This is a genomic window from Streptomyces sp. NPDC007875 (assembly GCF_042868035.1).
Classification (GTDB): Bacteria; Actinomycetota; Actinomycetes; order Streptomycetales; family Streptomycetaceae; genus Streptomyces; species Streptomyces antimycoticus.
In genome coordinates this window covers 57,672-170,144 of sequence record NZ_JBIADZ010000015.1, presented here as the reverse complement: position 1 = coordinate 170,144, position 112,473 = coordinate 57,672, and the positions used below count along the sequence as shown (strand labels likewise).

The following is a 112,473-nucleotide window of genomic DNA, read 5'->3' as shown; positions in this document are numbered from 1 at the left end:
TACAAAAACATGATCTGAGCTGGGGCGATTGCTGACGGGGTACCTGGTGAGTAGGGTGTCCCGCATGTCAGCACTCAACGTGGAATTCAGCGATCGGGAACTTGAGGACCTCCGCCAGATCGCCAAGGAACGCGGTACGACGATGAAGGCCCTCGTCCGGGAGGCGACCGTGGCCGACATCGCACGGCACCGCGCTCTGCAGGAGGGCGCCGAGGTCTTCCGGCGGTTCTTCGCGGACAACGCGGACGCCTTCGCGGACGCGTTTCCCGACGATGAGCACCGCCATCCCGGGCAGGCCGCCTGACCATGGCCCCGCTGCTGCATATCGACGTCCCCTGGCTGCTGCAGCGCCATGAGGAAGTCATGCCGGAACAGCCGGCCATTTCGGACTTCTCGGGTCTGGTCGCCGCCGTCGCCCGCCACCGTGTGGACCCGCCGCGCCTGGGGGTCGATCCCGACCCGGCGTGGCGGGCCGCGGCCCTGCTGCACACCATCGCGCTGCTCAGACCGCTCCCGGCGAGCAACGCGCGGTTCGCCGCCGCGACCGCGGTCGCCTATATGCACGCTTCGGGCGAGGGCATCGACCCGCCGTACGGGGCGCTGATCGATCTGGTCCGCGACATCCTCTCCAGCAAGGCCGATGTGTTCGACGCGGCCGGCCGCATCCGCTCCTGGCGGATCTGAGGGGGAAACGGGCCGGCGGGGGCTCGGGCACGGGCTTGGGGGTCAGTCGACGTCACCGCGTGTGGTGCCGACCTTGAGGTCGTCGAGGTAGTTGACCACCCGGCTGTTCTCGGCCCCGTACACCCCCCACTTGGGGTCGTTGCTGCTGTCGAAGGTGCGGCAGGCCCACCGGGTGGTGCCGTCGCTGAACTTCTGCTGCTGACCGTTGACCCAGAGCTCGACCCAGCCGCCCTTGGTCTCGTCGGACAGATGCAGCCCGATGGTGTAGTGGTTCCACGTGTTCGCCGAGGCCGGGGTCGACCAGATGGTGAAGACCTGGTTGCCGGGCTGCCGCTGGATCATCGTGGTCCGGCCGCCGAGCGTCTTCAGGACCACCGGCCAGTTCTGGATGTGATCCCCGTAGGACTTCCACTGGAAGGTGGCGTTGTTGTCGACCGTGCTGGAGAGCTTGCTCGACCAGCCGAACCAGTAGGTCCCGCCGTTCTGGAAGGCGTACTTCGAGCCGCCCACGGCGATGCCGTGGCTTTCGCAGCGACTGCTGCCGCTCGGCTTGTCGTACTTCCAGATCTTGCCGCGCTGCGTGTCCGAGACGGCGGTGACACTGCCGGGGGAGTCGCAGTTCAGCAGGCCGTAGATCTTGGTGCCGCCGGAGGCGTCGCCGTCCCAGATGAACGCGGCGTCCGCGGGCCAGGCGAACGCGAGACCCGCGACCGCCACGGCCGCGGGTACGGCGAACCGGAGCCCGGCGATGCGCTGGGGGGACCGTAAGGAAGCCATGCCACTCCTCGGAAGGGCCCCCGTTCGATGGTGTGCGCACCGTACTGGAGCCCCCCGAATTGGTCCATACCTGGCCCGCGCATCGTGCCGGGCCCGTCCCTCGGATCAGCCGGCCGAGCCGAGTTCCTCGGCCAGCGCCTGCTTCTCCAGCGTCTCCCGCCGCTCCTCGGCCGGGGTGTGTCCGGCCGCCTCCGCCGCCTGGACGCGCTCGGCCTCGGCGAGCAGCGAATGGCCGGTGGCCAGGACGCCGATGCCCAGCGCGACCGCCGCGGCCCCGATGTAGAAGGGCAGATGCACCCCGCTGTGCTCGGCGATCTTGCCCGCGGCGTACGGGGCCAGACCGCCGCCGATGAAGCGGACGAAACCGTAGGAGGCGGAGGCGACGGGCCGCTCCACAGGGGCGACGGTCATCACCGCCTGGGTGGTGATGGTGTTGTTGATCCCGATGAAGGCGCCGGCCACGATCACCGCCACGATCAGCGTCGTCTTGGAGTCGGTGAACAGGCCGATGACGAGGATGTCGAGCGCGAACAGCGCCAGGTTCAGATACAGGGAGCGGGCTATGCCGAGGCGCGCCTGCAGCCACGGGGCGCCGAAGACCGAGAAGAAGGCGACGAGCAGACCCCAGCCGGTGAAGACATAGCCGAGCTCATGGGTGCCCAGGTCCATCGGGAACGGCGCGTAGCCCAGCACCGTAAAGAAGCCCCAGTTGTAGCAGAGCGCGGTCAGCCCCATGGTGAGCAGTCCGCGGTGGCGCAGCGCCTTGATCGGGTCGGCGATGGAGGCCCGGCGCGCCGGGGTCGGGGTGGGCTGGACCAGCACGATGGTCGCGATCAGCGCGATGGCCATCAGGGCCGAGACGCCGAAGAACGGCCCGCGCCAGCTGATCCCGCCGAGCTCACCGCCGAGCAGCGGCCCGATCGCGATGCCGATGCCCAGGGCGGTCTCGTAGAGGATGATCGCGCCCGCGAAGCCACCGCTGGCCGAGCCGACGATGACAGCGAGGGAGGTGGCGATGAACAGGGCGTTGCCCAGGCCCCATCCGGCGCGGAAGCCGACGATCCCGTCGATGCTGCCGGACGCCCCGGCCGCCGCGCTGAACAGCACGATGAGCACCAGACCGGCCACCAGGGTGCGCTTGGCACCGATGCGGCTGGAGACGAACCCGGTGACCAGCATGGCGACGGCGGTCACCACCAGATAGCTGGTGAACAGCAGCGACACCTGGCTCGGCGTGGCATGCAGCTGGGAGGAGAGGGAGGGCAGGATCGGATCCACGAGGCCGATGCCCATGAAGGAGATCACGCAGGCGAAGGCGACCGCCCATACGGCCTTCGGCTGCTTGAAGGGGTTGGGGGCGCTGGGATGAGCGGACAAAGGATGCTCCGTCGTTCAGGGTCCCAGCCGTGACGACATGGCAATGCCGTGGCGCGGCAGGGTGCCGGTTGATCAGGAAGCGGTACTCCCCGGGGACTTCCGTGCCCGTGCCGCGTTGTCGACCAGCCGCTGGAAGGCGGGGGCGGCGGCGTGGACGGCGGTGGCGAGTGCCTGTTGGTCCTCGGGGGAGAGGGTGGCCAGCAGTTCGGCGAGCCGGTTCGTACGGCCGCGGCGCCGCTCGGCGAGCAGCTCCCGCCCGGCGTCGGTGATCGCCACCAGCACCACCCGCCCGTCGTGCGGATCGTCGACCCGGGTCACCAGACCCTGCCGCTCCAGTCGCTGGATCAGCTGGGTCATCGAGGGCTGGGTGACGCCCTCGTCGGCGGCCAGGGCCGTCAGTCGGGACGGCCCCTCCCGGCTGAGCCGGCCGAGGGTCGAGGCCGTGGTGAAGCTGATGTCCCGGTTGGTCAGATGGCGCACCGCGAGGAACGCCAGCTGCTCCAGCGCCTCCGCGACCTGCTCACGGGTCGCGGGGACGTCGGGTTCCCGGGGGCCGGACTGCTGCGTGTATTCCACATCTATATTTATATCATGCCTCTATATAGGTAGCCTATGCAGATGGCTGTGCAGGGCCTCACAGCCGCCCGTGGCGCCTGCGGGGAGGGCGCCTCAGCGGAAGATTCCGGTGTGGCCGAGGGAGTAGCGGCCGGGCTGGGGGTAGACCGCGAGCCCGTGCGGGCCGCCGCCGACCGGGATCCGGGCGCGCAGCCGGCCGTTGCGGGTGTCGATCGCGTAGACCTCGGCGTTGTAGCGGCCCGAGAGCCACAGCACCTTGCCGTCGCTGGACACCCCGCCCATGTCGGGGCTGCCGCCGCCGGGGAGCCGCCACCGCTGCACCAGCTTGCCGGTCTTGAAGGACAGTACCGAGATGGTGCCCTCGCCGCGGTTGGAGATGTACATCGAACGGGAGTCGCGGCTGACGTACAGGCCGTGGGTGCCCTTTCCGGTGGGCAGCAGCCGCGGCTTGCCGAAGGTGTCGCCGTTGAGCACCCACAGGCCGTTCGCCACCATGTCGGCGATGTACCACGTCTTGCCGTTGGGCGAGATCTTGACGTCCTGCGGCATGGCCCCGGCGATCGGCAGCCGCTGCTTGGCGACCACCTTCTTCTTCGCGGTGTCCACCTTCAGCAGCTCACCGGAGAACTCGCACGAGACGATGAAGTAGCGCCCGTCCGGCGAGAAGTCGGCGTGGTTGACGCCATAGCAGTTCGCCGGCACGGACTTGACCACCTTCATGGTGTGCGCGTCCCGGAAGACCAGCGCCCGGTCCATGGAGGCCATCACCACGGCGTACTTACCGTCCGGGGTGAAGTAGAGGTTGTACGGGTCATGGACGTCCACCGGGCGGCCGACCCGGCCGCTGGCGGGGTCGATCGGGGTGAGGGTGTTGCCCAGGTCGTTGTTGACCCACAGCGTCTTCAGGTCCCACGAGGGCACCACGTGCTGCGGCTGATGGCCCACCTGGATGGTGCGGACGACCTTGAACTTCCTCGGGTCGATGACGCTCACCGTGTCCGAGAGCGTATTGGGCACGTACACCCGCGACGGAAAGTCCTTCACCGCCCGGGACAGCTTCCCCGGCCGGTCGGCCGCATAGAGGTCATGGGGGTCCAGCGGGGGCGGCATCCCCGGCAGCAGCCGGGCCAGCGCCGCCTTCTTCTTCGCCGCGGCGGCCGCCTCCAGCGCGCTCTGCCGCGCCGACGCCGACTTCGCCCGGTCGGGCCGGTGCTCGCTGGTGGAGGCGCAGGACGGTACCGCGGCCCCGCACAGCAGCAGGACCACCGCGGCCCGGACCGTGGCGCGCCGCCGGAGCGCGCGGGAGTGGGAGCGGGACGAGCCACGGGCCACGGGTTCCTCCAGCGGTGAGGGTGGGCTTCGGCCGTCACCCGCACCGTGGCCGGCCATGGCCTCACCCTGGCACCGCCCCCGCCCACCGGCATCCGCCAGCGGCCAAGCGGGGGAGGGGCGTACCGCCCTCGGCCGAAGCGGGTGGGCCGCACGGCGTAGGATCGCGGCCGACTCCGGGGAAGGCCCCGGAACTTCGCGCGGAGGGGGACGGACAGTGCGGTTCGGACTGCTGGGCACCGGACACTGGGCGGCCGAGACCCACGCGGCGGCGCTCGCCGCGCACCCGGTGGCCGAACTGGCCGGGGTCTGGGGCCGCGACCCGGCGAAGGCGCGGGCGCTGGCGGACCGCTGGGGCACCCGCGCCCACGCCGACGCCGACGCGCTGATCGCCGACGTGGACGCCGTGGCCATCGCCCTCCCGCCGGACATCCAAAGCGACCTCGCCGAGCGGGCCGCGCTGGCCGGGCGCCATCTGCTCCTGGACAAGCCGCTGGCCTTCGGCACCGAGGAGGCCGACCGGATCGTGCGCGCCGTGGACGAGCGCGCACTGGCCTCCATCGTGTTCTTCACCAACCGCTTCGCGGCGCCCGTCGAGACCTTCCTCCAGGAGACCGCGGCGGCCGGTGGCTGGGACGGTGGCCGTGCCACCGCCTTCGCCTCGATCTTCCAGCCCGGCGGCCACTACGGCGGATCCCACTGGCGGCGGGAGCGCGGCGGACTGTGGGACGTCGGCCCGCACTCCCTGTCCGTCCTGCTCCCGGTCCTCGGCCCGGTGGCCGAGGTCACCGCCCTGGACGGGCCGCGCGGCGCTGCGCATGTGCTGCTGCGCCACCAGTCCGGCGCCATCGGCACGCTCGCGCTCACCCTGGACGCCCGGCCCGCCGCCCAGGGATTCTCCTGCGACTTCTACGGAGAGCGGGGGATCGCCGTGGTCCCCGACGCCGGGACCACCGCGGTGGCGGCCTTCGCCACGGCCGTCGACCGGCTGCTGAGCGGCGCCCGCGATGGCGGCGCGGCCGACCCCTGCGACGTGCGGTTCGGCCGCGAGGTCGTCGCGGTCCTGGAGGCCGCCGACCGCTCCCGCCGCGAGGGGCGCACCGTCGTACCGCGCTGAGTGACGGCCGCGCCGCGCCGAGTGGCGGAAGGCCCCGTTCCCCCCCCGGCCACGCCCCGCATATTCCGGCGTTCCCTGGGGAATCGGGGGCCATGACCAAGCTCAGCCTGCCCGATTCCATCCGGGCCTGCCTGTTCGACCTCGACGGCGTGCTGACCAGGACCGCCGTGGTGCACGCGGCGGCGTGGAAACAGATGTTCGACGAGTTCCTGCGGCGGCGCGACGGCCCCTCCTTCCGTCCCTTCGACTCGGCCGGCGACTACGACGAGTACGTGGACGGCCGTCCGCGCGCCGACGGGGTGCGCACCTTCCTGGCCTCCCGGGACATCGATCTGCCCGAGGGCGGGCCGGACGATCCGCCCGACGCGGACACCGTGTACGGCCTGGGCAACCGCAAGAACATCCTGGTCCTGGAGAAGATCCGTGAGGAGGGAGTCGAGGCGTACCCGGGCTCGGTGCGCTTCGTGGAGGCCGCGCGCGCCGAGGGCCTGCGGACCGCGGTCGTCTCCTCCAGTGCCAACTGCCGCGATGTGCTGATCGCCGCCGGTATCGAGGACCTCTTCGAGGTGCGGATCGACGGTGTGGTCGCGGCCGAGCGCAAGCTGCCCGGCAAACCGCACCCCGACACCTTCCTGGAGGCCGGACGGGAGCTGGACACCGCCCCCGAGGCGGCCGCCGTCTTCGAGGATGCCCTGGCGGGCATGGAGGCCGGGCGCTCGGGGCACTTCGGCTGTGTCGTCGGCGTGGACCGGGTGGGCCAGGCCGACGCGCTGCGCGCACACGGCGCGGGCATCGTGGTCAAGGATCTCGCCGAGCTGCTGGAGGACGACTCGTGATCACCGATTCCTCATATGTCGTCGACCCCTGGGTGCTGCGGGAGATCGATCTCCGGCTCGATCTGCTGCCCCAGAGCGAATCGGTCTTCGCGCTCTCCAACGGCCACATCGGCTGGCGCGCCAACCTCGACGAGGGGGAGCCCCACGGCCTCCCCGGCTCCTATCTCAACGGCGTCTACGAACGGCGTCCGCTGCCCTACGCCGAGGCCGGCTTCGGCTATCCCGAGGCCGGCCAGACCATGATCAACGTAACCAACGGCAAGATCATCCGGCTGCTGGTGGACGACGAGCCCTTCGACCTGCGCTACGGACGGCTGCGCTCCCACGAGCGCGTGCTCGACCTGCGCGCCGGGGTGCTGCACCGCACCTGCGAATGGACCTCCCCCTCCGGCACCAGTGTGCGGGTCCGGTCCACCCGGCTGGTCTCCCTCACCCAGCGGGCCATCGCCGCCGTCGCCTACGAGGTGGAGGCCGTCGACGCCCAGATCCGCGTCGTCGTCCAGTCCGAACTGGTCGCCAACGAGCAGCTTCCCGAGCGCGCCGGTGACCCCCGGGTGGCCGAGGCCCTAAAATCCCCGCTGAACCCCGAGGAGAACGCCGCCAACGACAAGCGGCTGCGGCTGGTCCACTGCACCGAGGACAGCGGCCTGCGGGTCGCGGTCGCCGCCGACCACCTGATCACCGGGCCGCCGCCCACCCGCCACGCCAGCGAGAGCGGCGATGACGTCGCCCGCCTGACCGTCACCTCGGTGCTGGAACCGGGCCAGGTCCTGCGGCTGGAGAAGCTGGTGGCCTACGGCTGGTCGGGCGCCCGCTCGCTGCCCGCCGTACGGGACCAGGTCGAGGCCGCGCTCGCCGGGGCCGCCAGCACCGGCTGGCGCGGCCTGGTGGACCAGCAGCGCGCATGGCTGGAGGACTTCTGGTCCTGCGCCGATGTGGAGGTCGAGGGCGACGCCGAGATCCAGCAGGCCGTGCGCTTCGCGCTCTTCCACGTCCTGCAGGCCGGCGCCCGCGCCGAGGAACGGGCCATCCCCGCCAAGGGCCTCACCGGCTCCGGCTACGACGGCCACACCTTCTGGGACACCGACACCTTCGTCCTGCCCCTGCTCACCTACACCTTCCCCGAGTCCGTGGCCGAGGCGCTGCGCTGGCGCCAGTCCATCCTGCCCGCCGCCCGGGAGCGGGCCCAGCAGCTGGGCCACGACGGCGCCACCTTCCCCTGGCGCACCATCGAAGGCTCCGAATGCTCCGGATACTGGCCGGCCGGCACCGCGGCCTTCCACGTCAACGCCGATGTGGCGGACGCGGTGGTGCGCTATGTGGCCGCCACCGGCGACGAAGAGTTCGAGCGCGAGACCGGCGTGGAACTGCTGGTGGAGACCGCCCGGCTGTGGCGCTCCCTCGGCCACCACGACCACCACGGCCGCTTTCACATCGACGGGGTGACCGGCCCCGACGAGTACAGCGCCATCGCCGACGACAACATCTACACCAACCTCATGGCCCAGTCGAACCTGCGGGCCGCCGCCGACATCATCGAACGCCACCCGGACAAGGGCTCCGAACTGGGCGTCGACGACGAGGAAGCCGCCGCCTGGCGGGACGCGGCCGAGTCCATGTCGGTCCCGTACAACAAGACCCTGGGCGTCCATGAGCAGTCCGCGGACTTCACCGGCCACCAGGAGTGGGACTTCCAGGGCATGCGCGCCGACCAGTACCCGCTGATGCTCAACTTCCCCTACTTCGACATGTACCGCAAACAGGTCGTCAAACAGGCCGATCTGGTGCTGGCGATGTATCTGCGCGGCGAGTGCTTCACCGAGGAGGAGAAGGCACGCAACTTCGACTACTACGAGCGGCTGACGGTCCGGGACTCCTCCCTGTCCGCGTGCACCCAGGCCGTCATGGCCGCCGAGGTCGGCCATCTGCGGCTCGCCTACGACTACTTGGGCGAGGCAGCCCTGATGGACCTGAAGGACCTGGAGCACAACACCCGCGACGGTTTGCACATCGCCTCGCTCGCCGGCACCTGGATCGCCCTGGTCGCCGGGTTCGGCGGGATGCGGCACCGCGACGGCAGGCTGGAGTTCTCGCCGAAGCTGCCCGAGAAGCTGGCCCGGCTCGCCTTCACCATGCAGGTGCTGGGCCGCAGGCTGCGCGTGGAGATCACCGGCCGCAGTGTCACCTACTCCCTGACCGAGGGCGCCCCCATGGAGATCCGGCACTACGGCCAGCCCCTCACCGTCTCCGAAAAGACCCCCCGGACCTGCGACATCGCCGAGCTGACGGCACGTCCCGAACCCCACCAGCCCCCCGGCCGACGCCCGAACCGCCGCGCCTGAGACGCGCCGCACACACAGCGCGGACGCCGCACACAGCGAGGAGCGCGCGATGGACCCCCTGGAGGCCCTGGACCGGATCGCGTTTCTCCTGGAGCGCGCCCAGGCGCCGACCTACCGGGTGCGTGCCTTCCGCACGGCCCAGGCGGTGCTCGCCGGCCTGGACCCCCAGGAGGTGGAGCGGCGTGCCGCGAACGGCACCCTCCGGTCGCTCAAGGGGCTCGGGCCGAAGACCTCCCAGGTGGTCAAGGAGGCGCTGAAGGGCGAGGTGCCCGGGTATCTGGCGAACCTTGAGGCCGGGGCCGCCGAGGCCGAGTCCGAGCCCGACGAGGACGCGGCGAAGCTGTGCGCCGCGCTGCGCGGGGACTGCCATATGCACTCCGACTGGTCCGACGGCGGTTCCCCGATCGAGCTGATGGCCCGTACGGCGGCGCGGCTGGGGCACGCATGGGCGGTGCTCACCGACCATTCCCCGCGGCTGACGGTGGCCCGCGGCCTCTCGGCGGACCGGCTGCGCGCCCAGCTGGACGTGGTGGCGGAGCTGCGCGCGAAGCTGGCTCCTTTTCAGCTGCTCACCGGGATCGAGGTGGACATCCTCCCCGACGGCTCCCTGGACCAGGAGCCGGAGCTGCTGGACCGGCTGGATGTGGTGGTGGCCTCGGTCCACTCCAAGCTGCGGATGGACGCCCGCCCCATGACCCGCCGGATGGTCACCGCCGTCAGCGATCCGCTGGTCGATGTGCTGGGCCACTGCACCGGACGGCTGCTCGGCGGAAAGCGCCCCGAGTCCGCCTTCGACCCTGAGGAGGTCTTCGGCGCCTGCGCGGAGACGGGCACCGCCGTAGAGATCAACTGCCGTCCGGAGCGGCTGGATCCACCGCGCAGGCTGTTGCGCGAGGCCGTCCGGGCGGGGACCTTCTTCTCCATCGACACCGACGCCCACGCGCCCGGCCAGCTCGACTGGCAGCGCAACGGATGCGCCCGGGCCGCGCAATGCGGGGTGCCGGCGGAGCGCGTCATCACCACCTGGACGGCCCAGGAGCTGGTGGAGTGGACCCGCACGCGCCGGCCCCCGCGCCGTGCGAGCTGACGGCCTCCATCAGCCATGCGCACCGGCGGGCATACGCGAGATGCACGATGAATTCGCCTATGTGTGGTAAATCATCACATCATCTCCCCCGGTCGGGCTACCGTACAGGCGTCACACGCCCCGCCGGGGGCGTGGCCCACCGGGGGAACGCATGACGGACATGACGGAGCTGGACGACGCCGCCATCGAGCGGATCCTGACGATGGTCGACGCCTCGGCGCGCGCCGTCGCCGAGGACGAACACGAGGAGCTCTTCGAGGAGTTCGCAGAGGAGACGCGCGCCCGTCGGCGGGTGCCCGGCGCCGGGGAGTTCTTCGACGACGTCAGTGGGGCGCCCGCGGTCGACACCCATGTGTATCTCACCATCGGGCTGTCCGTGCTCGGCCAGATCGCCTTCACGGTGCTCTCGACGGCGACCGACATGGCCGTCCAGCGCGGCCTGCGGGACGCCGTCGGCTATCTCAGGCGTTGCCTGCGCGGCGACGCCGCCACCGGCGGGACGGCCGACGGGACGGACACCGAGGACGAGGACAGCGCGGCGGGGCTCGCCCGGCGGGTGACGGTGGAGGTGATGCTTCCCGCGGAGGTGGACCCGGCCACGGTACGGGCCGTCGTTCGGATCCAGGCGGAAGCGCTCATCCGCTCAGAACCCGGCCCCGATGACGGCCCCGACGGCGACCTTGACGACGGTAGGGACCCCGCCGGGCCCGGCCGTCCATGACCGCTGCGTCCCCGGTCCGCCGGCTGCGCCGGGCCGAGCGGACCTGCTGGACCGTGCTCATCGGGCCGCTGTGCGCGGCGCCCGCCACCGGGGCGAGCGTGCTGACCACAGGGGACGATCGGCTGTCCGGGCCGGCCGCGGTCGGCGCCACCGCGTTCCTGGCCGTCCTCGTCCTCCTCATCGTCTTCCTGCTGCCCCTCGTCAACGAGTGGCGGGCCGACTCCCTGAGCGGTCGAGAGGCCGAGGAGGCGCCGCACCCGGTCGACTGGTCGGCGAAGGGCTGGGTGCGCGTCCGGGACACCTTCCACTCCGTCGGACTGGACACCGCCCGGCTGGACGCGGTCTCCAGCTGGTCCCCGGTGGCCGACCTGAAGGTCGTCCACGTCCCCCAGCCGTCCCCGGGACGGCTGGGCCGGATGGAGGACTGGGGGACGAGACTGCAGCGCCGCAAGTCCGTCTGGGCCGTCGGCGCCGCGGGCGGACTGGCCTTCGCCGTACTGCAGGACCGGATCTCCCTGCCGTTCGACGGGGAGCGTCTCCTGGTGCCCGCAGTCATCCTGGTCGCCGCGCTCTGGGCGGTCGCGGGCACCTTCCTGTACCACGCGCTCACCCTGAACGTCCGCAGGCCCACCGTCCATGTCGCCATCCCGCGCAGCTGGCGCACCCTGCTCAGAAGCCCGGCCGGGGCGGTCCTGCTCCGGCACGAGATCTCGCATCTGCGCCACGGTGATCCGATGCGACGGCGCTATCTGCGTCATGCGCCGGCGGCGGGGAAGGCCGCCGTGTTCTTCGACGGGATGACGGCCCTCGCCATCACCCCCGTGGAGAGCCCGGCGCAGACTCTCACGTCGATTGCCGTCTTCGTCCTCACCCTGACCTGCGGCCTCTACGCCAACAACCGCGCCCACCGGGCCCTGGTCACGCTGATGGAGATGCGGGCCGACGCCGAGGCGGTCACGGACGCGGAGTCGGCGGACCGGCTGTCCGCCTTCCTCACCCATCAGCAGGAGAAGAACCCGACGCGGCAGAAGGCCGACCGGCTGCTGGCCCTCTCCCGCGGATGGACCGGCGGCCACCCCGCCCCCTACGCCCGTGCCGTCGCCGCCGCATGGGTCTTCGCGGCCGGCGTCTGTATTCCGGCGATCGGGATCTGGACGGGCGTCCTGGACGGGGTGTCCGCGTGAGGGGTGGTCAGGGGCGGTCGCAGGTCGACAGGCCGGGTCGCCAGTGGCAGGCGATGGCGGCGAACCCGCCGTCCGCCGTCACCGGCACGGACAGCGTCCGCCCGCCGCGTATCACCGTGGGCGTGCGGACCAGACCGTCCGGGCCGTCCAGGAGCAGATCGACGAGCCAGCGGCCCGGCTCCAGCCGCAGCGGCACCTCGGCGGTGTGCGCGGGGCCGGTGAACGTACCGCCGATGAACCACCGCGAGCCGCTGGCGCGGGCGAGCACCGCGCTCTCACCGGGCCGCCCGGTCAGCAGCCGGGTGCGGTCCCAGGTGGCGGGGATCTGCTCCAGGAAGCGGCGGGCGAGCGGACGGGCGTCATAGGACTCCGGGGTGCCCGCCAGGTCCTGGATGCCGGACTCGTAGAGCACCGACAGGCCGACTTCTCCCGCGTCCGAACCCGCGTTGGGTCGCTCGGCCCGGTGGAAGGCCCCGGGGGTGAAGTCCATGGAGCCGATCACATTGCGGGTGAAGGGCAGCGTCGCCAGATGCTGCGGGGTGTTGGTCCGCTTCTCCTCGCCGTTCACCCCCTCCATCGACATCACCTGCGGCCAGGTGCGCTGGATGCCCTTGGGGATCGTCGAGCCATGGAAGTTGACGAGCAGATGGTGGTCCGCGGTGGCCTTGAGGATCTCGTCGTACCAGCGCAGCGTCTCCTGGGCCTCGGAGTCCATGAAGTCGATCTTCACGCCCTTGACCCCCCACTTCTCCAGCGTGGGCAGCCACAGCTCGCGCTCCTCGGCGGTGTCGAGGTCGCGGTGGTGGATCCAGACCTGGATGCCCACATGCCGCTCGCGCGCGTAGTCCACGAGCTGCGGAATCCAGCTGTTGCGCGGCCAGCCGGGATCGGTGACATCCCACTGGTCGGGGTCGAAGTACCAGCCCGCGTCCACCACCACGTACGGCCAGCCGCGCTGGGTCGCGTAGTCCACGTACCCCTTCTGCATCGACAGGCTCTGCCCGGCCGGCTTGCCGCCCGCGAGCCAGGTCCACAGCGCGGGCCCGGGCCGGATCCACGAGGTGTCGGCGACCCGTGACGCGGGCGCCAGATCGTCGGTGAAGGTGGACTGGGTGACGGTCGCCAGATCGCCCACGATCAGCGCGCGCCAGGGTGTGCTGAGCGGTCCGTCGGACGCGACCCGCTGGTCCCAGAGTCCGATGCGGTACGTGGGCTGTCCCTGCTGATGGATCAGCCGGGCGGCGGAGTAGCGGCCGCTGAGATCCGACTCGGCGATCAGGGCGTAGCCGCCCGCCGTCTCGAAGAGCGCCTGGGCCATGTACTCGCCGGTGGGCGCGGTCGCCGCGGTGTACTCCTTGAACAGGTTCTCGTTGTCCTTGCGGTAGTCGCCCAGCCATGCGGCCGCGTCCGGGGGCAGGGTGAAGGCCGAGGTCTCGCCGAGGACATCGCCGCTGCCGGAGGGCAGGACATAGCGATAGGCGACCCCGTCGTCCGAGACCCGCACCACGAGGTCCAGCCGGGCGCTTCCGCTGCCCCGGAACCGGAAGCGGGTCTCGGTCATCCGCGCCGTGCGCGAGCGCTGCTTGCCGACCGTCGACCGGTAGCGCTCCACGACGGTGCGGTCGTGGCGCCCCAGATAGCGCAGCCCGTGCGACAGATCCGCCCGTTCGGTGACGATGCCCACGGGCGAGGGCTCGACCACCGTCCGTCCGCCCCGGGACACCTGGAGCGTCAGCGCTCCCGAGGCTCCGTCGAGCCGCAACTGCGCGAGGGGACCGGAGTGGGGTGAGGGGCCGCGCACGGTCCAGGCGGAGTCCTTCGCCTGCGCGGGCCCGGTGTTGAAGAGCGTCATGGCCAGGACGCCGCAGAGCAGAATTGCCACAGCGGAGCGTCGGTAAGATCTCGGCATTGTTGCCTCCCGAGGCGGATACGTTACCGAGTCATCCGATAACTGGGGAGGGGTTGGGCGTCATTACGCCCCGTCAAGGGTTATTGGTGCCTGAGAGATCGGATCTATGGCTGGGCCGCTTCCCGGGACGGAGCCACGGGTGGAGGGTCGGCGGATGGACCCGCGTACGGTCCGGACAGGGAGGCGCACACGATGAGCGGCACGGCTCGACCCGGCGACCCGGACCGGGAGACGGCGAACCGGGAGAAGGTGAACCCGGCCCCGGCCCCGAACCCGGCCCCGACCCCGGGTCCCGCCGACCCCGAGGGCGGGGAGTCCGCCTGCTGGCTGGATCGGGTCTGCGCCGACTGCGGCGCGATCCAGGACACCGCGCCCTTCGCTCGCTGTGCGCGCTGCGGAGCCCCCGGGGAGTGAGCACATGGGGCGCCCGGCCGCCCGCCCCCGGTGCCCAACTCCCTTGGGCGGCCCACCAGGTACGGTCTGATCATGACCGCCGGCGCGCGGGTGCCGGCCGCCGGAGACCGCGGCCACCGTACCCCGCCCGGATGACCCACGGCATCACGGACCAACGGGGGGCTTCGCCGTCGTGTTCTCCACCTCCACCTCCGACCCGCCGTCCCCTTCGGCGACGGCCCACATGGTCGTCTGCGGTGACGACGCGCTCGCCCACCGCCTCGCCGCCGAGCTCCATGACGTCTACCGGGCACGGGTGACGGTCGTCATCCCCGGCGGCGCCCCCTTGGCGGATCCGGCCGGGCAGCAGGTGGCGGGATGGCGGCCGGGTGGCCGTACCTCCGCGCTCTTCGGCCGGTTCAGCGCGGCCGTCGGACGGGTCCCGCTGCCCCGGCAGACCCCGGACGACCCCGCTCCGGAGGAGGGAGTGCGGGTCATGGAGGTCCCGGCGCTGGACGAAGAGGTGCTGACCGAGGCGGGTGTGGAGCATGCCACGGCGCTCGCCCTGGTCCATGACGACGACGAGGCCAACATCCACGCCGCCCTCCGCGCCCGCCGCCTCAACCCCCGGCTGCGGCTGGTGATCCGGCTCTACAACCGCAAGCTCGGCCAGCATCTGGAGGAACTCCTCGACGAGGCGGCGCGGGTGGCCGATCCCGGTATGGACCCGGCGGAGCTGGACGCCACCACCACCGTACTGTCGGACGCCGACACCGCGGCCCCGGCCCTGGCGGCCACCGCCGTCGCGGGCACCAGCAAAGTGCTCCAGGCCGACGGGCTGCTGCTGCGCGCGGCCGAGCGCACCCCACCCGGCCCCGACGAGGTCGCCCGCCCCGGGCTGTGCACCCTCGCCCTGCTCTCGTCCACCACCAGCGACCCCGGCGGCAGCGAGGGCTCCGACAGCAGCGGGGACGAAGGGCCCAAGCTGCTGCCCGGAGACGAGGAGGTGGCCGCCGCCACCGGGCGCGACACGGTGGTGCTCGAGGCCGTCTCCGCCACCGGCTCACCGCTGCCGCCACGGCGGCTAGGCACCCGCAGACTGCCCCTCGCCTCACTGTTCTCCCGCCGGCTGCGCTGGTCCGTCGCCGGAATGGCGATCGCCGTGCTCGCCCTCACCATCGCCTCCTGGCAGCTCACCGGAGCCGGTCTGCTCCGCGCCGCCTACCTCACGGTGCTGGACGTGCTGGCGATCGACGACCCGGCGCTCGACGAGCCGACCGGACGCAAGGTCCTCCAACTGCTGTCCGGGCTGACCGGGCTGCTGATGCTGCCCGTCCTGGTGGCCGCCGCGCTCGAAGCGCTGGGCACCTTCCGCACCGCCTCAGCGCTGCGCCGCCCTCCGCGCGGCCTCTCCGGCCACGTTGTGCTGCTCGGGCTCGGCAAGGTCGGCACCCGGGTCCTGGCCAGACTCCGGGAGATGGACATCCCCGTGGTGTGCGTGGAAGAGGACCCCGGGGCGCGCGGCATCCCGCTTGCCCGCAGGCTGGGGGTGCCGACGGTCATCGGCGATGTCACCCAGGAGGGTGTTCTGGAGGCCGCCAAGATCCAGCGGGCACACTCCCTGCTCGCCCTGACCAGCGTCGACACCACCAACCTGGAGGCGACGCTGTACGCCCGCTCGGTCAAGCCTCGGCTGCGGGTGGCACTGCGCCTGTACGACGACCGCTTCGCCACCGCCGTCTACCGCACGCTGCGCGCGGCCCATCCACGGGCCCTCACCCGCAGCCGCAGCGTCTCCAGCCTGGCGGCCCCGGCGTTCGCCGGGGCGATGATGGGGCGTCAGATCCTCGGTGCCATACCGGTCGAGCGCCGGGTGCTGCTCTTCGCCGCCCTGCATGTCGCCGGGCATCCGCAACTGGAGGGACGGACCGTCGCCGAGGCGTTCGCACCGGGTGCCTGGCGGGTGATAGCGCTGGACGCGGCGGAACCCGCCGACCGGCAACGCGACCTCGCCGCGGCGCCTCCCTACGACGGCGCCACCCAGGAGCCCGCCCTGGTGTGGGATCTGCACCCCGGCTATGTCCTGCGCCCGCACGACCGTGTGGTGCTGGCGGCCACCCGCCAGGGCCTGGGCGAAATCCTCGCGGGGGCGGCGGCCCGCCGCAACTGACCTCGAGCCGCCCGTGGCTCTGGGGAGCGCGGGGGCCACATGGTGCGGCGGTGTCCGGGATGCGATGATGCCGGGCGACAAAGGCGACGGCGGAACGAGGAAGCCGGTGTGAATCCGGCGCGGTGCCGCCACTGTGATCGGCGAGCGGATCCCGAAGAGGCCACTGCCCGTACACGTGCGGGTGGGAAGGCCGGGACGAGCATCGACCCGAGAGCCAGGAGACTCACGCGGTCGCCTCCTCGACGGAAACCGGGGCGGACTTCCCCGGAGGAGGGTGGTGCGCCATGCCTGTCAGGCCGACCGACCCGGTGCCGTGCCGGGTGACCGTATGCCGGGACTGCTGCTGCGGCAGCCCCAAGGTGACCGGAATCGACCATGCGGCGCAGATCGCGCGGCTCGGTGAGGAGGCGCCCGTCCGCGTCTCCGCGTGCCTGGACGTCTGCGATCAGGCCAATGTGATCGTGGTGCAGCCATCGGCGGCCGGACGTGCCGCCGGGGGCAGGCCGGTATGGCTCGGCCTGGTCAACGACGCGGACGCGACGGAGGACATCGTGGCCTGGGTCACGGCGGGCGGCCCCGGTGTGGCACCGCTGCCCGACATCCTCGATCTGTACGCCTTCTCACCACGGCGGCGTGCCTCGCCCGAGCCGTCATCCGGTGGGCGCTGACCGGCCGAAGTCACCTATGGCTTCCGGGAGTTGCTCATTGGGAGCAGGAGTCTGGCGGCCCCGCACCCTGTGGGCTACCGTCGGTAACATGTTGCCGTCGCGGCAACCCCCTTCGCATCTCCCGGACCCTCCGAACCCCCTTCCGGAAGGCAGCCCATGGAGAACTCCACAGAGAATTCCGCCTCGCTTGCCGGGATCAGCCGCCGCCGCGCCCTGACGGCGGCGGGCGGTGTGCTCGCCGGCGTCGCGCTCGCCCAGGCGGCGGGTCCGGCGTTCGCCGCCTCCGGGGCGTCCTCGGACGTGGACGCCATCGTGGTCGGCGGCGGGCTCGCCGGGCTGGTCGCCACGGCGGAACTGGCGGCCGCGGGACGCAAGGTGCTCCTCCTCGACCAGGAGCCCGAGAGCAACCTCGGCGGCCAGGCGTTCTGGTCCTTCGGCGGCCTGTTCTTCGTCGACTCCGAGGAACAGCGGCTGATGGGTATCAAGGACACCCATGAACTGGCCTGGCAGGACTGGCTCGGCACGGCCGGCTTCGACCGCGGCGTCTCCGATCCCGCCGGCCAGGACTACTGGGCCCGCAAATGGGCCGAGGCGTACGTGGACTTCGCGGCCGGAGAGAAGCGGTCCTGGCTGCACGGGCTCGGCGTGCAGTGGTTCCCGATCGTCGGCTGGGCCGAGCGCGGCGGCGGCCTCGCGGACGGGCACGGCAACTCGGTGCCGCGTTTCCATGTCACCTGGGGCACCGGTCCGGCCGTGGTCGAGCCGTTCGAGAAGAAGGTGCGCGCGGCCGCGAAGGACGGGCGGGTGACCTTCAAGTTCCGGCACCGGGTGGACGATCTGGTGGTCACCGGCGGTGCCGTCACGGGGGTGAGCGGTGCGATCCTGGAGCCGAGCGACGCCGCCCGCGGCAAGCCCACCTCGCGCACCGTGGTGGGCCACTTCGAATTCAACGCCCCGGTGGTGATCGTCACCTCGGGCGGTATCGGCGCCAACCACGATCTGGTACGGCGGAACTGGCCCGACCGGCTCGGCTCACCGCCGAAGTTCATGGTCACCGGCGTCCCGGCGTATGTGGACGGCCGCATGCTCGCGATCACCGAGAAGGCGGGCGGACGGATCGTCAACCCCGACCGCATGTGGCACTACACGGAGGGCCTCAGAAACTACGACCCGATCTGGCCGGGCCATGGCATCCGCATTCTGCCGGGCCCCTCGTCGATGTGGTTCGACGCGAAGGGCAAGCGCTTCTCCACCCCCGACATCCCGGGCTACGACACCCTGCACACCCTCGGAACGATCACCGCCACCGGCTATGACTACTCCTGGTTCGTCACCACCCAGAAGATCATCGCCAAGGAGTTCGCGCTCTCGGGCTCCGAGCAGAACCCGGACCTGACCAACAAGGACGTCCTGCAGCTCCTCTCCCGCATCTGGCAGACGCCCGAGCCGATCCAGCGGTTCCGGGACAAGGGCGAGGACTTCGTCGTCGCCACCTCCCTGCCTCAACTGGTCGCGGGCATGAACAAGATGACCGGCGACCACTTGATCGACCTGGCGGACCTCACCCGGCAGATCGAGGCCCGCGACCGCGAGATCGCCAACCCGTACACCAAGGACGTCCAGGTCATGGGCATCCGTAACGCGCTCGCCTACCCCGGGGACACGCTCAGCCGCACCGCCTCCGCGCACCGGATCCTGGACCCGTCCGCCGGACCGCTGATCGCCGTGCGCCTCAACATCCTCACCCGTAAGACCCTCGGCGGCCTCCAGACCGACCTCACCGGCCGGGTCCTGGACGCCTCCGGCAACCCGATCACCGGCCTGTACGCGGCCGGTGAGGTCTCGGGCTTCGGCGGCGGGGGAGTGCACGGCTACCGCTCCCTGGAGGGCACCTTCCTCGGCGGCTGCCTGTTCTCGGGCCGCGCCGCGGGCCGTGCGGCGGCGGCCGCGACCGCGACCTGAACCGGCGGGCGGACGGGCGGTGGCGCACCGGGCACATGGCAGACTCCTCCTGCGGTCCGCGGGCGGCCGGGAGCATCTCCGGCCCATGAAGTCGCTGGGGCAGGGAGGGTGTATGGGCGGGGACGATCCGCATATCCATGTCGAGTCGAAGGTCGTCCGCGGCGTCGCCGCCGTCCGCAACATGATGGCGTCCACCTTCGGGCTGGCCGGTGACCTGCCGAGCCGCATCGCCACTGGATGCGGGCTGCGGGCGCCGTACGCGATGACCTCTCCGCGTCCGGAGAACGTCACCTGCCTCGCCTGCCGTGAGTACGCGCGGCTGGAGCATCTGCGCTTCGCGGACGAGCTCGAACGGCTGGGGCGGATGCCCGGATCGACCATCAGCACGGCCCAGGCGAAGCTGGCCGCGGACCGGCATCGCGACCTCGCGGAGCGGTTCTCCGCCGCGGAGTGATGCGGCGGGCGGCGGAGCCTTCGCCGCCCGTCCCGCTCGTCGACGGACTCCGCTACGGCACCCGCCCCGGGTCCGGCCGGGCAACGGTGTGCTCCGCCGCTGCGCGCTGTGGCGGCATCATGCCTTCCGGCGGCTGCCGGCGCCGCCTGGAAACGGCTGTGGGGGTGGTGAGGACGGCCAGGCAGGCGAGGACGAGTGCGATGCCGGTCCAGCCGGCGGCGGGGAGCCGTTCGCCGATGACCAGCACGGCGAGGACGGCAGCGATGGCCGGTTCGAGCAGGGAGAGCGTGGTCGCCGTGCTCGCGGGCACATGTGCCAGTCCCCAGCCGAACAGGACGTAGCCGGTGAACATGGGCACCACCGCCATGTAGGCGCCGACGGCCATATTGGACCGGGAGTCGAGCAGCGGGGCGCCGGTGACCAGGAGGACGGGCACAAGGAGCAGTCCGCCCAGGCCGAACACCGCGCCCATCGCCGCGCGGGAGGCGATTTTGTGGGTGATCAGCCGATGCGCCGCCCAGGAGTAGAGGGCGTAGGCCGTGGCCGCGATGAGGCCCAGCCCCATGCCGAGCATCGTGGCGGCCATGGATGCCTGCTCCCGGTCGCCGGGGGCCTGAGCGGCCTGGGCCGCGCACAGCATGAGGGTGCCCAGGAGGCCCAGGGCGGCGCCGAGTGTCCAGCGGCGCGTCAGCCGGCGCCGGTCCATGACGCGTTCGATCACGGCTGAGGCCAGTGGCGCCATGCCGATCGACACCACGGTTCCCACCGCCACCCCGGCCAGATGCATCGAGCTGTAGAACGCCAAGGGGTAGACCGCCACCGCGAAGGCGCCGAGCAGTACGGTGCCGCGCCGCGCACGCAGCCGCGGGGCCTGACGGGCGATGCGGGGGGCTGCGACCAGGGCTTGGAGCAGCCCGCCCAGGCCCATGGCGACGGCGCCGATGGCAAGAGGCCCCACCCCCGGGGCGAAGGTCGCCGCGGTGCCGGTGGTGCCCCACAGCACGGACGCGGCGAGCACACACAACGATCCGGCGCCCGCCGAACGGGCGCCGTGCCCGGTGGGCCGCCTCACAGCCTGTCCAGCAGGGCCGCCGCCATCGCGCGGGCGTGCCGCAGCCGACTGCCGTCGCCTTCCAGGCCGGCGCGCGCCATCGCGCCCTCCAGCAGGAACGCCAGGTGCTCCGCCAAGGTGCGCACGTCGTCGGGGCGCCCGGGCAGCAGTTCTTCGAGGTGCCCGGCGATCAGGCGCTCGACCTCCTCCTTGTGGCGGCGTACGACACTCCGCCCCTCGTCTCCGGCGGGCAGCTCGGCGGCCGCGTTGAGCAGGCCGCAGCCGCGAAAGCCGCGCTCGTAGGCGAACGCCGCGTGATCGGCGTAGGCGTCGAAGGCCGCGAGGACGCCGTCGCGGGGGTTCTGGACCTGCTCCAGCCGTGAGGTGTACAGCGCGAGCCACTCCTCGTGCCGGGCATCGAGATAGGCCCTGACGAGATCGGCCTTGGAGGAGAAGTTGTTGTACAGGCTCATCTTCGCCACGCCGGCTTCGGTGGTGATCGTGTCGATTCCGGTCGCCGTCACGCCGTCGGCGTAGAAGCGCCGCGCGGCGGCCGCCAGCAGGCGCTCCCGGGCCGGCCGCCGCCTTCCGGGATCCGTCGTCCTCGTACCGGTCTCACTCATCGCATGCATCCCGCCAGATTAGGTAGGTAGGTCTACCTACTGTAGAGGGCGATGAGAGATCCGGGAAGTGGGTTTCAGCGGCGACCGGTCCCCGACGCCGCCCGCGGCCCCACCGCCGACTGAGCGGCAGAACGAGGGGGTACTCGGACGCGCCAGGATGTGGCCTGCTCGCGCTACGAGTGATCTTCCAGAGGACGGAGGAGAGATCATGGCAGCCGAGACCTATGACCGCCGGCGAACGGCAGTGCTGCTGGTCGACCCGTACAACGATTTCCTCTCCGAGGGAGGCAAGGTCTGGCCGGTCGTGCAGAGCGTCGCCGAGAAGGTCGGCCTGCTGGACCATCTGCGCGCCGTCGTCGGCACCGCCCGGCAGTCCGGGGTGCGGGTGGTGTTCGTCCCGCACCGCCGCTGGGAGCCGGGTGACTACGAGTCGTGGACCCACCCCAATCCGACCCAGCGGAACATCATGGTCCGGCACAGCTTCGCCCGGGACACCTGGGGCGGGGAGTTCCACCCCGACTTCCAGCCGCGGCCGGGGGAGGTGGTGGCCCATGAGCACTGGGCGCAGAGCGGGTTCGCCAACACCGACCTGAATATGCAGCTCAGGCAGCACGGCATCACCCATGTGATTCTCATCGGACTGCTGGCGAACACCTGCATCGAGTCCACCGGACGCTTCGCCATGGAGCTCGGCTACCACGTCACGCTGGTCCGTGACGCCACCGCCGCCGCCACACCCGAGATGATGCATTCCGCGCATGAGCTCAACGGCCCCACCTTCGCCCATGCCATCCTCACCACGAGCGAGCTCCTCACCGCGTTGCCAGGGGAGGGCTCCGGGACGTAGCGGCCGTGCTCTACGGCGTGGGGGCCGAGCGGGAACCGGCGACGCGGCCCTCCGGGATCTCCCCACGGGGCGGGGTCTCCAGGGATCGGCGCAGCGCCAGGTGGCGGACCAGGGCGATCCAGGTGAGGACGGTGACGAGTGCGCACACGCCCCACCAGCCGGCCCGGCTCCAGACCTGGACCCCGAGCCAGGAACCCGCGCTGCCTCCCAGATAGGCGCAGGTCATATAGGCGGTATTGAGTCTGCTGCGGGCGTCCGGGCGCAGGGCGTAGACGCGGGCCTGGTTGGCGACCATGCCGGACTGCATCGCCACGTCCAGGAGCAGCGTGCCGACCGTCAGGGCGGCCAGGCCCACCGTCCCGCCCCGGGCCCCCGCGGCGAGGATCACGGCGGAGACGAGGACCCCGAGCATGCAGACGAGGTTCACCGGATCGGGCCCTCGGCGGTCCACCAGGCGGCCGGCGAGCGGGGTGCAGAACATGGTCGCCGCGCCGACCAGGGCGAGCATCCCGACGGCCTGGGCACCCAGCCCGTAAGCCGGACCGGTGAGGAGGAGCGCCAGACAGGTCCAGACGGCCGAGAATCCGGCGAAGACGGTCGCCTGGTACAGGCAGGAGCGGCGCAGCTCCGGCTCGGTACGCAGCAGCCGCAGCGGTTCGGCCAGGAGCGCGGGGTAGGACTGCCGGGAGGCCGGGGCCGTGGCCGGCACCACGAACGCCAGGACGGTGGCGAGGAGCAGGGCCAGGACCGCGGCCACGAGATAAGGGGCCCGCCAGCCCAGCCATTCGCCGAGCGTGCCGCTGAAGGTGCGGGCCAGCAGCATGCCGCCGGTCGATCCGCTCAGCAGAGTGCCGATCACCGCTCCTCGGCGGTCGGCTGCCACCAGTCCGGCCGCCAGCGGGCCGACGATCTGCGCGGCCACGGTGGTCAGGCCGACGAGGGCGCCGGCGGCGACGAGGGGCGGCAGGGCCGGTGCGCACCCCGCGGCGAGCAGGGCCAGGCCGGTGAGGGCGAGCAGGACGACGAGGAACGAGCGGTGCGGGATCCGGTCGCCGAGCGGCACCAGCAGGACGATCCCGGCCGTGTAGCCGACCTGGGTGGCGGTCACCACCAGGGCGGCGGAGTCGGCCGACACCTGCAGTCCGTCGGCGACCAGCGGGGCGATGGACTGCGGGAAGTAGATGTTGCCCACCGCCACCGCGCAGGTGATGGCGAGGATCAGGACCATGCGGCGGCTCATGCGTCAGTCCACCGGCCCATCGGCGGCGCCGTTCGCCACGGCCGTTGCCTGTGCATGCGTGGGATACGTCATGGGCTGAAGTCCATGGCACCGGCGTGCCCCTGCCAATCGATGTAGTGTATGGCTTAATGATCAGCTTTGCGCTCGATGTCGAGGACCTGGCGGACACGCGATTCGCCGTATCGCCCTTGAACGAGACGGTGTTCAGCCTGCGAGTGCTGCACGATCCGAGCCTGTCCGCGGTGCACCTCCCGTGGCGCAGATCCGCGCTCGGCGGACTCGGAGACCTCGACACGGACCTGTTGATGTCCTTGGTGGCGCGCAGACGCACCCTCCCGGACTTTCTGACTCCACGGCCCGCGAGCTTCGCCCCGGCCTTCGAGGACGAACTGGCCGTCGTTGGCCGGACTCCTCCCGGGCTGGTCCGCCGCGACCTGCTGGCCACCCACGCGCCGGACCCGCTGCCCCGAGCGCTGCGCGACGCCACCGCTGTCGACGACGCACCCGTCGCCGCACTCCGCGACACCATCTGCGCACTCCTGCGGCAGTACTGGGAGACCGCCGTCAAGCCGATGTGGCCGCAGATGCGACTGGTCGTGGAGGCGGACATGACCTACCGCGCACGGCAACTGGCCATGGGGGGCGCCCGCTTGCTCTTCGCCGATATGCATCCCAATCTGCGATGGCACAACGGGGTGCTGTACATCGCCAAGATGATCAGCCGGCACCATGTCGCGGCATCCGGCCGGGGGCTGCTCCTGCTGCCCTCGGTCTTCGCGCACAAGCCCGCGCCCCCGGTGAGCCCGGAGGAACCTCCGTCGCTGGTCTATCCCAGCCGTGGGGTGGCGACGCTCCGGGCCTCGGCGCCCGCCGACGGCGCGCCCGCGCTCGTGTCGCTCATCGGTGCGCCCAGGGCAAGGCTTCTGGGCCTCCTGGAGGAGCCACTGCCCACCGTTGAGCTCGCCCGCCGCCTCAGGGTGACGCCGAGTGCCGTCTCCCAGCACCTGCGCGTGCTGCATGCCACAGGACTGGTCACCCGGGCACGCCACGGACGGCAGGTACTGTACCGGCGAAGCACTCTCGGCGACCAACTCGCGGCCCCGGACGGGTCGTACGCGTGAGGTGGCGGCCGCGGGGGCAGGGCCGAGCGTCCTTGACTTCACGTTTGGTTCAACTTTTACGGTCGGTTTCGTCGGACGCGTTCAAGCAAAGACGGAGGGACCGACCATGGAGTACTCCCACAGCGACGCCGAACTGATACGGCAGCCCATCGGCTACTGGAGTTGGGCGGCGTACAAAGCCGTTGTCACCCGCATCCAGGCCACGCTCGCCGGGATCGGCACCACCCAGCCACAGTGGTGGGTCCTCGCGCAGGTCGCACACGCCGACCCCGCCAAGACCCGCGACGAGGTGTCCGGCCTCCTCAGCAACTATCTCGAAGCGGGTCCGGAGGTCATGGAGGAGGAGATCGACCGGACCATCGCCCAGGGCTGGATCACCGAGGACGCCGAGGGACATCTGGGCATCACGGCGGAGGGCAGAACCTTCTTCGGCAAGGCCGCGGCCCTCCAGGACGAGCTGTGGACGGAGCGGCACGCGGGCATCTCCGACGAGGAGTACCTGACGACGGTCAAAGTGCTGCAGCGCTTCATCCACAACACGGGCGGACATGCCTGGCACCACTAGATCGCGTTTCCTCCGGCCAGGTGCGCAGCCAGGCCGGGAGGGACCGGCCCCTGTGCGCTCGTGGGTGTTCCGGGCGGTTCACACCGCCCGGAACACCCATGGCACCAGAGCCGCGGCGCGGCTACCTGGCCAGTTCGGCCGGTACATCCAGCCGGGTCAGCTTCCGTGGGTTTCTCACCACGTAGATCCGGGCGATGCGCCCGTTCTCCACCAGGAGGCTCACCGCGGACGGTTCGCCGTCGAAGGCGAGCCGGCCGGCGGGCGCGCCGTTGAGCCATACGGGCGTCGTCTCGAACGCGGCCACCACCTGGTTCGCGCGCGCCAGCAACTTCGCCACTTCCTCGGCACCGTGGATCGGAGCCCGCGCGGCGGCCACCACCCCGCCACCGTCGGCGATCATGACCACGTCCGGCGCCATGATCTCCATCAGCTCCTGCACCTGCCCGGTTTGCAGCGCGGCCAGGAACCGCTCCACCACGGCCTGTTGCTCCGAGCGGCTCACCCGCATCCGCGGCCGCCGGGCCGCCACATGCTCGCGGGCCCGTCGCGCGATCTGCCGCACCGTGGCCGCGGACTTCCCGATGGCCTCGGCGATCTCTCCGTACGGCATGTCGAAAACCTCGCGCAGCACGAACACCGCCCGCTCAGCCGGCCCGAGTGTTTCCAGGACGGTCAGCATCGCGATCGACACACTCTCCGCGAGTTCGACGTCCTCGGCGACATCGGGGCTGGTCAGCAGCGGCTCCGGCAACCACTCGCCGACGTATTCCTCGCGGCGGCGCGACAGTGTCCGCAGGCGGTTGAGCGCCTGGCGGGTGACCGTGCGGACGAGGTAGGCCCGCGGGTCGCGCACCCGCGACCGGTCGACGTCGGCCCACCGCAGCCAGGACTCCTGGACCACGTCCTCCGCGTCGGCGGCCGACCCGAGCATCTCGTATGCGACCGTGAACAGCAGGCTGCGATGGGCGACGAACGGATCCCCGGTCATGCCGTGGACGCTACGGCGGACGACTTCGCGGCGCGCGCGGAAAGCGGAATCCCGCAGGTGTCGGAGTAGCCCTGCGAGGTGATTCCGTGCGCCGTATTGCACCTGCTCGCGAAGTTGGCGAAGCCGATGTACACGGTGAGTTCGACCAGCGCCGCCGGGCCGAGCCGGTCCAGCAGGCTCGCGGACAGCTCGTCGGTGACGGTCGGCGGCGTATTCGTCATGGCCTCGGCGTACTCCAGGACGTCCCGCTCCAGCGGCGTGAACGCCTCCGACTCCCGCCAGCGCGGCACCTGGCTCGCCTTGGCCAGGTCCAGGTTCTGGTTCAGCGCGAGGAAGTAGTTGATGTCGAGGCACCAGCTGCACCCGATCTGTGAAGCGACCGCCATATGCGCGAACGTCTTGAGGCTCGCGTCGGCCGCGTCCCACGAACCCAGCTTGGCCGCGAACTCCCGGTTCGCCTCGGCGACCTTGGGGTTGTTCCACAGCACCTCGTCGGGCTCGGGCACCTCACCGAGCTGCTCGAGCAGGTTTTCCCGGAGCTCGGTGGGGAGCTCCCCCTTCGGAACGCGAAGTGACATGGTGTTCTCCCTGTGCGGTTGCCTGTTTGGCATGAAGACACCGCCGGGTCCGCGCATGTGACAGCGGCCGCCACCGTGCCTGGATCGTCAGGGGCACGGTGGCGCGCCACGGTCAGTAGGCGGTGGTGAGGATCTCCAGGACCTGGGTGTGATCGGGGGACAGGGGATTGTTCGTCGTCACCGCGTCCGCCACCGCCCCGGCGGCGATGGCGGGCAGCATGCCGCGGTCGGTGCCGAGCGTCCTCAGGGGGCGCTTCACATCGACGGCGCCCGCGATCTCGCGTACCGCTTCTATGGCGGCCCGCGCCCAGTCCCCATCGGCGGGCGGTGCCAGGCGCATGGCGCGCGCCACCTGCTCGTAGGCGCCCTGCGCGGCGGGGGCGTTGAACCCCATCACCTCTTCGAGGACGGCGGCGAGGGCGACGCCATGGGGGGTGCCGGTGTGCGCGGTCAGCGCGTGGCCGATGCCATGGACCAGACCGAGCCCGGAGAGGCTGAGTGCCTGGCCCGCGAGATGGGCTCCCAGCATCAGCTCGGCGCGGGCGTCGAGGTCCGCGCCGTCCCGGTACGCGGCGGGCAGGGCGTGGCTGACCATGGTCACGGCCTGTGTGGCGTAGGCGGTGGAGACCGGGTTCGCGCCGCGCGAGGCGAGTGACTCGATGCCGTGGACGAGGGCGTCGATACCGGTGGCGGCGGTGGCCGGTGCGGGCAGGCCCATGGTGAGCTCCGGGTCGAGCAGCGCGATGCGCGGCTTCACGGAGGGGTGGCCGATGTAGACCTTGCGGCAGGCGGTGGTGTCCTCGATGACCCCGAAGCCATTGGTTTCGGCGCCGGTGCCGGAGGTGGTGGGGATCGCGACGAGCGGGAGTCCGTCGGCCGCCTCCCAGAGTTCGTCGGCGTCGCCGGCCGTGGCCTTCGGGTTGCCGACCAGCAGGGATATGCCCTTCGCCGCGTCGAGTACCGAGCCACCGCCGAGGGCGACGACCGTGGCGGTGCCGAACGCACGGGCTCGTGCGGCACCCGCGTCGACGTTGGCGGTGGAGGGGTTGGGGGCCACCTCGTCGTAGACGGCGTACTCCAGCCCGGCGGCCCGGAGGGTCGTGAGGACCGGCTCGAGGACGCCCGCGGCGCGCAGGCCGTGGTCGGTGACGACGAAGGCGCGATCGTGGCCGGTGGCCGCGATCAGTGCGGGGAGTCGGCCGATGCGGCCGGGGCCGAACTCGATACGGCAGGTGGGGTCGATGCTCAGCGGCGTGGGACCGCCGGGCCCGGGAGAGGTCATGGGGTGCGACTCCTGGCGTCGTGGTGCGGGGTGGCGTTCGCTCTTTCTCAGACCGCGAGTGTCGCGTCGGCCGGCGCGATGGTCGGGTCGGGCAGCCGGAACTCCTGCCCGGCGAGGGCCTCGTAGAGGCGGACCGGGCTCATCTCACCGGCGAGCTCGCCGTGATGGGCCTTGGAGCGGCGGTAGATCTGCTCGACGAGGGCGGACAGTTCGGTGGACACGCCCAGGTCGCGGCCGAGGTCGACGGCGAGCCCCAGATCCTTGCAGGCCAGCGCCATGGCGAACGAGTCGTCGTAGTCGCCGTCGGCGAGAATGGACATGAGGTCCTTCTCGACGAAGGAGGAGGCGGCCGGGCTCGCCAGCAGCGAGCTGCGCAGCGTCCCGAGGTCGACGCCCGCCTTGACGCCCATGGCGAGCACCTCGGAGGTGGCGACCACGTGGCTGAACCAGAGCAGGTTGAGCATGAGCTTGACTGTGTAGCCCGTGCCGGGCGGGCCGACGTGCAGAATCCGGTCCGGATCGCCCATGGCTTCCAGGACGGGCAGGGCGATGCGGAAGTCGTCGTCCGTACCGCCGGCGAAGATCTGCAGTGCTCCGGCCTCGGCGCCCCGTGCCATGCCGCTGACCGGTGCGTCCAGCCAGCGCACCCCGCGCCGGTTCAGCGCATCGGCGGCGACGCGGTCCGCGGCCGCGGGAGTCGAGGTCGACATGTCGATCCACAGGGCGCCCGGGGGCAGGGCCTCGGCCGCGCCACCGCGCAGCAGTACGTCCTCGACGATGCGCGGGGTGGGGAGCATCGTGATCAGGAATTCCGCGCCCTCGGCACAGGTCGCGGGGGAATCGGCCCAGCGGGCGCCGAGCGCCAGATGCTCGGCCGCGGCCTCGGGCCGGGTGTCGTGCACGGTGACCAGGTGGCCCGCGTGGATGAGATGGCGGGCCATGTGGCGTCCCATGTTGCCCAGGCCGATGAAACCGATCCTCATCGTTGTCCTCGCTGTGGTGAGAAGAAAAAGGTAAAGAAGGGAAAAGAAGGGAGGGGGTGGACAGGTCCGTGCACCGTGGCCGGTTCAGGCCAGGTTGATCCAGGTGGTCTTCAGCGCGGTGTACGCGTCCAGTGCGTGCAGGGACTTGTCACGGCCCGCGCCGGTGGCCTTGAAGCCGCCGAAGGGGGTGATGACATCACTGGCGTCGAAGGTGTTGATCCAGACCGTCCCGGCCCGCAGTCGCTTGGCGGCGCGGTGGGCGACGGCCACATCACGTGTCCAGACGGAGGCGACGAGCCCGTAGTCGCTCTCGTTGGCCAGCCGTATCCCCTCGTCGGCGTCGCCGTCGTAGGACACGATGGCCAGGACCGGGCCGAAGATCTCCTGCTGGCCGACGGCGGAGGTGTTCACCACCCCGTCCAGGACGGTCGGTTCGACATAGCTGCCGCCCGACTCGGTGAGGGTGCGGCCACCGCCGAACACCACGCTCGCCCCGTCCGCCACGCCGCGTTCGACGTAGCCGAGGACCGTGGCCAGCTGGGTCTCGTCGACCAGGGGGCCCATGACGGTGGCCGGGTCGAGCGGGTCGCCCACCCGGAAGGTCTCCGCGGTGATCCGGCGCAGGGCGTCCAGGAGCCGGTCCTTGACGGAGGCGTGGACCACGACGCGGGAACCGGCGTTGCAGGTCTGTCCGGCGTTGTAGAAGATGCCCCAGGCCACGGCTGACGCGGCGGCCTCGATGTCGGCGTCGGGCAACAGGAGCTGGGGCGACTTGCCACCCGCCTCGACGGCCACCTGCTTGCCATTGGACTCGCCCGCGTACACCTGGAAGAGCCGGGCCACCTCCGCCGAGCCGGTGAAAGCGATCTTGTCGACCTCCGGGTGGCGGCCCAGCGCCTGTCCGGCGACCTCGCCGCGGCCCGGGACGACGTTGAACACCCCGTCCGGCAGACCCGCCTCGGAGGCGAGGGCGGCCAGGCGCAGGGCGGCCAGGGAGGTCTGCTCGGCCGGCTTGAGGACGACGCTGTTGCCGGTGGCCAGGGCCGGTCCCAGCTTCCAACTGGCGATCAGCAGCGCGTAGTTCCACGGGACGACAGCGCCGATGACACCCAGGGGCTCCCGGGTGATCAGGGCGATCGCGTCGCCGGGGGTCGGTGCCACCTCGTCGTAGGTCTTGTCGATGGCCTCGGCGTACCAGGCGATGGTCTCGGCGGCCTTGTCCACGTCGATCCGCACGGACTCGGTGATGGGCTTGCCCATCTCCAGGGTGTCGAGGAGGGCCAGCTCCTCGGCGTTCGCCCGGATCAGATCGGCCCAGCGCAGCAGGACGCTCTTGCGCTCCTTGGGCGGGAGGTCGCGCCAGCGTCCGTCCTCGAAGGCGGCGCGCGCGCCGCGTACGGCACGGTCCACGTCCTCGGCGCCCGCCGCCTGCACCTTGGCGAGTACCGCACCGTCGCGTGGCGAGACGCTGGTGAAGGTGTCGCCGGAGAGGGCGTCGGTGAAGCGGCCGTCGATGAACAGCCGGGTCTCCACGGTGAGTGTGCCGGCCGCGGCCACCCACTGGTCGTACGAGCGGGCGAGCAGGGCGTCGATGCCGTGCGTCATGTGATCCTCCACCGGTCGATCGCGTCTTCGTCGAGCTCGATACCGAGGCCCGGCCGCGCGGGTATCTCGAGGTCGCCGTCGCTGCCCACCCGCACCGGGTCGGCGAGCATGAAGTCCCGGCGCTCCGGGGTCCACCCGGGCGGGTCGTAGGGGAACTCGAAGTACGGGCCGCCGCCGACCCCCGCCGCCACGTGCAGATTGGCGAGCACGCCGATGCCGTTGGTCCAGCTGTGCGGGGTGAAGTGGCGGTGCTTGAGCTGGGCGATTTCCGCCAGGGTGCGGGCGCGGTGCATGCCGATCGCGAGCACCACGTCCATCTGGTAGATGTCCAGGGCGTCCTCTTCGAGGTAGCGCAGCAGCTCGGTGGGGGAGTGGTGCATCTCGCCGGCGGCGATGCGCACCCCGGGGTTCTCGGCCCGCAGGCGCTTGAAGCCCGCCAGGTCGCCGTAGGGCAGCGGCTCCTCGACCCAGAACACGTCGAGCTCGGCCAGACGCGCGATGGTCTTGCGGGTCCGGGCGAGGTCGGTGGCGCCCGCGGTGTCGCCCGCCATGCGCCATGACTGGTTCAGGTCCACCATGATCTCGAAGTCCGCGCCCAGTTCCTCGCGCACGGCGCGGACCGCGGCGATCCCCTCGTCCACACGGTTGCGGTCGATGCGTATCTTCATCGCGCGGAAGCCCGCTTCGCGGACCTTCAGCGCGGTGGCGACACGCTCCTCGGGCGATTTGAGCTCACCGCAGGAGGCGTAGGCGGGCAGCTTCTTGGCCGCGTTGCCGAACAGCTCCGCCACCGGGCGGCCGTGGACCTTGCCGATGATGTCCCACAGCGCCGCCTCCAGCGGCCAGTAGTGGGCGCCGTGGAAGTTGGCGGTCTCGATGGCCTTGACGTGCCGGGTGATGTCGAGCGGGTCCTCGCCGACGAACAGGTGCTTGTAGGTGTCGAAGCCGTCCATCAGATCACCGGAGCCAATACCGGTGATCCCCTCGTCGGTGTGGACGCGGACGATCGTCGCGTCGAAGTGGCGCCGTGGCTCGGGGTCCCACGCGGCCCGGAACGGCGGGTCCAGCTCCAGGCGCAGCCGGTCCAGGGTGATGTCCGTGATCTTCATCGGGTGAGCACCTCGGAGGTGGGGGCGTAGAACGGGTTCGCCGGGCCTTCCTCGGCGGCCGCGAGGACATCGGCCACGGTCGGGGTGCCGGTCACCGCGGCCCGCACTGCCTCGTACGCGGCGGCGCGCTGGTTGCGGAAGGACACGTCCAGGTCGTCGACCGCCGGGTTCACCCAGATCGCGGCGATGATCAGCAGATCGTCGGCCTCCTCGGCGGGCAGCAGACCGTCCTGGACCGCGTCGGTGACCCCCTGCGCCAGACCGGCCTGGGCGGACCCCCACGTGGCGCGCTGGTGCAGCTCACCTTCGGCGGCGGCCTTCGGCACGAACAGTGTCAGCGGCTTCACCGGGACCGAGGGCCGCACGATCGTCACGAAGGGGACGTGTCCGGCGCTGGGCGTGGCCAGCGCCGTGGCCCAGGCCGTCTCGACGGGTCCGCCCTTGCGTCCGATCACGACGTTCGTGTGCGCGGCGTTGGCACCCTCCCCGGCGAAGGACTCGCCGATGAGGGCGGTCGGGGCAACAGGCGATGGCATGGGGATCTCCTGGATCTCCGGGAGCGGGGAATCGACGGACCACAGGGGATGAACCGCGCATTCGCCGCAGTTCTCCGGTCCGATGCGGCGAATCTAGAACCGCCGCCACCCCGTCGACAAGGCGCCGGCCTGAATCGAAATGCCGGTTGCTCTCATGACAACCCGGCGGCTGACCTGGGGCTTCCCTGGTGTGCGCCCTAGGATGTCGCGCGTGACGAACCTCCCCCCTCGCGGCACCGACGGTCCCGAGGACCCCGCCGACCCGCACGGCACGGGCCCAGGCGAAGCCTCCTGGGGCCTCGCGGGCACCGCTGCCCCGCGCGGCCATGGGCTGCGCCGTGACATCGACCTGCTGGAGGCGCTCGCCTCCGACGAGGCCCAGAACGCCGGCGGGCTCGGCGTCGTACGCCTGGCGCATCTGGTGGGCCGGGAGAAGACCCAGGTCTCGCGTGCCCTCAAGGCCCTGGCCACCGCGGGGATCGTGGAACGGGACCCCGACACCCTGGAGTACCGCCTGGGCTGGCGGCTCTTCTCGCTCGTCGCACGGACCTCGCAGAACCGGCTGGTGCGCATGGCGGAGCCGGTGATGCACGCCCTGTCGTCGGACGTGGAGGAGACCAGCCATCTGTGTGTCCTGAGCGACCGCGAGGTGCTTACCCTGCTCTCGGTCTCCGGACACTCCTTCCGCGTCCACGGCTGGGAAGGGCGCGGAGTGCCCGCGTGGCAGACCTCGGCCGGGCGCGTGCTGCTGGCCGATGCCACACCCGATGAGCTGTACGTCCGCTTCGGCACCGCCTCGACGCCACCGATCCCCGAACTGTGGGCACTGATCCAGGAGGCTTCGCGGCGGGGCTACGCGAGGGTGAGCGAGGAGTTCGAGGCCGGTCTGGTCGGGGTCTCCGCACCCGTACGCGACTTCCGGGGGCGTGTCGTCGCGGCGCTCAACATCTCGGCACCCAAGTCCCGGCTCGGCGACCGCCTGGACCAGGCGGGCCGCACCACGGCCAAGGCGGCGGCACGCGTCTCCGTGATGCTGGGCTGGGAGCCGCGGCACACCTCGTTCCCCAGGGCACGGCTCACCTGAAAGCGCCGGGGCGGTGCGGCCCCGGCGTGTCCGTGGGCGGGCATGAAGGGGGAGTTGCCCTGACAGCAACCACCATTGCGATCCGAGAAGCGGCCTTGTCGGCCGCATGACGCGCTCGTAAATTCACCGCGAACCGGACCAGCCCTTGTTCGGAACGGAGAAAAGAGCAGCTCATGAACCTCCCCGGCATAGAAACCCTCGTCAAGGCACCGTTCGCCGAAGGTGATGTGTTCATCGCCGGCCGCTGGTGTGCGGCCGAGGACGGACGGACGTTCCCCGTGCACGACCCGGCCACCGCGGAGCTGATCCGCGAGGTGTCCGCGGCGGGCCCGGGGGATGCCATGGCGGCGGTCGACGCGGCCCAGGCGGCTGCCGCCGGGTGGCGGGCGACGCCGGCCCGCCGTCGTTCGGAGGTCCTGCACACGGCGTTCGCGCTGATGCGCGAGCACACCGACACGCTCGCCCGGCTGATCGTCCTGGAGAACGGCAAGGCATACCGGGACGCGGTGTCCGAGGTCGGTTACGCGGCGGAGTTCTTCCGCTGGTTCGCCGAGGAGGCGGTACGGATCGGCTCCGCGTTCGGCGACGCGCCCGGTGGCGGCTTCCGGCACGTCGTGCGCAGGCATCCGGTGGGCGTCACCGCCTTCGTCACACCGTGGAACTTCCCGGCTGCGATGGCCACTCGGAAGATCGCCCCGGCGCTCGCCGCCGGCTGCCCGGTGCTCCTCAAACCGGCCCCCGACACCCCGTTCACCGCCCTCGCGCTCGCCGCCCTGCTGAGTGAGGCGGGCCTGCCCGACGGACTGCTGAACGTCCTGCCGACCGACCGCGCGCCCGAGGTGGTCTCCGCCTGGCTCCGCGACGAGCGGGTCCGCAAGTTCTCCTTCACCGGCTCCACCGCCACCGGCCGGACGCTCCTGGGGCAGGCGGCGGCGAACGTGGTCAACGTGACCATGGAACTGGGTGGCAACGCCCCCTTCATCGTCTGCGAGGACGCCGACGTCGATGCCGCGGTGCGCGGTGCGATGGACGCCAAGATGCGGGGCGGCGGCGAGGTCTGCATCGCGGCCAACCGGTTCTACGTCCATGAGTCCGTCGCCGCCGAATTCACCGAGAAGTTCGCGGCGGCCATGACCGCGGTACGCGCCGGAGCGGGTCTGGAGGAGGGCGTCACCCTCGGCCCGATGATCAACCGGACCGCCGTGGAGTCCATCCGTTCCCTGGTCGACGACGCGGTCGCTCGTGGCGCGAAGGTCGCCGCGCGGGGCAGCGTGCCCGAAGGCCCGGGCTGCTACCACCCGGCCACCGTCCTGGTGGACGTGGACGAGGACGCCCGGATCATGAACGAGGAGGTCTTCGGGCCGGTCGCGCCCCTGGCCACCTTCACCGACGAGGACGAGCTGGTGGCCCGTGCCAACGCCACGGTGCACGGCCTCGCCTCGTACATCTACTCGCGCGACGTGGGCCGGGCCCTGCGCCTGGCCGAGCGCCTGGAGACCGGCATGGTCGGCCTCAACCGGGGCCTGCTGTCCGACCCGGCCGCGCCCTTCGGCGGCGTCAAGCAGTCGGGCCTGGGCAGGGAGGGCGGCCGTGAGGGCATCGAGGCCTTCCTGGAAACGCAGTACATCGCCCTCGACTGGCCGACCGACTGATTCCCCCTCTCCCCACCGCTGCTCCCGGGGCCGCTCCTCCCCGGCCGCCCTCTCCCGGGGCAGCGGTCTCCTCCCCCTCTCAGCGAAGGACCCGCGCATGGCAACGACGCCTGTGACCGAGAAGAACGAGCCCAGCACACCGCCGGGCGCACCCGCCACCGAACGCGAACGGAAGCGGCTGCACACCAAGCTGAAGCTGGCCACCCAGATCGGCCAGGGAATCGACGGCTACATCATCGGCGGCATCGGCCTGGCGATGGGGGCGATCACTGACGACCTCCATCTGTCCTCCATGGAACAGGGGCTGGTCGGTGCCTCACCGCTGATCGGGATCTTCATCGGAGGGCCGCTCTTCGGCCGGCTGGCCGACCGGTTCGGACGCCGGCCGGTGTTCCTGATGGACATGCTGATCTTCCTGATCGGCTCGGTGCTCCAGTTCTTCGTCCTGGACGGCCCACAGCTCATCCTCATCCGCCTGGTGATGGGTGTGGCGATCGGCGGCGAGTACGCGATCGGCGCCCCGCTGCTGTCGGAGTACGCGGGCCGGCTGGGCCGCGGGCGGCTGCTGGCGAGCCTGGAGATCAGCTGGTACGTGGGGTACGCACTGGCCACCGTCGTGGGGGCGCTGTTCACCTCCGTCGACGGCGGCTGGCGCTGGTCCCTGGCAAGCAGTGCGGTGATCGCGGTGGTGTGCGTGGCCCTGCGCGGTGGCATCCCGGAGTCCGCGCGCTGGCTGCTGAGCAGGGGACGCCGGGACGAGGCCGAAGCGCTGATCGAGAAGTACGGCATCGAGGTGGACGTCGAAGCGGAGCTGGACGACCGCGACGAGGTGCGGCAGGACGGGTTCCGCGCGCTCTTCAGCCGGCAGCATCTGCGCTCCACGGTGTTCGCCAGCGTCTTCTGGGCCGCCCTCGTGCTGCCGTACTTCGCCATCGGCACCTTCTGGACCGAGGTCTTCGAGGCCCTGCACATGGGGGACAACGCGGTCGCGGCGCTGCTCGTCTACTCCTTCACCGCCGTGGCCGGTGTCACCGCGGGGTGCCTCGTCGTGGACCGGATCGGCCGCCGCAAGCTGCTGATCCCGCCGTTCTGGATCACGGCCGCATGTCTGGCCCTGGTGGCGGTGTGGCCGTCCTCCACCCCCGTCATCGTCGTCGGCTTCCTGTTCTTCATCTTCCTCAACGCCGCCTCCAGCGCGCTGACCGCCGTCTATCCGCTGGAGGTGTTCCCCACCTCCCTGCGTACCACGGGCGTCGGTTTCGCGTCGGCCATGAGCCGGGTGGGCGCCGCGATCGGCACGTTCCTGCTGCCGATGGGGCTCGACCACTTCGGAGCGGAGTTCGTGCTCCTGATCGGCGCCGGAGTGCTGGTGGTCGGCGCCGTCGTGTCCCAGTTCCTGGCGCCGGAGACCACCGACCTGGACCTGGCCCGGGCGGCGCGAACGGCCCGCGAGGGGTCGTAGGGACCGGCGGCGACCGCCTACCCGGCCGCGAGACGGGGTGCGCCGACGGTGCTGCGGAAACGGGCGCGGTAGACCGTCGGCGAGACCCCGAGGGTCTGCTGGAACACCCGCCGCAGCGACTCCGAGGAGCCGAACCCCGCCTGCCGCGCCACCTCCTCGACCGTGCCGGTGCCGTCCGCGAGAAGTGCCTGGGCGGCCTCGACGCGGACGGCTTCGACATAGCGGCCGGGCGTGATGCCGACCTCGGTGCGGAACAGCCGCTCCAGGTGGCGGGCGCTCACGCCGCCCGAGGCGGCCAGCGTGGCCCGCGTGTGGCACCCCGCGGGGTCCGCGGTGACGCGGTCCATCACCCGGCGCACCGCCGGATGCCGTGGCTGACGCGGGGCCAGCCGCGCGCTGAACTGCGCCTGCCCGCCCGGGCGGGCCATGAAGACCACCAGTTGCCTGGCCACGTTGCGGGCAACCTCCGCTCCCCAGTCCTCCTCGACCAGGGACAGCGAAAGGTCGATTCCCGCGGTGATGCCGGCCGACGTGGCCACATGGCCGTCCCTGACGAAGACGGGATTGCCGTCCACGCGCACCTGGGGGTAGGCGGCGGCCAGCTGCGATGCCAGCTCCCAGTGCGTGGCGGCTCGGCGGCCGTCCAGGATTCCGGCCTCGGCCAGCACGAAGGCTCCCGCGCACACGGACGCCACGCGCTTCACCCGCCCCGACAGCCGGGTCACGAGCCCGACCAGGTCGGTGTCGGCCACGGCCGAGCGCCAGTCCCTCCTCCCCGGGACCAGCAGGGTGTCCGGGCGAGGTGGCAGTGTGCCGGGCGAGCCGTCAGCACCGATCACGAGCCCGGAGGAGGTGGTGACGGCGTCACCGGCGAGGGAGACGACCCGTACGTCGTAGTCGGCGCCGTAGTGGTTGGCCGTGGTGAAGACCTCCACGGGGCCGGTGACATCGAGCAGCTGCACCCCGTCGAACGCGACGATCACGACGGTGCGTCCGCCACGGGACGCCGGTGACGCCCGCCGCGCTATTCCGTCCACGGCGAATCCAGGATCGTCCGGACGAAGTTCCCCCGTTCGAAGCCGGGGACGAAGTGTTCCAGGACATCGGCCTTGACGTTGCCGAACGTGGTCTGCGGCTTGGGGCGGATGCCGTCGGCGAACGCCCGCAGAATCCTGTTCTTGAAGTCGGGGCGCGGATGCAGCGCCACGACCGCCGCCCGGTCCTCGGCGGAAAGATCCTCATAGCCGATGCCGAGCACGTCGTACTCGACACCGGCCGTCACCAGAGCCACTTCCGGTTCCATGAACTCGGGGACCCCGGGGGTGGTGTGCAGGGCGATCGCCGTCCAGACCCGGCGGACGCTGTCCTCGGGTACCCCATGGGCCTGCAGAAACCGCTTCGCCTCGGCCGCGCTGTCCACCTCGAAACGGCGGCCGCTGTCATGGAACGCCTCGTTCAGGCCCACGTCGTGGAACATCGCCCCCAGGTACAGCAGCTCCGGGTCGAAGCTCAGATCGCGCCGGTGGCCCTGCAGGCTGCCGAAGAAGTACACCCGACGTGAATGGTGATAGATGAGCTCGCTCGTCGTGTCCCGAATCAGCTCCGTGGCCTCGCGCGCCAGCGTCGTGGCCGGCACCTTCACGCCTGCCGCGACAGTGGTGTCAATCGTCATGTATCCGCCCTCCGTGTCCGTAGCAGTACGCCCCTGTGGGGCACTGTCCACAGCCTCGCGCGGCGGCCGGCCCGCTTGCCATGACGATAGCGCCCTGTATCCCACGGATAGCGACCGGAAACGCCGGTGGTGACCCGAGCCGGCCGCTCCCGGGTGGACCGCGTCGTACGGCACCGAGGACCGACCTGTCCCGTCACCGGATAGAGTCGAATCGAGAAAAGAGGAACATCGAGGGCCTTCTCGTGCAGAAAGTACGCCACGACCTCGATGCCACGGACCGGCGGATCACGGCCGTTCTGCTGGCGTCGCCCCGGGCATCCTGGCGGAGCGTCGCCGAGGTGCTGGGCGTCTCGGAGCGCACCGTCGTGCGGCGAGCCGCCCCGCTGTTCCACGATCGCACCCTGCGGGCGACGGCCGTGCGCAATCCCGCCCTCTTTCCCCACCTCCTCCCCACGGTGCTGCGTATCCGTTGCCGCCCCAACCGGATCGCCACCATCGCCGCCGGTCTCGCTCGGCGCCCCGACACCATCTGGGTGGACATCCTGGGCGGAGGGGATGAAATCTGCGTCGTGCTCTTTCTGAACGGACGCGACGCACGCAACAAGCTGCTGCTGCGCGACCTGCCCGCGACCGCCGCCGTGCGGTCCTGGACCTCTTACGACCTGCTGAAAGTCTTCCCCGTGGGTTTCGCTTGGAGCGCGGGACTGCTGGCCCGGGAGGAGTCCGGCCAACTGTGGCCGAGCGCCGACCCCGCGCCCGAGCCCTTCTCCCCGCTCCCGGAAGACGGGGCGCTCATCGACACGCTGGTCGAAGACTCCCGGATGACCTATGGAGAGCTCGCCCATCGCACGGGCCGGACTCCACGGGCCGTGCGGCGGCGCCTGGACGCCCTGGTGGCGGCGCATGGCGTGCGGCTGGCCACCGAAGTAGATCTGGCCCTGCTGGGGGTGCATGCCGAGGCTCTGCTGTGGATCACCGCGGATCCGGGGGCGCTGGAGGAGACCGGGCAGATCCTCAGCCGGCATCCGCAGGTGCGCTTCACCGCCGCCACGACGGGCTCGAGCGGTCTGCTGGTGGCGGTGGCCGCCACCGATCTGAGCGCGCTGTATGTGTTTCTGACCGGCACGGTGGGGGCGTTGCCGCATATCTCCGGGATCGAGGTGACCCCCATTCTCTCCGGCGTCAAGCGCACCGGCCTGGTACGCCCCGCGTCGATCTCCGTGTGATGGGCTCCGTGAGTCTCAGCCGAAGTGCCGGATCCGTGCGGTGGCCTTAGGCGCGTACGGAGGCCAGTCGTTCGGAGAGCCGCCGGCGATGAACGCGGTGACAGCCGTGGCGAAGGCCCGGCCCATCGCCCGCTCGGTGTCCGAGGGGCTCCCCAGCATCGGACTGTCGGGGTAGCTGTCGAAGGTGCCGAAGAGGAAGGGAAGTTCGCCGCAGTGCGTGGCGCCGAGACGGCCGGGGTCGTGGGCGGGACGGTAGTCGAACTGGTAGACGTACGTGGCATTGCCACCGGCCGCATGGTGGTCGGCCATCCGCAGGGCGCCGTTGCGGAACAGCTCATCGGTGTGCAGTGCGGTGAAGACCTGGGCGGGCGCCACGTGTGGAAGCCTGTCGGCGTACCGCTGGTAGACCTCCGGCGCCTGATGGCCGAGCCGGCTGGTCAGGAGGTCGACGGCACCTTCCCGGGTGAGCGACTGGATGCGCGGCTCGAAGGCGAAGAAGGCGGTCATCTCCTCCTGGGCGGTGCCGATCAGCAGGGCCTTGCCCTCCAGCGCCCCGTCCACGAGCGCGTCGTGCCAGGCCCATGGCATGCCGGCGCCGCCGAGAACCGGGTACATCGGAGGGGCGACATTGCCCGGGCGCGCGAGACGGGCCGCCAGCTCGCCGTAGGCGGACAGAAGATGCTCGACGGGAAGCGAGCGCAGCACCTGTCCGGGCTCCGCGCCACGCGGGACGCCCAGCAGCCGCTGGTACTCCTCGGCGACCTCGGCTGCCCGCTGCGGACTCTGCGGCTCGAGGCCCCAGGGGCCGCTCTGCAGGAGCACACGGTCGACGAGCCCGCCGGTCGCCGGATCCAGGGCCAGTGACAGGGCCGAGTACGCACCGGCCGACTGCCCGCCGACCGTCACGGCTCGCGGGTCGCCGCCGAAGGAGGCGATGTTGTCGCGCACCCAGCGCAGCACGGCGGCCTGGTCCTTGAGCCCGAGGTTGTCGGCGCCGATCTGCGGGAGATACAGATAGCCGAGTGGCCCCACCCGGTAGTTGGCGGTCACCACCACCACATTGCCGGCCTCCGCGAGGCGTGCTCCGTCGTACCAGTCCCACCCGCCCGAGCCACTGCTGAAACCGCCGCCGTGGAACCAGACCAGTACCGGACGGGGGGCCTTCTCCGCCAGTGCGGGCCGTGGAGTCCACACGTTCAGGGTGAGGCAACCGTCCTCGTCCCAGTCGGGCCTGCGTGTCCCCATGACCCTTTCCAGCCGGGACGCCGCCTGCGGCACAGCCGGTCCCGGCCGCACCGCTTCACGTACGCCCGTCCAGCCCGGGTGGGTGTGCGGGGCCGCGAAGCGCGCCGCGCCCACCGGTGAGGCGGCGTAGGGGATTCCCCGAAAGGACACCACCGCACCCTCGTCCGAGCCCCGGAGCCTGCCCCGGTCCGTGGCCACGACCTGGTCCGCCAGGTTCGTCATCGACTCCACCTCTCTCGCATCACCGACGTTCTGGTCTCGTTCTACGTCGGCCTGCGAGGAGGAGCCAGAACAGGGGGTGAAAGCGAGGATTCGGAGACAAAGGATCTCTGGATCAGCCGAAGGTGCGACGTGCGGTACGCATCCGTGCCACGTCAGCCAGGCTGACGTGGCACGGTGAAACGTGGGACGGGTGGTGGCGGCCTACGACTGCTCGTTCGCCTCGAGCCAGCGGAAGAAGGCGATCTGCCGGGACATGACGGAGATCAGCTCGTAGGCGGTGTGCGAGGCGGCCACGGAGGTGATCTCGGCGTGGTCGTACGCCGGGGCCACCTCGACCAGGTCGGCGGAGACCAGATGGCAATCGCTGAGCCCGCGCACGATCTCCAGGAGTTCCCGAGAGGTGAGGCCGCCCGCCTCGGGGGTGCCGGTGCCGGGCGCGTGTGCGGGATCCAGGACGTCTATGTCCACGGATATGTAGAGCGGCCGCTTGCCGATGCGCTCCTTGAGCTGCTGCACCACCTCGTCCACCCCGCGCCGCATCACATCGGCCGAGGTGACGATCCCGAAGCCCAGCTTGGTGTCCTCGTCCAGGTCTTCCTTGCTGTACAGCGAGCCGCGGGTGCCGACGTGTGAGAGCGCGGAGGTGTCCAGGAGGCCCTCCTCGGCCGCGCGGCGGAACGGCGTTCCATGGGTGTACTGGGCGCCGAAGTAGGAGTCCCAGGTGTCCAGGTGCGCGTCGAAGTGCAGCAGCGCCACCGGGCCGTGCCGGCGGGCCACCGAGCGCAGGATCGGCAGCGCGATGGTGTGGTCGCCGCCCAGCGTCATCAGCTGCGCGCCCGTGGACAGCAGAGCGTCCGCGCCCTCCTCGATGCTCTCGACGGCCGCGTCGATGTTGTGCGGATTGGCCGTGATGTCACCGGCGTCGGCCACCTGGGCGTAGTGAAACGGGTAGACGTCCTGGGCCGGGTTGTAGGGGCGCAGCTGGCGCGACGCCTCCCGGACGGCGTTCGAGCCGAAGCGGGCGCCCGGCCGGTAGGAGACACCCGCGTCGAACGGCACCCCGACCACGGCGATATCCGTGGCGCCGACCTGGTCCAGACGTGGGACACGGCCGAAGGTCGCCGGGCCCGTGAAGTGCAGGGTGACATCGGTCTCCTGGGGCGGGACGGGCATGGCCATGTCGGGAGGGTTCGCGGTCATGTGGTGCTGAGTCCTTCATCTGTGGGGGGAAATGATCTGCGTGGGGGAATGCCGGCCCGGTGGAGGCCGTTACGTGGACGATGAAACAGTCCGTTGGTGAACGGGGAAGCGCGCTCATCCGGCTCCGCGGCTGTCCTGCGCACATCGCCGGATGACCCGCTCGGTGCCCAGGGCCTGCGGCCGCACGATGAAGCGGTGGTGATACGGCACTCCTGCGGGGGAAGGAGTACCGCGCCTCAGGACACGTGGCGGGCGGGCCGGGGGCCGGCCATGGGGCCCGGGTTTCTCGGATCCGAGAAACCCGTTCCAGGAAACCCCCGGCCAGTGGGTCTTCGGCTCTGTGCCGCGAGGCAGCGGCGCCTGCGACAGCCGCTCACTGGGCGTCGTCCCGGCGTTCGCTCACTCGTCACACCCTTGTGGTCCTCCGCCTCTCGGGCGGCTGCCTCGCGGCACGATGCGGGCAGCCCAGCACACAACCACTGGCCTTTGCACGTACCTCGGTTATGTCCGATCGTAGAACCGGCAGTTGAAGCCCACCCACCCGGCCTCCGGTGACTGCTCGCGCCGGGCGAAGGGGGCGGTCGGACGCGTTACCCGTTACGGGCCTCCAGACGGGCCACGATCCCCTTCGACGTCGGTTGGTTGCTGATCTCGGCCACACTGTCGAGCGGCACCAGGACGTTGGTCTCGGGGTAGTACGTGGCGGCACAGCCGCGTGCGGTCGGATACGGGACCACCTCGAAGTCCTCCGCGCGGCGCTCCACATCGTCGGTCCACACGCCCACGAGGTCGACGAACTGCCCCTCGAGAAGGCCGAGTTCGGCCATATCCGCCGGATTGACCAGTACCACCCTGCGCCGTCCGTGGATGCCCCGGTAGCGGTCGTTGTCCGTGTAGGGAATGGTGTTCCACTGGTCGTGGGAGCGCAGGGTCTGCAGCAGCAGATGCCCTTCGGGGGCCCGCAGCATGTCCCAGGCGTTGCGGGTGAACAGGGCCTTGCCGGCGCGGGTGGCGAAGACCCCCTCGTTGACCGGATTGGGCAGCCTGATGCCACTGGGACGGGCCACCCGCCGGTTGAAGTCATGGAACCCCGGAACGATGTGGGCGATGCGGTGGCGGATCGCCCCGTAGTCGGCCTCGAACTCATCCCAGGGGATGCCGGCCTTGTCGCCGAGGGTGTGGCGGGCGAGCCGGCACAGGATGGCCACCTCGCTGAGCAGTAGCGTGGAGGCCGGTCTCAGACGCCCATAGGAGGTGTGCACCTCGCTCATCGAGTTCTCCACGGTGACGAACTGCTCGCCACCGGACTGGATGTCCCGTTCGGTGCGGCCCAGGGTCGGCAGGATGAGCGCGGTCCGGCCGCAGACCGTATGGGACCGGTTGAGCTTGGTGGAGATATGAACGGTGAGACGGCAGCGCCGCATGGCCTCCTCGGTGACCGCACTGTCCGGAGCGGCCCGGACGAAGTTGCCCGCGAGCGAGAGGAAGACCTTGATACGGCCCTCGCGCATGGCCCTGATCGAGTTCACCGAGTCCAGCCCGTGGGCGCGAGGCGGATCGAAGCCGAACTCGCGCTGCAGCGCGTCCAGGAAGGAGTCCGGCATCTGCTCCCAGATGCCCATCGTGCGGTCGCCCTGCACATTGCTGTGCCCGCGCACCGGGCAGGCCCCGGCTCCGGCCCGGCCGAGGTTTCCGCGCAGCATCAGGAAGTTCACGATCTCCCGGACGGTGGGGACACCGTGGCGGTGCTGTGTCACTCCCATGGCCCAGCAGACGATGATGCGCTTGCTGCCCAGGACGGCGTCCCGGACCTGCTCGATCTCCTGGAGGGTCAGTCCGGTGGCGGTCAGGATGTCGTCCCAGGCGATGGTGCGGACGTGCTGGGAGAACTCCTCGAACCCGCTGGTGCTGGAGCGGATGAAATCGTGGTCGAGTACGGTGCCCGGCCGGGCGTCCTCCGCCTCCAGCAGCAGCCGGTTCAGGCCCTGGAACAGCGCGAGGTCGCCGCCGCTGCGGATGTGGAGGAAACGATCGGCGATACGGGTGCCGGGTCCGATCACCCCCCGGGCCCGCTGCGGGTTCTTGAACCGCAGCAGTCCGGCCTCCGGCAGCGTGTTCACCGCGATGATGTGGCCACCGTTGATCTTCGCCTGCTCCAGCGCGGAGAGCTGTCGCGGATGGTTGGTCCCGGGATTCTGGCCCACCAGGAAGATCAGGTCGGCGTGGTGCAGATCGTCCAGGCTCACCGTGCCCTTGCCCGTGCCCAACGTCTCGTGCAGTGCGAAGCCACTGGACTCATGGCACATATTGCTGCAGTCGGGCAGGTTGTTGGTGCCGAAGGCCCTGGCGAAGAGCTGCAGTACGAAGGCGGCCTCGTTGCTGGCCCGCCCCGAGGTGTAGAAGACCGCCTCATCGGGGGAGTCCAGCGATGTCAGCTCCGCGGCGATCAGCTTCAGGGCGTCGTGCCAACTGATCGGCTCGTAGTGATCCGCGTCCGGCCGCTTGACCATCGGTCCGGTGAGCCGGCCCTGCTGGTTCAGCCACAGGTCGGAACGGCGGCCGAGCTCGGAGACCGTATGCGTACGGAAGAAGTCGGCGGTGACGCGCCGCGCCGTCGCCTCGTCGTTGATGTGCTTGGCGCCGTTCTCGCAGTATTCGTTGCGGTGCCGGTGGCCGGGGGCGGGGTCGGCCCAGGCGCAGCCGGGACAGTCGATGCCCGCCACCTGGTTCATGGTCAGCAGCGTCGTGGCGGTGCGCCGGACCGTCGTCTCCTCCAGGGAGTACTCCAGCGCATGGGTCACCGCGGGCACTCCCGCCGCCCACTTCTTGGGCGGCGTGGCGGAGAGTCGTTCATCCGGCTCGTGTCTCGGCGCCTTCTTCATCAGGTGTGTCTCGCTCTCTTGGACGAGGGTCAGCCCACGGGCCAGCGAGCAACCCGGCTTCTCGGCGGTTCCGGCTCCGTCGGCTGTACGTGTCCGTTGTGGATGGACCCCCGCCAGGCCCCGCTCTCCTGGCCCAGGCCCTCGATGAACTCCTTGAAGTGCCCGAGTTCCCTTTGGACCACACGGCGAGCGAGCCCGGAGGAGGCGTTCGTGAGGAGGGACGCGACTCTGCCGGGAGTGCTCTCTATGCGCACGGTGACCTGGGTACGGTCCGGTGCCGTGGGGCGGAACGACGCCTCACCCCAGTGGGAGGGGCGGCGCTGAAGGCAACGCCATACCACGGAGGAGTCCGGCCGCTGGTGCACGATCTCCGCCTGGAACGCGCAGCGCACCGGGCCGTACCGGATGACCCAATGGGTGATCGTGGGTCTGATCTGCTCGACCCGCTTCACCGCGGACATGAACCGCGGAAAGCTCTTGAACTGGGTCCATTGGTTGTAGGCAGTGCGTACCGGGACCGCGACCTCGATCGTCTCTTCGATGGTGTTCATGGCCCACCTGTCTCCAGATCTGCCCTCAGTGTCACCGCCCGACCAGCAGGTCGCCAGATGGATCTTCCTTCTATGTGAATGACAATCTGCAGTCAACCCGTTGTTTGACTGCATGAATTCATGCATGCTGGCGCCGTCCGAATGTGAACGGTCGGGAGGCAAGCGTGGCAGTGCGCACGGAGGCGGCGGACGCGCGGGCAGCAGGGGATGCGGCGCCTGTGCCACGACGCCGGAAAGACCGGCGGTGACACGGAGGAGCCGGTGGTCACCCTCCCGCTGTCCGAGGCCATGCGCTCCAGTGGGCCGTCTATCCGCTGAATCAGAACGGCGCGGTCACCAATTGGAGCCATGAGCTGCCGCTGAACACCTGGTGGCATGGGGCGGTGGTGAACGACGGACGACACACCACGCTGTATGTCAACGGCTGCCCGGTGGCGCGCAATCCCTTGACCCCGGCGACCGGCCTGACCACCCTCGGGCTGCCCTGGTTGCTGGGCGGCTATGAGTACGGCGGGAAGATCGACCCAATCATGCATGGCTGGATCGGCGACGTCCGCCTCGTGGACCGGGCACTCCCGGTGCGCGACTTCATGTCCTCCTGACCGAGGACTCCGGGGGCTCCAGCGGCCCTCCTGGGCCTTCCTGGAGCCCCCCGGAGCCCAGGGCTCAGTGCGTCAGCGTGTACCAGCCGGCGCTGCCCAGCGTGACGCACACGGCCCCGGCCCACCGCAGCGCTTTGGGCGAGACGAGGAGGGCGAACCTGACGTGCTCGTCGACGTTGACCTCAAGGCGTCGCTGATGTCGGCGGCTTCGGTCGGGTGCGGAAGGGGTGTCGTGGTCTCCACCGTTGGCCAGGTGCTGGTCGGCCGCGACAGGAGGATGGCTCTCATCGCGGCCGTCACCGGTTCCACCGGGGCCGAGACGTGCTTCGGCCATACGGGTATCTCCTTAGTCTTCGGGGCCCGCGGTGACGTGCCGGGGCCTGTCTGGTGAGGGATTGACGAGGTGTCCGGCTCCAACTGCCAGGAAGGGTGGAACACCACGTCGGGATGTACGCCTGCTCGTCGACAGGTGTCGTGTAGTTAACGCAGCCACGTCCCCATACGCAACTAAACCCGCAGTAACCGCTGACCCGGCGTCAGCCGGTGTCTGTCGGAGGGGGGCTCTACAATCCCGCTTCGCGCAGCGGACATTGAGTGGCTTATCTCCTATTGCCGACCATAGCGACTAAACTTACCGGCGGGTATTTCGCAAGTTTGCGATAGGGAGCGCGCGTAAATTCACTTAACGCGCCAGTTGAGGTCCCGCCGGTATGGCCAACACCACACTCCCGACGGCAGCGAAGTACCCGAAGTCGGACCTTCCGTGCATCGCCGGAGGATTTTCGCGCAAGCCCTGCGCCCGGTGTGCGAACAAGGTGGATTCGGCGGGGTCTTCAGGCCATGAGGCCGACCGGCCGTCCTATTCGCGTCTTGGTTCGAGGGGGTACGGGCAGTCTGTCTGATGTCCGCTCATTGCCGCTCGGTTTGGCAGTTTCCTGCAGGTCGGCTAAGTGATTGCCCGGGCGGACTATCCATGCCGGACGCAACGATGAGATCGCGAGTGCAAATTCGACGCGAACGGCGCGGATGAAGCGATGAACAAAGACTGCCATGGCCGGAAACCGCCGCCCCTCCCTTCCTGGCAGTTGGAGCAGGGGCGGCGGCCCTCACCAGACGTGGAGAACCACGCCTGCTCTACTTCATCGTTGACCGCGCGGATCTGCGGGCAGCGTCGCTGTTCCGGCCTCCGCCCAGTCAACGACCGGATCGAGGATAGTGTTTTTCTGTAGGGTCCGGACGCACAACGAGGGTGAAATTTGTGTTATTCGCACCACTGTTCCGGCTGTTCAGAAATATGAAAATCTCCGGCCGTGGGCCCGATCTCTGAGGGCGTTCTGATAGCGGAACCTCCGATCCTGCCCGTACAACGAGGTGCCGCATGGTGAGGATGTGGGCGGTTTGCGCCACGGCTCTGATGTGACATGGGGCAGCCGTTGTCCGAAAGCTCGGCGGTTCGGGCCGCCGTCCAATACCCCGGCTCAATTGCGACGCGGCGGCGTTACGCGAACGCCACGGCACGGCTCGTCGTTCGCCGACCGTGCCCGGAGTCACAGCCATGTCGTCGCCGGCCAGATGGTCACCGCCGCGGCGAGAACGAGCGTGATGTTGAGAGCGATCCGGCGGTCTCCGCGGCTCAGATGGATCCTGGTCGCGCCGATCTGGAGGACCACGAACCCGATGGCCGCGGCCAGGGCCAGCCAGGGCGCGATGCCGGTCAGCGGTGGGAGGATCAGCCCGATCGCGCCGAGCACTTCGATCATCCCGATGGCCCTGACGGCCGGCATCGGCGTGGTGTCCACCCAGGCCATCATCGGCCGGAGCCGCTCACGGCTCCGGACCACCTTCACCCCGCCCCCGTAGAGGTAGAAGAGAGCGAGCAGGCCGGCGACGATCCAATAGGCGATGTTCACGATTCCGGCTCCGTCTTCTGGGTGAAGTCGGTGGCGGGCTCGGTGGCGTAACGGCGCATCACCTGGATGTTCGCCCGCGGGGTCAGCGCCTGGCCGCCGGCGATCATGTCCTGCAGGTCCCGGAAGTACCGCACATAGAGGTCTGGCGTGAACGTGCTGAGCATGACGGCCGGTTGGTCGGTCGTGTTGGCAAAGGTGTGCGGGGCACCGGGAGGCACCATCACCAGCGTGCCCGCGGTCGCGTCGTAGTCCTGTTCTCCCACGGTGAACCGCACCGTGCCGGAGATGACGTAGAAACCCTCGTCGTGCTGGGCGTGGCGGTGCTGCGGCGGTCCGGGCGTGTGCGGTGCGAGGACGGACTCGGCGAGCCCGAGGCGGTGCCCGGTGTTGCTGCCGTCTTCGAGGATGCGCAGTCGCGTGGTGCCCAGGACGATCGTCTCGCCGTCGCCCGGGCCGACCACCGATACGGCGGGGTCGGCCATCGGCTCGCTGGTCTTCGGTTCATCGGTCACGCTTCGATTCCAGTGCCAGGGCGCTGCGACTGTCCAAGACCCATGCTGTGGTGTCGATACCGTACGGGTATCGTTCCACCATGGAGCTGCGGACACTACGCTATTTCGTGGCGGTCGCCGAGGAACTCCACTTCGGCCGGGCGGCCATCCGGCTGCATATCAGTCAGCCGCCACTGAGCCGGGCGATCAAGCGGCTGGAGACCGAGCTCGGTGCCGCGCTGTTCCGCCGATCTTCCGCCGGTGTCGCGCTCACTGCGGTGGGGGCGGTGCTGCTGGATGAGGCGCGCGCCCTGCTCGACCAGGCCGACCGGGTACGCGTACGCGTGGCCGCGGCGGCCGGCGCCGCCACCATCACCATGGGCCTCCTGGCCGACAGCGCCGACCCGGGCGCGACCCGGCTGGCCGGCGCCTACTCCCGGCGGCACCCGGGCGTCGAGGTCCACATCCGCGAGACCGACCTGACCGATCCCACCTGCGGGCTGCACGCCGGACTGGTCGACATCGCCCTGACCCGCGGGCCGTTCGACGAGACCGGCCTGACCGTGCACGAGTTGCGTACCGACCCGGTGGGCGCGCTGCTGCGCACCGACGATCCGCTGGCCCGCCGCGACAGCCTGAAACTGGCCGACCTCGCCGACCGCCGCTGGTTCCGGTTTCCTGAGGGCACCGACCCCCTCTGGCAGTCGTACTGGAACGGCGGGGAACCTCGCCAGGGCCCGGTGGTGCGCGGCGTCCAGGAATGCCTGCAAGCCGTTCTGTGGAACGGCACGGTCGGCATGACCCTGGTGGGCCACGAACCGGCGGCGGGGCTCGCCGTGGTGCCGCTGATCGACATGCCGCCGAGCCGTGTGGTGGCGGCGTGGAACGAGGACGACACGAATCCACTGATCCGCTCCTTCGTCCAGATCGCCATCGCCGCCTACCGCGACTGAGTCACCGGCGGGTCACCGACCACGGCCAGTGCCACACGCCAGCGGTGTCAATCGTCGTCCTGCTCCACTCTGACCAGGTGTACGGCTGTGCTGGTCCAGTCGCCGGGCCGGAGGTCCGGGTGGAATCCGTACGCGGCGAGCACGGTGGCATGGTGCACCTCACCGGTGCGGGGGTCGCGGTAGCGGGCACCGGGGGTGAGGCCGCGCAGCCGTACCGGCAGCCGCGGGACTCCGTGGCGCGGGCCGCGCTGCCAGGCCAGTACCAGGGTCTCGGCGCCGTCTTCGGCGGCGTACTGCACCACGGTCGGCAACTCGCCGTGCGGCCCGGACAGCCGGTACAGGGCGCCGTGCTGGACGAGGTGGCGCACCCGCTTGTACTCGGCCACCAGCTCGGCGCCCTCGGCGAGTTCCTCCTCCGACCAGCGGGTCAGATCGCCGCCGATGCCCAGCAGCCCGCACATGGCCACGTGGAAGCGGAACCGCAACGGCACGGTGCGGCAGGTGAGTTGATGGGGCACGTCCGTCACCCACGCGGACATCGTGCGCGCCGGGTGGAGCTGACCGTAGCCGTGCTGGGTGACCAGACGGTCGACCGCGTCGGTGTTGTCCGACACCCACGCCTGGTCCGTACGGGTGAGGATGCCCAGATCGACGCGTCCGCCACCGCCGCTGCACGTCTCGATGCGCAGCCCGGCATGGTCGGCCCGCAGCCGGTCGAGGACGTCGTACAGATTGGCCACATAGCCCGTCCACAGCCGGTCGTTGCCGTCCGGGGGGCCGGGCCAGCCGGCCTCGCTGAAGGCGCGGTTCATGTCCCACTTGAGGAAGTCGATGCCGTGGTCCGCGACCAGTCGGGTCAGCCAGCCGTAGGCCCAGTCGGCGACATCGTCGCGGGCGAAGTTCAGGACGAGCTGGTTGCGCAGCTCACTGCGGGCCCGGCCGGGGGTGTGCAGGACCCAGTCGGGGTGCGCGCGGTAGAGGTCGCTGTCGGGATTGACCATCTCCGGCTCCACCCAGATGCCGAAGCGCATGCCCAGGCGGTGCACCGTGTCGGCCAGGGGGCCGAGGCCCTCGGGGAAGCGGTCCTGGGCGGGGGTCCAGTCGCCGAGCCCCGCGTGGTCGCTGCGCCGGGCCCCGAACCAGCCGTCGTCGACGACGTACAGCTCCACCCCCAGGGCGGCGGCCCGCTCGGCCAGCGCCTTCTGGTTCGCCTCGTTCACGTCGAAGCCGGTGGCCTCCCAGGAGTTGTAGAGCACGGGCGCGACCTCATGCCCATGCGGCAGGACGTGGTTGAGCGTGTACGCGTGCCAGGCCCGGCTCGCCGCGCCGAACCCGCCGTCCGTGAACAGCCCGGCGAATACGGGGGTGATGAATTCCTCGCCCGGCGTGAGCGGCACGCAGGTGCCCTCGTGGCCGACGCCGCCGGAGAACCCGGCGCGCCCGTCCGGTGTGCGCTGGACGGTGAGGCGCCAACTCCCGCTCCAGGCGAGCGCCGCGCCGAACACCCGGCCGTGCTCCTCGGTCGCGTCGCCCGCGTCCACCATCACCCAGGGAGCGGCGTGGTGGCTGGTGATGCCACGCCGGCTGGTCAGCACGGTCTCCCCGTACGGCAGGTGTTCGCGGCGCAGCTGACTCTCCGCGGACCACTGGCCGGTGACATGACTGAGCCGGTAGTCGGCCGTCGCCGGCAGGGACCAGGCCGCCGAGTCGGCCCGGACCAGGCTGAGGTGCTGGTCACCGTCGTTGCTCAGCACCGTCCAGCGCTCGATGACATCCGTGTCGTCCCGCACCCTGTAGTGGAGGGCGACGCGCAGCGGATAGTGGCGGTCGCGGAATTCCAGCGAGAGTTCGCGGACGCCGTCGGACGGCGTGAGGACGCGGTGCCCGGTCGGCTGCCATTCGAAGGCGCGGGAGCCGTCCGCGTAGCGGACCTGGAGGGAGGGCGTGCCGTAGCGGGTGCCGCCGTCGACCGGCAGTTCCTCGCCCACCGCGGGTCGTCCCTCGAAACTGCTCGCCGCCTCTCCGGCGGGCACGACCAGCTCCTCCGCCTCCGGCATCGTCAGCCGCGGCCCCCATGCGAGGTGGCAGGGCGCGCCGGTTTCGTCGATGCGCAGGGCGTATGACGTACGGGGCGTGGTCAGCAGCCAGACCCCGGTGTCCGGGGCACGGGAGATCGTCGGCATCGGGCCTCACGTTCGGGAGACGACGGGGGAGCGGCGGGTGCCGCCCGCGGATGCGGGGCGCTCGGTGACGGGGACGAGGATCGCTCCGTAAGCCAACGAGACCTTCGATCGCATGTCAACACCTCGTGTGTGGCTGGCTTTGGAGCCGAGGTCGGGGCTCACAGGCAATCCTCAGGAGATTCCTGCTTCTTTCATTGACAGCGGAAAATAAGGGGCCTAGGTTCCCGGCCATGTCCTCGCCCTCTGCCGTCGAGTCGTTCCCCGCGAACACGTCGGCCGCCGCGCAGATCTTCACCACGGTCCTGTCCCAGGGCCCGCTCACCCGTATGGAAGTGGCCCGGCGGGCGGGGCTGTCGGCCGCGGCCGTCACCAAGGCGGTCCGTCCCCTGATCGAGGCCGGCTACCTGGTGGAGGAGGTGGACGAGGACGCGCGCCCGGCGCTCGGGCGGCCCGCGAACCTGGTGCGGGTGGACGGCGGCCGTGCGCTGTTCATCGGGGTCAAGGTGACCGGCGACAAGATCATCGGTGTACTCACCGACCTGTGCTGCCGGATCCTGGTCGCCCGGCACATCCCCCTCGCCGCCCGGGACCCCAAGGCGGTGCTGGGGTCGGCCACCGAACTCGTACGGGAGCTGCTCATCGAAGCGGACGGCCTCGGCGTCCGCGTCGCGGGTCTGGGCATGGCCGTCTCCGGCGACGTGGACCGTGCCGAGGGCGTCGTGCGCTACTCGCCCTTCCTGGAATGGCGCGATGTGCCGCTCGCCGAACTAGCCGCCATGACCACGGGGCTGCCGGTCACCGTCGACAACGACGTGCGCGCGCTGACCGTGGCCGAGCAGTGGTTCGGGGCGGGCGTGGGACTGTCCGGCTTCGCCGTCGTCACGGTCGGCGCGGGCATCGGCTGCGGCCTCGTGGTCCACGGCAGGGTGGTCGCCGGGGCCCACGGCGTGGCCGGCGAGATCGGACACGTCACCGTCGACCCGGCGGGTCCCCGCTGCCACTGCGGCAACCGCGGCTGTGTCGAGGCCATCGCGAGCGACGACGCCATCGTCCGTCAGGTCCGCGCGGCCACGGGGGTCCAGGTGGCCGACGCGGTCCAGGCCGCCGGACTGGCCCACGACGGCGTCGCCGGCGCACGGGAGATCTACGCACGGGCGGGCGACGCCATCGGTCGCGGGATCGCCACCGTGGCCAATCTGCTCGGCCCCGAACGCGTGATCATCTCCGGCGAGGGCCTGGCCGCCTACGACCTGTTCGCCGATCACATCCGTGCCGCCTTCGCCGCGGCGGCCTTCGGCTCCGCGGCGCAGTGCGATGTGCAGACTCGGCCGCTGCCCTTCGACGAATGGGCCCGCGGAGCCGCGGCCACCGCCATCCAGTCCTTCATCAGGTCGGACGCGAACCAGCACATACGAGGAGCAGCCATGACGCAGCACACCTGAACAGGACCGGGAAACACCGTGCCCTCCGCGACCCGCTCCCGCTCCCGTCGCGGACGCGGCCGCCGCCTCTCCCTCGCGGTCGCCACCATCCGCCGCTGATCGCCCCGCCCGTCTTCGCCCGGCTGCCCGCCCCCGCCTCGATCGCGCTGTCGCCGCGAGCCCCACTACGCCGCCTGCCCCGGCGCCCGTTCATCGGCGCACTCACCCTCGGTTCGGGCAAGGCCGAGCCCTCGCCGCCGCCCCCGAACCCCGCCGCGTCTCCCCGCCATCCCTTCCCCGGACCACACCTCCAGGAGGTAGGACCCATGCGGTCATCCTCGTACCCCCTCATGTCCGTACGCGGTCTGAGAACCGTCGTCGTCATGGCCCTCGCCGCGGGCTTCGCCACCGCCGTCCCGGCGGCGCAGGCACAGCCCGACGACAACAAGGCCGCCCCGGCATCCGCGGCGGGCCCGGCCACTGCCGCCGCCAAGCCCTATATGGGCTGGACCAGTTGGAGCATGCAGTCATCGAAGTACCCGGGCCTCAACCCGCACGGCGACTACAGCTACCTCACCGAGGCGAACGTCCTCAAGCAGACCGACGCCATGGCAGCCAAGCTGAAGAAGCACGGCTACGAGTACGTCAACATCGACGCCGGATGGTGGCGCAACTACGCGTGGACGCCCGAGTTCGACGAGTACGGCCGGCAGAAGGCCGACCCGGTGCGCTTCCCCAGCGGCATGAAGTCGGTCGCCGACCATATCCACTCCAAGGGTCTCAAGGCCGGTATCTACCTGCCCGTCGGCCTGGAGAAGGAGGCGTACGGCGGAGGCAAGGTGCCGATCTGGAAGGCCGAGGGCTGCACCACCTCCGACATCGTCTACGACGACCTGCGCACCACCAATGGCTGGGACAGCGCGTACAAGATTGACTTCTCCGATCCCTGCGCACAGAAGTACGTCGACTCCCAGGCGCGGCTGTTCGCCGACTGGGGCTATGACTTCCTCAAGCTCGACGGCGTGGGCCCCGGCTCGTTCAAGAGCGGCGACAACTACAACAACGTCGCCGACGTGGCCGCCTGGCAGAAGGCGATCTCCGCCACCGGCCGCCCCATCCATCTGGAGCTCTCCTGGTCCCTGGACATCGGACACGCCGCCGACTGGAAGAAGTACTCCAACGGCTGGCGCATCGACACCGACGTCGAGTGCTACTGCAACACGCTCGTCAGCTGGGGAAACTCCGTCGACGACCGCTGGAGCGACGCCCCTGCCTGGACCCGGCACGCAGGCCCCGGCGGCTGGAACGACCTCGACTCCCTCGACGTGGGCAACGGCGAGATGGACGGCCTGACCAAGGCCGAGCGGCAGAGCTACGCCACGTTGTGGGCCATCGCCAAGTCCCCGCTCTACACCGGCGACGACCTGACCACACTGGACTCCTACGGCCTGTCCCTGCTGACCAACCGCGAGGTCATCGCCGTCAACCAGGGCGGTAACGCGCCCGCGAAGCCGGTCACCCCGTCCGACCCACAGCAGGTATGGGCCGCGAAGAACAGCGACGGCACCTACACGGTCGCCCTGTTCAACCTCGCCGACAAACCGGCCTCGATGACCGCCGACTGGTCGACGCTCGGCTTCACCGGCAAGGCCGCGGTCCGGGATCTGTGGAACCACGAGAATCTCGGCAATTACAAGAACAAGATCACCCAGGCCCTGCCCGCCCACGGCTCCCGCCTCTTCACGGTCACCCCGCGCGGCGACGCGCTCACCTGGACTGGCATCGAGGCCGAGTCCTCCGCGAACACCCTCAGCGGCAACGCCTCCGTCGCCGACTGCCCGGCCTGCTCCGACGGCCACAAGGTCGGCAACCTCTACACCGGCGGCAAGCTGACCCTCAACAACGTCGTCGTCGACAAGGCCGGCACCTACCAGATCAAGGTCGCCTACATCAGCGGTGACGCCCGCTCCGTCGCCGTCTCGGCCAACGGCGGCGGCGCCACGAGCCATGCGTTCCCCTCGACCGGCGACTGGTCCACCGTCAGCAGTGTCCATGTACCGGTGGCGCTCGAGGCCGGCTCCAACACCATCACCTTCGACAGCGGTTCCGGCTATGCGCCGGACATCGACCGGATCGACGTACCGAAGTCCTCCTGAACCCCCGGGGGCCCGGCCCCGGCCGGGCCCCTCGCCGATCTCAGACGCCTGGAGCCGCCATGAACCCCCGCCCGACCGACGCCGGCAGAGAGCCCAGCAGAGACCCCGGCAGTGATCCCAGCAGAAGAACCGCGCTGTCCCTCGCGGCGACGGCGGGACTCACCGCCGCCCTCGGTGCGCTGCCCGCCTTCACCGCCTCCGCCGCACCCCGGCGCCCGGCCGACACCCCGCCGCTCACCGGCACATCACACGACCAGCTGTGGTGGCAGGCCCCCGGCGACGAGGGCTCCCTGATCGAGCAGGGTCTGCCGGTCGGCAACGGCCGCCTCGGCGCCCTCGCGAGCAACGACCCCGGCCGTGAACTCCTGCTGATCACCGACGCCACGATGTGGACCGGCGGCCTCAACGACACCCTCGACGACGACGGACAATTCCCCTACGGCCGAGGCGATTTCGGCTCCTTCACCCTGCTCGCCCGGCTCACCGTGGACATCCCCGACCACGACCTGTCCGGTGTCAACGGCTACCGCCGCACCCTCGACCTCGCACAGGGACTGGTCACCAGCTCCTACGTCCGCTCCGGTGTCACCTACCGGCGCCAGGTCTTCGCCAGCCACCCCGACGACGCGATCGTCCTGCACTTCACACAGAGCGGCGGCGGCCACTACACCGGCACCCTCACCCTGGGGGGCACCCACGGTGAAAAGCCGTCGAACGCCGAGTCGTTCGGCGCGTCCTTCCCCAACGGGCTGCGGTACGGCGCGGCGGTCACGGCATACGGCAGCGGCGGCCGGGTCCGCGTCAACGGCACGCACATCGACTTCTCCGGCTGCAAGGACCTCACGGTGGTGGTCAGCGGCGGCACCAACTACGTGCCCGACGCCGACCGCGAGTACCGCGACCCCTCACTCGACCCCGAGAAGCTGGCCGGTACGAAGGTCCGCGCCGCCGCCCGGCACTCGGCGGACACCCTGCGGCGCACCCACATCGCCGACTACCGCGGCTTGTACGAGAAGTTCACCCTCTCGCTCGGCACCTCCACGGACGCCCAGCGGTCCCTGGACACCTGGGAGCGCCTGACGGCACGTGCCCGGGACGGTGTGCCCGACCCTGAACTGGAGGCCGCCTACCTCCAGTACAGCCGCTACCTGATGATCTCCGGCTCGCGCGACAGCCTTCCCCTGAACCTCCAGGGCCTGTGGCTGGACGGCAACGACCCGGACTGGATGGGCGACTACCACACCGACATCAACATCCAGATGAACTACTGGATGGCCGACCGGGCGGGCCTGTCCCCGTGCTTCGACGCCTTCGCCGACTACTGCCTCGCCCAGCTCCCGTCCTGGACCGAGGTCACCCACGACCGCTTCAACGACCCGCGCAACCGCTACCGCAACTCCACCGGGAAGGTCGGCGGCTGGGCCGTGGCCTTCTCCACCAACATCCACGGTGGCAGCGGCTGGTGGTGGCATCCCGCGGGCAACGCCTGGCTGAGCAACAGCCTGTACGAGCACTACGAGTACACCCAGTCGCGGGCGTATCTGGCGAAGATCTACCCGCTGCTCAAGGGCGCCTGCGAGTTCTGGGAGGCGCGGCTGCTCACCACCACCCTCCCCGGCACCTCCAAGGAGGTGCTGATCGACGACAGCGACTGGTCGCCCGAACACGGCCCCCAGGACGCCAAGGGCAACACCTATTCCCAGGAGCTGGTCTGGGCGCTGTTCGGTAACTTCGCCGCCGCGGCCGCCGAGCTGAAGAGGGACAGCGACTACGCGGACACCATCACCTCGCTGCGCAAGAAGCTGTACCTGCCGGAGGTGAGCCCGAAGACCGGATGGCTCCAGGAGTGGATGTCCCCCGACAACCTCGGCGAGACCACCCACCGCCATCTGTCCGTTCTGATCGGCCTGTTCCCCGGCGACCGCATCCGCCCCGACGGCTCCACTCCCCAGGAGATCGTGGACGGGGCCACCGCCCTGCTCACCGCGCGCGGCATGAACAGCTTCGGCTGGGCCAACGCCTGGCGCGCCCTGTGCTGGGCGCGGCTGAAGAACGCCGACAAGGCGTACCAGCTCATTGCCAACAACCTCCGCCCCTCCATCGGCGGCAGCAACGGCACCGCGTTCAACCTCTTCGACATCTATGAGGTCGAGAAGGGCCGTGGCATCTTCCAGATCGACGCCAACTTCGGCACCCCTGCCGCCGTCAGCGAGATGCTGCTCTACTCGCGCCCCGGCCACCTGGAGCTGCTTCCCGCCCTGCCCGACGCCTGGGCCGCGTCCGGCTCGGTGACGGGGCTGGCCGCGCGGGGCGGTTTCGTCATCGATCTGCGCTGGAAGCAGGGGGTGCCGACGTCGGTCCGGATCCACAGCGTCGGCGGCCGCACCACGACGGTGGCCCACGGCGGCACCTCCCGTACGATCCGCCTGGCGCCCGGCGAGTCCCGCACCCTGAACGGGTTCGCCCGATGACGGCCCGCCGCGCCGCCGTCGGCGGCGCGGCCGCCGCACTGCTCACGGCCGCCGCCCTCCACGCCACCCCCGCCGAGGCGGCGGGCAGCCGGCACGACGTCGTCACCTGGGCGGCGAGCGCGGATCGTCTGGGGGACGGGACGCCGGACCGTGGCTACCGGATGGTCGTGCACACCAGTGTCGGCGGGAGCGATCTGCGCATCCGCCTCTCCAACGCCTTCGGTGACCGGCCGCTGACCCTCGACAGCGTCTACGCCGGCGTCCAGAAGTCGGGTGCCGAGCTGACGCCGGGCAGCAACCGGCGGCTGACCTTCGGCGGCGGGCACGCCGTCACCGTCCCGGCGGGCGAGACCGTGCTCAGCGACGCCCTGCCCGGCGGACTGCCCGCCGCGACCAACCTGGTCGTCAGCCTCCACACCCCCGACGCCGCCGGTCCGGCCACGGGGCACGGGATGGCGATGCAGACGTCGTACACGACCCAGGGCGACCACACGGGAGAGGAGAGCGCCACCCACTGGACGGACACCACCGGGTCCTGGTTCTACCTCGACGCCGCCACCGTCCGCACCTCCGCCGCCACCGGCGCCGTGGTGGCGCTCGGCGACTCCATCACCGACGGCTGGCAGTCCACCACCGACCTCAACCGCCGCTGGCCCGACTACCTCGCGCGCCGGTTGCAGAAGGCGGTCTCCGACGTCCGGGGAGTGGCGAACGAGGGGATCTCCGGCAACAAGGTCCTCGCCGACGGCGCCGGGCAGAGCGCCCTGAACCGGCTCGACCGCGACGTGTTGTCCCTCCCGGGCGTGCGGACCGTGTTCCTCTTCGAGGGGGTCAACGACATCAAGGCGCACACCGGCGTCACCGCCGCGGACATGATCGACGGCTACCGCCAGATCATCGCGCGGGCGCACGCGGCCGGGAAATGCGTGGTCGGCGCCACCGTGGGCCCCTTCAAGGGCTGGTCCGAATGGGATGCGGCCGCCGAGCGGGTACGCCAGGACGTCAACGCCTTCGTCCGAAGCAGCGGCGAGTTCGACGCGGTCACCGACTTCGACCGCGTCCTCCGCAGCCCCTATGACCCCGAGCGGGTGCTGCCGTTCCTCGACAACGGCGACCATCTGCACCCCAACGACAAGGGGATGCAGGCGATGGCCGACGCCATCGACCTCACGGCACTCGACTGCACCGGCGGCCCGCGCTCCACCGGCTGAACACGGGCTCGTGGGTGGCCGGGCGCGGCTGGTGGAACACCGCGCCCGGCCACCCGGCTCGATGGGATGCGCCGGTCATGCCGCTGCTGTCGCGGAGGACCGGCGCGCCCGTCTCACTGCTCGCCCGGGCGGCGTGCCGGAGGCGGCGGGGGCAGGACCTCGCCCGAGGTGAAGCGGCCCGGCCGGAAGTCCTTCAGCAGGGGGGACTCATGGCCGTAGAGCTCGTCCGCGACCAGGCGGCTGAGCAGCGGGGCCAGGGTGATCCCGCTGTGGGTCGCCACCACGTAGAACGGAACGTCGGTGGCGGGGAAGCCCGCCACCGTGAAACCGTCGCCCGGCATGGCACGTTGGCCGACCCGGACCTTCTCCACGACGGTGCCCTCGGCGGCGTTCAGCACCTCGGGCAGACGGGCCAGCATGTCGGTGGCGATCTCGCCGTCGGGCGCGTACGGCTTGGCGGGGTCCGCGGCCGCGTCCAGGTCCAGGGCCTGGAGCAGCAGACGGCCACCGCCGTCGGGGCGGACGTTGAGCCGTGGCCCGGTCAGCACGCGGGACAGGCGCGCGGCCGTCGGCGCGGTGGTGGCGAGGAAGCCGACCGTCGCCGAGCCCGCGAGATCCGGGTCCGCCATGGGGACGTGTGCACCGGCCAGCTCGGCCACTTTCTGTGTCCACCGGCCCGCGCAGCTCACCACCGTGTCCGCCGGGTAGCGGCCGCCGTCGGCGCAGACCACGGTCGTTCCCGCCGGACCGTGCTCGATCGCGGTCACCCTGGCGCCGCCGACCACCCTCACGCCCCGGTCCCTGGCCCCGCCCAGCAGCCGGGACAGCAGCAGGACGGGCAGTGTGTACGCCTCCTCGGGGAAGAAGGCGAACACGGCGTGCGACGGTGTCGCCGCGAGGTCCGGCTCCAGCTTCCCGGCCTGTTCCGCGGTGATCCACTCCACCGGGTAGTCCCTGGACACCAGCCGCGCCACCCGCCCGGCCAGCACCTCCTTGTGCCGGTCCGTCACCGCCCACTCCAGGTTCCCGGCGGGGAAGAACCACGGCGCGCCCTCCCCGGCCAGCTCGTCGTGTGCGCGCATACCGGCGTGGTTGAGCGCGAAGTACGGCTCCGGCTCCTTGTTCGCGCTGTTGATCCAGGCGAACGAGTTCGCGGTGGTGCCCGCTCCGGGGTGATCCGCCTCGAGCACGGTGACCCGGGCGCCACGCGCGGCCAGTTCCGCCGCCACGGCCGCGCCCACCACTCCGGCTCCGATGACCACAACTCGCACGGGAATCCTCCTTAGCACGGGGTCACTACACGGGGTCACTGCTCGGGGTCGGCCCCGAAGAGATGAGCGACGCCGACGACGCGCTCGATGATGACGACGGCCACCGCGGCGAAAAGCACCATCACGGTGCCGACGGCGGTCACGGTCGGGTCGTAGTTGTACTGGAGGTAGTTGAAGATCCGCACCGGCAGGGTCTGCATGTCCGTGGTCACCACGAACAGCGCGATGGTCAGGTCGTCGAAGGATGTGATCAGGGCGAAGAACGCCCCCGCGATCAGCGGTCCGCGCACGGCGGGCAGCGTCACATGCCAGAACACCTGCGGCGCCTTCGCGCCCAGACCGGCGGCGGCCAGTTCCGCCGAACGGTCGAGCCCGGCGAGACCGGCCAGGACCAGGCGCACCGTGTACGGGACGGTCAGCACCAGATGCGCCAGCAGCAGGGTGAGCGGGCTGGACGCCATGCCGAGCTGGGCGTACCACTGGAGCAGCCCGATGCCGAGTACGATCGTCGGCACGGCGAACGCGCTCGAGAACAGCCTGTCCAGCACCGACTTCCCCGGGAACGGGTAGCGGTGGATGGCCAGCCCCGCGGCGAGCCCCAGCGCCGTGGACACCACGGCCGCCCCCGCCGCCACGCCGATGCTGAGCAGGAAGGAGTCCAGGAACTCGGGGCGGTTCAGCAGCTCCGCGTACCAGTGCAGGGTCAGCCCTTTGGGCGGGAAGGTGACATAGCTGGTCGTGGTGAGCGACGAGGCGATGGTCACGAGCACGGGCGCCAGCAGGAACAGCCCGACGAGGGCGGCGAACGCGGCCCCGAGCAGGCGCCTCGCGCGCTCGCCCACGCCCGCGGCGATCGACTTGCCCCCGGCCCCGGCTGCCGCCTTGCCCGTCGCCGATGCGGTGGTTGCCGTTGCCGTGTTCACGCGAACACCTCCTTGCCGCCACGCCCGCGCAGCAGCCGGGCGTACACGGCCGTCAGAATCGTCGTCACCACGATCAGCACGAAGCCGATCGCCGCCGCGTACGGCCAGTTCAGGTTGGACGTCGCCTCGGTGTAGACGAAGTACGGCATCAGCTTCACCGTGGGCCCGCCCAGAATTGCCGGGGTGACGAAGCTGGAGACGGTCAGGCTGAACACGATCAGCGAACCGGCGAGCATTCCCGGCAAGGACAGCGGGACGGTGATCCGCCAGAAGCATGTCCAGCCGTTCGCGCCCAGGCCCTTGGCCGCGGGCGTGAGGGCCGGGTCGATCCGGTCCAGGCTGCCCATGAGCGGGAGCACCATATAGGCGAGCATCACATGCACCATGCCGACGACGACCGCGGTGTCGTTGTACAGCATCTTGGGCGCGTCCAGGCCCACGGCGTGGAACCCGTCCGCGATCGGCCCCTTCGGCCCGAGCAGCACCAGCCACCCGTACGCCCTGGTCACCATGGAGATGAGCAGTGGCGACAGCAGCACGAGGGAGAGGTAGTTGCGTGCCCGGGGCGAGCGTCCGCGCAGATAGACGGCGAACGGGTAGCCCACGACGAGGCAGCCGAGGGTGGTCAGCGCGCCGATCCACAGGGTGTGCCACAGCACGTCCCGGTAGAAGGAGTCCCCGAGGAACCGCGTGTAGTTCTGCAGCGTGGGATCGCCCGCCTGGGTGCGGAAGCTGTTGTACACCAGCATGAACAGCGGTGCGATGAAGAGCAGGGCGAGCACGGCAATGGCGGGGGAGGCCAGCAGCAGTCCGGTGCGCCAGGGGCCGCGCGCCGTCACCTGCTGGGGAGCCTTCGGGGTCGGCGCGGAGTCGTCGGGCCTCAGGACCGGGCCGTCAGCGATGCGTGCTGTGGCTGCCATGCGCAGATCACCTCCTCGCCCAGCCTGGGCACCTCGGAACCGAACGGCAGCGTGGCCTCGACGCGTCCCGCGGCCGTGGCCACGACGCAGCGGATGCGGGTGCCGAGAAAGCGGGTGGCCTCGACGGTGCCGGGAAGTCCCGGCTGCGCCGTGTCGTCAATGGGTGTCCGGTCCGTGCGGCCCTTCTCGGATAGGGCCAGCACCCGCACCGCCTCCGGCCGCACATAGAGCCGTACCGCCTCGCCGTCGCCCGGTGCGGTGCCGACCGGTGTCGCCGTGACGAGACGCGTGTCACCGATCCGGCAGCGGTGCCCATCGGCGGCCGCCCCCGCCGCGATCCCATCGAGCACATTGACCTCGCCGACGAACTGCGCCACGAAGTCCGTGGCCGGACGCAGATACACGGTCTCGGGGGCGTCCAGCTGATGGATCGTCCCCTCGGCCATCACCGCGATCCGGTCCGACACCGCGAGCGCCTCGTCCTGATCGTGGGTGACCAGAATCGTGGTCGTGCCCACCCGGCGCTGGAGAGCGGCGACCTCCTCGCGCAGGCGCACCCTGAGCTGGGCGTCGAGGTTGGAGAACGGTTCGTCGAGCAGCAGCAGGTCGGGTTCCACGATCAGAGCCCTGGCCAGGGCCGTGCGCTGGCGCTGCCCGCCGGAGAGCTGGCGCGGATAGCGCTCGCCCATGCCGCCGAGCCCCACCAGCTCCAGGGCCTCGGCCGCCCTGCGCCTGCGCTGGGCGGCCCCGACCTTGCGCATCCGCAGACCGAACGCGATGTTCTCCGCCACCGTCATATGCGGGAACAGGGCGTAGGACTGGAAGACCATGCCCATGGCGCGCCGGTTCGCGGGGAGCCGGGTGATGTCGCGGCCGTCCACCTCCACCACGCCGGCGTCGGGCAGCAGATGGCCCGCCACCATGTTCAGCGTGGTGCTCTTGCCACATCCCGACGGACCGAGCAGGGTGAGGAACTCCCCGGGCTCCATCGTCAGGCCGATGCCGCGTACGACCTCCTTGCCGCCCAGGGCCTTGTGAATCCCCTTGAGGACCAGCCGCCCGCGTGTGCTCCCTGCCCGTGCGGCAGTGTCCGGCGCGGCCTCCTTGCCCATGGTTTCCGTCCCCGCGGTCACTTGCTCTCCACCTGCTTGTTCCACTTGTCGGTCCAGGCCGAGCGGTTCTTGTTGATGGTCTTCCAGTCGAGCCTCAGCAGGGAGTCCACCTTGTCGGCGCTGACGACCTTGTTCTTCAGGGCGGGGTCCTCCTTGACGCCCTGGACCACCGAGCCGTCGTAGGTCGCCTTGGCCAGTGCCTGCTGGACGGATGGCTCCAGCAGATGGGCGACGAACTTCTGGGCCACCTCCTCATGCGGTGCCTGCTTCACCACGTTCGCCGTGGTCACCAGGCCGATGGCACCATCCTTCGGGTAGGCGAACTCGATCGGGAAGTCCTTCTCCGCGAGCGTCGAGGTCCGCGACACCCCCCACACCGAGGCGGCGGCCTGGCCCTGGAGGAAGTAGTTGGACACATCGGCGGTCGTGTCGAACGTCGCCGCGTTCTCGGCGATCTTCTTCACCGCCGTGAGGCCGGGGCCGATGTCCTTCTCCGAGCCGCCGTTCGCCTTGGACGCGCCGACCAGCAGCCCCACCCCATAGGTGTTGGTGATCGACGGGAGGACCACCTTGTCCTTCAGTTTGGGGTTGGCCAGGTCCTCCCAGGTGGTGGGCTTGGGGATGCCGTGGTCCTCGAACCACTCCGGGTTGTAGGCGATGCCCGTGGCCGTCAGCCCGAACCCGACCCCCGAGTTGTTCTCCATCCGGGCGATCGGCACCACGTCGTCCACCGGCACCACCTTGGTGTCGATCGACGCGAGCAGTCCGGCCTCCTGCGCCTGCGCTTGGGGGCCGTCGTCGACCAGCGCGACGTCGATCTGCGGGTTGGCGCGCTGCGCCTTGAGCTTGGCGACGGTGTCGGTGGAAGAGCCGGGGATATAGGTGACCTTGCAGCCGCAGCTCTTCTCGAACGCGGGCAGCACCGAGTCGCGGAACGCCGTCTCGAACGAGCCGCCGTAGCCGGCCACCACCAGGGCGCCTCCCTTGCCGCCACCGGCGGAGGGATTGGGCGAGCCGCAGCCGGTGAGGGTGACGGTGAGAGCGAGGGCACTGGACACGGCACACAAGGCGGGCAGGGCTGATCGGGGGGAATCCATGGCTACCTCCTGGGATGAGGGATGGAAGTGCCGTTCCCGCGACCGGAGGAGGCGGGAGGGAGGGGGAATCGATGGGGGGTGTCCGGGGCATAGCGCGGTGCGCTTGGGGGACGAGGAAAAAGAGAGCGGGGTACGGAGGCGAGCGGGGTCAGCCGAGCGGACCGGGGAGCGAGGTCTCCACGTAGAAGCGGGAAGTGTCGGTCGGCAGGATGATTTCGAGGTGTTCGACCACCTCGTCGTTCTCCGCCCAGGTGACGCGCAGCCAGCGGAAGACCGCGGTACCCGGTTTCAGGCCGAAGAGCTCGGCGTGCTCCTCGTCCAGGGCGTACGGCTCCACGTAGAGCCGTGAGCGTTGCAGGGGCACTCCGCGGTCGCGGAGGTACATATGGCTCGTGATGGTGACCAGGTCCTGGTCCAGCAGGTCGGGGGCGAACCGGAAGGGCAGCACGGCGAGTTCCGTGCTGGTCACGCGGCTGCCGTCCGCGCTCAGCTTGTGGCGATCGAGTTGTACGACGGCGTCGTTGTCGTCCAGGCCGGGCAGCCGCAGGGCCGCGCCGCCCGCGGGCAGCACCTTGGCGCTGATCACCCGGTGGTCGCCGTGGGTTTCCGGCCCGCTGGTCAGCACGCCCGCGGAGCGGAGCAGGTTCTCTTCATCGGTGGTCTGTGCGACAAACGTGCCGTGCCTGCGGTACCGGACGACCAGCCCGGCGTCCGCGAGGTCGCGCAGCGCGCGCTGCACGGTGATTCGCGAGACGCCGAACCGCTCTCCGAGCTCGGCTTCGGTGGGCACCCGGGTCCCGGGTGCCCACCGGCCGTCCCGGATGTTTCCCTCCAGCTCCCTGCGGATCTGCTCATACAGCGGGAGGTCACGTTCGGCCATGCGAAGAGAGTGATCTCAACCAATTGCTATGTCAATACGTTGGATGGATATGACGTATGGCCGTAACGCATCCTCCTCGCCGGACCCGGCGGGAAACCTCTCCGCAACGCGGTGTTGACGCGCCTCGTCAGCTGTTGACGCGGGTGGCCGCTCCGTGGAAGTGGTGCACCGAGAAGGCCGACAGCGGTGACGTCATCGTCTTGGCGCCTTCCACCAGGGCGTCCACCACCTCGGGCCTGCCGCAACGGATAGATCACCATCCCGGTGACCACGGTGGGCACCGCATGCAGCCGGATCTCCATGGACGTCACCACGCCGAAGTTGCCACCTCCGCCGCGCAGCGCCCAGAACAGGTCCGGATCGCGCTCGGCGTCGGCCCACACGACGGATCCGTCGGCCAGCACGACCTCGGCACCCGCCAAGTTGTCCACGGAGAGGCCGAATCGGCCGCTCAACGGGCCGTAGCCGCCGCCCAGGGGCAGCCCGGCCATGCCCACGGTGCCGATGGTGCCGGTGGCGGCGACCATGCCGTACGGGCCGGCGGCGGTGAGCACATGGTTCGCCCTGGCCCCTCCGGCAACGGTCGCCCGGCGGGCCGCCGCATCGACGTGCACCGAGGACATCGGGGTCAGATCCAGCGTCAGCCCCTGGTCGCTGAGGGCACGTCCCGCCCAGTCGTGGCCTCCGCCCCGCACCGAGAGCGGCAACCCGAACTCTCGAGCGGCCCGGACTCCTGCCTGCACCTCGGCGGTCGATGTGCAGCGCAGCAGAATCGCGGGCTGGGAGGCGACCGCGCCATTCCAGAGCGCGGTGCCCGCCGCTACTCGGGACCCGCGGTGATGACCTGGTCGGCAGGCAGGCGCTCCCTCGGCGTCGCTACCGCCCTCTGCCGAGTCTGTGGAGTGACTGCCATGCCTTGCTCCATGGGTACATCAATACGCGCGTGAGCCGGAACTCACGCGATGGCACGTATCCCCTTGCGGGAAATCAGGTTCGGGTGTGACGTCGGCGGGGAGCATCCGGCAATGGGCCGGACGCGATCACAAGCGGAGGACGCGATCGGCGGCGCGTGCCGCGTGATAGGCGAATTCCCAGAAGTCCATATGTCCGATGGCCAGGTTCACATGCATCACATTGACATCCGGGGGAGTCAGGCGGAATTCGCGGTCGAGCTCCATGTCTCCGTCTTCCAGCTCCTGGCTTCTGGTCGAAACCGCGAGCAGGGGATGGTCGCCGGTCATAGTGGCGGCATCGGCCAAGAACACGACTTCGAGCGCGGGTTCGGCGACGGCAGCGGAGAGCACGTCGTCCGGACTCGCCCCGGCGAACGCACGGTCGTCGACCAGGAAGGTGCGCACCTCGAAACCGTTGTCGTCGGGCTGGTTGAGCAGGTCGACGACTGTCCGCCACGCTGCGTCGTCCGAGTAGTCCGTGCGTACGACAAGGGCTTCGGCTTCGAAGTCGTGAAGGGTGAAATCGATGGTCGGTGGCATGGCGGGGTCACGCATGGGAAGTCCTCTTCTCATCGCTCGATGTCGCTCCTGCCTTTTCCGGTGAGAATCGAAGTAACGTGACCGAGTGTGCTGAGAACGCCCAGGTCAGGGAGTCGCCGTGGAAGGCGTACTGCCGCATGGCCTTGCCGTGGTCGGCGCTCATCCAGTAGCGCTGGTTCTCTCCGTGGAGCTCGTTGCCGATTTCCCAGTAGCGCACGCCGTAGGGCTCGGGGTGGCCGTTTTGCGCTCGGAGGTCGCCCCACGTCGTCCCCTGCGGTGCGTTCATGTACGCCACCCAGTCGGCGATCTCGTCGGGGGTCGAGCTGGCGAACGGCGCCATGATCTGCGGCGTGGCGCCGACCTCCCGGATGAAGGCCATGTATTCGTCCGGGCCGAACCGGCTGTCGACGGGTACTCCCTCTTGGGCCTCCACCTGGCGGGTCCGGTCCGCCTGGGGGCCGATGGCCCCCTTCCAGTTGAACAGGTTGGAGGAGGTGCCGCCGGGATACCGGATCATCCCGATCCCGGCCTCCTTGATCTTTCCGACGATGCCCGGGGCCGGGCGGTTGTGCTTCGGGTCCCACATCCCGTAGGCGTCGTCGTACCACTTGGCCCCGTTCACCCCGGTCATGAAGGGGCTGACCTTGAACGATCGCCGCTGGGCGTCGACGGCGATGACCGGCACGCCGTCCGGGCCGCTCGACCCCGTCAGGTCGTCCGGGGTACACCCGGTGCCCATGCCGCCGGCCACCACGGCGGCCGCGCCGTACAGGAAGGTGGCGCCGACCTATTTCACTCATGCGCGCTCTCGCTCCTTCCGAAGGCGGCGAGGACACGCGAACGGCGACTGCCGAACATGGCGCAACCTCACACGAGTCGTGCGTCTTCGTCGATAGGATGGTAAATGCTGTCTTTGTGGGATTCCTGTGAGGCGCCTGCCGGGCGCTCCTGCGCGCCGGTGCCCGGCCGAGTCGGTTGCGTGGGCGAGGAGTTGCTGTCCGACCGGCCTGGACGGTGTCCTCGGACACGGCCTTCGGGGCCGGCTCCTTCGCGGTGATCGAGGGCCGGCGCCGTCCCGCCGTGCGGCAGTGGCAACAGGGAGCGTCCCTGCATCGATGTAGCCGGTGGCATAGCCCGCGTCCCGGAAGGAGCGGGCCAGAGACGGAGCGTCCCGGGAGAGGGCGAGGCCGTTGCGGAAGACGCCGGTGGTGGTCGGGTACTGGCCGGTCTGGAGGCTGGCGCGGGAGGGCGCGCACACGGGCTGACAGGTGAAGGAGCGGTCCACGCTCACCCCCTCCGCGGCAAGGCGGTCGAGGACCGGCGTGAGCCCGAGCGGGTTCCCGTGCGGACCGGTGGTGTCCCAGCGCTGCTGGTCGGTGAAGAAGACGAGGACGTTCGGACGCCGCGTGGACGTGGCGGGGCCGGAGGGAGAGGCGCTGCGGGACATCGTGCGTGGGCCTCCTGTCGGTGGCGAGGTGGCCGGCCGTTCTGATGGAGTCGGCCGTTCGGGCCTGCCAGGTTCACCGGGCGCGCCGTACGGACTGAACACCTGTGGTCGAGCTGCCGCTTTCCTTTTTATGAGAGTATTTTATTTAAGCCGTGCGCTAGACTTCCAGGCCGCGCGCGCCGGGGTCAAGATCCCGCACTCGTCAATGTCCTCAGCGCGCAGTCGAGAGGAGCGCCGCAGCAGATGCCGGGCGATATCGCTACATCCGCCCTGGCCCGGAGGGTCAACGCCGCCCGCATCCTGGCAAAGCTGCGGGACCGCCCCGCGGAGCGGGCGGAGATGTCCTCCGGCGACTTGGTGGACGCCACGGGCATGTCGCGGCCCACCGTGCACGCCGCCGCGCACCACCTCGTCGAGCTCGGCTGGGTCCGGGAGAGCACCGATCGCGTCGATGGGCGTCTCTCCGGGCGCGGTAGGCCATCGAGGGTCTTCTCCTTCGCGGCGACCGCCGGTTATGTCCTGGGCATCGACATCGGCGCACACAGTGTCCGCGTCGTCGTAGCCGATCTGTGGGGAGCCTTCGTCGCCGAGGCGCGGATCGCGTTCGGTGACCCGTCGGTCGGCCCGGAACAGCGCATCACGCGGGTACGGAAGCTCGCCGTCGAGGTGGTGCGCACCGCCGGGCTGCGCGATGAGCAGGTACTGGCGGTCTGTGTCGGCACCAGCGGTCCCGTCGACGCCGACGGCGTCGTACAGCGGCGCACCGGCATCCCGGGTTTCCTCGGGGTCGACCTCCGCGCCGCGCTGGCCCGGGACTTCTCCGCGCGGGTGTGCGTGGAGAACGACTGCAACCTGGCGCTCATCGGCGAGCGCTGGCGAGGCTGTGCGGGCACCTCCCAGGACGTCGTCTGTCTGCTGGCGGGGGAGAGGCTGGGGGTGGGCATGTGCACCGGCGGCACCCTGGTGCGCGGCCAGGCCAACAGCGCCCGGGACCTCGGTTTCCTGTCCCTGATGGGTGACCACTCCCGTGACGACGGCATCGCGAGATCGGTCCGGGAGCGGGGAGCGTCCCTGGTCGCCAAGGTGGCGGCCCGAGGCACACCGCCGAGCCCCGGCACACCGGGCGCCGAGCTCCGTACGCTGACCGACGCGGATCCGCGTCGCGTGAGCGCGAGGGATGTCTTCGAGGCGGTCCGCCGGGGCGACCTCGGCGCCGCCGGGGCCCTGGAGGAGGGGCTGGAGGCGGCCGCCCGTGCGATCGCCACGCTGACGATGCTGCTCGCCCCCGAACTGGTGGTGGTCACCGGTGCCGTGGCGGGAGCGGGAGACGTTCTGCTGCCGCCGCTGCGGCGCCGGCTGACCGACCTGGTCCCGCGCGTCCCTCGCGTCGAAGCCTCGCCGTTGCGCGAGCATGCCGTGGTCACCGGTGCCGTACGCCTCGCCCTCGACACGGCCGAGACGGACTACCTCGACCCACTCGCCCCCGCCCCCAGGGCGGCCTGACTTCCTGCCCGATGCCCCACCGGCTACCTCTGCGTCCGTCCCGGTCGGCCGAATAATCGGCCACGCGAGGATGGCGATGAGGACCATCCGGGGTTCTACCGATGATGAACTACCAGAGAGCGTGAACCGCATGAAAACCGCGAGGTCGAAGAAGACGGCTGCCGGCTGGATCGTCGGCGTATGTGTGCTGCTGGCCGCGGCGCCGGCCCTCACGGGGTGTTCGACGGACTCGGACTCCACGAAGTCGAAGGGCCAGGACGGCTCGGCCTCGGCCGCCCCGACCACCTCGACCGGCACGACCGCTGAACCCACCCCCTCCCCGAAGGGGCGGCCCGATGGTCAGACCACGGTGCAGGAGGCGGTGGCCACATGGGTCACCGCGGTCGTACAGGACCGTCCCGAGAAGGCCTGCTTGGTCATGGCGACACCGGCCACCGGCGGGTCTCCCGCGAAGCCCAACACGGCGGCGACGTGCGGCGGCGACACACCGCAAGCCCAGCAGATGAGGCAGCAAATACACCGCCTGCACGCCTCGTTCGCCCCTGATCAGCCGAAGAATCCCCCGACGGTGAAGGTGGCCAAGGTCCCGGTCGCGGACGAGAAGGCGACGGTCGGCGGTGAGCAGATCACCGTGGACGGCCAGACGTTGAAGGCCATCGTCCTGTCGCACTCCACCGGAGTGAAGGAGGACGAGGTCGGTGTCAGGGTCGAGGCCGCCGTCGTGGACGGTCGCTGGTATGTGACGGATCTGGGTCTTTCCGTCGGCTGACGTGGCGATGACGGCCGCGGGAACCGCGGGATCCCGCGGCAGGCTCACCCGGCGGGACCCTTGGACTCCCTAGGTTTTGGTGGCAAGGTCACTCCAGCGTATTTAAATAAACTACGCTAATTTAAAGGGTGGGAGAGGCTTCGGTGGGGCGCGGGCTGCCCCGACGCCGCCTGCTCCCACCCCTTCCCCGAGCTCGCCGACCATCACGCGAGCACGCGGCTCGTGTGGTCAACCGACCGGTAGGAGTCAGCGTGACCGGACAGCGTGGTCAGCCAGCCCCTGATCGTCACGGATCCACACCGTACCGTCGCCAGGACAGCGGCCACCGGGCCCTTCGAGCACGAGAGGAACACGCGGTGCGGTACGAGGACGGATCCCCTTACGCATACACCCCCGGCATCGGGGTGGCCCAGGGCCCCCAGGCGGTCAATGTCGGGTGGCTGGAGCACCAGGACGAGTTCCCCCGCGGTCAGGTGCCCACGGAGTTCGTCCACGCGCTCGCGGTTCTCTGCCGGGACAACTCCACCCATCGCACGCGGGGTTGGCAGAGCTGCACACTTCCGCATCCCGAGGGGAGGCCGCCCTATCCCGTCGTGGTGGACGTCGGCGGCACCGAGGTCACCCTCGGCAGCGCCGAGATCAGGGTCCTGGCCCGGGACGGAAGGTGGCTCATCGCCCCCAATCTCGTCCTCCACTACGTCATCGCCCACGGCTACCTCCCGCCGCGGGAGTTCATCGAGGCGGTGACGGCCCGGCGCGCGATCCCGGAACCGCCCTCCGGAATGCCGCGGTTCTAGCCATCGGCGACGTACCCGTCGAGTCATCAGCGCGTGCGATATGAGCCATGCGCGGCCCGGCGGATCGCCTCCGTCTGCGCCGGGTCGCCGCTGGCGATCCGCATCGCCGACGCGCGCTGTCCGGCCCGGGAGCAGTGGTCGCTCGACGACATGGCCGAACGACTCACCTCGGCCGTCGATTATTGGACGAGTTACGTGTCGGTTGGTGCGGGCGCCGGCCCGGCAGGTGGCCGAGGAGTCACCGGTCGGCCCCGTCGTCCTCCGCCGAACCGCTGACGAGGGTTCTGAAGCGCTTTGGACTCGTCGTCCGACGGCCGAGATACGACGCGCTGTGCCTACATCCGGACTGTCAAGATGAGCGAATGATCTATCCAGCCGATATAGACCGGTCGACTGCGGATCAGACACGGCTGTTACTGATCGAGGACGACCGGGAAACTGCAGACATGCTGGCCGAATTGTTCAGCTCAGAGGGTTACGACGTCGATGTGGCATTCGACGGCCACCGGGGGCTTCATCTCGGGCTCAGCCGACGACATCAGGTGATGGTCGTCGACCGCATGCTTCCGGGCATCGAGGGCCTGGACCTGGTGAAACGATTACGGCGGGTCGGTGTGACCACCCGGGTCCTGGTACTGACCGCGCTGGGCGAACTCGGCGAGCGTGTCACCGGCCTCGATTCGGGCGCGGACGACTATCTGGTCAAGCCCTTCGAAGTGGACGAACTGCTGGCCAGGGTGCGGGCGCTGCACCGGCGCGACCTTTCGGGCGCCGAAATCCTTCCGCTCGGCGACGGAGAGCTGGACCTGCTGCGCCGCGAGGTCCGCCTTCCCGACGGCACGGGCATCGAGCTGTCCTTGCGGGAATTCGGCCTGCTCCACGCGCTCGCCGAAGGTCCCAAGGTCGTGCACGACCGTTCACACCTTCGCGAGCGGGTGTTTCCCGATACCTCGGCGGAGTCCATTGTCGACACCTATGTCTACTACCTGCGGCGGAAACTGGGCCGCGACGTCGTGCGCACCGTGCGCGGGCGCGGCTATCAGATGGGGACGCTGTGAATTCGATTCCGATCCGTTTCCCGCGTCGCACGGCGCCGAGCCCCGAGCAGCGGAGACTCTCCTCCGCCCAGTGGACGATAACCCGGCGCATCTCGCTGGTGATGTCGGTGATCATGTTGATCATCGGGGTCATCGTCTATGGCGTCATGCTGTTCGCCCAACGCGCCGACGCGGAGCGCGAAACCCAGTGGGGGATCGACCACAACACCATCGACAGTCCGCCGGTCTGCGTGTGGATGACCGTGGAGCGGGACGGAGTGATCAGCAGCACCCCCGGCACCCCCGCCGGACTACCCGTGAGATCCAGCCTGGCCGCGGTCCGCGCGGGCGCTCCCGCGGTGCTGGAACGGGTGAAGCGAGGTGGCGAGGAGTACACGGTGCGCACCGCATGGCGTGGTGCGGAGGTCGTTCAGGCAGCCTACGGTGAACGGTTCCAGCGCGCCGACCGCAACCATCTGCTGCTCGCCTTCGCGGCGGCCGAGGCGGTCGGTCTGCTGCTCGTCGCCGTCGCCAGCGGCATGCTCGCGCGACGGGCGATGCGGCCGCTCTCCGAGGCTCTGGACCGGCAGCGGCGGTTCGTCGCGGACGCCAGTCATGAACTGCGCACACCACTGACCCAGTTGCACACCCGCGCCCAGTTGCTGGTCCGGCGCTCCGGTTCGGCCACCCCGCAGCAGCTGGCCACCGACCTTCGGCGCCTGGTGACCGGAACTCGGCAGCTCGGTGACGTCATAGACGACCTGCTGCTGTCCGCGCGGCTGTCCCAGTCGCCGGGATCCCGCGATCCGGTCGACCTGGCCACGCTCGCCAAGGAGGCGGTGTCCGCCGAGGATGTCCGGGCCCATGCGATGCAGCTGACCGTGCGTCTTCGGTGCGGGCCGGGGCGGCATGTGGTGATGGGCACCACGTCGGCGTTGCGCCGGGTGATCGCCGCGCTGGTCGACAACGCGATGGGGCACACTCCGCCCGGTGGGGAGGTCGTGGTGTCCGTGGACGCCCCGCTTCCCGGCATCGTGTCGCTGTCCGTACGCGATACCGGCGTGGGGTTCGTACCGGAGGAGGCCACGCGCATGTTCGAGCGGTTCGCCAGGGGGGCCGCCGGCCGGGGCAGACGGTTCGGGCTCGGACTGGCGCTGGCCCGCGAGGTGATCGAAAGCCATGGGGGGCGGATCACCGCCAACGGACGGCCGGGGCACGGTGCGCTGTTCACCGTGGAGCTGCCGGCGGCTCATGCGGGGGAGACCATTCCACGGCAACGGACGATCGCCTCGTGCCTCTCCGCGGGAGGCCGACGGCCGGATATTTCCGGGCACTGACGCGATCGGGGCCAGGGCCCGGCTCATGAGGCCTGCGGCCGTCGCCAGTCGAGCGCACCGCCGTCGAGATCTTCGGCGAGCCCGGCCAGCGGCGACTCGGCGTTCCACACCAGCCGCGTCCGGCGCCACAGCCGGCCGTTCGCCAGTCGTTTCAGCGCGACCCCCGGGCAGTGGTCGCCCGGCGCGAAGAAGGCCCCGATCGCGTTCCCGGCGCTCACGATGGCCGCCGCGGTCGTCTGGTCGGCGCCGAAATACCGGAACCGAGGGGTGAACCCCGCACGCTCGCAGGCGATCCTCAGGCTCAGGCCGAGACCGTCGGAGCGGTCGCCGGGGGCGACCCAGGTGTCCTCGGCCAGTTCTTCGAGGGTGATCAGTTGCCGATGGGCCAGCCGGTGGCCGGGGGACAGGCCGATCAGCACCGGTTCGGTGTCGAGGTCGCGGACGGTGAACTCGCGGACCGGGGGCGGCACGACATCCGGGAACTCGCTGATGACCGCGAGCGCGATCTTCTCGGTGCGCAGCAGCTCCAGCACGGCCTGGGAGGAGGGTTCCAGATAGGTCAGCTGTTCGTGGTGCGGCAGGCGCTCCCGGATGAGCACGGCGATCAGGGGCACCCAGGGGTTGTCCACTCCGCCCAGCCCGACGGCCTGCGGCGGTTCGGCCGGCTGGGCCAGTGTCCGTGCCGTGGAGAGCAGATCACCGAACTCGTCGAGCAACTGCCGGGCTCTGCCCAGGACATGGACACCGAGCTCGGTCGGCTCGACACCGTGCGGACGGCGGCGGAACAGCGGCCCGCCGAATTCCTGCTCAATGCGTCTGAGCTGTGTGGACAGACCGGATTGGGCGATCTTCAAAGTGGCGGCCGCATGGCTGATGCTGCCCGACTCAGCCACGGTGAGCACGATCCGAAGATGGCGCAGCCCCATGTCCACTTCCTGCCTCCGTCGTTGATGGTCGCGGCCGGAAATATCCGATGACGAGAACGGCACCGGCCACGGACAGCAGCGCCGTCCACGCGGCGGTGACGTACATGGCGTGCAGATAGGCCCGGTTCGCGGCGCCGAGGAGGTCGGGGCGGCTCAGCGACCGCGCCACCGCCCGGGTGGCCTCCGCGGAGTCCAGGGCCTTCTCCCGTGGCCCGGGAGGCAGATCGGTGAGCGAGGGCCGGATGCTCCCGCGGTAGGCGGTGGCGAGCACCGAGCCGAGCACCGCGACTCCGAGGGTGCTGCCCACCGGCCGGGCCGCGGCGTTGATCGCCGCGCCGGCGCCGGTGTACCGCGGGGGCAGGGAGGCCATCATCTCCGCCGTCATCGGCGCCACCACCAGGCCGATACCGGTGCCCTGAGCGAAGAGCATCCCGGCGATCCAGGCCACCGGGGTGCCCGCGTCGAAGAACACGTAGCCGCCGAAGGTGATGCTTGACAGGAGTATCCCGGCGACCGCGCACCAGCGGACGGTCAGCAGCCGGGACACCGTCGGGGAGATCTGGTTGCCGAGGACGATGCCGCCCGCGGCGGCCGACATCACGGCCCCGGCGGCCAGCGTCGACAGTCCGTGCACCCCCTGCAGATAAAAGGCGCAGTAGAAGAGCTGCCCCGCCAGGCCGAAGAAGAGCAGCAGCAGGGTCACGGTGCCGCCCGCGAAGCGCGGCTCGGTGAACAGCCGCACATCGAAACCCGGCGCGGCTCGGCGGCTCTGCGACATCACGAACGCCGCCAGCAGGGCGAGACCGACCGCTAGGGGCAGCAGCGTGGCCGGGCTCGACCAGCCGGCCGGGTGGCCGCCCCGGATGACGCCGTACACCACAAGACCCAGCCCCAGCACGGAGAGCGCCAGGCCCAGTGGGTCGAGCACCCTGCGCTCGGCATAGCGCAGCCCGGGCACCAGAAGCCACACGCCGAGCAGGCACACCGCCACCACCGGAAGGTTGACCAGGAACACCGAGCCCCACCAGAACCGGGTCAGCAGCGCACCGCCCACCACCGGTCCGAGCGCGACGGCGGCGCCGCCCGCGGAGGCCCAGACCGCGATCGCCCGGGTCCGGTCGGCCGGCGCGCTGGCGCGGGTGACGATCGCCAGCGTCGCCGGGGTGATCAGCGCCCCGCCCGCGCCCATGAACCCACGGGTGACGGTAAGCCCCGTGGCCCCGGCCGAGAACGCGGCCAGTGTGGAGGCGCCGGCCAGCAGCACCAGCCCGGTGACCAGGATGCGGCGCGGCCCGTAGCGGTCGGCGAGAGCGCCTCCGGCGAAGCTGCCCGCGGCGAAGACCAGCGAGTACGAGGCGTTGGCCCATGCCAGGTCGGCGGAGCTCGCCCCGAGCCCGTGCACCGGATCGGCGAGGGTTTCCATCGCCACGTTGAGGACCGTGTTGTCCAGCAGGACCAGCGTCTGCGCCAGGACCGCCACGGCCACGGTCCACCACTGCCGGGCGGAGGTGGCCACGGCGCGGCCCTCGCCCCCGGCCGGCGCGGGCCGGTGTCTCACGGCTCCAGCGCTCGTCTGCCCGCGACCAGGGCCCGGGTGAGTTGCGCGACCCGGTGCCCGAGATGTTCCGCCGTGGCGAGGTCGGACTTGTGCACCGCACCCGATCTGTCGTCCACCGCGGACTGCGCGGCGGCGCCCTGGAAGAAGCCGAGCCGGTTCAGGTCGAACTCGCTGCCGGAGGAGGAGTTCCAACCGGGGGGCAGGCCGAGGCTGGCCCAGAGCATGCCGTGCTGTGCGGCGAGGGTGGCGAAATAGCCGAGGGTGCCTGCCTTGTCTCCGGCCATCGAGCCGGAGTTGGTGAAACCCGCCGCCAGCTTGTCCTGCCAGCGGCGGGTGAGCCAGCGTCTGGCGCTCGCCTCCGCGAAGGCGTGGAAGGCCGACGAGGCCGTGCCCATATAGGTCGGCGCACCGAAGATGATCGCGTCGGCGTCGTCGAGCCGATGCCATTCCTGATCGGTGATCCGGTCGACGTGGATGGAGGCGACCTCGGTGTGCGGGACCCGGCTCGCCCCGGCTCGTACGGCCTCCGCCAGCCTGGCGGTGTGACCACGTCCGCCGTGACAGGCGATCGAGATGCGTACCGGGTCGGTCAAGGCGGTCAAAACAGCCTCCTCGAAAACGCGGTTTCGGCTCCGGCGGAATAGCCGTCGGACAGCCTGTCAGAGCAATCTCAGAAATTCCTCAGAGCCGCATAACCGCAGAGTGATGGAGATTCGATATCCGCTCGGCTTTGCGTAGACGTGCCATTCTGGCCGAGCAATCCCCCTGCGTGGTTCGCCCCTTGGGAGAGGTGTGCCTGGCACATGACCGATATTGGTAAATCATTCCGGATGCGGAGGCTCTCGGGCGTCGGGGACGGAAGATATCTTTTCGTCCCGCTCGACCACAGTGTGTCCGATGGGCCGGTGGTGTCCCAGGCCCGCTGGAACGGGCTGTTGAGGGCGCTGGTGGACGGCGGCGCGGACGCGGTCGTTGTCCACAAGGGCCGGGCGCGGGCGATCGCACCGGATATCCTGCGCCGCTGCGCCCTGGTGGTTCACCTGAGTGCGGGTACGGTGCACGCGGCCGACACCGATGCCAAGGTGCTCGTCGGCGACGTCGAAGAGGCCGTGCGGCTGGGCGCGGACGCGGTGAGCGTGCATGTGAATCTCGGATCGGACACCGAGCACCGGCAACTCACGGATCTCGGGGCCGTCGCGGCCTCGTGCGACATCTGGAACATGCCGCTGCTCGCGATGATCTACCCGAGGGGGCCGCGGATCGCCGATCCGCACGATCCCGCGCTGCTCGCCCACGCGGTCAACATCGCCGCGGATCTCGGCGCCGACCTGGTGAAGACCTCGATCGCGCTGCCGATGGACCGGATGGCCGAGGTGGTGAACAGCTGTCCGCTGCCGGTCCTCGCCGCGGGCGGCCCGCCCGACGGCTCGGACCTGATCAGTCACGCCACCTCGTTGATGCTCGCCGGCTGCCGCGGCCTCGCGGTCGGCCGTCGGATCTTCTCCTCGCCCTCACCCTCCTCGCTGGTGGCGCGGCTGGCCGCCGTCGTGCACGCCGTCGATGCCGGAACGACCCCCCATCCCCCGACGATCGCGACAGGAGCCGTATGAAGTTCGCATGGATCGATCTCCGAGCCGTTCCGCAGCCCCAGCTCGAGTCCATCGTCGACGCCGCCATCCATACGCGGATGCAGGGTGTGCTCTGCGATGACGAATCCGTCCTCACCGCACTGCCCCCCACCCTCACCGGCATCACCACCACGGTGGTGACCGAGGAGAAGGAGCTGTACGACCTCGGCGCCGACACCGCCGCGTGGGTCGAGGTACACGACGAACCCTCGCTGCGGCTGGCGTGCGAGGCCGCCGTCGCGCTGCCGTTCACCGTGGTCCGCTTCGCCGACCCGACCAAGATCCCCCTGGAGATCGTGCTCGCTGCCGCGGACCGCTCCGCCGGAAAGCTGATCACCGTCTGTGCCGATCTGGAAGAGGCCGCCACCGTCCTGGAGGTGCTGGAACGCGGTTCGGACGGAGTCCTGCTGGCTCCCTCCGACGCCGGGGAGGTGTTCGCCCTGGCCCGGCTGCTCGAGGCCGGAACCTCTCCGCTGGAGCTGACCACGCTGACCGTCGACCGCATCGAGCACCACGGGCTCGGCGACCGGGTGTGCGTGGACACCTGTACGCATTTCGCCGAGGACGAGGGCATCCTGGTCGGCTCGTACTCGACCGGCTTCATCCTGTGCTGCAGCGAGACCCATCCGCTGCCGTACATGCCGACCCGTCCGTTCCGGGTCAACGCCGGCGCCCTGCACTCCTATGTGCTCGGCCCGGAGAACCGGACCAACTACCTGAGCGAGCTGCGCTCGGGCAGCACGACCCTGGCGGTCAACGCCGAGGGCCGGACCCGGCCGGTCACGGTCGGCCGGGCCAAGCTGGAGTCCCGGCCGCTGCTGACCATCACCGCGAGGTCGGCCGACGACATCGTGGTGAGCCTCACCGTCCAGGACGACTGGCATGTGCGGGTGCTCGGGCCCGGCGGCAAGGTCCACAACGTCACCGAGCTGCGGCGCGGCGACGAACTGCTCGGTTACCTGGCCACGGACCAGCGCCATGTGGGCTTTCCCATCGGCGAATTCTGCAAGGAACACTGATGAGCGTCCGTATGCGGGAGCTCCTTGAGACGCTGTTCGACGCCCATCCCGGCGACGTGCCCTACCTCGTCCACGGTGACCACCCGGTGAGCCGCGGAGAGGTCCGGGCCGCGGTGGCCGTGGAAGCGGCGGTCTTCGCCGGGCACGGCGTCGGCGAGGGGCATACGGTGATGCTCCAGATACCACCGAGCTGCACCCAGATAGAGGTACTGCTCGCGCTATGGCAGCTGGGCGCCCAGGTGATGCTGGTGGACCACCGGCTCAAACCGTCGGAAGTGGACGCCCTGCGCTCGTTGTGCCACCCGCAGTTCATGGTCGGCGCGGGTACGGCGGGCCGCTCGTCGCTCAGGTTCGAGCCCCGATACGAGGTGGTCACCTCCCGCTACCCGGACGGTCGCCCGGCGGCGACGGAGCACCGGCTGGTGCAGTTCAGCTCGGGTTCCACCGGGCTGCCCAAGGTGATCGGGCGGACCGCGGCCTCCCTGGCGGCCGAGATCGAGCGGTTCACCCGGATCGAGGGGATGCCGACCCGGGGTGAGCGGGTGTTGCTGCTGAGCTCGACCGCGCACAGTTTCGGCCTGATCGCCGGGGTGCTGCACTCCCTCGCCGCGGGCGTCTCGGCGGTCTTCGCGCGACGAGTGTCGGCCAAGGACATCCTGGCCGCCGCCTCCTGTCACGACGTCCACGTCATCTTCGGCACGCCGTTCCACTACGACCTGCTGAGCACCGTCCGAAACCTGCCCGCGCTGCCCGCCCTGCGCGCGGCGGTCTCGGGCGGGGAGATCATGCCGTCGCAGACCGCCGTGCGGTTCGCCGACCGGTTCGGCACCGGGGTCGGCGAGTCGTACGGGACCACCGAAACGGGCGTCATCGCGATGGAGGTGAGCGGCGCCTCGAGGCCCTCGGTCGGTCGGCCGGCACCCGGTGTGCGGCTGCGCATCCGCGAGGGCGAGCTGGACGTCTGGCTGCCGGACGGCTCGCCCTATCTGCACGATTCCGGCGGCGACCGGTACGCCGACGGCTGGCTGCGCACCCATGACCGGGCCGAGCTGGATTCCTCCGGCGCCGTGCGGCTGCTGGGCCGTGGCGACTCCCTGGTGGTCATCGGCGGCCTCAAGGTCGATCTGACCGAGGTCGAAGCCGTGTTGTGCCGGCACCCCGGGGTCAATGGGGCCGTGGTCGTGCACGCCGGCGCCACCGAAGCCTATGTGTCCGTCGCCTCGGACGGCCCCACGTCGGGGGAATTGCTGCGCTGGTGCCGGGACCGGCTGGCCGACTACAAGGTGCCCCGCGTCGTCCACGTCCTGGCGGACCTGCCCCGCACCTCCAACGGCAAGCTCGTCAGGCGCCGCGACGCCCTGCTCGCCCGCGCTCCCGACCGTTGACCCGCCGACCGCCCCTTGCCGCCCACCCCCATCGATTCCCGTGGCACAGAAAGGTTGCGCACCATGCAGACGGCGTTGCAGAAGGAGATCCGCGACTTCGTGCTCAGCACGATCAGCGAGGAGATGAACCATCCGCTCGACGCGGACGAGATCAGCGATGACAGCCCCATGGGCACCGGCGGAATCGACATCGACTCACTGGGCCTGATCGAGCTGCTCCTCCGCCTGGAGCGCCGGTTCGACGTGAAGTTCCCCGACGGTGACATCGAACAGGCCGGCGCGATGAACCTGGGCGACCTGATCAACGACGTCGTCGGGCGGGGCGCCACGGCATGACCGCGGAATCCGAGGCCCGGCCGGGGATCACCGCCGATGCCGTGCGGGAGCTGCTCTCCGACCCCAAGATCTTCGCCGAACTGCCGCCCGGCCTGGACGACGACGCCGAACTCAGCCTGGACTCACTCGGGCTGGTGTGGTTCCTGCACCAACTGGAGCTGCGGTACGGCCTGGAGATCGAGCCGGCGGAAGCGTTCCTCGCCGAGTTCACCTCGATCCGCCGGATCACCGACTACCTGGTGGACGTCCATGAGTCGTGAGGTGCTGCTGACCGGATTCGGGGTGCGTACGGCCTTCGGCACCGGGGCGGACGCACTGCGGGAGGGCGTATTCGACGGGAGAGCCGCGTTCGCGCCGATCACCCGCTTCGACATCGGCCCGTACCGAACGGGCCTGGCCGCCACCTACGGCCCGGCCGCCCCGCTGCGCGACGTGCTGGCCGAAGTCGCCGCGGCGGCGGTCGGCATGGCCGGGCTGCCGACGGGTGCGCGGGCCGCCGTCCTGGTGGGGACCGCGGGCGATTTCACCGGTCTGACCCGCTTCTGGAGCGCCGCAGGCTCACCCGGCTCACCCGGCTCACCCGGCTCTCTCGGCTCTCTCGGCTCTCTCGGCTCACCCGGCGCGGCGGCCTCCGGCGGCACCGCTGAGACCGTGCCCGCCTGGCAGGCCGAGGCCCTCGCGGACGCGCTCGGCGTGCGTGGCCCCCGGCTGGCGTTCACCGGCGCGTGCGTCGCCTCGGCCGCGGCGATCGCACATGGCTGCCAGCTCATCGCCTCCGGCCGGGCCGACACCGCGATCTGCGCGGGGGCGTACCTGGTGGAGGAGGAGAACCTGGCCAAGTTCGACTCGGGATTCGCCCTTTCCCGGGACGGAATGGTGCGGCCGTTCTGCGCCGACCGCAGCGGTCTGCTGCTCGGGGACGGAGCCGCCGCCATCGTGCTCGAATCCGTCGACGGCGCCCGGCGCAGGGGGGCACGTGCGCTCGGTGTGCTGACCGGCTGGGGTGCCGCCGGCGACGCCCACCACATCGCGCGGCCCCATCCGGAAGGCGCCGGGCTGGTCGCGGCCGCCGGACGGGCCCTGCGGCGTGCGGGCGGCCCGCGGATCGACTACGTGAACGCGCATGGCACCGCGACCCGGCACAACGACCCCGCCGAGACCCGCGGGCTGCGCACGCTCTTCGGCGCGGACGCGGCCCGGACGCCGGTGAGCTCGACGAAGAGCACCACGGGACATCTGCTGGAGGCGGCCGGTGCGGTGGAACTCGTGATCACCCTGCTCGCGCTGCGGGACGGGGTCCTGCCGCCCACCGCCGGATTCACCGAACCCGATCCACACTGCGATCTCGACTATGTGCCCAACCGCCCCCACAAGGCCGAACTCCGGCGTGCGCTCACCGTCAACGCCGCGTTCGGTGGCGCCAACACCGCGCTGGTACTGGAGCGAGCATGATCGCCGCGATATCCGGTCCGTCCGCGCCGCCAGTCGCCGGTTTTGTGGAGTCCGCCTTCAACCCGATGGTGTACCAGGCCGTCGAGCGATGTCTGACCGCCCGGCCGGGCGACGGCTCCAGGACCGCCATGGTCCTGGCCAGCACGATGGGGGATGCCGCCACCCTCGATCTCGGCAGCCGTCTGCTGGTAGCCGGGCAGGTGCACAATCCGCTGCTGTTCATGCAGTCCACCGCGAACGCGGTCCTCGGCCGGCTCGGCCGCGAGTTCGCCATCACCGGACCGCTGCTCTGCCTGTCCACCGTGGCGGACCCGGCCGGTGAGCTGCTGGCCACCGCGGAACTGCTGCTGGAGGACGAGGAGCTGGACCGGATCGTGCTCATCGGGGTCGAGCTGACCGGCACCGAGCGCACCACGGCGGCGTACCGCGAGCTTCGCACCGGCCCACCCGCCGCGGACCTGGCCGTGGCGATCGTGCTGGACCGGGACGATGCGGTCCCGAGTCTCCCGCCCGACATCCCGCCCGCCCCCTCGGGGGAGTACGGCACCCTTCGCGGCCTGGTCGAGCTGGCCGCCCGAATCCAAGGAACCACATCATGATCACCAAACAGGAACGCGCGCGGATCAGCGAGGACGCCGCCCTGGGGGCCGGGAATGTGATCCACCGGCTGAAGGCGTACGCCAGACCGCTCGACGAGCAGGTCCTGTGGACCGACGCCACCTGGCAGGCTCCGGACGGCGGCCACCCCGAGGTGCTGACCCTGGGCGAGCTGCACGAGGCCGTGGAGATCTACGCGAGCTGGTACCACGCACAGGGCGTCGGGCCCCGCGACCCGGTGGCGATCCAGACCTATTCCAGCACCGAGTTCGCCATCAACTTCCTCGCCCTCACCTCCCTGGGCGCGATCCCCTCCTTCGTCAACGGCAACCTCCGCCCGGAGATCGCCCGCGAGTATGTGCGGCGCCAGGGCGCGGTGGGGGCCGTCACCGACCGGGCCCATCACGCGGTCCTCGCCCCCGACCGTGCCGAACTGGGCCTCGGTTTCTGTGTCACGGCGGCCGACATCCGCGCGGAGAACCGCGAGCCCCTCCCCGCGGGCTATCCGTACTCCCACCACGCCACCGATCCGATCATCATCTCGCACTCCTCGGGCACCACCGGGATGCCCAAGGCCGTTCCGCACACTCATCAGACCCTGCTGTATGCGCAACTGCACCGGCTGAAGCTGTCGGTCGGCTCCGCGATGGGCAGGCTGCTGGTCGCGCTGCCCGGCTCGCACAACGCCGCCATCTCGGTCATGCTGTTCGGCTTCCTGCTGCGCTCGCCCGTATCAATGCTGTCCAGCCAGCGGGGGATCGACGTCCTGGACGCCATGGAGACGTTCCGCCCCACCACGGTGTTCGCGTTCGCCGGAACCTACGGAGAGATGGCGGCCCAGGATCTCTCCGCCCGCGACCTGTCCAGCGTGGAGGCGTGGTACAACACCGGGGACGCGGCGCACGAGACACATATCAAGGCGCTCATCGAGCAGGGCAGCCATGAGACGGTCGGCCGGGATCTGCAGCGGCGCCGGGTCCCCGGCTCCGTTTTCACCGACGGACTCGGCTCCTCCGAGACCGGCTACTCGCTCTTCCACAACGGACACAAGCCCGGCAGGTCGTCCTTCTCGCGCTGCGTCGGCAAACCGATGAGCTTCGCCGAGGCGGCGGTGCTCTCCGAGGACGGCACACCGCTGCCGCCCGGCGAGATCGGCCGCCTCGGCGTGCGCTCGCCCACGCTCACCCCCGGATACTGGAACGACTCGCTGACCTTCCACCGGCTGCGGCTCGGCGGCTACTGGCTCACCGGCGATCTCTCCTATCGGGACGAGGAAGGAAACTTCTACCACCTGGACCGCGCGCCGGACGCGATCCGCACCCCCGCGGGCATCGTGTTCAGCACCCGCACCGAGGAGTTGCTGCTGCGCGAGATGCCCGAGCTCGAGGACTGCACGGTGGTGGCGGTCGCGCCCGAGGGCGTACGAGCGGACTGGGACGGCGACGGGACCGCCGACGCCTACGCCCTGCTGCAGGTGTGCGCGGACGCGGCGGACACGAAGACCGACGATGCCCGATGGACGGCCGAGGTCAACCAGGTGCTGGTCGCCGCGGGCTTCCCGCAGCTGACCGGAGCGCTCCGGATGGACGCGAGCGAGGTGGTGAAGGGAGCCACCGGCAAGGTGCTCAAGCGGGAGATGCGCGAACGCTTCCGGGCCCGGATGGCCGCCGGCGAGCTGGACGGGAAGGTGCGATGACCGAGGTCGGCCGTACGAGTCCCGGTACGAGCCCCCGGCCCAGGACCATGGACGTGTACCGGCAGTGGTGGCTGCACGACGCACGCTGGTACCAGGGGGTGGCGAAGCGGTTCGGACACGCGGTGGCCAATGAGATCAACGCCGAGGCGCTGCGGTATGTGGCCGTCCAGGTGGGCAAGCGGATAGCCCGTCAGTTCGGCGGAAAGCCCGCGGTGGACCTCGAGGAGCTCCGCCGCCGCTACGACGCCTGTTCCGAGTGGATGTTCCCGAGCGAGCTGCGGGACGGGGCGACCGCGGTGCTCCCGGGCGGGGAGATCGAGCTGACCATGCGGCAGAACTTCGCCGTGGTGATGGTCCGGATGGCCGGTTCGCTCGACGGCTACAAGTGCCCGTGCACCGACATCCACGCCGGCTGGTCGGAGGGGCTCGGGGTCGAACTCACCCGAAACTGCGCCATCGCGTGTCTGCGGGACGGCGATCCCGCCTGCCGGCTCCTGATGCGGGTCGGGAGCCCGGTATGACGGCCCGTGTCCTCGTTGCCGGAGCCACCGGGGTGATCGGCCGCGCACTGGTTCCGCTGCTCCGTGCCCGCGGCCATCATGTGACCGCGCTGGTACGGGAGCCGTCCCGGGCGGCCGGGCCGGCCCTGGACGGCGTCGTGGTGGCCGACGCGCTGGAAGCCGAGGCGGTGCGCGCGGCGGTGCTCTCGGCCCGGCCCGAAGTGGTGGTGCATCAGCTGACCGCCCTGCGCGGCCCCACCGCGGAGGGCTTCGAGCGGACCGCCCGGCTGCGCACCGAAGGCACCGCGCATCTGATCGCGGCGGCCGAGGCCGCCGGGGCGGAACGGATGGTGGCGCAGAGCATCGCGTTCGCCACCGCTCCCCGCGGCGGACCGGTGCTCACCGAGGACGCACCGCTGTATGTCGACGCACCGGATCGGGGCTGGGCGCTCACCACGCGCGCGATCGCCGAACTGGAGCGCCGGGTGCTGGGCGCCGCACACCTCTCCGGGATCGTACTGCGCTACGGAACCCTGTACGGCCCGGGCACCCTCTACCACCGCGGCGGTGCGATCGGCGGGGCGGTGGCGCGCGGCAGGCTGCCACTGCCGGAGTCCGCCGCCGGGGTCACCTCATTCCTCCACGTCGAGGACGCCGCACGGGCCGCGGTGTGCGCCGTGGAAGCGGATACCGACGGTGTGTTCAACGTGGCCGATGACGACCCGGCCGAGGCTGCGGTCTGGCTGCCCGAGTACGCCCGCCTGCTCGGAGCGCCCCCGCCCCGTACGGTGCCGGCGCAACTGGCCGAGCGGTTGCTGGGCTGGCTCACCAGCTACCAGCTCACCGCCATGCGCGGCGCGGCCAACGACCGCGTACGGCAGGCGCTCAACTGGAAGCCCGCGGTGCCGAGCTGGCGGACACGACTGGCCGACGACTGACCGGACAGTGGGCCCATGAACGGCAATGGCTGCCTACAGGCCAGCCGGTTCGGTGAGGCTCGGGTGATTGATACGTCGCCGCATCGCGGGGAGGTGGCCGGCGAGCAGGGCGATACCGAGCATGTCGACGAGGGCGAGGGCCGCCATCGGTATCCAGGTGGCGGCCGGCCCACGGACGAGAAGCATGGCCATGAGCGCGGGCGTGACCACGTCACCGATGCTGAACGCCATCTGGGACAGCGAGTTGTACCGGCCACGACTCGCCGTGGTGGCACAGTCGTTGACGATGGGCGACACGATCAGGCTCTGGATCAGTTCGCCGACGGTCACCAGGACGACCGCGGCGAGAGCGAAGCAGATTCTCAGTGCCGACGGCACGTACGCACAGCACAGCACCGCGACAAACGCACCGCCGACGATGGCCTGCGATGCCATCAGGCTGCTCCATCGCCGATGCCCGGTGAGCGCGGCACCCACGGGCGTCGCGCCCACCGCGCCGAGTACGGCGTTGACCGCGAGGACGGTGCCGGGTATCCACGACGGCAAGTGCACCGTGTTGACGAGGAAGACGGGAACCGCGAGGCCGAAGGCGAGCGAGAGCAGGGCGAGCCCGAAGTTGAGACCGGCGAATCCGAGGAAGGGCCGGTCCCGGAGCGTGGTCGCCCAGCCGCCCTTGGCGGTGTGTTGTGGCGAGTCGTCGTGTTCTGGCGTACTAGTGACGCCCACGGCGTGAGCACCGCCTGAGGAGTCGAGCCGTGTCAGGACCGCCGCGACGGTGAACGACAGGGCGTTGACGGCGACGATCGTAATGTATCCGTTCACCCCGTCGATCGCGACAGCGAGGCTCGCGCCGAGAGCGCCGACGCCAAGTCCCGCATGGCGCAGCGTGGTGATCAGGGCGAACCAGGATTCCTGCTGCCTCCCCTCGGCGACGTCATGCACCAGGGCCGGATAGGCCACCCAGAACGCCGAGTTGCCGAGCTGTACGACGACCGCGGCGATGAGCAGGTGACCGAAGGACCCCACGAACAGGTAGTTGAAGAACCCGGCCGCCTGGGTGAGATTGGAGACGATCACTGTGCTACGGGCGCCGAACCGATCACAGAACATCCCGGCGCCCGCGGTCGCCGGAATGCGGACCAACGCGGCGGTGGACAAGGCCCATCCGACCCTGCCGAGGGTCAGATCGGTCGTCGCGGTGAAATAGAGGATCGAGAACGGCAGAAAGAGGCCGGTGCCCAGGGCATCGATGGACAGCGCGGAAAACAGGCGCCGGTGGCCACGAGCGTCGGGAAGCCATGCGCGCACAGCAGAGCCCTTTCGGGGACGTCCCAGCCGCACCACGTCTCATGCGACCCCACCCCGAAAAGGGCAAGACGAATAACATATGAAGTGCCTGAACAGCGTGTCAAGCCTACGGACGCAGGCGGTGCGACCCCGCGGCGGACCGCACCGCTGCGGCGGCCGACGCAATGCCGCGTCGGTTCGCGAAGGTCAGGTGCCGATCGCCTGTGGATAGCTGAAGAAGTTGGTCGGATCGTACGTCCGATTCACTCGGACCAGCCGGTCGTAATTCGCGCCGTAATAGGCCCGCCGCCAGTCCTTCAGCGTCGGATCCGGGAAATTCTGATAGGAATGCGGCGGAGGGGTATCACCGAAAATGCTCTGGTAGAACTCACTGAGCCAGTGAAGATTCGCCGTGGCGACGCGTGGCGGATCGTAATCCGCCCAGGAGGTCTCGGCGGCCAGGATGAAGACCCCGTTCCGGTGGACGAACGCCGTCGCGTCCGGCGGCACTTGGTTGATCTCGCCGCCGAGGGCGAACATGGCGAACCCGGCCCCGTCCTCGTTGTCGCTGCCGGGCCACTCCAGCAGCTGCTCGGCGGCGGCACCGATCTGCTCATCGGTCAGAAGCGTCCGGGAGGTCAGAACCGCCGACTTGGCGGCGAACTGTTGCACCGGCGTGGTCGCGCTCAGCAGCGCGCTCGCCTGACCCGGAGTGACCTCGCGGACGGACGCCTTGTTGCGGGCGCGCTCCTCCGGCGTGCCGATGGCGAGCAGCGGAGCCAGGATGGCGCGCAACTCCTCGAGGTCACCGTAGTACTGGCCGATGGCATTGACGCCCGCGTTGGCGTGGATCTGGTCCCTGGTGAGCCCGTGGGTCCCCATGCCGACGCGGAGATGGAATCGCTTGTCGTCCAGGGTGTGCACGGCGATCTGTTGGGCGGCGGCGATCACCGGCAGTGCCGAGTCCAGGCTCCAGCGCAACTCGTAGAAGCCCACGTCGCCCTGGAACCGCTCGTACTGGAACGTAAAGGAGGTGTTCACACCGAAGTTGTTCCCCGCCCCGCCGCGGCAGGCCCAGAACAGGTCGGGGTGCGCGTCCTGACTGGCCTGCACCACGCGGCCGTCGGCGAGTACCACGGTCGTCGAGACCAGCCGGTCACAGGTCAGGCCGAACATCTTGTCGCTGAAGCCGATACCGCCGCCGAGCACCAGCCCGGCCACCCCGACCGTGGGACAGCGGCCGGTCGGCACGAACATGCCGCGGTCCTCCAGCATCGGGTGCAGGTCGGCGTTGGTGACGCCGGCTCCCACGGCGAGGGTGCCCGCGTCGTGAACGACCCTCATCCGCCCATAGGTCCGGGTCCGGGAGCGGGCACCCGGCAGCGGGCTGGAGACGATGCTTTTCATGCGGGCCATGTTGAGCAGCAGACCCGTGGTGGCGGAGTACCCGGCGTAGTTGTGGCCCAGCCCGGAACGAGGCACGGCGGGCAGTCCCACCGCGCGGGCCCAGCCGACCGCCGCACGGACATCCCTGGTCGTGGCGCAGGCCACGATCCCCGCGGGGCGGATCCCGGCGTAGCGGTGGTTGAACGGAAGTGCCAGCGGCGGGTAGCCGGAATCGCCCGGCCGATAGAGGGTGGAACGCGACGACAGCGCCTGAGCCAGCAGCTCCCAGTCCCGTTCGCCGACCCGCTCCGCCACTTCGGTGGGTGGCGCGGCAGCGGCGGGCGATGACGGCAAGGCCGCCACCTCCGCGCCCCAAACACCCACAGTGCCCGCCCGCAGTACCTTCCGCCTGTTGATCAACGTGGCTGCCCTCACAAGAAGTGCTCCGGAGACGTGATCGTCTCCCTCCCTCACAAAGTCAACCGGCGATTGATCGGCGCAGCCGCGAAACGGATTCCCGTCCACAGGCCCGCAACCCGAAAGGAGGCCGACCTGCCGCTGAATGCCCCAGCCCGGTACGACGAACGGGCGCGCGCCCATCCAAGCGCCCGCTCCCCGCCACCTCCGTCGGCGCACGGCCGCCGTCCATGCGCCCGTGTGCCGGGTCGGATTGCCGCTACGCCGTCACACCGTCTTCGGCAGGCCGCCGTTGACGACGAAGTCGGCGGAACACAGGACCGGGCTGGACGTTCGGTGCCTCATCGCTTCATGCGCCCGCGGATCGCGAGGGCGGCGAGACCGAGGAGGACCGGCTCCGAGAAGCGGGATGCCATCTGGATGTACCCGCCGGCTACGGTCAGGTCGTGTCCGCCCGAGCGGAACACGGCCGAGTTGAGCGTCACCTCCAGAGCCTTCTCAAGGCGTTTGCTGGTGAACCGGTCGCCGGTGGGGTTCTCCGGGTCTTCCTTGTCGATCTCGAAGGTGACCTTGCCGCCCGGGGCGGCACCGTGGCTGTCGCCTCGTGCTTCGGGGAACCCTGGGGCAGGCCGGGCCGGCACAGCGCGTCCAACAGTCCATCCAGCAGCTCACCGCTGATCTCGGTGCCTCGCGCGTCGATGTCGTCCCCGGGGGGCAGGGTCGCGAGGTAGGCGCGACGCTCCTCTTGGCCGAGGTGTCCGAGGCACCGCTCGAATCCGCCGATCCTGATACCCGTGCATCCGACCGGCTCGTCCCCCGTGGCCCCGTCACCGCAGTGGTTCCAATCCGGCGCAGTGATATCCATGAGGGCCGCCCCATCAGCGAGCAGGGGCCGTTCGCAGCCATTTCACGGGTGTCCGTACAGCCGGCGGGCATCCGACGCGTCCCCACCGCGTTCACACTTCGGGGTCGATTTTCGAAGAGAGGAAGAACAGGCCGAGGGCGAGCACCAGGAACAATGCCGCCAACTCACTGTCCCGGAAGTACAGAACGACGGTCACGACGCAGGAGGCGAGTCCGAGCAGGCCGGTGATACAACCGAGGATCCGCCGAGGACGGGCAGAAGGCCCGGACAGGCGCTCGGGGACCGGGTCCTTGGCGTTCTGCCAATACGGAAAGGGCCCCGGCCGGTAGCGCCAGCCGTCCTCCCGCAGCTGCTGAACCGCCGGGTGGCGGCGCGCGTGGCGCAGATGGCGGGGCGCGAGGCGGTTCCAGGGCAGCCACGCCCGGCGGGTCGCGATCCACACCAGTGTGGGAAGGCAGGCCACCACCGCCCATATCGCCGCTCTGACTTTGTCGGCCGATGTGCTCGGCAGGATCCCGAGCAGCGTGTCCAACTGACCGCTGGCGGCATACGCGATCGGCGCGGCGATGGAGAGCGCCATCATGGACTGCTCGATGATGTGGCCGTGATGGCACCGCTCACAGCGTGGCACACGGACGCTGTTGCTCTGCCACTTGGTGCGGATGCCCAAATACCAGGTCGGGTTGGACTGCACATCCCTGTGCAGTCCGACGACACGATCGTGCCGCGTGGCCGTGGTTTCGCTCGCGCAGAACCAGCACTGTCGCGTCATGAGCATCTCCTGGAATGGTGCCGTCGGGAGGCCGACATGCGAAGCATGCCCGTCACCGTAAGGCCCCGCGCCGGGACCCGTCCCACATATCGCGCGGTTGGCTGGGCTGCCTGCTACCGGGCGGTCAACACCACGACGTGGGCTGCTGAAGGCGAAAGCCTGCGCCATCTCCAGGGGGTGGTGGACGCGGTCCTGTGCGGCAAGAGCCGCTAGCCGCCATGCGCGCCGACGTGCCGCATCAGTCGACGGCCTTCAAGTCGGCGATCGCGTCACCGAGTTCGAGCTCGGTACGGCCACGGGTCTGGAAGCCCGCTTGAACAGCTCTGCCGTGTGTTGCTGCGTTGCCGCACTCCGGACGAGCCGCTGGAACAGGGCGGCATCCACGCGTACGTGGGCCGGAGTCGGCAGGCTGGTGGCGTTGATGGCCGCTTTGGCCGCGATCAGCGCATCGCGGGGGAAGTCCGCCATGCGCGCGGCGATGCCGGCGACGAACTCGTCCAGCTCGGCGTCGGGCACCGCGCGGTTGATCCATCCGTAGCGTTCGGCGAGTTCGGCATCGGAGTCGGCCGACGTCAACACGGCTTCGAGCGCCCGGCCCCGGCCCAGCAGACGGGTGAGGTGCTGGATCGCTCCCGTGCCGGGCGGGGTGCCGATGCCGACTGCCGGGCTGGGCCAGGACGGCGTACTCCCAGGAGGCGAAACGCATGTCGCAGGCGAGGAGGAACTCGCTGCCCGCCCCCCGTGCTCGGCCGCGCAGCTTGGCGATGGTGACGGCCGGGACCTTGCTGAGCTTGCGGAACAGCATCCCGAGCGAGGCGTCGCCCGGGCCTCCGGCTTGCGCGGCCTCGGCGGTGTATTCGGGCACTTTGGTCAGGTCGATGTGCGGGAAGAAGAAGTCGGGATCCGCGCTGTCGAAGACCACCACCCGGGCAGTCGTCGGTTGGGAAAGCTCCTCGAGGAGTCCGACCAGGTCGCGCACGACCTCGGGACCGATGAGGTTGATCGGCGGGGGGTTGAAGGTGGCGGACAGGACGTTGCCGTCCAGCCTGGTGCTGATGGTTTCGTACGAGGCGGTCATGTTCTCTTCCTCTCGGCGCGGTTCGCGGCCCGTTGGCCATCCCGGCTGTCAAAGCTGGTGCTCGTCGAGTCACAGCACGGCCGACGCGGCGATCTCCCCGCACTCGGTCACACATCCGTGTGACCGAGTGCTCCGGTTGGCGGACGTCGCAGGTCGGAGCACTCATTCGGCGGTGGTCGGGCGCGACTCTGATCGGATTCGAGGTGGCAGGCTTCCCGGGGCGTGGCCCGTACCACGCTCCCATCGGGAAGGCGGTACCGGATGCGTGGCCTCGAAGTCATCGTGGTGGTGCTCGCGGCGGTGCTGACCATGAGCTGGCTGGCTCGCCGCCTGCGCTGGAACGAGCCGGTCATGCTGGTGGCGGGCGGCTGCCTGATCGGCCTGACCCCCGACTTCCGTGGGCTGGCCCTGTCGCCCGAGGTGGTCCTGCTGCTGTTCCTGCCCCCACTGCTCTACTGGGAGTCGCTGACCACCTCCCTCCGTGAGATCCGGACGAACGTGCGCGGCATTGTGCTGCTCGCGACCGGTCTGGTGCTGGCCACCGCCGCCGCCGTGGCCTCGGTGGGGCATGCGCTGGGCCTTTCCTGGCCCCTCGCCTTTGTCCTCGGTGCCGTCGTCGCCCCCACGGACGCCATCGCCGTGGCGGCGGTCGCCCGCGGGCTGCCGCGCCGGATCCGGACCATCCTCCGGGCGGAGAGCCTGATCAACGACGGCACCGCGCTCACCCTCTACGCCGTGGTGATCGGCGTCGCCGTCGAGGGGCTGTCCGTCACCTGGACGGACACCACCGTGCGATTCCTGCTCGCCTACGTGGGCGGTGCCGCGATCGGTTGCGGATGCGCCGCCGTCGTCGTGGCTCTGCGCAGGCGGTTGCGTGACCGCAGTGTGGAAAACGCCTTGGGCGTGCTCACCCCGTTCGCCACCTATCTGCCCGCACAAGTGCTGGGTGTCTCCGGCGTTCTGGCGGTGGTCACCTGCGGTCTCATCCTCAGCCAGGCGGGCCCCAAGGTGATCAGCGCGAGGTCCAGAGTGCAGATCATCTCTTTCTGGGAGGTGAGCACCTCCCTCCTCAACAGCGCCCTCTTCGTCCTGGTCGGCGTTCAGACGCCCGCCATCGTCAGCGGGATCGGCTCGGTCTCCCCGGGACACGCGGTCATCACCGCCTCGCTGGTCAGCGGCGTAGTGATCGCCACCCGACTGCTGTGGTTGTACTCGGTGCCCTACATCATCCGCGCCGTCGACCGCCGCCCGGTCCAGCGCACGCTGCGCTACGGCGCCCGGCAGAGGTTCCCGCTCGCCTGGAGCGGGGTGCGCGGTGCCGTCTCGCTCGCGGCGGCACTCGCCGTCCCGACCGCCACCGCCGCGGGCCGGCCGCTCGCGGGACACGGCCTGCTGGTCTTTACCGCCGTAACCGTGATCCTGGTCACGCTGGTCCTCCAGGGGACGACAATGCCCGCGGTGATTCGCTGGTCCGGACTGCACGGCGATCCCGACGAGACCACCGAGGAACGCCACGCCCATCGACAGATCATCGCCGCCGCGCTGGAGGCCCTTCCCGGCCACGCCGAGCGTCTGAAAACACCGCCGGAGACGGCCGACGCCATCCTCAGCGAACTGCGCCAGTACGCCGCCGAAAAGGCGGGACAGCCGGATACCGACGACACCGGTGTGTGGGCCGGGCTCGAACTGCGCCGCGCCCTGATCGGCGTCGAACGCAGCGCCCTGATCCGCCTGCGGGACCAGCGCAGCATCGACGACATCGTTCTGCGCCGGCTGCAGTCGCTGCTGGACACCGAGGAGATCAGGATTGAGCTGGCCCTGCGTGCCTTCACCGGCCGGCCGTCGTAGCCACCGGCTGCCGGACGAATCGCTCACCGCGTAGTCCTTCGTCCCCGGTCTGCGCACGGCGCTGCGCGACTCGTGCCTGTACAGCAGGGCCGTCGGAGGCGGCTGGGGCAATTGACGATCGAGCTCCTGGTGTATGACGCGATCGAGCGGCTCGTGGTCCAAGGCGAGGAGGTGGCGTGCCGCATCCGGTTCGACTGCACACCCGCGGCGACCTTCCGCGGCATACCGCCCGCCGGGCGGGGTGTGCCGTTCAACGGGCCGGTGGCGCTCGATGCCGTGCTCGCGCTGGGCGGGTTGCACGCGCCGCACCCCGCACCAGGGGCCGCCCCGCAAGGACGCGGAAGCGGCCCCTGAGCCTCATAGAGGCCGGCTGGAGAGGTAGTGCGGATCCGCGCCCCCCGCCCCCCCCGGTTACTCCTCGTCCGCTTCGGCGGCCGGGCGGGGACCGCCGAAGCCGTGCGCGGAGAGGTCGAACCAGTTGCCCTCCGGATCCATGGCCCGGTATTCGGCGAAGGGGCGGTTGGTGAAGCGCTCTGCGGGCTCCTCGGCGCCGGAGGCGACCAGAGCGGCGGATATCTCGGATGTGTCGGCGACGTGGAATCCGAAGTGATTCATGCCCAATGGGGTGTCGCCGTCGAGTTGATGCTTGATCAGGGCGAGGCTGAGATACCCGTCGGAGAGGAAGCAGCTGCCATCGGGGTCCCGGTGGAAGAGCTCCATGCCGAAGATTTCGCTGTAGAACTCGGCCAGTTTCTCGGGGTCACGGGCAACGATGGCCAGATGCCGCAGTTTGGGCCTGCCCGGGGTGGACGCGTCAGACATGGGCAATTCCTTCAGTTCTCGGAAGCCGGCGGGGTGGCCGGTCGGGGGGCAGGAACCATGTTGTGGAAAGCGGTGATCCGCCAGGCGCCGTCGGCGCCCGCTGCCGCGTCCCGTTCCACGACGGCGAGGGCATGGGTGCGGGCGAGGCTGGTGCCGTCGGAGGCGACGACGATTGATTCGACGTTGACCGTGGCCAGATCCGGGCGCGGATAGCGGATGGACTGCACCCGCGCGTCCAGGCGAGTGGAGCGGTACGCGGTGCGGAAGAGCTGGTCGTGACCGGCGGCGATACCAGCTCGGCCGGGTGGTTTCCCGCCGCGCACTGTGGTGAAGTCGCAGTCTTCGGCGAAGACGGCGGCGAAGGAGTGGGCGTCGCCCTCGGCCCAGCCGCGCGCCATGGCATCCCAGAGCCCCTGGATCCGCTCGTCGTCAGTCGCGGTCATCGGCCTCACACCCCCACCACGGCGTTGGTCCGTATCCGCAGCGGCAGTTCAGCGCACGGCTGGTGAGGGTTCTCGGATGAGGGCGGCGCCCAGGCGGCGAGGGCGTGGTACATGACGTCGCCGCGACGTTCCAGGTAGCAGATGAGGTTGACGGGCCAGCCGGTGTTGCCGAAGACGTGCTGATCCATCGGGGTCGGACGCTCGCTGAGGATGAGTTTCCGCTCCTCCGGCGGGCCTATGCGATGCCAGTCGGGGTGCATGTGCACGGATCCCAGGATGTCCAGACCGTCGTCCTCGGCCTCGCGCGAGGCCCTCAGCAGGTCGTGGGAGTCGATCCACCAGCCACGTGTCTCGTTCTCGTACGCCGGGCCGAAGAGCGGCACGATCGACTCGGTGAACTCGCGGCGCGCGGCCGGGTCGGTGGTACGGGCATTGCGGCCGAACGCGACGCGCTCGACCGTGAATGTCGCATGGTCCGCCGAACCTATGAGGAGAGCGAAGCACGGCAGTGGTGTTTCGGAGGTGATGCGTTGGTATTCACCGACAGCCACCTCGAGGAATTCATCGAGCGCCTGATCCTCTATCAGGACCGTACAACCTTCACCTAAATGCGTCGCGCGCATGTCAACCACCTCTTGGTGTGGATGTCGAATGCGGTGGGGGAGCGGAGCCGTCGTACTGTATCCCGGTATTCTTGAAGTCTCAAACGGCATCCGTGCCTTCATCCCGCCCTCGGGTACCGGGCCCTGGCCGGCCCCGGGGGCGGCCACGTGTCACACCGCTACCGGCTGCACGACGGAGCCGCTCACCTCGCCACTCATCGCATCCATCGCGGCGCGGAACCGCGCGCCGCGCCGCCCCCGCCCCGTAGCTCAGCCGTCTTCGGTGACCAGGGTGTAACGCACGGTCTGGGCCTGGATGAGGCCGTCACGGAAGACGAAGGTGTCGACTCCGTCCTCCACCCGCGCATGGGCGGTGGCGGCCGACCATTCGAGAAAGAGCACGTCATCCGCGAACTGAGGCTTCAAGTCCCATGCGGCGTCCGGGAGATCGCCGAGCAAGGTACCGATGCCCTGCTTCACTCCGTCGCGTCCCCGCAGCACGCCGGAAGGAGTGACGAAGACCGCGTCTTGCGCGTAGTTGGCGCTGATCTTGTCCAAGTCTCCTGAGCCGAGCGCTTGGCCGTGGTCGTGGAAGATCTGTTCGGGCGTCCGGGTCATCGCTGCAACCAGTCCGTTCTCGGGTATGTGATGCGCTCTCCCGATCGGCGGGAAAGAGCGCCGCCCACTGGGCGTGACTCCGAGAAAATAATTGCATACGCCGTTCATTGCAAGCGCCGTCTATTGCGGTTCTGATGTCTGGCGCCCGGACGCCGGTCACGGCTTCTCCTCGCGCTCTTCCCGGGCCGCGCGCGCCCCGGGGGGCTCCGGGCTTCGCCTCCTCTCGGAGGGGTCGCGGGGGGTGCACGGTACGATTCAGACCATGTCAACACTCCGGCTCTCGACGACGTCGTACGTGGTTCTCGGGATGATCGCGATGCGTGGCCCGTCCACCCCCTACGACCTCAAGCGTGCGATCGGCCGGTCTGTGGGCTACTTCTGGAACTTCCCGCACGCTCAGCTGTATGCGGAGCCCAAGAGGCTTCAGGGGGCAGGGCTCCTGGATGTGCATGAGGAGGACACCGGGCGGCGGCGCAAGATCTACACGATCACCGAGGCGGGCGACGACGCGCTGCGGGGCTGGCTGGCCGAACCGGTCAAGGAGCACTTCGAGCTGCGCGACATCGCGGAGATCAAGCTGTTCTTCAACGAGTTGGCGGAGCCGGACGACGTGGCGCGCCTCGCCCGGGACCAGATCGAGCAGCACGAGCGGCGCATCGCGGAGTACGAGGAGATGCGGCGCCGTTACGGCGGGATCGAAGAGGTTTCCAGCCGTATGGTCACCCTCGAGCTCGGCCTCGGCATGGAATACGCCGCGCGCGACTTCTGGCGCGGTGTCCAGGCGCGCGTCGAGCGCGGTGAGTTCTCGTCCGTGAAAGGGCGGCCGATGGCCCGCTAGGGGCCATCCCGCGCTGACGCGCCAACCACTCTCGCCGGGCTTCGCGGCCTCCGTACGCCGCATCATTCCTTGACCTCCGGCCGCAGGCCACTACACGCTGGGCGCTTGCGTCACTCGTGCGTGCGACGCGCGACGCCGTCACCCAGGCCCCGATGTGCCGTGCCCGCCGCTTCCGGAGCGAGTATCCGAGGCCACGAGACTGGCACCGCCATGCATGCCGACGCCAAGGTCTATCTCACCGGCCGCATCGCCCAGTTCGGGCGCGCTCTCGCCGGTGACGTCAGCCGCCGGATGTTCGAGCAGTTCGCCGACGCCGTCACCGAAGCGGCGGCATCCGGGCAGGCCCCGTCCGGCCCGGTGAAGGCCCCCAGCGCCTTGAGCCTGGTGTTCGCCCCCCTGCTCGACCGCGTCAAGCGGCTGCTGCGCAAGGGCGGAAGGCGTCGGCGCGGCGGCCGCGAGAAGGAGCGTTAGGACCCAGGTGTTAGTGCCACCCCTCGTCGCCGACCGCGACGCCCCCGGATTCCCGCCGAAACCACGGGGCCCACCCGTATCACACCCCGACATCGAGGAGAGCACCTTGACTCCCGCCACCCAGGAGCACTCCAAGTCGCCCAGAGCCGCGATATTCGCGTCGGTCGCAGGACGGTCGTTCGACCTGTTCGATCTGTTTCTGCTGCTTTACGTCGCAGGGCCGGTCAGCAAGAGTATCTTTCCGACTTCGAATCCGACCCTCGGTATCGCCGCGGTGTTCGGCTCGTTCGCCGTCACGGTGATCATGCGTCCGGTCGGCGCCGCGGTCTTCGGTGAGGTGGCCGACCGCAGGGGCCGCAAGAAGGCCATGGTGGTGGTGATGGGCGGTGTGGGCCTGACCACGGCGGCCATGGGACTCGTGCCGACTTATGCCGTGGTCGGCGTGCTCGCTCCCGTCCTTTTCCTGATTCGTCTCCAGGAAGGTCGACGAATCACCGGCCTGGGACGGGGGCGAGGCCGGCCGGGCCCCCGAGCCGGTGCCGTTCCGTGCACTCCTCCGCGGCACGGGCAAGAAGGTCCTTGCGCTGAACATCGCCGTCGCGGCTGGTGGCGGGGCGCAGTACTACCTGACATCGGGCTTCCTGCCCACCCTGCTCAGTGAGATCGTGCCCGTCGGCGAGAGCCTGCGCGGGATGATCCTGCTGGTCTGCAGCCTGGCTGTGGTGATCGCGGCGATCGGTGCGGGGGAGCTGAGCGAGCGGCTCGGCCGCCGTAGGACCATGCTGGGATCCGGGTTGTGCAACCTCGTCGCCCTGCCGACCGTGGTGTGGGCCATCACGGGAGCCGGAGGCGAGCGAGGTGCCACGGTGACCGTGCTGTGCGTGATCATGGTGATGCTGTCCAACGCGGCCTATGCGCCACTGATGATCTTCCTGAACGAGCGGTATCCGACGGAGCCGCGGGCCAGGGGCACGGCGGTCAGCTGGAACATGGGCTTCATGCTCGGCGGTCTCACGCCGACGTTCGTCACCCTGCTCAGTCCTGATCTCGCCCATGTTCCTTCGCGGCTGGTGTTCTTCCTGGCCGGATCGAGCCTGGTGTTCGTCGTCGCGCTCATCGCCGTCCCGGAGACCCGGGGCTCGGTGTCCTTCGGCCGACGGCAGGAGCGGGTCGGAAACCGTGATGACGTGACGACCGTTGACAGGGTCTGAAATCTCGTCTAGTGTCCAAAATCTTGAACAGATAGTACGAAGCATACGGTCCGTTGAGCATCGTTGCCGCGATGCGGGGCCCACTGTCGGGAGAGGGTCGACGATGACCGGCACATTCCACGCACGCATCCCCTATGAGTCGCTGGACCCGCTGACCATCGGCGTCATGGACGACGAAAGCAACGTCCGCCGCGAAGAACTCGAACTCGACATCCCCGAGCGCAACCTGCTCGCGGCGATCTACCCCGACGAACCCCCCGCGGTGCCGAACACCACCGACGAGGCGCGGCGCGCACTGGCCAACCCGGTGGCGGGGCCGAGTCTCGCGCAGTTGCTCGAGGGCGGCCGGAGCATCACGGTCATCATCGACAACCAGTTCCGGCCCACACCTGCCTCGAAGATCCTTCCGGCGGTACTCGACGAGATCGAACGGGCGGGCACGACCAAGGCCACCGTCATCACCGGCAACGGCAAGGTCATTTCGATGTCGCAGCGCGACATCGAGCAGAAGGTCGGCCGGGACAACCTCGCGCGCATGGCCCGGCTGGGCATCCCGCTGCTCCAGAACGACCCCCTCAACTACGACGTCTACACCCACCTCGGCGTCACCTCGCGGGGCACACCCGCATGGGTGCATGAGTCCGTGACCAGCCACGACGTGGTGATCGCGATCGGACAGGCACAGGCCAACCACTGGGGCTACGGCGGAGGCGGCAAGCTGGTCATGCCGGGGGTGTGCGCCGACATCACCATCGAGGCCAATCACGGCAACTTCGTGATGTCGCCCCAGACGCACTACGGGGCGCTGGCCGGGCCGATGCGCTCGGACATCGACGAGATCGCCACGATGGCCGGGCTCACCGCGACCCTGGACGTCCTGCTCGACACCCGCGGCAAGGTGATCGAGATGAACTTCGGGGCACATCCGGTGTCGCACCGCAGGACCATCGAGCGGTTCAACGAGATCTACGCCTTTGACAGCCCGGTCGCCGAAAGCGGCCCGGCCGACATCGTCATCTGCGGGGTGTTCGCGCCCACCGACCATCTGTTCTTCCACACCGGCTGGGGCTGCATGTCCGCCGACCATGTGGTGCGCGACGGCGGCACCGTCATCTACACCAGTCCCTCGCCCGGTGTGCGGACCGAGACGGGTTTCTTCCCCGGGCTGGCCCTGATGGATCTGATGAAGCCTTACATGCCGCCTTCCGAGGCCGGATACCACCGGCTGCTCAAGGACATCCATGCCCGTGAGATCCAGATGTGGGCCGGCTGCATCTGGGCCCCGATCTACGAGGTCATGGTGCGCAAGCACCTGACCCTGGTCACCCTCGAGGAGAACCTCGCCATGGCGGCCGACATCGGCATCGACGCCACCACCTCGCTGGAGGTGGCGTTCGCCGCGGCGATGGAGCGCCATGGCCCCGACGCCAAGGTGGCCATCCTGCCCTTCGCCCGGTACCAGTTGCCCCGCGAGCTGGTCCGCCTGGACGCCCAGCCGCTGCGTTTCCCGCAAGAGGCGCTGCGGTGAGTGCGGACGGGCCACCCCGGCCACCGGTCCGGGGTTCCACCACCATCACGGAACTGATCAGGCGGCATCCTGACGGCTCCGCGACGCGGTTGCTGTCCGCGATCGGAGTGGGCTGTGTCTACTGCGGTGGAGCTCCGCGGGAGCCGATCACCCTGGCCGCCCGTCGGCACGGCCGTGACCCGGGGGCGTTTCTGCGGGTATGCCAGGCGCTCGACGACGGGTGGCCGTCGGATGAGTTGATAGCCGCCGCGAAGGCGAAGAAACCCAAGGAGGGCTGACCGTGCACACCACCACCCCGCTGGAGGCCCTGACAGCGCGCATCGGCGCCGTCGGCAGCGCCGTCGTGGCCTTCTCCGGCGGCGTCGACTCGTCGCTGGTCGCGGCGGTGGCGGCGCGAGCGCTGGGGCCACGGGCGCTGGCCGTGACGGCCGTGTCGTCCGCGCTGGCCACCGGCGAGCTCGAGGAGGCGCGCGCGGTGGCCGCCTCGGTCGGTATCGCCCACGAAGTCGTCGACACCGCCGAGTTGGCCCGCGAGGGTTACCGCCGCAACGACCGTTTCCGCTGCTACCACTGCAAGTCCGAACTCTACGACCGGCTGGATGAACTCGCCGCGCGGCGTGGCTACGCCGCGGTGCTGTCGGGCGCGAACGCCGACGACGTCGGCGACTGGCGCCCGGGGCTGCGCGCCGCGGCCGAGCACGGTGTACGGCATCCCCTGCTGGAGGCCGGTCTCGGCAAGGAAGCCGTCCGGGCGCTGGCCCGCGACCTGGCCGTGCCCACCGCCGAGAAACCGGCCTCCCCATGCCTGGCCTCCCGCCTTCCCTACGGCACGGCCGTCAGCGTTCCCGTGCTCACCCAGGTCGACCGGGCGGAGCTGGCGCTCAAGCGGCTCGGCTACCGGGTTCTCCGGGTGCGGCACTACGGGCGCCTCGGCAAGGTGCAGCTGGCCGCCGAGGAGCTCGTCCGGGTGGGCGATCCCGGGGAGCGCGCCGCGGTGGTGGCGGCCGTGCGGGCCGCCGGCTACGACCAGGTGGAAATCGACGAACAGCCCTTCCGCTCCGGCTCGTTGAACCTGCCGATCACTCCCGTGGAGGGAAGCCGGTGAGCGAGACGGTCGGAGTCGACGGATACGCCCGGCTCGATGTGGACCGCAGGACGCGGACGGGCATCCCGGAGGTGGTCTTCGGTACGGGCAAGCCGCCCGAGCAGACGCTGCGGCTCCTGACCGAGCTGCGGGCCCATGACCGCACCGGCCCGGCTCTGGCGACCCGCTGCCCGGAAGCGGTTCTCGACGCCGCGGCCGAGGCGTTTCCCGGCGAGGTGGTGAGCGTCGACCGGACGGCCGCGACGGTCACCGTCGGGGAGCCGCCACCACCGTCGGGGCAAGCCATGGTCCTGACCGCGGGCACGACCGACCTGCCGGTGGCCCGCGAATGCCTGGTCACGCTGACGGCACTGGGCGTGGGCGCCGAGGTGGTGGCCGACATCGGAGTGGCCGGACTCCACCGGCTGCTGGCGAAGCTGGACGACGTGCGCGCCGCGGACTGTCTCGTCGTCGTGGCGGGAATGGACGGAGCCCTGCCGAGCGTGGTCGCCGGGCTTGTCGCGGCCCCGGTCGTCGGTGTGCCGACCAGTGTCGGTTACGGCGTGGCCGCCGGGGGCGTCGCCGCCGCCGCGACCATGCTGTCGTCCTGCAGCCCTGGGCTGGCCGTGGTCAACATCGACAATGGATTCGGCGCTGCCGTGCATGTGGCGAAGATCCTCAAAGTGGCGTGCCGTGGCTGAGCGAGCGTGCTGGATCGACGCCACGTCCGGGTTGGCCGGCGACATGCTGATGGCCGCCCTCCTCGACGCGGGCGCGGACCACGACCGGGTCGCCGCCGCGGTGGCGTCGCTCGGTCTCGGCGTCGCCGTGCGCGCGGAACCCGACCGACGCGGCGGATTCCGGTGTCTGCGCGCCCAGGTCCGCGTTCCCGCGGGACCTCCGGTGCACCGGCACCTGGACGACGTCCTGGCACTGGTCGAGGCGGCGGAGCTGGGCCCGGACGCGAAGAGCTACGCCCGGCGGGTGTTCGACGTGCTCGCTCACGCCGAAGGCGGCGTGCACGGAACCGCCCCCACCGCGGTGCACTTCCACGAGGTGGGGGCGCTGGACGCGCTGGCCGACGTCGTGGGCTGCGCGGCGGCGCTGGACGACCTCGGGCTGCTCACCAAAAGCCCCGTGGTGACCACCTCGCCACTGGCGTCCGGAAGTGGCACCGTGCGCGCCGAGCACGGCCGGCTGCCGGTGCCCACCCCGGCCGTGTTGGGCATCGCCGCGCGAGCGGGCCTGCCGTTGACCGAGGGAGACCTGGAGGGGGAACGCACCACCCCCACCGGGGCGGCCCTGGTCGCGGCGCTCGCCCGGCCCGGGGCGTTTCCCGCCATGACGGTCCGGAGCGTCGGCATCGGCGGCGGTTCCCGGGACCCCGCGGACCGCCCCAACATCACCCGGGTCGTCCTGGGCACCGCCCAGGAGACCGTACGCCGGCCCTCCGGCGATGTGCTGGTGGTCGAAGCCACGATCGACGACCTGGATCCGCAGCTGTGGCCGTCGGTGCTCGCCGCGGTCCGGGCCGCCGGCGCCTGGGACTGCTGGACGAGCCCGATCACCGCCCGGCACGGCCGGCACGGACAGGTCCTCACCGCCCTGTGCGACGAGAGCCTGCGGGGGGCGATCGTGGACACGGTATTCCGCCACACCACCACGGTGGGGGTGCGCTGGTCGTCCTGGCAACGGGCCACCCTCCCCCGCCGGTCGGTGACCGTGGCCGTCGGACCGGAGGGGCGACGGCAGCGCATCAGCGTCAAGGTGTCCGAGGTCGGAGACGGGAGCCGTACGGTCAAACCGGAGCTTTCCGATGTGGAATCCGCGGCCGAAGCCCTGGATCTGCCGCTGCGGGTGGTGGTGGATCAGCTGATGACCGAGTTCCAGCGCCAGGACCCGTGAAACCGGTCCGGGGAGGGGGACCGTCGCCGCCTGCGAAGCCGACCCCTCCCTGGCAGCCCCGCGTGCGGCTTCGCCGCCGACGGCGGGTCCCGGGGTCAGCTGCCGCCGAGTGTGCCGGCGCCGAAGTACCTCTCGATCAGGGCGGTGGCCTTCTCCCGCTGGCGGACGCTGATCTCGGCGGCCTGCTCCTCCCAGCCGAACACACACGAGGACACCACGCCATCGAAGCCGACCGGGGCGAGCGCGGCGAACACCTCGTCGAAGTCGACCTCGCCACGGCCGATTTCGGCGTGCTGATGCACCCGCGCGGGCGACCCGGGCGGGTTGACGATGTAGCGCAGCCCGTTCGAGGCGGTGTGGTCGAGCGTGTCGGCCAGATGCACATGGGTGACCTTCTCGCCGGCGTGGGTGATGATGCCGGTGGCGTCGTTGCCCTGGTGGAAGGTGTGCGGGGTGCAGTAGAGGAACGAGATCCAGTCCCGGTTGAGCCCGCGCACCAGGTTCACCGCGGCGTGGCCGTCCTCGATGAAGTCGTCGGGTTGCGGTTCGAGCACCAGCTTCAGGCCCTCGCGCTCGAAGACCGGGATCAGCTCGTCCATCGAGCGCAGGAACTGGCTCTCGGCCAACTCCGCCGCCTCGGGGCGGCCGTTGAACTCGGAGTTCATCGTGCCGACGCCCAGATCGACGGTCATCTGGATGGCCCGCTTCCAGGCCCGGACCGCGGCCTGCCGCTCCTCCTCCCCGGGGCCGGACCAGCGCAGCACCGGCAGCACCGAGGCGATGCCCACCCCGGCGCCGGCGGCGCGTTTGCGCAGCTTGGCGACCGTGGCGTCGTCGGCGCGCGGGTGGCCGAAGAACGCCTGCTGGCCAGCAGGCGCACCCGGCTGCTCGGCGTGATGGTCGACATCCACAGCCCGTTCCACGCCGAACTGGTCGAGCACCTGCACACGGCTGCCGAGGAGGTGGGTTACGACCTCGTCCTCAGCACTCAGACCCGCACCCGCGACGAGCACACCGCCGTCGAGACCCTGCTGGCCTTTCGCAGCGAGGCCCTGATCCTGCTCGGCCCGACCGCCCCCGCCGACACGCTCGCCGCCCTCGACCGCAAGGCCCCCGTGATCGCCGTCGGCCGCCGGATCGCCGACGCCGAGCTGGACGTCGTCCGCACCGCCGACGACGACGGCGTGAGCCAGACCATCGACCATCTGGCCGGCCTCGGCCACCGCGAGATCGTCTACGTGGACGGGGGCAAGGGCGTCATCGCCACCGACCGGCGCCGCGGCTACCGTACGGCCATGCGCCGCCACGGCCTCGGCGCGCACATCCGGATCCTGCACGGCGACAAGACCGAAGCGGCCGGTGAGCGCGCCGCTCGCCACCTCCTGGACAGCGGCGAGCTGCCCACCGCGGTCGTGGCTTTCAACGACCAGTGCGCCATCGGTGTTCTGGCCGCCCTCTCCCGCGCCGACATCGCCGTCCCGGGCGAGGTGTCGGTGGCCGGTTACGACGACGACACCCTCTCCCGGCTCAGTTGCTTCGATCTGACCACCGTCAGCCAGAACGCGCGGGAGCAGGCACGGCAGTCGGTGGCCGCGGCCGTCGAACGCCTCGACCAGGGCCGTACCGAACCCCGCGAGGTCGTTCTCCCGCCCCGTCTCGTCGTACGCGGCTCCACAGCCGGTCCGGCCTGAGCGGGCGGCTCTATTCGTTCGCACCGTCGGGCCCGACCGCTCACCGGCGAGCGACGCGCCGGCGGAAATTCCCTACCGTGGTGGCCGGGAAGGGCGGAGACTCCTCTCATGGCTGACATGGGGGCGTTCCGGGAAGCGGTCATCGCGTGGGCGGCCGGTGGACCCGGCGACCGCGCGCGCGGGCTGGCCGCGCGGCTGCCCGTCCGGGCGGTCGTCCTGCTCGAAGGGCCGAGTGATGTCGCAGCGGTCAGCGCGCTGGCCACGAGTCGCGGCCGGAACCTGGCGGCCGAAGGGGTCTGCCTCCTGTCGATGGGTGGTGCGATGAGTGTCGGGCGCTTCGCCCGCCTCCTCGGGCCATCCGGCCTGGGCCTTCGCCTCGCAGGACTGTGCGACGAGGCAGAGCGTGGCTACTACGCCCGCGGCTTGGAGCAGGCCGGTGCCGCACAGCCCAACGCGGCGCAGCCCAGTGCAGCACAGCCCAATGCGACACAGCAGCGGATCTTCGTCTGCGCCGCGGATCTGGAGGACGAGCTCATCCGCGCGCTGGGTGTGAACCGGGTGGAGGAGCTCGTCCGGGCGGAGGGCGACCTGCGCGCCTTGCAGACCTTCCTGCGCCAGCCCGCACAGCGGGGCCGCACCTCACAGCAGCAGTTGCGGCGCTTCCTCGGCACGAAGAAGGGGCGCAAGATCCACTACGGCCGCGTCCTCGTCGAGGCCCTCGACCCCGACCGCATACCCGCCCCACTCGACGATCTGCTCACCAGCCTCTGACCGCCGGGCCGACGACGTTCGCCACCGCACGGACCTCCGGCCCGCGTGGTGGCAACGTCCTCTCGCAGCACGGGAGTTGCGGCGGCGGGTTGCCGCGTCAGGGGCGGCTGGTCAAGTAGCCGCCCATGGAGGTGAAGTACTCGGTGGCGGCCATCTCGTGGCCGTCCTCGGTCCGTACGCGTGTGATGGCCAGGCCGTGATTGCGGCCAGTGCGGGCGTCGGCCCCGGCGACGATCACCACGCCGTCGCCCTCGCGGTAGAAGATGCGGCCCGGAGTGCCGCCGTACCGGCCCTGGGACACCACCGCGGCCAGGATTTCGAGGCGCTTGCCCTTATGGAAGGCGTAGGTGCTGGGGTACGGCTCGGACTGGGCGCGGACCAGGCGTTCGAGGTCCTCCGCCGGCCAGGTCCAGTCGATGCGGATGTCCTCGATGGACCGCTTGTGGAAGAAGCTCGCCTGGGACCGGTCCTGCTTGGTGAACTCCGTCTGCCCGGAGGCGATGAGGTCGAGCGCTCCGATGGTGACCGGGGCGATGAGCTCGACGGTCTTGTGAAAGAGGTCGGTGGCGGTGTCGGTCGGCCCGACCGGAACCGCCTCCTGCCGGACGATGTCGCCCGCGTCGAGTTCGTCGTTCATCATGTGCGCGGTGACGCCCACTTCGGACTCGCCGTTGATCAGCGCCCAGATCAGCGGGGAGAAGCCGGCGTACTTCGGCAGCAGCGCATCGTGGACATTCAGCGTGCCGTGGCGGGGCAGGCCGAAGATGCGCGGGGGGATCCATGTCCGCCAGTTGTTCGCCACGATGATGTCCGGGTCGGCCTCCGTGAGGCGCACGAACAACTCGTCGTCGTCAGGGCGGTTGCGGATCAGCACCGGGACGCCGTGCTCTTCGGCGAGGTCGGCGACGGAGTCGCTCCAGATCTTCTCGTACGCGTGCTCGCTCTTGGGATGCGTAACGACGAGTACCACGTCGTGCTCGGAGTCCAGGAGGGCTTGCAGGGTGCGGTGCCCCCAGGTCTGGTAACCGAACATGACGACCCGCATGGGGTTCCTCCTTGAAGCAGGGGATGACCGGAGGCAAGTAAAGCAAGGCTTACCTTAGTCCGCAACGGGCGTATGTGGTGCCGTAGTTGGCAGGTGTGATCGCCTCACCGCCCTATCGACAGGCTCGCGGGTTTAGCTTAGGCTCACCTAAGTTTCAGTGGGCGTGCCGCTTCATCGGCGTGCCCACCGCGACTTCCCCACGCCTGACCGGCGATTGCCCCGCACGATGGGAGTGACATGTCACGGGTTCTTCCTGGTGACGCATCAGTGGTCCACGACCTCATTGGCATCGGTTTCGGGCCGTCCAATGTGGCCATGGCGATCGCACTCAGCGAGCACAACGCACGCGCCGCCGGGGGAGAGGAGATCAGCGCTCACTTCTTCGAGCAGCAGCCGCGCTTCGGCTGGCACCGAGGCATGCTGATCGACGACGCGACCATGCAGGTGTCCTTCCTCAAAGACCTGGTGACGCTGCGGAACCCGGCCAGTGAGTTCAGCTTCCTCTGCTATCTGAAGAGCAAGGGGCGGCTGATCGACTTCATCAACCACAAGAACCTCTTCCCGCTGCGGGTCGAGTTCCACGACTACTTCGAGTGGGCCGCGGCCAAGGTCGGGGACCTGGTCTCCTACGGCCATGAGGTCGTCGGCGTCGTGCCTGTCGTCCGTGACGGAGCCGTGGAGTGCCTGGATGTGACGGTCCGGTCGGGGGAGGGGCTCGCGGTCCACCGCGCCCGCAACCTCGTCATCGGCACCGGGCTGCGTCCCCTCATGCCCGAGGGCGTGGAACGCGGTGACCGCGTCTGGCACACCTCTGAACTGCTGGCGAAGGCCGACGGCCTGGAGGGCACCTCGCCCTCCCGGTTCATCGTCGTGGGTGCCGGGCAGAGCGCCGCCGAGAATGTCGCCTACCTGCACCGTCGCTTCCCGGAGGCCGAGGTCTGCGCGGTCTTCTCCCGCTACGGCTACAGCCCCGCGGACGACAGCGGTTTCGCCAACCGGATCTTCGACCCCGAGGCGGTCGACGAGTACTTCGCCGCGCCCGAGGACGTCAAGCGCCGGCTGATGGACTACCACGGGAACACCAACTACTCCGTGGTGGACATCGACCTGATCGACGACCTCTACCGGCAGATGTACCAGGAGAAGGTCCTCGGCGTGGAGCGGCTGCGCTTCCTCAACGTGTCCCGGCTCGCCGACGTCAAGGAGACGGCGACGCAGGTCCGTGCCACCGTGATGTCCCTCGTCACCGGCGAGGAGACGCTCCTGGACGCGGATGTGGTGGTCTTCGCCACCGGCTACAGCCCGGCCGACCCCCTCGGCCTCCTCGGCGACGTCGCCGACCGCTGCCTCCGCGACGGCGAGGGGCGCATCCGCGTCGAGCGTGACTACCGCGTCGCGACGGATCCCGGGCTGCGCTGCGGCATCTATCTGCAGGGCGGTACGGAGCATACGCACGGCATCACCTCCTCCCTGCTGTCCAACACCGCGACCCGGGTCGGCGAGATCCTGGACTCGCTCATCGACCGGGGCGTCCCGTTCGCTTCCGACGGGGCCCGGCCGGTCGCCGACGGAGTCGGCAGCACCGCTCGCTAGGGGGATGACGTACTGAGACATGGGCACGACTGCGATGGAGCGCCCCTTGGCCAGGGGCACAACAAAGGCCCGTCGGCGGCGGGTTGTGGGTCTGGGCACGCTGGTGGCGGTCCTCGTGATCGCGGCGGCGGTGTCGCTGGCCGTCGGTGCGCGCGCGCTGAGCCCCGCCGAGGTGTGGCATGGATTGTTCGCGGCGCCGGACTCCGACCAGCGGCTCACCGAGATCAGGCTCATCGTGCGGACCGTGCGGATGCCCCGGACGGTGCTCGCGATCGTGGCGGGCATCGGTCTGGGGGTCGGCGGGGCGTTGATCCAGGGGTACACGCGCAATCCGATCGCCGACACGGGCTTGCTGGGGGTGAACTCCGGGGCCTCGTTCGCCGTGGTGTCGGTGATCGCCGTGTTCGGGTTCGCCGACCCGTTCCAGTACGTCTGGTTCGCCTTCCTGGGGGCGGCGGTCGCCGGTGTCGTGGTGTTCGGGCTGGCGAGCATCGGCCGAGGGGCCGGCAATCCGCTGACGCTCGCACTGGCCGGGCAGGGGATCACGGTGTTCCTGGCGGCGATGACCACGGCGGTCGCGCTCTCGGACCAGGCGTCGCTGAACGCGCTGCGGTTCTGGAACGCGGGCTCCGTGGCCGGTGTCGGATCCGACGTCATCTGGCCGGTGTCCCTGTTCATCGCGGTCGGGCTGGTGTTGGCGCTGACCACGCTGCCCGCCCTCAACCTGCTCAACCTGGGTGACGATGTGGCCCGGGGGCTGGGTGTGAACATCGCGCTGAGCAGGACGATCGGCATCGCCGCCATCACCCTGCTGGCGGGCGCGGCGACGGCGGCGTGCGGCCCCATCGCGTTTCTCGGGCTCATGGTGGCCCATGTGGCCCGGTATCTGACCGGGGCGGACTACCGCTGGCTGGTGCCGTACGCGGGTCTGCTCGGCGCCGTCGTCCTCCTGCTCTGCGACATCGTGGGGCGCCTGGTGGTGCGGCCGGGCGAGTTGGACGCGGGCGTGGTCGTGGCTCTCCTGGGCGCCCCGTTCTTCGCGGCCCTGGTATGGCTCGGAAAGTTCAAGAGCGCATGAACGGGACAGATGTGAGGCGATCGGTGGCGCCGGTGGCGCCGGGCGTGCGGCTCGGCCAGGTGTCGTTCGTATGGCGGCCCTGGCTCGTCTGCGTCACACTGCTGCTGGCGGCGGCCACCTTCCTGGTGTTCTGCCTGTCCATCGGCGTCGGTGACTTCCCCATCGGCCTGTCCCGGGTGATCGCCACGATCTTCGGCGGGGGTGAGCGGGTCGACGAGTTCGTGATCATGGACTTGCGGATGCCGCGCGCCCTGGCCGGGCTCATCGTGGGGATCGCGCTGGGGGTGTCCGGTGCGCTGACGCAGTCCATCGCCCGTAATCCGCTGGCCAGCCCGGACATTCTGGGGATCACCGGGGGCGCCGGGGCGGTCTCGGTGTTCCTGGTGACGGTGTCGGGCGGGACCGCCGCGGCGGTCGTGAGCGCCGTGGGCCTGTCCGCGGCGGCGCTCGCGGGCGGTCTGGGCACGGGGCTGCTGGTGTACTTCCTGGCGTGGCGGCGCGGCATCGACGGCTTCCGGCTCATCCTCATCGGCATCTCGGTGAGCGCCATGATGGAGGCGATCACGACATGGCTGCTGGTCACGGCCGATATCAAGGACGTGGCCCGGGCCCAGGCGTGGCTGGTCGGCTCGCTGGACAACCGCTCGTGGAGCGAGGTCCGGGTGGCGCTGTGGTGCACGCTCGTCCTCCTGGTCGTCGTGTTCTGTGTCGCGTTCCAGTTCAAGCCGATGCACTTGGGCGACGAGGTTGCCGCGGGCCTGGGCGTCCGGTACGCGATGGTGCGGGCGGTCCTGCTGCTGTGCGCGGTCCTGCTGGCCGCTGTGGGGGTGAGCGCGGCGGGTCCGGTCCCGTTCGCCGCACTGGTGGCGCCACAGGTGGCGATGCGTCTGGCGAGGTGCCCTACACCGCCGATGGTGGCCTCCGGCATGGTGGGAGCGTTGCTGCTGATCGGTGCGGACCTGGTCGCGCGCACGGCGCTGCCGATCACGCTCCCGGTCGGCGTGGTCACCGCCGCGATCGGGGGCCCCTTCCTCGTCTATCTGCTGGTGCGGGCGAATCTCAGATAGATGGCAACAAAGTTCAGGCAGACCTCAACACAGGGGGACTTGTGAGCGCCGAGCGCACCACCGAGATCGAGTCCGGGGCCCGTGGCATCCCACGGCTGGCGGCCGAAGGTGTCTCGGTCGGGTACGGCGGCCGGGCCGTCATCGAGGAGCTGGATGTGACGATCCCGCCGGGCGTGATCACCACGATCATCGGTCCCAACGGCTGTGGCAAGTCGACCCTGTTGCGCACCCTGACGCGGCTGCTCAAGCCGGCCAAGGGGGCCGTGGTGCTGGATGGCGAGGACATCGCGGGGCTCAGGACCAGGGACGTGGCCAAGAAGCTGGGCCTGCTGCCGCAGGCGCCGGTGGCGCCGGAGGGGCTGACGGTGGCCGACCTGGTGGCCAAGGGGCGGCATCCGCACCAGAGTTGGCTGCGGCAGTGGTCCTCGGACGACGCCGGTGTCGTGGAGCGCGCGCTGGCCATGACCGGGGTGTCGGATCTGGCCGACCGCCCGGTCGACTCGCTGTCCGGCGGGCAGCGTCAGCGCGTCTGGATCTCGATGACCCTGGCCCAGGGCACCGATCTGCTGCTCCTCGACGAGCCGACCACCTATCTGGACCTGGCGCACGCGATCGATGTGCTCGACCTCGTGGACGACCTGCACGAGTCGGGCCGCACCGTGGTGATGGTGCTGCACGACCTCAATCTGGCCACGCGATACAGCGACAACCTCATCGTGATGCGGGCGGGTTCGATCCTGGCGCAGGGGCATCCGCGTGATGTGATCACCGCCGAGTTGCTGGACGAGGCATTCGGGTTGCGCGCCATGGTGATTGACGACCCGGTGGGTGACCGGCCGCTCATCGTGCCGATCGGCCGCACCCACGTCCAGCTCGATCAGGTCCCGCAAGGGAATGCAAAAGTAAGGCTAGGCTAGCCTCACTTCATCGGGATAAGGTTTGGCTGCCCTTAGTCAGGGGCGCAACGGACAGCGCGACAGCAAGGGATTCCGGATGCTCCTCCATCGAACGACACGTATGACGCCATGGCGGCGGTTAGTGGCGGCGCTGTCCGCCGCGGCCCTCGGCGTCGGCCTCCTCGCGGGGTGTGGTTCCGACTCGGCGGACGGGGCGGGCGACGACGCCCCGGCCGCCGCCTCGGGTGCGTTCCCGGTCACCGTGGAGCACGCGTTCGGATCCACGAAGATCACCAAGGCTCCCCGGCGGGTGGTCTCCGTCGGCTACACGGACGACCAGGCCATGCTGGCGCTCGATGTCAGACCGGTCGGCATGGTCGACCAGTACCCGAACCCGGCGGGCAAGAAGCCCGACATCAACACCCAGTGGCCCTGGGTGAAGGACAAGTGGGGCGACACCCGGCCCGAGGTCGTCATGAAGAACGGCGACACCGGCCCCAACTACGAGAAGATCGCCGCCCTGCGGCCGGACCTCATCGTGGCGGTCTACTCCGAGATCGACAAGGCCGCCTACGACAAGCTCTCCCAGATCGCCCCGACCGTCGGCCGTACCAAGGGCGAGAAGGAGCCGTTCAGCGCCCCGTGGCAGGACAACGCCGTGCAGATCGCCAGGGCGCTGGGCAAGGAGAACGAGGGCACCAAGCTGGTGCAGGGCATTGAGGACAAGCTCGGCGCGGCCAAGAAGGCGCATCCCGAGTTCGCCAACCAGACCGCGGTCATGTTGTCCTGGTACAAGAACTCGGTGGCGCCGTTCACCTCCACCGATGTGCGCGGGCGGCTGGTCACGGGCATCGGCTTCAGGTACCAGACCAAGATCGACAAGATCGCGGACGGGAAGTTCTACACCGTCCTGTCCCCCGAGCGCATCGACCTGGTCGACGCCGACCGCGTCTTCGTCATCAACGACAAGGCCGACCAGCAAGCCCTGAAGAAGTTCCAGCTCTTCACCAACCTGGGCGCGGTGAAGAAGGGCAAGGTGTCCTACCTGCTGGACAGCGAGGGCCCGGCCGTCGGCGCGGCCATCTCCCAGGGCACCCTGCTGTCCCTGCCGTACGCGATCGACGAGCTCGTCAAGTCGGTCGGCCGGGGGTGAGCACCACCGAGGCGCGCCTCCCCCCGGCGACCCTGCGCACGGCGACCGGACGCGTGGCTACCCGATGGGTCGCGGCGCACTGCCGCGAGGTGCCCTGGCTGACGGCCGCCACCGCGCTCACCACGGTGGCCGGGGCGGCGCTCCAGGTGCTCCCGGTGATCCTGCTCGGCCGGGTGGTCGACGGGGTGGTCGAGGGCGAGCCGCGCTCGACCCTGGTCACGATCGGGGTGGTGATGGGGGCCGCCGCGCTGCTCGGCGCGGCGGCCACCGCGGTGTCGACCTATCTCATCGGACGGCTGGGCGCGGATCTGCTCGCGCGGCTGCGCGAAGGCGCCGTCCGCGCGGTACTGGGGATGCCGAGCGCACGGATCGAGCAGGTCGGCCGGGGAGATGTGCTGTCCAGGGTCGGTGACGATGTGGCCGTGCTGTCCAAGGGCATCCGCACGGCCGTCCCCACGGTGTTCTCGGCGGGCGTGCTGGTCGTCATCGCCACGGCCGGCATGTTCGGACTGGACTGGCGGCTCGGCCTGGCGGGCGCCGGTGCGCTGCCCGCGTACGCGCTGGCCCTGCGCTGGTATCTCCCCCGGTCCGCCCCGCTCTACCAGCAGCAGCGGGCGGCCCAGGCCGACCGTGCGCAGGCGTTGATCAGTGGCCTGAAGGGGATCGACACCGTCC

Annotated in this window: 106 protein-coding genes, 3 pseudogenes and 1 riboswitch (1 of these 110 cut by a window edge); of the genes and pseudogenes, 59 read left to right on the top strand and 50 right to left on the bottom strand. The window is 70.3% G+C overall.

Annotated features, from left to right (window positions below; translation table 11 throughout):
• Positions 1-64: 64 nt before the first annotated feature.
• Complete coding sequence (locus tag ACFYOY_RS28805; RefSeq protein WP_014057435.1) at positions 65-304, top strand: hypothetical protein; 240 nt, start codon at positions 65-67, stop codon at positions 302-304.
• Between the two features lie 2 nt (positions 305-306).
• On the top strand, positions 307-684 hold the full coding sequence (locus ACFYOY_RS28800; protein WP_059146634.1) for a hypothetical protein: 378 nt from the start codon (positions 307-309) through the stop codon (positions 682-684).
• Positions 685-726: 42 nt separating this feature from the next.
• Here ACFYOY_RS28800 and ACFYOY_RS28795 read toward each other — a convergent pair whose 3' ends face one another.
• From ACFYOY_RS28795 to ACFYOY_RS28780, 4 genes are all read right to left on the bottom strand, one after another.
• Positions 727-1,461: a heparin lyase I family protein gene (locus ACFYOY_RS28795; RefSeq protein ID WP_351890588.1), complete on the bottom strand. Its 735-nt coding sequence runs from the start codon at positions 1,459-1,461 to the stop codon at positions 727-729.
• A 105-nt stretch (positions 1,462-1,566) separates the two neighbouring features.
• Positions 1,567-2,838 (bottom strand): MFS transporter, encoded by a 1,272-nt coding sequence (locus ACFYOY_RS28790; RefSeq protein ID WP_078646243.1) that lies wholly within the window; start codon positions 2,836-2,838, stop codon positions 1,567-1,569.
• Positions 2,839-2,910: 72 nt separating this feature from the next.
• Complete coding sequence (locus ACFYOY_RS28785; RefSeq protein ID WP_079059598.1) at positions 2,911-3,414, bottom strand: MarR family winged helix-turn-helix transcriptional regulator; 504 nt, start codon at positions 3,412-3,414, stop codon at positions 2,911-2,913.
• A 93-nt stretch (positions 3,415-3,507) separates the two neighbouring features.
• Entirely contained in the window at positions 3,508-4,803 is a 1,296-nt protein-coding gene (locus ACFYOY_RS28780) for a hypothetical protein (RefSeq protein ID WP_388590436.1), read from the bottom strand.
• Between the two features lie 157 nt (positions 4,804-4,960).
• On the opposite strand from ACFYOY_RS28780, the gene ACFYOY_RS28775 reads away from it, so the two are divergent.
• The 6 genes from ACFYOY_RS28775 to ACFYOY_RS28750 all read left to right on the top strand — a co-directional run bounded on the left by ACFYOY_RS28775 (position 4,961) and on the right by ACFYOY_RS28750 (position 12,030).
• On the top strand, positions 4,961-5,860 hold the full coding sequence (locus ACFYOY_RS28775; protein ID WP_351890572.1) for a Gfo/Idh/MocA family oxidoreductase: 900 nt from the start codon (positions 4,961-4,963) through the stop codon (positions 5,858-5,860).
• Between the two features lie 92 nt (positions 5,861-5,952).
• Positions 5,953-6,696, top strand: a complete 744-nt coding sequence (locus tag ACFYOY_RS28770) for a beta-phosphoglucomutase family hydrolase (RefSeq protein WP_351890568.1) — start codon at positions 5,953-5,955, stop codon at positions 6,694-6,696.
• Positions 6,693-9,038 carry a glycosyl hydrolase family 65 protein gene (locus ACFYOY_RS28765; RefSeq protein ID WP_351890562.1) on the top strand — a complete coding sequence of 782 codons (2,346 nt, stop codon included), beginning with the start codon at positions 6,693-6,695 and terminating at the stop codon, positions 9,036-9,038. The genes ACFYOY_RS28770 and ACFYOY_RS28765 overlap by 4 nt, the downstream gene beginning before the upstream one ends.
• Positions 9,039-9,087: 49 nt before the next feature.
• Positions 9,088-10,125: a PHP domain-containing protein gene (locus ACFYOY_RS28760; RefSeq protein WP_351890556.1), complete on the top strand. Its 1,038-nt coding sequence runs from the start codon at positions 9,088-9,090 to the stop codon at positions 10,123-10,125.
• A gap of 151 nt (positions 10,126-10,276) precedes the next feature.
• The gene (locus tag ACFYOY_RS28755; protein WP_351890551.1) at positions 10,277-10,846 is read left to right on the top strand and encodes a hypothetical protein; all 570 of its coding nucleotides are present in this window, start codon (positions 10,277-10,279) and stop codon (positions 10,844-10,846) included.
• The gene (locus ACFYOY_RS28750; protein ID WP_351890544.1) at positions 10,843-12,030 is read left to right on the top strand and encodes a hypothetical protein; all 1,188 of its coding nucleotides are present in this window, start codon (positions 10,843-10,845) and stop codon (positions 12,028-12,030) included. The genes ACFYOY_RS28755 and ACFYOY_RS28750 overlap by 4 nt, the downstream gene beginning before the upstream one ends.
• A 7-nt stretch (positions 12,031-12,037) precedes the next feature.
• On the opposite strand, the gene ACFYOY_RS28745 is transcribed toward ACFYOY_RS28750, so the two are convergent.
• Complete coding sequence (locus tag ACFYOY_RS28745; protein ID WP_351890539.1) at positions 12,038-13,939, bottom strand: glycoside hydrolase family 97 catalytic domain-containing protein; 1,902 nt, start codon at positions 13,937-13,939, stop codon at positions 12,038-12,040.
• Positions 13,940-14,131: 192 nt separating this feature from the next.
• Here ACFYOY_RS28745 and ACFYOY_RS28740 point away from each other — a divergent pair, with 192 nt between their 5' ends.
• From ACFYOY_RS28740 to ACFYOY_RS28720, 5 genes are all read left to right on the top strand, one after another.
• Positions 14,132-14,353 (top strand): hypothetical protein, encoded by a 222-nt coding sequence (locus tag ACFYOY_RS28740; protein ID WP_351890533.1) that lies wholly within the window; start codon positions 14,132-14,134, stop codon positions 14,351-14,353.
• 223 nt (positions 14,354-14,576) lie between these two features.
• Positions 14,577-16,502, top strand: a complete 1,926-nt coding sequence (locus tag ACFYOY_RS28735; RefSeq protein ID WP_351890893.1) for an NAD-binding protein — start codon at positions 14,577-14,579, stop codon at positions 16,500-16,502.
• A gap of 93 nt (positions 16,503-16,595) precedes the next feature.
• A riboswitch (cobalamin riboswitch) is annotated at positions 16,596-16,727 on the top strand.
• Positions 16,728-16,786: 59 nt separating this feature from the next.
• Positions 16,787-17,170 (top strand): (2Fe-2S) ferredoxin domain-containing protein, encoded by a 384-nt coding sequence (locus ACFYOY_RS28730; RefSeq protein WP_351890528.1) that lies wholly within the window; start codon positions 16,787-16,789, stop codon positions 17,168-17,170.
• 156 nt (positions 17,171-17,326) lie between these two features.
• Complete coding sequence (locus ACFYOY_RS28725; protein WP_351890523.1) at positions 17,327-19,132, top strand: FAD-binding dehydrogenase; 1,806 nt, start codon at positions 17,327-17,329, stop codon at positions 19,130-19,132.
• Positions 19,133-19,244: 112 nt separating this feature from the next.
• Positions 19,245-19,586 (top strand): hypothetical protein, encoded by a 342-nt coding sequence (locus ACFYOY_RS28720; RefSeq protein ID WP_351890516.1) that lies wholly within the window; start codon positions 19,245-19,247, stop codon positions 19,584-19,586.
• A 52-nt stretch (positions 19,587-19,638) separates the two neighbouring features.
• On the opposite strand, the gene ACFYOY_RS28715 is transcribed toward ACFYOY_RS28720, so the two are convergent.
• Positions 19,639-20,658, bottom strand: a complete 1,020-nt coding sequence (locus tag ACFYOY_RS28715) for a DMT family transporter (RefSeq protein WP_351890511.1) — start codon at positions 20,656-20,658, stop codon at positions 19,639-19,641.
• Complete coding sequence (locus ACFYOY_RS28710) at positions 20,655-21,260, bottom strand: TetR/AcrR family transcriptional regulator (RefSeq protein WP_351890506.1); 606 nt, start codon at positions 21,258-21,260, stop codon at positions 20,655-20,657. Before ACFYOY_RS28710 ends, ACFYOY_RS28715 begins: the two co-directional genes overlap by 4 nt.
• 208 nt (positions 21,261-21,468) lie before the next feature.
• Here ACFYOY_RS28710 and ACFYOY_RS28705 point away from each other — a divergent pair, with 208 nt between their 5' ends.
• Positions 21,469-22,107, top strand: coding sequence for an isochorismatase family cysteine hydrolase (locus tag ACFYOY_RS28705; RefSeq protein WP_351890502.1), 639 nt, complete (start codon positions 21,469-21,471; stop codon positions 22,105-22,107).
• Between the two features lie 10 nt (positions 22,108-22,117).
• Here the strand turns inward: ACFYOY_RS28705 and ACFYOY_RS28700 are convergent, their stop codons facing one another.
• Positions 22,118-23,347, bottom strand: a complete 1,230-nt coding sequence (locus ACFYOY_RS28700; protein WP_351890497.1) for an MFS transporter — start codon at positions 23,345-23,347, stop codon at positions 22,118-22,120.
• Between the two features lie 128 nt (positions 23,348-23,475).
• Here ACFYOY_RS28700 and ACFYOY_RS28695 point away from each other — a divergent pair, with 128 nt between their 5' ends.
• Together ACFYOY_RS28695 and ACFYOY_RS28690 are read left to right on the top strand one after the other, a co-directional pair.
• Complete coding sequence (locus ACFYOY_RS28695) at positions 23,476-24,468, top strand: ArsR family transcriptional regulator (protein WP_351890491.1); 993 nt, start codon at positions 23,476-23,478, stop codon at positions 24,466-24,468.
• 106 nt (positions 24,469-24,574) lie between these two features.
• Positions 24,575-25,033 carry a MarR family transcriptional regulator gene (locus tag ACFYOY_RS28690; protein WP_351890485.1) on the top strand — a complete coding sequence of 153 codons (459 nt, stop codon included), beginning with the start codon at positions 24,575-24,577 and terminating at the stop codon, positions 25,031-25,033.
• Positions 25,034-25,154: 121 nt separating this feature from the next.
• Here ACFYOY_RS28690 and ACFYOY_RS28685 read toward each other — a convergent pair whose 3' ends face one another.
• From ACFYOY_RS28685 to fae, 7 genes are all read right to left on the bottom strand, one after another.
• On the bottom strand, positions 25,155-26,021 hold the full coding sequence (locus ACFYOY_RS28685) for an RNA polymerase sigma-70 factor (protein ID WP_351890479.1): 867 nt from the start codon (positions 26,019-26,021) through the stop codon (positions 25,155-25,157).
• On the bottom strand, positions 26,018-26,599 hold the full coding sequence (locus tag ACFYOY_RS28680) for a carboxymuconolactone decarboxylase family protein (protein WP_351890473.1): 582 nt from the start codon (positions 26,597-26,599) through the stop codon (positions 26,018-26,020). Before ACFYOY_RS28680 ends, ACFYOY_RS28685 begins: the two co-directional genes overlap by 4 nt.
• A 112-nt stretch (positions 26,600-26,711) precedes the next feature.
• The gene (locus tag ACFYOY_RS28675; RefSeq protein ID WP_351890467.1) at positions 26,712-27,881 is read right to left on the bottom strand and encodes an iron-containing alcohol dehydrogenase; all 1,170 of its coding nucleotides are present in this window, start codon (positions 27,879-27,881) and stop codon (positions 26,712-26,714) included.
• A 47-nt stretch (positions 27,882-27,928) separates the two neighbouring features.
• Positions 27,929-28,864, bottom strand: coding sequence for an NAD(P)-dependent oxidoreductase (locus ACFYOY_RS28670; protein ID WP_388590428.1), 936 nt, complete (start codon positions 28,862-28,864; stop codon positions 27,929-27,931).
• Positions 28,865-28,948: 84 nt separating this feature from the next.
• Complete coding sequence (locus ACFYOY_RS28665; RefSeq protein ID WP_351890457.1) at positions 28,949-30,469, bottom strand: aldehyde dehydrogenase; 1,521 nt, start codon at positions 30,467-30,469, stop codon at positions 28,949-28,951.
• Positions 30,466-31,578, bottom strand: a complete 1,113-nt coding sequence (locus ACFYOY_RS28660) for a mandelate racemase/muconate lactonizing enzyme family protein (protein WP_351890452.1) — start codon at positions 31,576-31,578, stop codon at positions 30,466-30,468. The genes ACFYOY_RS28665 and ACFYOY_RS28660 overlap by 4 nt, the downstream gene beginning before the upstream one ends.
• The gene (gene fae, locus ACFYOY_RS28655; RefSeq protein WP_351890447.1) at positions 31,575-32,114 is read right to left on the bottom strand and encodes a formaldehyde-activating enzyme; all 540 of its coding nucleotides are present in this window, start codon (positions 32,112-32,114) and stop codon (positions 31,575-31,577) included. The genes ACFYOY_RS28660 and fae overlap by 4 nt, the downstream gene beginning before the upstream one ends.
• Positions 32,115-32,325: 211 nt before the next feature.
• Here fae and ACFYOY_RS28650 point away from each other — a divergent pair, with 211 nt between their 5' ends.
• The 3 genes from ACFYOY_RS28650 (at position 32,326) to ACFYOY_RS28640 (ending at position 36,312) form a co-directional block, all read left to right on the top strand.
• Complete coding sequence (locus ACFYOY_RS28650; RefSeq protein WP_351890442.1) at positions 32,326-33,198, top strand: IclR family transcriptional regulator; 873 nt, start codon at positions 32,326-32,328, stop codon at positions 33,196-33,198.
• A 173-nt stretch (positions 33,199-33,371) separates the two neighbouring features.
• A complete protein-coding gene (locus tag ACFYOY_RS28645; protein WP_351890436.1) occupies positions 33,372-34,850 on the top strand; it encodes an NAD-dependent succinate-semialdehyde dehydrogenase in 1,479 nt (492 codons plus the stop codon).
• 97 nt (positions 34,851-34,947) lie between these two features.
• Complete coding sequence (locus ACFYOY_RS28640) at positions 34,948-36,312, top strand: MFS transporter (RefSeq protein WP_388590425.1); 1,365 nt, start codon at positions 34,948-34,950, stop codon at positions 36,310-36,312.
• Between the two features lie 17 nt (positions 36,313-36,329).
• Here the strand turns inward: ACFYOY_RS28640 and ACFYOY_RS28635 are convergent, their stop codons facing one another.
• Both ACFYOY_RS28635 and ACFYOY_RS28630 read right to left on the bottom strand, forming a co-directional pair.
• Positions 36,330-37,340, bottom strand: a complete 1,011-nt coding sequence (locus ACFYOY_RS28635; RefSeq protein ID WP_388590490.1) for a GlxA family transcriptional regulator — start codon at positions 37,338-37,340, stop codon at positions 36,330-36,332.
• The gene (locus ACFYOY_RS28630) at positions 37,337-37,984 is read right to left on the bottom strand and encodes an HD domain-containing protein (protein WP_351890419.1); all 648 of its coding nucleotides are present in this window, start codon (positions 37,982-37,984) and stop codon (positions 37,337-37,339) included. The genes ACFYOY_RS28635 and ACFYOY_RS28630 overlap by 4 nt, the downstream gene beginning before the upstream one ends.
• Before the next feature lie 242 nt (positions 37,985-38,226).
• Between ACFYOY_RS28630 and ACFYOY_RS28625 the strand changes: the two genes are divergently transcribed.
• Positions 38,227-39,210: an Lrp/AsnC family transcriptional regulator gene (locus ACFYOY_RS28625; RefSeq protein ID WP_388590422.1), complete on the top strand. Its 984-nt coding sequence runs from the start codon at positions 38,227-38,229 to the stop codon at positions 39,208-39,210.
• Between the two features lie 15 nt (positions 39,211-39,225).
• Here ACFYOY_RS28625 and ACFYOY_RS28620 read toward each other — a convergent pair whose 3' ends face one another.
• From ACFYOY_RS28620 to ACFYOY_RS28605, 4 genes are all read right to left on the bottom strand, one after another.
• Entirely contained in the window at positions 39,226-40,677 is a 1,452-nt protein-coding gene (locus ACFYOY_RS28620) for a carboxylesterase family protein (RefSeq protein ID WP_351890409.1), read from the bottom strand.
• Between the two features lie 201 nt (positions 40,678-40,878).
• On the bottom strand, positions 40,879-41,850 hold the full coding sequence (speB, locus tag ACFYOY_RS28615) for an agmatinase (protein WP_351890888.1): 972 nt from the start codon (positions 41,848-41,850) through the stop codon (positions 40,879-40,881).
• Between the two features lie 617 nt (positions 41,851-42,467).
• On the bottom strand, positions 42,468-44,759 hold the full coding sequence (locus tag ACFYOY_RS28610) for an FdhF/YdeP family oxidoreductase (protein WP_388590420.1): 2,292 nt from the start codon (positions 44,757-44,759) through the stop codon (positions 42,468-42,470).
• Positions 44,760-44,788: 29 nt separating this feature from the next.
• Complete coding sequence (locus tag ACFYOY_RS28605) at positions 44,789-45,310, bottom strand: SRPBCC family protein (RefSeq protein ID WP_351890400.1); 522 nt, start codon at positions 45,308-45,310, stop codon at positions 44,789-44,791.
• A gap of 228 nt (positions 45,311-45,538) precedes the next feature.
• Here ACFYOY_RS28605 and ACFYOY_RS28600 point away from each other — a divergent pair.
• Positions 45,539-45,912 (top strand): annotated as a pseudogene (locus tag ACFYOY_RS28600) (LamG-like jellyroll fold domain-containing protein); the annotation flags it as partial.
• A gap of 64 nt (positions 45,913-45,976) precedes the next feature.
• Here the strand turns inward: ACFYOY_RS28600 and ACFYOY_RS28595 are convergent.
• From ACFYOY_RS28595 to ACFYOY_RS28585, 3 genes are all read right to left on the bottom strand, one after another.
• Positions 45,977-46,246, bottom strand: coding sequence for a hypothetical protein (locus tag ACFYOY_RS28595; RefSeq protein ID WP_351890395.1), 270 nt, complete (start codon positions 46,244-46,246; stop codon positions 45,977-45,979).
• A 1,213-nt stretch (positions 46,247-47,459) separates the two neighbouring features.
• Positions 47,460-47,822: a DoxX family protein gene (locus ACFYOY_RS28590; protein ID WP_351890390.1), complete on the bottom strand. Its 363-nt coding sequence runs from the start codon at positions 47,820-47,822 to the stop codon at positions 47,460-47,462.
• Positions 47,819-48,304, bottom strand: a complete 486-nt coding sequence (locus tag ACFYOY_RS28585; protein ID WP_388590488.1) for a cupin domain-containing protein — start codon at positions 48,302-48,304, stop codon at positions 47,819-47,821. The genes ACFYOY_RS28590 and ACFYOY_RS28585 overlap by 4 nt, the downstream gene beginning before the upstream one ends.
• Before the next feature lie 110 nt (positions 48,305-48,414).
• On the opposite strand from ACFYOY_RS28585, the gene ACFYOY_RS28580 reads away from it, so the two are divergent.
• Complete coding sequence (locus ACFYOY_RS28580; protein ID WP_388590417.1) at positions 48,415-49,266, top strand: LysR family transcriptional regulator; 852 nt, start codon at positions 48,415-48,417, stop codon at positions 49,264-49,266.
• Positions 49,267-49,313: 47 nt separating this feature from the next.
• Here ACFYOY_RS28580 and ACFYOY_RS28575 read toward each other — a convergent pair whose 3' ends face one another.
• Positions 49,314-51,449, bottom strand: a complete 2,136-nt coding sequence (locus ACFYOY_RS28575; protein WP_351890380.1) for an alpha-galactosidase — start codon at positions 51,447-51,449, stop codon at positions 49,314-49,316.
• A gap of 230 nt (positions 51,450-51,679) precedes the next feature.
• Between ACFYOY_RS28575 and ACFYOY_RS28570 the strand changes: the two genes are divergently transcribed.
• From ACFYOY_RS28570 to ACFYOY_RS28555, 4 genes are all read left to right on the top strand, one after another.
• Positions 51,680-52,891: an ROK family transcriptional regulator gene (locus ACFYOY_RS28570; RefSeq protein ID WP_351890374.1), complete on the top strand. Its 1,212-nt coding sequence runs from the start codon at positions 51,680-51,682 to the stop codon at positions 52,889-52,891.
• 305 nt (positions 52,892-53,196) lie between these two features.
• On the top strand, positions 53,197-55,026 hold the full coding sequence (locus tag ACFYOY_RS28565) for a CBM35 domain-containing protein (protein WP_351890368.1): 1,830 nt from the start codon (positions 53,197-53,199) through the stop codon (positions 55,024-55,026).
• Positions 55,027-55,085: 59 nt separating this feature from the next.
• Complete coding sequence (locus ACFYOY_RS28560; protein WP_388590414.1) at positions 55,086-57,497, top strand: glycoside hydrolase N-terminal domain-containing protein; 2,412 nt, start codon at positions 55,086-55,088, stop codon at positions 57,495-57,497.
• Positions 57,494-58,708, top strand: a complete 1,215-nt coding sequence (locus tag ACFYOY_RS28555; RefSeq protein ID WP_388590412.1) for an SGNH/GDSL hydrolase family protein — start codon at positions 57,494-57,496, stop codon at positions 58,706-58,708. Before ACFYOY_RS28560 ends, ACFYOY_RS28555 begins: the two co-directional genes overlap by 4 nt.
• Before the next feature lie 113 nt (positions 58,709-58,821).
• Here ACFYOY_RS28555 and ACFYOY_RS28550 read toward each other — a convergent pair whose 3' ends face one another.
• The 10 genes from ACFYOY_RS28550 to ACFYOY_RS28505 form a co-directional block, all read right to left on the bottom strand.
• Positions 58,822-59,979, bottom strand: a complete 1,158-nt coding sequence (locus ACFYOY_RS28550; RefSeq protein ID WP_388590410.1) for an NAD(P)/FAD-dependent oxidoreductase — start codon at positions 59,977-59,979, stop codon at positions 58,822-58,824.
• Between the two features lie 35 nt (positions 59,980-60,014).
• Positions 60,015-60,902: an ABC transporter permease gene (locus ACFYOY_RS28545; RefSeq protein WP_351890345.1), complete on the bottom strand. Its 888-nt coding sequence runs from the start codon at positions 60,900-60,902 to the stop codon at positions 60,015-60,017.
• Positions 60,899-61,822 carry an ABC transporter permease gene (locus ACFYOY_RS28540; protein WP_351890339.1) on the bottom strand — a complete coding sequence of 308 codons (924 nt, stop codon included), beginning with the start codon at positions 61,820-61,822 and terminating at the stop codon, positions 60,899-60,901. Before ACFYOY_RS28540 ends, ACFYOY_RS28545 begins: the two co-directional genes overlap by 4 nt.
• Positions 61,783-62,955 carry an ABC transporter ATP-binding protein gene (locus ACFYOY_RS28535; protein WP_351890334.1) on the bottom strand — a complete coding sequence of 391 codons (1,173 nt, stop codon included), beginning with the start codon at positions 62,953-62,955 and terminating at the stop codon, positions 61,783-61,785. Before ACFYOY_RS28535 ends, ACFYOY_RS28540 begins: the two co-directional genes overlap by 40 nt.
• Positions 62,952-64,031, bottom strand: a complete 1,080-nt coding sequence (locus ACFYOY_RS28530) for an ABC transporter substrate-binding protein (protein WP_351890327.1) — start codon at positions 64,029-64,031, stop codon at positions 62,952-62,954. The genes ACFYOY_RS28535 and ACFYOY_RS28530 overlap by 4 nt, the downstream gene beginning before the upstream one ends.
• A 148-nt stretch (positions 64,032-64,179) precedes the next feature.
• Positions 64,180-64,911, bottom strand: a complete 732-nt coding sequence (locus tag ACFYOY_RS28525; protein ID WP_351890322.1) for a GntR family transcriptional regulator — start codon at positions 64,909-64,911, stop codon at positions 64,180-64,182.
• 26 nt (positions 64,912-64,937) lie between these two features.
• Positions 64,938-65,654 (bottom strand): FAD-binding oxidoreductase, encoded by a 717-nt coding sequence (locus ACFYOY_RS28520; RefSeq protein WP_388590406.1) that lies wholly within the window; start codon positions 65,652-65,654, stop codon positions 64,938-64,940.
• Positions 65,655-65,951: 297 nt separating this feature from the next.
• Positions 65,952-66,419 carry a DUF6924 domain-containing protein gene (locus tag ACFYOY_RS28515; RefSeq protein WP_388590404.1) on the bottom strand — a complete coding sequence of 156 codons (468 nt, stop codon included), beginning with the start codon at positions 66,417-66,419 and terminating at the stop codon, positions 65,952-65,954.
• The gene (locus tag ACFYOY_RS28510; protein ID WP_388590402.1) at positions 66,412-67,143 is read right to left on the bottom strand and encodes a hypothetical protein; all 732 of its coding nucleotides are present in this window, start codon (positions 67,141-67,143) and stop codon (positions 66,412-66,414) included. The genes ACFYOY_RS28515 and ACFYOY_RS28510 overlap by 8 nt, the downstream gene beginning before the upstream one ends.
• Before the next feature lie 57 nt (positions 67,144-67,200).
• Entirely contained in the window at positions 67,201-67,851 is a 651-nt protein-coding gene (locus ACFYOY_RS28505; RefSeq protein ID WP_388590400.1) for a sulfatase-like hydrolase/transferase, read from the bottom strand.
• Positions 67,852-68,094: 243 nt separating this feature from the next.
• Between ACFYOY_RS28505 and ACFYOY_RS28500 the strand changes: the two genes are divergently transcribed.
• The 5 genes from ACFYOY_RS28500 to ACFYOY_RS28480 all read left to right on the top strand — a co-directional run bounded on the left by ACFYOY_RS28500 (position 68,095) and on the right by ACFYOY_RS28480 (position 73,294).
• On the top strand, positions 68,095-69,354 hold the full coding sequence (locus tag ACFYOY_RS28500; RefSeq protein ID WP_388590398.1) for an ROK family transcriptional regulator: 1,260 nt from the start codon (positions 68,095-68,097) through the stop codon (positions 69,352-69,354).
• A gap of 130 nt (positions 69,355-69,484) precedes the next feature.
• A complete protein-coding gene (locus tag ACFYOY_RS28495) occupies positions 69,485-70,123 on the top strand; it encodes a hypothetical protein (protein WP_388590396.1) in 639 nt (212 codons plus the stop codon).
• 356 nt (positions 70,124-70,479) lie between these two features.
• Positions 70,480-70,920: a hypothetical protein gene (locus ACFYOY_RS28490; protein ID WP_351890280.1), complete on the top strand. Its 441-nt coding sequence runs from the start codon at positions 70,480-70,482 to the stop codon at positions 70,918-70,920.
• Positions 70,921-71,282: 362 nt separating this feature from the next.
• A complete protein-coding gene (locus ACFYOY_RS28485) occupies positions 71,283-71,978 on the top strand; it encodes a response regulator transcription factor (RefSeq protein WP_388590394.1) in 696 nt (231 codons plus the stop codon).
• Positions 71,975-73,294 (top strand): HAMP domain-containing sensor histidine kinase, encoded by a 1,320-nt coding sequence (locus tag ACFYOY_RS28480; protein WP_351890271.1) that lies wholly within the window; start codon positions 71,975-71,977, stop codon positions 73,292-73,294. The genes ACFYOY_RS28485 and ACFYOY_RS28480 overlap by 4 nt, the downstream gene beginning before the upstream one ends.
• Before the next feature lie 23 nt (positions 73,295-73,317).
• On the opposite strand, the gene ACFYOY_RS28475 is transcribed toward ACFYOY_RS28480, so the two are convergent.
• Genes ACFYOY_RS28475 through ACFYOY_RS28465 form a run of 3 tightly spaced genes read right to left on the bottom strand, consistent with a single transcriptional unit; the run spans position 73,318 to position 76,371 of the window.
• The gene (locus ACFYOY_RS28475) at positions 73,318-74,220 is read right to left on the bottom strand and encodes a LysR family transcriptional regulator (protein WP_388590392.1); all 903 of its coding nucleotides are present in this window, start codon (positions 74,218-74,220) and stop codon (positions 73,318-73,320) included.
• The gene (locus tag ACFYOY_RS28470) at positions 74,180-75,778 is read right to left on the bottom strand and encodes an MFS transporter (protein WP_351890259.1); all 1,599 of its coding nucleotides are present in this window, start codon (positions 75,776-75,778) and stop codon (positions 74,180-74,182) included. The genes ACFYOY_RS28475 and ACFYOY_RS28470 overlap by 41 nt, the downstream gene beginning before the upstream one ends.
• Positions 75,775-76,371 (bottom strand): flavodoxin family protein, encoded by a 597-nt coding sequence (locus ACFYOY_RS28465; RefSeq protein WP_351890879.1) that lies wholly within the window; start codon positions 76,369-76,371, stop codon positions 75,775-75,777. Before ACFYOY_RS28465 ends, ACFYOY_RS28470 begins: the two co-directional genes overlap by 4 nt.
• 210 nt (positions 76,372-76,581) lie before the next feature.
• On the opposite strand from ACFYOY_RS28465, the gene ACFYOY_RS28460 reads away from it, so the two are divergent.
• From ACFYOY_RS28460 to ACFYOY_RS28415, 10 genes are all read left to right on the top strand, one after another.
• Entirely contained in the window at positions 76,582-77,388 is an 807-nt protein-coding gene (locus ACFYOY_RS28460) for a 2-amino-3,7-dideoxy-D-threo-hept-6-ulosonate synthase (protein WP_351890253.1), read from the top strand.
• Entirely contained in the window at positions 77,385-78,425 is a 1,041-nt protein-coding gene (locus tag ACFYOY_RS28455; protein ID WP_351890248.1) for a 3-dehydroquinate synthase II, read from the top strand. Before ACFYOY_RS28460 ends, ACFYOY_RS28455 begins: the two co-directional genes overlap by 4 nt.
• Positions 78,425-79,810, top strand: a complete 1,386-nt coding sequence (locus tag ACFYOY_RS28450; RefSeq protein WP_351890242.1) for a class I adenylate-forming enzyme family protein — start codon at positions 78,425-78,427, stop codon at positions 79,808-79,810. The genes ACFYOY_RS28455 and ACFYOY_RS28450 overlap by 1 nt, the downstream gene beginning before the upstream one ends.
• A gap of 63 nt (positions 79,811-79,873) precedes the next feature.
• Positions 79,874-80,146, top strand: coding sequence for a phosphopantetheine-binding protein (locus tag ACFYOY_RS28445; RefSeq protein WP_161558589.1), 273 nt, complete (start codon positions 79,874-79,876; stop codon positions 80,144-80,146).
• Positions 80,143-80,406, top strand: coding sequence for a phosphopantetheine-binding protein (locus ACFYOY_RS28440; protein ID WP_351890233.1), 264 nt, complete (start codon positions 80,143-80,145; stop codon positions 80,404-80,406). Before ACFYOY_RS28445 ends, ACFYOY_RS28440 begins: the two co-directional genes overlap by 4 nt.
• Positions 80,396-81,598, top strand: coding sequence for a beta-ketoacyl synthase N-terminal-like domain-containing protein (locus tag ACFYOY_RS28435; RefSeq protein ID WP_351890227.1), 1,203 nt, complete (start codon positions 80,396-80,398; stop codon positions 81,596-81,598). Before ACFYOY_RS28440 ends, ACFYOY_RS28435 begins: the two co-directional genes overlap by 11 nt.
• A complete protein-coding gene (locus tag ACFYOY_RS28430; RefSeq protein ID WP_351890222.1) occupies positions 81,595-82,197 on the top strand; it encodes a hypothetical protein in 603 nt (200 codons plus the stop codon). The genes ACFYOY_RS28435 and ACFYOY_RS28430 overlap by 4 nt, the downstream gene beginning before the upstream one ends.
• Positions 82,194-83,891 (top strand): class I adenylate-forming enzyme family protein, encoded by a 1,698-nt coding sequence (locus ACFYOY_RS28425; protein WP_351890216.1) that lies wholly within the window; start codon positions 82,194-82,196, stop codon positions 83,889-83,891. The genes ACFYOY_RS28430 and ACFYOY_RS28425 overlap by 4 nt, the downstream gene beginning before the upstream one ends.
• Positions 83,888-84,412 carry a hypothetical protein gene (locus ACFYOY_RS28420; RefSeq protein WP_351890210.1) on the top strand — a complete coding sequence of 175 codons (525 nt, stop codon included), beginning with the start codon at positions 83,888-83,890 and terminating at the stop codon, positions 84,410-84,412. The genes ACFYOY_RS28425 and ACFYOY_RS28420 overlap by 4 nt, the downstream gene beginning before the upstream one ends.
• A complete protein-coding gene (locus tag ACFYOY_RS28415; protein ID WP_351890205.1) occupies positions 84,409-85,329 on the top strand; it encodes an NAD(P)-dependent oxidoreductase in 921 nt (306 codons plus the stop codon). Before ACFYOY_RS28420 ends, ACFYOY_RS28415 begins: the two co-directional genes overlap by 4 nt.
• 33 nt (positions 85,330-85,362) lie before the next feature.
• Here ACFYOY_RS28415 and ACFYOY_RS28410 read toward each other — a convergent pair whose 3' ends face one another.
• The 6 genes and pseudogenes from ACFYOY_RS28410 to ACFYOY_RS28385 all read right to left on the bottom strand — a co-directional run.
• Positions 85,363-86,637 carry an MFS transporter gene (locus ACFYOY_RS28410; protein WP_351890199.1) on the bottom strand — a complete coding sequence of 425 codons (1,275 nt, stop codon included), beginning with the start codon at positions 86,635-86,637 and terminating at the stop codon, positions 85,363-85,365.
• Between the two features lie 186 nt (positions 86,638-86,823).
• On the bottom strand, positions 86,824-88,602 hold the full coding sequence (locus tag ACFYOY_RS28405) for an FAD-binding oxidoreductase (protein WP_388590387.1): 1,779 nt from the start codon (positions 88,600-88,602) through the stop codon (positions 86,824-86,826).
• A gap of 158 nt (positions 88,603-88,760) precedes the next feature.
• Positions 88,761-89,060: a hypothetical protein gene (locus tag ACFYOY_RS28400; RefSeq protein WP_351890188.1), complete on the bottom strand. Its 300-nt coding sequence runs from the start codon at positions 89,058-89,060 to the stop codon at positions 88,761-88,763.
• Positions 89,061-89,375: 315 nt separating this feature from the next.
• The gene (locus tag ACFYOY_RS28395) at positions 89,376-90,056 is read right to left on the bottom strand and encodes a hypothetical protein (protein ID WP_351890184.1); all 681 of its coding nucleotides are present in this window, start codon (positions 90,054-90,056) and stop codon (positions 89,376-89,378) included.
• A 252-nt stretch (positions 90,057-90,308) separates the two neighbouring features.
• Positions 90,309-90,725: pseudogene (locus tag ACFYOY_RS28390) on the bottom strand (enoyl-CoA hydratase/isomerase family protein); the annotation flags it as partial.
• 25 nt (positions 90,726-90,750) lie between these two features.
• A pseudogene (locus ACFYOY_RS28385) lies at positions 90,751-91,134 on the bottom strand (enoyl-CoA hydratase/isomerase family protein); the annotation flags it as partial.
• 261 nt (positions 91,135-91,395) lie between these two features.
• Here ACFYOY_RS28385 and ACFYOY_RS28380 point away from each other — a divergent pair.
• Together ACFYOY_RS28380 and ACFYOY_RS28375 are read left to right on the top strand one after the other, a co-directional pair.
• Entirely contained in the window at positions 91,396-92,982 is a 1,587-nt protein-coding gene (locus ACFYOY_RS28380; RefSeq protein WP_351890175.1) for a Na+/H+ antiporter, read from the top strand.
• A gap of 111 nt (positions 92,983-93,093) precedes the next feature.
• A complete protein-coding gene (locus ACFYOY_RS28375; protein WP_351890171.1) occupies positions 93,094-93,336 on the top strand; it encodes an ester cyclase in 243 nt (80 codons plus the stop codon).
• A 57-nt stretch (positions 93,337-93,393) separates the two neighbouring features.
• Here the strand turns inward: ACFYOY_RS28375 and ACFYOY_RS28370 are convergent, their stop codons facing one another.
• The 4 genes from ACFYOY_RS28370 to ACFYOY_RS28355 all read right to left on the bottom strand — a co-directional run bounded on the left by ACFYOY_RS28370 (position 93,394) and on the right by ACFYOY_RS28355 (position 95,467).
• A complete protein-coding gene (locus ACFYOY_RS28370; protein ID WP_351890166.1) occupies positions 93,394-93,804 on the bottom strand; it encodes a VOC family protein in 411 nt (136 codons plus the stop codon).
• An 11-nt stretch (positions 93,805-93,815) separates the two neighbouring features.
• Complete coding sequence (locus ACFYOY_RS28365; RefSeq protein ID WP_351890159.1) at positions 93,816-94,247, bottom strand: SgcJ/EcaC family oxidoreductase; 432 nt, start codon at positions 94,245-94,247, stop codon at positions 93,816-93,818.
• 5 nt (positions 94,248-94,252) lie between these two features.
• A complete protein-coding gene (locus ACFYOY_RS28360; RefSeq protein ID WP_351890154.1) occupies positions 94,253-94,798 on the bottom strand; it encodes a hypothetical protein in 546 nt (181 codons plus the stop codon).
• Positions 94,799-95,119: 321 nt separating this feature from the next.
• On the bottom strand, positions 95,120-95,467 hold the full coding sequence (locus tag ACFYOY_RS28355; protein WP_351890148.1) for a nuclear transport factor 2 family protein: 348 nt from the start codon (positions 95,465-95,467) through the stop codon (positions 95,120-95,122).
• A gap of 262 nt (positions 95,468-95,729) precedes the next feature.
• Here ACFYOY_RS28355 and ACFYOY_RS28350 point away from each other — a divergent pair, with 262 nt between their 5' ends.
• The 8 genes from ACFYOY_RS28350 (at position 95,730) to larC (ending at position 102,504) form a co-directional block, all read left to right on the top strand.
• A complete protein-coding gene (locus ACFYOY_RS28350; RefSeq protein WP_351890143.1) occupies positions 95,730-96,305 on the top strand; it encodes a PadR family transcriptional regulator in 576 nt (191 codons plus the stop codon).
• A 210-nt stretch (positions 96,306-96,515) separates the two neighbouring features.
• Complete coding sequence (locus ACFYOY_RS28345) at positions 96,516-96,776, top strand: hypothetical protein (RefSeq protein WP_351890136.1); 261 nt, start codon at positions 96,516-96,518, stop codon at positions 96,774-96,776.
• A 536-nt stretch (positions 96,777-97,312) separates the two neighbouring features.
• Complete coding sequence (locus ACFYOY_RS28340) at positions 97,313-97,987, top strand: MFS transporter (protein WP_351890131.1); 675 nt, start codon at positions 97,313-97,315, stop codon at positions 97,985-97,987.
• Positions 97,988-98,090: 103 nt separating this feature from the next.
• Positions 98,091-99,515, top strand: a complete 1,425-nt coding sequence (locus tag ACFYOY_RS28335; protein ID WP_351890126.1) for a lactate racemase domain-containing protein — start codon at positions 98,091-98,093, stop codon at positions 99,513-99,515.
• Positions 99,512-99,793 (top strand): hypothetical protein, encoded by a 282-nt coding sequence (locus ACFYOY_RS28330; RefSeq protein ID WP_351890120.1) that lies wholly within the window; start codon positions 99,512-99,514, stop codon positions 99,791-99,793. Before ACFYOY_RS28335 ends, ACFYOY_RS28330 begins: the two co-directional genes overlap by 4 nt.
• 2 nt (positions 99,794-99,795) lie before the next feature.
• Positions 99,796-100,620 (top strand): ATP-dependent sacrificial sulfur transferase LarE, encoded by an 825-nt coding sequence (gene larE / locus ACFYOY_RS28325; RefSeq protein WP_351890117.1) that lies wholly within the window; start codon positions 99,796-99,798, stop codon positions 100,618-100,620.
• Positions 100,617-101,300, top strand: coding sequence for a nickel pincer cofactor biosynthesis protein LarB (larB, locus tag ACFYOY_RS28320; RefSeq protein ID WP_388590381.1), 684 nt, complete (start codon positions 100,617-100,619; stop codon positions 101,298-101,300). The genes larE and larB overlap by 4 nt, the downstream gene beginning before the upstream one ends.
• A complete protein-coding gene (gene larC, locus ACFYOY_RS28315; protein WP_388590379.1) occupies positions 101,293-102,504 on the top strand; it encodes a nickel pincer cofactor biosynthesis protein LarC in 1,212 nt (403 codons plus the stop codon). The genes larB and larC overlap by 8 nt, the downstream gene beginning before the upstream one ends.
• A gap of 95 nt (positions 102,505-102,599) precedes the next feature.
• On the opposite strand, the gene ACFYOY_RS28310 is transcribed toward larC, so the two are convergent.
• Positions 102,600-103,319, bottom strand: a complete 720-nt coding sequence (locus ACFYOY_RS28310) for a sugar phosphate isomerase/epimerase family protein (RefSeq protein ID WP_388590485.1) — start codon at positions 103,317-103,319, stop codon at positions 102,600-102,602.
• Here ACFYOY_RS28310 and ACFYOY_RS28305 point away from each other — a divergent pair.
• Both ACFYOY_RS28305 and ACFYOY_RS28300 read left to right on the top strand, forming a co-directional pair.
• A complete protein-coding gene (locus ACFYOY_RS28305) occupies positions 103,230-104,195 on the top strand; it encodes a LacI family DNA-binding transcriptional regulator (RefSeq protein ID WP_388590483.1) in 966 nt (321 codons plus the stop codon). The two genes, ACFYOY_RS28310 and ACFYOY_RS28305, sit on opposite strands and share 90 nt — an antisense overlap.
• A 108-nt stretch (positions 104,196-104,303) precedes the next feature.
• Positions 104,304-104,966 (top strand): TOPRIM nucleotidyl transferase/hydrolase domain-containing protein, encoded by a 663-nt coding sequence (locus ACFYOY_RS28300; protein ID WP_351890096.1) that lies wholly within the window; start codon positions 104,304-104,306, stop codon positions 104,964-104,966.
• A gap of 97 nt (positions 104,967-105,063) precedes the next feature.
• Here ACFYOY_RS28300 and ACFYOY_RS28295 read toward each other — a convergent pair whose 3' ends face one another.
• On the bottom strand, positions 105,064-106,011 hold the full coding sequence (locus ACFYOY_RS28295) for a methionyl-tRNA formyltransferase (RefSeq protein WP_351890091.1): 948 nt from the start codon (positions 106,009-106,011) through the stop codon (positions 105,064-105,066).
• A gap of 237 nt (positions 106,012-106,248) precedes the next feature.
• Between ACFYOY_RS28295 and ACFYOY_RS28290 the strand changes: the two genes are divergently transcribed.
• From ACFYOY_RS28290 to ACFYOY_RS28265, 6 genes are all read left to right on the top strand, one after another.
• Positions 106,249-107,604 carry a SidA/IucD/PvdA family monooxygenase gene (locus ACFYOY_RS28290; RefSeq protein ID WP_351890086.1) on the top strand — a complete coding sequence of 452 codons (1,356 nt, stop codon included), beginning with the start codon at positions 106,249-106,251 and terminating at the stop codon, positions 107,602-107,604.
• Positions 107,605-107,623: 19 nt separating this feature from the next.
• Positions 107,624-108,682 (top strand): iron ABC transporter permease, encoded by a 1,059-nt coding sequence (locus ACFYOY_RS28285; RefSeq protein WP_351890080.1) that lies wholly within the window; start codon positions 107,624-107,626, stop codon positions 108,680-108,682.
• The gene (locus tag ACFYOY_RS28280; protein ID WP_351890075.1) at positions 108,679-109,749 is read left to right on the top strand and encodes an iron chelate uptake ABC transporter family permease subunit; all 1,071 of its coding nucleotides are present in this window, start codon (positions 108,679-108,681) and stop codon (positions 109,747-109,749) included. Before ACFYOY_RS28285 ends, ACFYOY_RS28280 begins: the two co-directional genes overlap by 4 nt.
• Positions 109,750-109,790: 41 nt before the next feature.
• Entirely contained in the window at positions 109,791-110,666 is an 876-nt protein-coding gene (locus ACFYOY_RS28275) for an ABC transporter ATP-binding protein (RefSeq protein ID WP_388590375.1), read from the top strand.
• 76 nt (positions 110,667-110,742) lie between these two features.
• Positions 110,743-111,798 carry an iron-siderophore ABC transporter substrate-binding protein gene (locus tag ACFYOY_RS28270; RefSeq protein ID WP_351890064.1) on the top strand — a complete coding sequence of 352 codons (1,056 nt, stop codon included), beginning with the start codon at positions 110,743-110,745 and terminating at the stop codon, positions 111,796-111,798.
• Positions 111,795-112,473, top strand: partial view of an ABC transporter ATP-binding protein gene (locus ACFYOY_RS28265; RefSeq protein ID WP_388590373.1) — the 5' portion only. 1,109 nt of this gene lie beyond the right edge of the window; the window shows 679 of its 1,788 coding nt (coding positions 1-679); the start codon lies at positions 111,795-111,797; its stop codon lies beyond the right edge, outside the window. The genes ACFYOY_RS28270 and ACFYOY_RS28265 overlap by 4 nt, the downstream gene beginning before the upstream one ends.

Coding starts and splice junctions, on each gene's coding strand:
- ACFYOY_RS28440 (WP_351890233.1), top strand. CDS start 80,143: ATGACCGCGGAATCCGAGGCCCGGCCGGGGATCACCGCCGATGCCGTG.
- ACFYOY_RS28740 (WP_351890533.1), top strand. CDS start 14,132: ATGAGCGGCACGGCTCGACCCGGCGACCCGGACCGGGAGACGGCGAAC.
- ACFYOY_RS28770 (WP_351890568.1), top strand. CDS start 5,953: ATGACCAAGCTCAGCCTGCCCGATTCCATCCGGGCCTGCCTGTTCGAC.
- ACFYOY_RS28460 (WP_351890253.1), top strand. CDS start 76,582: ATGACCGATATTGGTAAATCATTCCGGATGCGGAGGCTCTCGGGCGTC.
- ACFYOY_RS28780 (WP_388590436.1), bottom strand. CDS start 4,803: ATGGCCGGCCACGGTGCGGGTGACGGCCGAAGCCCACCCTCACCGCTG.
- ACFYOY_RS28660 (WP_351890452.1), bottom strand. CDS start 31,578: ATGAAGATCACGGACATCACCCTGGACCGGCTGCGCCTGGAGCTGGAC.
- ACFYOY_RS28575 (WP_351890380.1), bottom strand. CDS start 51,449: ATGCCGACGATCTCCCGTGCCCCGGACACCGGGGTCTGGCTGCTGACC.
- ACFYOY_RS28285 (WP_351890080.1), top strand. CDS start 107,624: ATGGGCACGACTGCGATGGAGCGCCCCTTGGCCAGGGGCACAACAAAG.
- ACFYOY_RS28560 (WP_388590414.1), top strand. CDS start 55,086: ATGAACCCCCGCCCGACCGACGCCGGCAGAGAGCCCAGCAGAGACCCC.
- ACFYOY_RS28745 (WP_351890539.1), bottom strand. CDS start 13,939: ATGCCGAGATCTTACCGACGCTCCGCTGTGGCAATTCTGCTCTGCGGC.
- ACFYOY_RS28505 (WP_388590400.1), bottom strand. CDS start 67,851: ATGTCCCGCAGCGCCTCTCCCTCCGGCCCCGCCACGTCCACGCGGCGT.
- ACFYOY_RS28730 (WP_351890528.1), top strand. CDS start 16,787: ATGCCTGTCAGGCCGACCGACCCGGTGCCGTGCCGGGTGACCGTATGC.
- ACFYOY_RS28755 (WP_351890551.1), top strand. CDS start 10,277: ATGACGGACATGACGGAGCTGGACGACGCCGCCATCGAGCGGATCCTG.
- fae (WP_351890447.1), bottom strand. CDS start 32,114: ATGCCATCGCCTGTTGCCCCGACCGCCCTCATCGGCGAGTCCTTCGCC.
- ACFYOY_RS28295 (WP_351890091.1), bottom strand. CDS start 106,011: ATGCGGGTCGTCATGTTCGGTTACCAGACCTGGGGGCACCGCACCCTG.
- ACFYOY_RS28435 (WP_351890227.1), top strand. CDS start 80,396: ATGAGTCGTGAGGTGCTGCTGACCGGATTCGGGGTGCGTACGGCCTTC.
- ACFYOY_RS28510 (WP_388590402.1), bottom strand. CDS start 67,143: ATGGGCACCGGGTGTACCCCGGACGACCTGACGGGGTCGAGCGGCCCG.
- ACFYOY_RS28445 (WP_161558589.1), top strand. CDS start 79,874: ATGCAGACGGCGTTGCAGAAGGAGATCCGCGACTTCGTGCTCAGCACG.
- ACFYOY_RS28380 (WP_351890175.1), top strand. CDS start 91,396: ATGCGTGGCCTCGAAGTCATCGTGGTGGTGCTCGCGGCGGTGCTGACC.
- ACFYOY_RS28395 (WP_351890184.1), bottom strand. CDS start 90,056: ATGACGCGACAGTGCTGGTTCTGCGCGAGCGAAACCACGGCCACGCGG.
- ACFYOY_RS28685 (WP_351890479.1), bottom strand. CDS start 26,021: ATGACCGGGGATCCGTTCGTCGCCCATCGCAGCCTGCTGTTCACGGTC.
- ACFYOY_RS28430 (WP_351890222.1), top strand. CDS start 81,595: ATGATCGCCGCGATATCCGGTCCGTCCGCGCCGCCAGTCGCCGGTTTT.
- ACFYOY_RS28640 (WP_388590425.1), top strand. CDS start 34,948: ATGGCAACGACGCCTGTGACCGAGAAGAACGAGCCCAGCACACCGCCG.
- ACFYOY_RS28530 (WP_351890327.1), bottom strand. CDS start 64,031: ATGGATTCCCCCCGATCAGCCCTGCCCGCCTTGTGTGCCGTGTCCAGT.
- ACFYOY_RS28455 (WP_351890248.1), top strand. CDS start 77,385: ATGAAGTTCGCATGGATCGATCTCCGAGCCGTTCCGCAGCCCCAGCTC.
- ACFYOY_RS28675 (WP_351890467.1), bottom strand. CDS start 27,881: ATGACCTCTCCCGGGCCCGGCGGTCCCACGCCGCTGAGCATCGACCCC.
- ACFYOY_RS28515 (WP_388590404.1), bottom strand. CDS start 66,419: ATGCGTGACCCCGCCATGCCACCGACCATCGATTTCACCCTTCACGAC.
- ACFYOY_RS28610 (WP_388590420.1), bottom strand. CDS start 44,759: ATGAAGAAGGCGCCGAGACACGAGCCGGATGAACGACTCTCCGCCACG.
- ACFYOY_RS28665 (WP_351890457.1), bottom strand. CDS start 30,469: ATGACGCACGGCATCGACGCCCTGCTCGCCCGCTCGTACGACCAGTGG.
- ACFYOY_RS28290 (WP_351890086.1), top strand. CDS start 106,249: ATGTCACGGGTTCTTCCTGGTGACGCATCAGTGGTCCACGACCTCATT.
- ACFYOY_RS28355 (WP_351890148.1), bottom strand. CDS start 95,467: ATGACCCGGACGCCCGAACAGATCTTCCACGACCACGGCCAAGCGCTC.
- ACFYOY_RS28760 (WP_351890556.1), top strand. CDS start 9,088: ATGGACCCCCTGGAGGCCCTGGACCGGATCGCGTTTCTCCTGGAGCGC.
- ACFYOY_RS28270 (WP_351890064.1), top strand. CDS start 110,743: ATGCTCCTCCATCGAACGACACGTATGACGCCATGGCGGCGGTTAGTG.
- ACFYOY_RS28280 (WP_351890075.1), top strand. CDS start 108,679: ATGAACGGGACAGATGTGAGGCGATCGGTGGCGCCGGTGGCGCCGGGC.
- ACFYOY_RS28670 (WP_388590428.1), bottom strand. CDS start 28,864: ATGAGGATCGGTTTCATCGGCCTGGGCAACATGGGACGCCACATGGCC.
- ACFYOY_RS28565 (WP_351890368.1), top strand. CDS start 53,197: ATGCGGTCATCCTCGTACCCCCTCATGTCCGTACGCGGTCTGAGAACC.
- ACFYOY_RS28725 (WP_351890523.1), top strand. CDS start 17,327: ATGGAGAACTCCACAGAGAATTCCGCCTCGCTTGCCGGGATCAGCCGC.
- ACFYOY_RS28795 (WP_351890588.1), bottom strand. CDS start 1,461: ATGGCTTCCTTACGGTCCCCCCAGCGCATCGCCGGGCTCCGGTTCGCC.
- ACFYOY_RS28350 (WP_351890143.1), top strand. CDS start 95,730: ATGTCAACACTCCGGCTCTCGACGACGTCGTACGTGGTTCTCGGGATG.
- ACFYOY_RS28485 (WP_388590394.1), top strand. CDS start 71,283: ATGATCTATCCAGCCGATATAGACCGGTCGACTGCGGATCAGACACGG.
- ACFYOY_RS28585 (WP_388590488.1), bottom strand. CDS start 48,304: ATGGCCGACCCCGCCGTATCGGTGGTCGGCCCGGGCGACGGCGAGACG.
- ACFYOY_RS28645 (WP_351890436.1), top strand. CDS start 33,372: ATGAACCTCCCCGGCATAGAAACCCTCGTCAAGGCACCGTTCGCCGAA.
- ACFYOY_RS28705 (WP_351890502.1), top strand. CDS start 21,469: ATGGCAGCCGAGACCTATGACCGCCGGCGAACGGCAGTGCTGCTGGTC.
- ACFYOY_RS28415 (WP_351890205.1), top strand. CDS start 84,409: ATGACGGCCCGTGTCCTCGTTGCCGGAGCCACCGGGGTGATCGGCCGC.
- ACFYOY_RS28525 (WP_351890322.1), bottom strand. CDS start 64,911: ATGGCCGAACGTGACCTCCCGCTGTATGAGCAGATCCGCAGGGAGCTG.
- ACFYOY_RS28555 (WP_388590412.1), top strand. CDS start 57,494: ATGACGGCCCGCCGCGCCGCCGTCGGCGGCGCGGCCGCCGCACTGCTC.
- ACFYOY_RS28495 (WP_388590396.1), top strand. CDS start 69,485: ATGAAAACCGCGAGGTCGAAGAAGACGGCTGCCGGCTGGATCGTCGGC.
- ACFYOY_RS28405 (WP_388590387.1), bottom strand. CDS start 88,602: ATGGGCGCGCGCCCGTTCGTCGTACCGGGCTGGGGCATTCAGCGGCAG.
- ACFYOY_RS28805 (WP_014057435.1), top strand. CDS start 65: ATGTCAGCACTCAACGTGGAATTCAGCGATCGGGAACTTGAGGACCTC.
- ACFYOY_RS28720 (WP_351890516.1), top strand. CDS start 19,245: ATGGGCGGGGACGATCCGCATATCCATGTCGAGTCGAAGGTCGTCCGC.
- ACFYOY_RS28620 (WP_351890409.1), bottom strand. CDS start 40,677: ATGACGAACCTGGCGGACCAGGTCGTGGCCACGGACCGGGGCAGGCTC.
- ACFYOY_RS28345 (WP_351890136.1), top strand. CDS start 96,516: ATGCATGCCGACGCCAAGGTCTATCTCACCGGCCGCATCGCCCAGTTC.
- ACFYOY_RS28540 (WP_351890339.1), bottom strand. CDS start 61,822: ATGGCAGCCACAGCACGCATCGCTGACGGCCCGGTCCTGAGGCCCGAC.
- ACFYOY_RS28420 (WP_351890210.1), top strand. CDS start 83,888: ATGACCGAGGTCGGCCGTACGAGTCCCGGTACGAGCCCCCGGCCCAGG.
- ACFYOY_RS28630 (WP_351890419.1), bottom strand. CDS start 37,984: ATGACGATTGACACCACTGTCGCGGCAGGCGTGAAGGTGCCGGCCACG.
- ACFYOY_RS28580 (WP_388590417.1), top strand. CDS start 48,415: ATGGAGCTGCGGACACTACGCTATTTCGTGGCGGTCGCCGAGGAACTC.
- ACFYOY_RS28680 (WP_351890473.1), bottom strand. CDS start 26,599: ATGTCACTTCGCGTTCCGAAGGGGGAGCTCCCCACCGAGCTCCGGGAA.
- ACFYOY_RS28500 (WP_388590398.1), top strand. CDS start 68,095: ATGCCGGGCGATATCGCTACATCCGCCCTGGCCCGGAGGGTCAACGCC.
- ACFYOY_RS28710 (WP_351890506.1), bottom strand. CDS start 21,260: ATGAGTGAGACCGGTACGAGGACGACGGATCCCGGAAGGCGGCGGCCG.
- ACFYOY_RS28735 (WP_351890893.1), top strand. CDS start 14,577: ATGGTCGTCTGCGGTGACGACGCGCTCGCCCACCGCCTCGCCGCCGAG.
- ACFYOY_RS28450 (WP_351890242.1), top strand. CDS start 78,425: ATGAGCGTCCGTATGCGGGAGCTCCTTGAGACGCTGTTCGACGCCCAT.
- ACFYOY_RS28370 (WP_351890166.1), bottom strand. CDS start 93,804: ATGTCTGACGCGTCCACCCCGGGCAGGCCCAAACTGCGGCATCTGGCC.
- ACFYOY_RS28475 (WP_388590392.1), bottom strand. CDS start 74,220: ATGGGGCTGCGCCATCTTCGGATCGTGCTCACCGTGGCTGAGTCGGGC.
- ACFYOY_RS28700 (WP_351890497.1), bottom strand. CDS start 23,347: ATGAGCCGCCGCATGGTCCTGATCCTCGCCATCACCTGCGCGGTGGCG.
- speB (WP_351890888.1), bottom strand. CDS start 41,850: ATGCCCGTCCCGCCCCAGGAGACCGATGTCACCCTGCACTTCACGGGC.
- ACFYOY_RS28750 (WP_351890544.1), top strand. CDS start 10,843: ATGACCGCTGCGTCCCCGGTCCGCCGGCTGCGCCGGGCCGAGCGGACC.
- ACFYOY_RS28335 (WP_351890126.1), top strand. CDS start 98,091: ATGACCGGCACATTCCACGCACGCATCCCCTATGAGTCGCTGGACCCG.
- ACFYOY_RS28365 (WP_351890159.1), bottom strand. CDS start 94,247: ATGACCGCGACTGACGACGAGCGGATCCAGGGGCTCTGGGATGCCATG.
- ACFYOY_RS28425 (WP_351890216.1), top strand. CDS start 82,194: ATGATCACCAAACAGGAACGCGCGCGGATCAGCGAGGACGCCGCCCTG.
- ACFYOY_RS28695 (WP_351890491.1), top strand. CDS start 23,476: ATGATCAGCTTTGCGCTCGATGTCGAGGACCTGGCGGACACGCGATTC.
- ACFYOY_RS28595 (WP_351890395.1), bottom strand. CDS start 46,246: ATGGCCGAAGCACGTCTCGGCCCCGGTGGAACCGGTGACGGCCGCGAT.
- ACFYOY_RS28300 (WP_351890096.1), top strand. CDS start 104,304: ATGGCTGACATGGGGGCGTTCCGGGAAGCGGTCATCGCGTGGGCGGCC.
- ACFYOY_RS28690 (WP_351890485.1), top strand. CDS start 24,575: ATGGAGTACTCCCACAGCGACGCCGAACTGATACGGCAGCCCATCGGC.
- ACFYOY_RS28800 (WP_059146634.1), top strand. CDS start 307: ATGGCCCCGCTGCTGCATATCGACGTCCCCTGGCTGCTGCAGCGCCAT.
- ACFYOY_RS28605 (WP_351890400.1), bottom strand. CDS start 45,310: ATGAACACCATCGAAGAGACGATCGAGGTCGCGGTCCCGGTACGCACT.
- ACFYOY_RS28570 (WP_351890374.1), top strand. CDS start 51,680: ATGTCCTCGCCCTCTGCCGTCGAGTCGTTCCCCGCGAACACGTCGGCC.